Here is a 106,397-nt window from a genome sequence, read left to right as displayed (position 1 = left end):
CTCAATAAATAAAGTTATTTATGATGAAAAGGTTACTAATTTAATCTGGCAAAAAGAAGATGTACTTGGCAGGATTGGAAATGGTCAAGCTACAATTCATTCATCCTTTGCCTCCAATCCTATAAACCCAGAACAGGTATTTGCAGGCGGAAATTGGGGGCCAGGTGAGTTCAAGAATGGTACATGGGTTACGACATATCTAGGAGCTACCGGAGCAATCGTAGCTACAGATTTCAGCGGCATTCAACCAAAATTTACTAATCTCTTTCCCTCAAAAGAAGAGGATAAAAACAGCGATGGCACTGCACCGCATGCCGATTCCAGAGATATTGCTTTTATGCAAACGCTCTCTGGGGTAACACGCATTATCGAATCAGATGATGGTGGCATCTATATCAAAGATCTGGGTACAAGCAAAGACATCGACACAACAAAGCCCTGGAAAGGTTTAAATGATGGCCTACGTATCACCGAAAGCTTCAGCTCAGATTGGAGCAGTATTGGCAACCTTGCCATTACGGCGATGCAGGATAATGCCACAGCAGTTGGGCGCTTTGGAAATCAGCCTGGCTGGTTAAATGTCACAGGTGGAGATGGTGCAATAGCGAGATTTGATGATGGAATCGTAGGTAGCGATGGCATCAGCAGGGCTTACTTTGCCTCTCAACAATATGGTGCAAGAGGAATTGTAGAGCAGAATTCATATGACCATTCAGGCACGCTTCTCTCTAGTGATTTTCTAAACCTAAGCATCATTGATAAGTATCGCAATTTTCAAGACTGGTTTGATTATGAAAACACCTGGTACGGCGCTGCTGCTTACCCCTTCTATCATCCAGCAGAAACAAGTGAGTACCGCGCTGGAGACATTGTCTTTTCAGGAATGCGCAATATCTACGAGCAGGTTTTCCCGCACTGGCAGTCGGTAACATTAGGAGAGATGCTGCTTGTTTCATTAATAGCCGAAGATACAGATAAACCTAGATACTTCACTGAAGTTGCCATAGGGTCTAATCAAGCATTTCAGTTCAAGGATCAGAAGCCCTACAGCTGGGACGCATTATACGCAAGTTTCTTACAGTCTGAAGATGTAGGAGGTACCCCCACCCCCACGGCAAAACTATTTGGCCGCAAAGCATCAGCAAGCACACAGCAAGACTGGTTTAAGAATGTAGAGGCTTATCAGTTAAAGGATCTCTCCGCAAATCTGCCGAAGGTCGTCCAGGGAAATACAATAACTGGTATTGCATTCAATCCGAATAACCCAGACGAAATTTGGGCTACAGTTGCATCCACTAAAATCGCGTACATACAACAATTAAATAGGCCTACAGCTGATTATTTCTCAGCCTCTTATCTAATTTATAGCCCAGATGGTGGCCTAAACTGGAGTATAGCGGCAGAGTCTGGTAAGAATGGAATTCCAGCTACGGCAAGCCTACAGCAGGTTGTATACGCCCCTAAAACTGAAAGTGCTGAAGCTGAATTATTCCTAAGTGGCTATGGAGGTGCGTGGCGTGCATCAGTGGGGGCCACGAATTATCCCAGCACCTTCAAGCCAGTTGGATGGCAAGGTGCTGGAGATGACAATAATTTTAACATGTGGATTACGAATCTTGAGTATGATTTAAAAGATGATCTTGTTATTGCAAGTGTGATGGCTCAAGGCGCCTGGCTCCTTAGTCGCTCGAATAAAGAACTTGAGCAACTAGAAGAAACTAAAGCTGGCTTTAGAATTAATGAAGCCATCATCCCTCAGGATATATCCACACTAAGAAATCGAAAAAAAAGGTCTATTTTTGCATCGATTGAGATTTCCCTGCAGAGAAGCGAGAATAACTTAGACAAAGAAGCAACAGTTGAATTGGTTTTGCCAAGTGATGCTAGCAAGTACCTACAACCTTATGTCAACGAAGAAAATATCATCAATAGCAGTAGTAACAGGTATTTATTTAGATTTCCAAGTGGAGTTAATGAAATTAGCGTAGAATTTGGCTCTAATCTTAATTTCATAACTTTGCCGGACAAGTTAATTAATTTTAAGCTTGAAAATGCCACTAACGCAACAATAGCTGATGGTTCAGGCAGCATATTTCTCTATGCAACTACTGATATGATTACATTGAATCAAGAGGTAGAGGGAGTATTTTATTCAAACAAATCTGGATACGAAACGGATGAAAAATTGCCGTCGCAGGCCCAGCAGCTGGCGATTTTAATGCCTAGGGCAAATCTTAAGGCTGGTGAGCAGTTATTTTGGTACCCAGTAAATAGTGACGGCTCAATCCAGAACGGCCAGATTGCTATAAAGCCAAAAGATCCATCATATCTAAATCTGGCAAAAAGTATGTTTAGCTATCTCGCTACCTCTCGCGAATCTTATGATTCGCATGCGCTTAGCCCGGAAAAAGCATTGGAAGCTTTTTCGAATCCCAGCGCGATTCTAAGCAGTGAAGGGATTTCAATTGGAGATCTTGCAACAGCGGCTGGCACCACACTGCCCTCCGCTGATCGATTCGCACTTGCATTGCAAGATATAGAAGGGAACGTGAGGCTTTCTACCCTAGGTTTTAGTATTAATTCCAGCCCAGAATTGGATAATAGTGTTGTATTTGGAGCTCCTGGCATTGGATCACAGGTTGTATTGGCGCCTGGCGAGGGGCAGCTTTTTATGGTAGACGAGCTCACTTACTACGCTGCAAGCAATGCTGGCAGTTCGAATGTTGATTTCAATCTCGATGTGGCTAGATTCAGTAGCAACCTATCAGGATATGGATTATTTCGTGTAGATAACACTTACGGCCACTTCCTGTTTGGAGATAAGGGGAGACTAACTAATCCCTTGGAACCGGGTAGCGTTGAATACGCCAGAGAGGCTTTTAGGCGATCGCAGACGAATACGGTAGATGGGATTACAGGTTTGCCCATTCCTGGCTTTGCTCAAACGAGCAGATCTTCAATTCAACTTGCTAAGGGAAACTCATATTCTCTTTTTATCACTCCTAATCAGGTGCTAGCTTCGCCGGATCAGATCGATAGCCTGTCTGAGATCTTGTTTTCAGTTAAAGAGGCAAATCTTGGGAAGGATCTTCAGCATGTCTCCTTTGGCACTGGCTACTTTGCCTTTGAGGATATGGGCTTGCGGGGAGATCGCGACTTCAATGACATGCTCTTTGCAATTACACCAGTAGTTCAACCTATTGTGTAGCTGCTGAAGCCCCTGATCCTGCTGTTGGATACGAGTTCTTAGCGATGCCTGAGCACGCCTAGAACCACTAGCCCAACTACTGACGTAAAACTTCCAGGCCTCCACGGAAAGTCCAGATCACGGCGTTGCTCTAGACACCCAATGGCATCAAGCCTGGAGACCACAGAACAATTGGAGCAAGCCTCCCAGGCAGTAAGAACGGCTCTTCAATTAACTTTCCACCCTGCGAAATCAGCCCCATAGGTCGCGGGGCTAGAGGTAGGGGGCTAGGGACCGCTGCCCTCAGCCACCAATCAAGGTTTCCAGGGCTGCGGTCACATCGGCCTGGCGCATCAGGGCTTCACCCACCAGCACCGCATCGGCGCCGGCGCCCTGGACGCGATCGAGATCTTCGCGGCTGAATAGCCCCGACTCGCTCACCAACAGGCAACCCTTGGCGCGGATGCGTTCGCCATAGAGGGCGGTGAGCTGCTCAGTGGTGGCTAGATCCGTGTCAAAGGTGGCCAGGTTGCGGTTGTTGATGCCGATCAGCTGCACCCCATCGAGGTCCAGCACCCGCTCCAGCTCCTCGGCATCGTGCACCTCCACCAGCACCGCCAGCCCCAGGGCCTTGGCCACCTTCAGCAGATAGCCCAGGTCTTGATCGCTCAAAATTGCCGCGATCAATAGGGCCGCATCGGCCCCGGCGGCCCGGGCCTGATACAGCTGGTAGGGGCTGAGGATGAAGTCCTTGCAGAGCAGGGGCAGCTCCACCGCCTGGCGCACCTGCACCAGCACCTCAAAGCCCCCCTGGAAAAACTGCCGATCGGTGAGCACCGAAAGACAACTGGCGCCGCCCGCTGCATAGCCCTTAGCAATTGCCACGGGATCAAAATCTTCGCGGATTACGCCCTTGCTGGGGCTGGCCTTTTTCACCTCCGCAATCACCGCCGGTTTACGGCAGCTGGCCTTCAGGGCGGCGACAAAGTCGAGGGGGGCGGGCAAATCCGCCACCTGCTGTTTCAGTTTTTCCAGGGGCACCCGCTCGCGGGCGGAGGCCACCTCCCGGTCCTTTTCCCAAACAATCTTCTCGAGGATCGAGCGAGGTTCGCTCTCCTCATGGCGGATGGCGTACTCCAGGTGGAGCACCTTCACCTTGGGATTGGGGGGGCGGCGACGGAACTCCATCTCAGGCCACCATCGCTGCAGCTTGCTTGTAGGCCACCTCAACCACCTCACTGAGGGTGGGGTGGGTGTGCACCTCCCTTACCAGCTGCTGAACGCACTGGCGCCGGGCCACCGCATTGGCCACCTCCTGGATCAAATCAGCCGCATGCAGGCCATAGATGTGGGCGCCCAACACTTCGCCACTGCTTCTGTTGAAGAGCAGCTTCATCAGGCCATCGCTCTCCAGCTCGGCCAGGGCCTTGGAATTGGCCTTGAAGTAGCTGCGCACCGAACCCAGCTCAAAACCATCGCTGGCGGCGAGGGCCTTGGCATCAACTTCCGATAGACCCACCGAACTGATCTCCGGATGGGTGAAGGTGGCCGCCGGAATGGAGCGGTAATCAATCTCGCGGGGGTGGCCAAGGATGTTGTCCACCGCCACCGTTCCCTGGGCCGCTGCGGTGTGGGCCAGCATCATCTTTCCGGTTACATCGCCCACGGCCCAGAGGTGGGGCACCGGCTCACCATTCACCAGCACCCGCAATTTGTCGTCGACGGGAATAAAGCCCCGGTTGGTTTCCACCCCCACCGCCGCCAGGTTCAATTCAGCGCTGGTCGGCACCCGGCCCGTGGCCACCAGCACCGCATCCACCTCCAGGGTTTCCACGTATTCCCTGGTTTTCATGTCGGCCAATTCAATCTTGACCGGGCAGCCCGGCGTGATCTTGCGGGCTAGCACCCCTGCTCGGGCCTCAATTTCACGGCCTTCAATCAGGTGGCGGGCTGCGATCTTGGCAATGTCTGGATCAAAGGTGGGCATCACCTTGTCGAGGGCCTCAATCATCGTGACCTCGCAGCCAAGGGCCGTGTAGACATCGGCGAATTCCAGGCCGATGTAGCCGCTGCCAATGATCGCGATCCAGCGGGGCAGCCATTCCAGGCTTACGGCCTCATCGCTGGTGAACACCGTGCGGCCGTCGGTCTCGATACCAGGCGGCACGAAGGGATCGGAGCCGGTGGCAATGATCACGTCGCGGCAGCTATAGACCCGCTCCACCCCACTGGCCTCCCGCACCGCCACCCGCTGCTGGCCATCGAGCCGGCCCTTGCCCAAAAGAATCTTGGCGCCGGCCCGCTCCAGGGCCTTGGTCAGGTTGGTGCGAATCGTCGCCACCAGTTGGTTGGCGTGGTCGGCAATTTTTTGGCGCTCAAAACGCACCGGCGCCGCGTGGATGCCAAAACCAGCCAGATGCTCCGCATCCGCCAGCTCCCGCACCCGGCCGCTGGCCGCCAGCAGGGCCTTCGAGGGCACGCAGCCGCGGTTTACGCAGGTGCCGCCCATGTCGCGCGACTCCACAATGGCGACCCTCAGCCCATGCTCGGCGGCATGTTTTGCCGCATCAAAGCCGCCATAGCCAGCCCCGATCACGATCACGTCGAAATCGAAGCTGCCGTTGGTTTGGGCGTCGCTCACCGGGCTGCACTGCGGTTACTGACGGCATTCTCCCCCGTCAGGTTCCAGAGCGCTGCCGCAGGCGCTCCAGCAACAGCGGCGCAGCGGAAACCGCCACGTTTAGCGATTCCACCGCCTGGCAGTGGGGGATCGTGATCAGGTGGGTGGCGATGGCCTGCAGCTCCGCAGCCAGACCCGCCCCCTCATTGCCCAGCAACAGGGCCGTGGGCCGTAGCCAATCCAGCTGCCAATAGGCCAGCGGACCCTTGCCATCGGCCTGGCTTAACCCTGGCGGTACCGCCGCGGCCAGCTGCATCCCCCGGCCTGCAGCAGCCCGTAGGCGCTCCTCGAGCTGAGGGCGGCCGATCCTCTCGATCGGCAGGGCCAAGGCCGCTCCAGCTGAGGAGCGCAGCACCTTGGGCTGGAAGGGGTCGGCGCCCTCTGCCAACCAGAGGGCCTCCACCCCCGCCGCCAGGGCGGTGCGCATCAAGGTGCCCAGGTTGCCGGGATCCTGGAGGCCATCGAGCACCAACACAAAGCTGGGCTGGCTTGCCGGCGGGGTCTGCCTTGCCGGCGGGGGCTCGCTCGGCGCTGCCGGCGGGGCCAAGCTGAACACCACCCCATCGGCCTGGGCCGTGGTGGCCACTGCAGCTAAAACCAGCCCATCAACGCAATAGCGCCGCACCTGATCGGGCCAACCCTCCCAAAGCTCGGGGTGTTTGTCTGCCCAGGCCTGCGTGGCCAGCAGTTCAACCGGCAGCAAATCAAGCCGCCGCGCCTCCTGCAAAAGGTGAGTGCCCTCCGCCAGCAGCAAGCCCTGCTCCCTGCGGCCCTTGCCAACATGCAGCTCCCGCAGCCGTTTCACCAGGGGGTTGCGGCGGCTGGTGATCAGTTCGGGCACGCCCTAGAAGCTGTCGTGGCGCCGCACGTGCATGTGGTCGTGCACCACCAGTTCCTTACCTTCCAAATCCAAGCCCTTAACCGAGGCCACTTCGCCCTTTAGGCCCTCCGCCTGGAGGTTTTCGATCAACTTTTTGAGCAGGACGTCCTCGATGGTGGTTTGGTCGAAACCATCGGGGGTCAAGCTCTCAAGAAACTTGCCGAGCTTGGAGGAGATCACCTCCGAGGCATTTGAAATCTTGAGAACAATCATTGAAGGAAAAAAGTGCGGATGGGGAGACTTGAACTCCCACGACATTGCTGCCACTAGTACCTGAAACTAGCGCGTCTACCAATTCCGCCACATCCGCGTGGCTGCCGCTGAAGCGACCGGACGAACATACGCCATCACCTAGCCGTTTCTGACCAGTTCGGGCGGCGGACGTCTAGACGCTCCCACTATTTGTTGTCAAGATGGGACTTCAATAGGGGCAGAGCCATCCCATGACCCTGACTGTTGTGCGCTCCCCAGTAATTCTCAACCCCCTGCTCCAGATCTCCGGGGGTCGCAAGTTGACCGGCGAGCTCAGCGTCAGCGGCGCCAAGAACTCAGCCCTGGTGCTGATGGCCACCTGCCTGCTCACCCGCGACACGATCCGGCTGCGCAATGTGCCGCCCCTCACCGATATCGCCGCCATGGGCGAAATGCTTGGCAGCCTGGGGGGCCGAGTTCTGCGGATTGGTGATTGCCTCGAGCTAAACGGCGACCACATCAACAACTCCACCGCCCCCTACGAGCTGGTGAACAGCCTCAGGGCCAGCTTCTTCTGCATCGGTCCCCTGCTGGCGCGCATGGGCATGGCCAAGGTGCCCCTGCCCGGGGGCTGCCAAATAGGTACCCGTCCCGTGGTTGAGCACGTCAAGGGGCTAAAGGCCCTGGGTGCCCAGGTCACGATTGAGCACGGCGTGGTGACAGCCGTGGTGCCTGGCCGGAGCCATCGACTCACCGGCGGCCGGATCCACCTGGATTGCCCGAGCGTCGGCGCCACCGAGACCCTAATGATGGCTGCGGCCTTGGCCGACGGCGAAACCGTGATCGAAAACGCCGCCCTTGAGCCTGAAGTGGTCGACCTGGCGGGCCTGCTGCTGGCCATGGGGGCCCGGGTGCGGGGCGCCGGCACCCCCACCATCAGCATCTCCGGAGTCGAGCGCCTCCATGGCGCCGATTACTCCGTAATTCCCGACCGCATTGAGGCCGGCACCTTCCTGCTGGCCGCTGCGATCACCCGTTCCCACCTGCGCATTGCACCGGTGATTCCCGAGCACCTCGGTGCCGTGATCACCAAGCTGGAAGAGGCGGGCTGCCGCATCGAACACGACGGCATTGGCCTGACCCTTAAGGCCGATCAAATCAATGCCGTAGACCTGCGCACCCAACCATTCCCTGGTTTTCCCACCGACCTGCAAGCCCCGTTCATGAGCCTGCTGGCCACCGCCAAGGGCACCAGCGTGATCACCGAAAACATCTTTGAAAATCGCCTCCAGCACGTGGGTGAGCTGCAGCGCATGGGGGCCGCAATCCGGATGCAGGGCAACACCGCCTTTGTCGAAGGGGTACCCCGGCTGAGCGGGGCCCCGGTGCAGGGCACCGACCTGCGGGCCTCGGCCGCGATGGTGCTGGCCGGCTTGGCCGCAGAGGGCATCACCACGGTGAGGGGCCTGGAATATCTCGATCGCGGCTATGCCCACCTCGAAACCAAGCTCAACGCCGCCGGGGCCCTAATCGAACGGGCCAGTGGAGCCCAACCCCTGGCGAAGGCCGCGGCCTAAGCTCTTAAAGAAGGGAGCGTGCCGGAATTGGTAGACGGACTCGACTCAAAATCGAGCGCCTTCGGGTTTGTGGGTTCGAGTCCCACCGCTCCCATCTCTTCAGTGATGGACACCTACGCCCGCTTCCCGATCGCGCTCCAGCGCGGTCAGGGGGTTTGGGTCTGGGATACGGCTGGCAAGCGCTATCTCGACTGTGTGGCTGGCATCGCCGTCTGCACCCTCGGCCATAGCGACCGCCGCCTCAGGCGGACCCTCTCCCGCCAACTGGGGCAACTGCAACACGTCTCCAACCTCTACCAGATTCCGGAGCAGGAGCAACTCGCCGCGGCCATCACCGGGAGCAGCTGCGCCGATCGGGTGTTTTTCTGCAACTCCGGTGCCGAAGCCAACGAGGCCGCCATCAAATTGGCCCGCAAGCACGGCCACCAGGTGCGGGGCATCGGCACTGAGCCTGGGCAAGGGCCCGTAATCCTCACGGCCCAGGCCAGCTTCCATGGCCGCACCCTTGCCGCCGTAACGGCCACGGGCCAGCCGAAATACCACCAGGGCTTTGAGCCGATGGTGGAGGGCTTCAAATACTTCCCCTACAACGACACCGCCGCCTTCGAAAGTCTCCTGGAGCAATGCGAGGCCCATGGCCCCAGGGTGGCGGCGGTATTGCTGGAGCCCCTCCAGGGTGAGGGCGGCGTGCACCCCGGCAACCGGGCCTTCTTTGAACGGGTACGCCAGCTCTGTGATGCCAAGCAAATCCTGCTGATCTTTGACGAGGTCCAAATCGGCGTGGGCCGTAGCGGCCGGCTCTGGGGCTACGAGCAACTGGGGGTTGAGCCAGATGCCTTCACCCTCGCCAAGGGTTTAGGCGGCGGCATTCCGATTGGGGCGCTAGCGGTTAAGGCCAAGGCCGATCTGTTCGTGCCCGGGGAGCACGCCAGCACCTTTGGCGGCAATCCCTTTGCCTGTAGAGCCGGCCTGACCGTGCTGGCCGAGCTGGAAAGGCGCCAGCTGCTGCCCCACGTGCAGGCGATGGGCAGCCTGCTCCAGGAATTACTGGCCGGCTTGGTCAGCCGCCATCCCGGCAAACTTGAAGGGGTGCGGGGCTGGGGCCTGCTGCAGGGCCTGGTGCTGCGCTCGGAAGCGCCATCGGCCCCCGAGCTGGTCAAGGCAGCCATGGCCCAGGGCCTGTTGCTCGTGCCAGCCGGCCCCCAGGTGGTGCGCTTTGTGCCACCCCTGGTGATCAATCGTCGCCAGCTGCGCAGGGCAGTGGCCCTACTTGAGCGAGCCCTGCTCAGCCTTGGCTGATCCCTTTGACGACCTGATCGAACCCTTCAATCGCCGGGGCGTCGACCTGGGTCTTGATCGTCTGCAGGCAGCCCTCGCTGAATTGGGGCACCCAGAGGCCAGCTTTATGGCGGTGCAGGTGGCCGGCACCAATGGCAAGGGATCGATCTCCACCTTTGTCCATGCCGCCCTGCAGGCCTCCGGCATTCGAACTGGGCTCTACACCTCGCCCCATCTGCTGAGCTGGTGCGAACGCATTCGCATCGGCGCCGAGCTGATTGGGGAATCGGCCCTACGCCAAAGACTTTTCGACCTGCAGGACCTGGCTAAACGCCACCTGCTCACCCCCTTTGAGCTGGTCACGGCGGCGGCCTTTTGCGCCTTTGCGGAAGCCCAGTGCCCCCTGGTGGTGCTGGAGGTGGGCCTCGGCGGCCGGCTCGATGCCACCACCTGCCACCCCAACAGAAGCGTGGTGGGCTTTGGCCCCATAGGCCTGGATCACCGTGAATTTCTCGGCAGCACCTTGGCCGCCATTACCACCGAAAAGGCCGGCGTGCTGCGGCCGGGCACGGTCGCCATCAGCGCCGCCCAAAACCCTGAGGTGGCAGAGGTTTTAGAGCAGCAAGCAGGTGCAATTGGTGCCGAGCTGCGCTGGGTAACACCCCTAGACCTCGGGCAATGGGATCTGGGCATTCCCGGCGAATTGCAGGCCAGCAATGGGGCCGTGGCCCTGGGCATGCTCCAGGCCCTCAAGCAGGCCGGCTGGCCGATCAAGGAAGCCACCATTCGCCAGGGTTTTGCCTGTGCCCATTGGCCCGGGCGGCTGCAAACAATCCATTGGCGCGGCCACAGCCTGCTGGTTGATGGCGCCCACAATCCACCGGCCGCCAGGGCCCTGCGCCAGGAGCTGGACAACGCCAGTGGCCAAACAGCCAGGCGGTTTGTGTTGGGCATGCTGGCCCACAAGCAGGCGCCGGAGATGCTCCGCGAACTGCTGGGGCCAGATGATAGGGCCTGGATTGTGCCGGTGCCGGGCCACCCCAGCTGGAACGGGGATTCGCTGCGGCAGTCCTGCCCCGAGCTGGCGGAGCAACTGCACACAAGCCCCGATTGGCAGGAGGCCCTTGGCCAGGCTTGGGCCAGTGGCGCCCACCAAAGCTCCCCTGAACCGGTTGTGGTGGCAGGCTCCCTCTACCTAATCGGCCACCTAATCGCCGACACTGCGAGAGAGTGAATCCCTGAGAGAGTGGAGCTCAGATTGCCCCCCGCCTTCGAAACCATGGTTTGGCTTAAGCGGGCCTGGGCCCTACTGCTCCTCTTGGCAGTTTTCTGCGCCGGCTCCCCCGCCTGGGCGTTTGAGGGCATCGACTACACCCTCACCAACCAAAACGAAGCGGACTTCAGCAGCCGCGACCTGGCCGACACCTCCTTTGCCGGAGCCAGTGGTCGCCACGCCAATTTCAGCGGCTCCGATCTGCATGGGGCGATCTTTACCCAGGCCTCCTTCCCAGAAGCTGATTTCAGCGACGCCAATCTCACCAATGTGCTGATGGACAAGGTGGATTTCAGCGGTGCCGACTTCAGCAACGCCCTCCTGGCAGGGGCCATTGCCTCAGGCAGCAGCTTCATTGGCGCCACCGTCACCAACGCTGACTTCAGCGATGCCTTAATCGATCGACTGGACCAGCGATCCCTATGTAGGGAAGCCTCGGGCAGCAACCCCATCACAGGCGTGGATACCCGAAGCAGCCTGGGCTGCTAACGGGACAGCCACCCCCGCAGTTTGCCCGGATTCAGCAGGCCTGCAGGGTCATGGGCCGCCTTAGCCGCCACCTGGTCGGCATCGATCACCCCCAGGCCCCCATCCTCCACGGTCAGCACATGGGGGTTGAACACGAAGGCCCCCAGCTCGCGGCAGTGCTGGATCAGCTCTGCCAGCTGGGCTTGCCCCTGCCAACGCAGCAACGGCAGGGCCGCCAAGCGGGCTGCCCCCTCGTGCTTAACCGCCTCCAGATGCCAGAGCAGGTCTGCTCCCCAGCGCTGGCGCAGGGCCCCAAGGCAAGGGGCCTCTGGTTGGGGCAAGAGCATCTGTAGGTAGGTCCAGTCGGGGTGATTGCTGCGCCAATGGAGGGTGGTGTGGTTCCAGGTGAACTCCCGCAGCGGCAAACCAGGACCGGGCAGATTTGGCGCCAGCCAACGCACTTCCCCCCCCCGCGCCCCTAACCAGGCCACCAGGGCACCTTCTGCGGGGGCCCCTTCTCCAGGGGCCCCTTCTCCGGGAGACCGGAGCGCATCGGGCCCCACCCAAAGGAGCAGCCGGTGTTCAGGCCCAGCTGCCTGCTCCGATGGGCATTTCGGGCAGCCAGGGGGCCAGGGCATGGCGGCGGCCACCTCCGCCTCCAGCAGGGTCAAACCCTGCAGGAAAAAGGCGGTCTGGGGCAGTAGTTGGGCCGCGGCTAGGGCCTGCTGCCAATCCTGGAAACCCACCACCACTTGCTGCCAGGCCACCGCTTCCGTGCTGGGCAGCCGCAGGGCCGTGAGGATGCCATTGGTGCCGTAGGCATGGTTGAGGGGAGCACTGGCCTCGGCATCGAGCTGCAGCAGCCGGGGCTCCGCCTCCACGGTGACCACCTCCAGGCCCAAAAGATTGCCGGGATCCCGCAAAAATCCCCAGCGCAGGGAACCCAAACCACTGGATCCCCCGGCGAAATAGCCCCCCACCGTGGCGGTGCGCATCGTGCTTGGCACCATCCGCAGGGCCCTGCCGGCGGCCGCCAATTGCTGGTCGAGGGCCGCCAAGCTGCAGCCCGCTTCCACCTCCACCACGCCGGTTTCGGGATCGATTTGGCGGACGCGATTAAGGCCCCGCATCTCCAGCACCACCCCCCCCTCCAGCGGCACACACTGGCCGTAGTTGCCCGTGCCGGCACCGCGCACGGTGAGGGGCAACCCATGGCGGGCGCAGGCCCCGGCCACCAGTTGCACCTGCTCCACCTTCGAAGCAAAAACTGCCAATTGGGCCCGATGCTCCTGAAGCTGGGGGATCAGGACCGGCGAAAAGTCGTAGAAATCACGGGAGAGCTTTTCCAGCTCGCCAGGCTCCTGGGTCAAGACCAGCCCCGGATCCAGCAGGCGCAACTCATCCACCAAGGCCTTTACCGCCTGGGCTTGCAGGGCCTTATTTACTTGGGCCAAATCGGGCACCTGGTTGCTTTTCACTGCCCCAGTTTGGCCAGCAGCGGTGATGGCAGCTCAGTCTCGGCTGGCCCAAGCCATTGCCCCGCCCGCAACACCCGTCGCTGGGGAGTGCGGGCCAGGAGCTCGGTCCAGTTGGTGGCGGAGAGCACCACCAGATCGCCCGGCCCCCCCAAGCGCAGCACCCCATCCCAGTCCAGGCCCAGCAGCTCCGAGCTGGCCCGGGTGAAAGGGGCAATGCCCTGGCGCTGGCTGGGCACCAGATGGCAGGCCGGCACCGCAAAGCGCAACAGCTCAATCGGATCGCCGTCGCCCCCAGGAAACCAGGGGTCTTGCACGTTGTCGCCACCTACTGCGACCCGCACCCCTGCCCGCTGCAGGCTGCGGATCGGTGCCTGGGCCCGCTGCACCGGCGTTTGACCGGGCCGGCGACCCAGCAACCACTGATTTGTGAAAGGCAGGGCCACCACCGCCAGCTGGGCCCGGGCCATCTGCTCGGCCAGGCGCTCCAGCCGGGCCTGGGGCAACAGGGCCATGCTGCAGCAATGGCTGCAGGTGATCGCCACCGCCCTTCGCTGCTCCAACACCAGCCGCGTGAGCAGGGCCACACCCCGCCCGGGTTGGCTATCGGCCTCATCCACATGCAGATCCAGGCCGCAGCCCAGGCGCTCCGCCAGGGCCAGCAGGCCCGTTAGAGCCTCTTGGTCTTGGCCATTAGCCCAGCCGCGGCTGGCATAGGGCGGGCCCAGCACTCCCCCCAGCAGCCCGCCCCAGCCCGCCACCCGCCTGGCCAGGGCTTCCCCCTCGGGCCGCAGCCAATGCTCCAGGGGGGCCAGGGCCACCAGCTGCAAATCCAAGCGGCCGCGCCAGCGCTCCCGCAGCTCTAACAGGGCCTGCCAACTGGCCTCGGTGGCCGGCCCGCCACCACTATCAATGTGGGTGCGCATGGCCCGCACCCCGTAGCGCCAGCTGCGCTCCAGCAGGGCCTCTGCCCTTTGTCTCACAGCATTGGCACTGCGCTGGCCATGTTCCCGCTGGTTCTGGGCCAGGGCCCCGGCCATGCCCCCATCCCAGTTGGGAAAAGCCTGGGCCGTGCCGGTTTTATCCAGGTGGGCATGGGGCTCCACCAGGGGGGTCAGGGCCAGGGGCAAGCCAGCATTTGAAGGCTGCGGCGGCAGGGGCTCAATCGAGCGCACCAGCCCCGACTCCTGCAAAATCCGCACCGCCACCAGGCCATCGGCATCGGGGCTGGGCAGGTCATTAAGGCGAGGATCCAGCAGGCTGCGGGGCAGCCGCAACTCCAAGGCCAGGCTCATGGATTTGGCGTGGCTGCGGATTGCACCAACACAAAGTTTCCAGCAATGCCCAGCACGGTGGCCTGATACCGGGGCACCTGCCAATTCAACAGGTTTTGGCCGCCGATACTGGCCCGATAGAGGCTGAAGAGGCCGAAGTTCTGGCGTTGGGCCTGCTCACGCACCACCCGCCCCAACACCCCTTTTTGGGCAGCCACCAGGGCAGGGCAATTGCTGATCGTCAAGCGCATGGCCATCGGCAGCCCGCCGGGCTTGCAGAGCTCATCGCTGATTTCCTTGGGCAGGCTTTCGGCGGCAAAAGCCTCCAAATCCGCCGGCGTGGGGTTGGTCAGCACCAGGCCACCGGCCACCAGGGCCCCGACGGCCAAGCTAGCTGCCAGGGATTGGGAAATCGGGCTTAAAAATCGGCTCGAAATTGGCAAACCCTGTTCTGCCTCATTGATTGGTACATTGGCATCGATCACGGCGGGCGTCGCCAAGTGGTTAAGGCAGCGGCTTGTGGTGCCGCCATTCGGGGGTTCAAGTCCCCTCGCTCGCCCCTTTTTCCTGGACCCCCGGCAGCTGTAACAGCTGCCGGGGGTTTGGTTCTTTTAGGGCTCCAGCCAGTCATCCAGCCCGTCATCCAGCCGGTCATCTAGAAGGGCATCCAGCAGCCGATCGGCCCCCTCCCGCACGGGATCCGCACACACCAGGGAGGTGTTGGCACGGATCTGGGCCAGGGCCGCCGTAGCAGCCTCCGGCTCCAGGGTCGCCGTATTCACCGCAATCGCCCGCACCCGCGGCCGCAGGCCATCGGGCCGGCCCAGGGCAGCCAGGGCTTCATAGGCAGCTATCACCTCCAGCAGCGGGGGAATCGCCACCGCCGCCGCGCCGGGGCGGCTGCGCACATGGCTCTGGCCAGCCCGGTGTACCAACAGCAGACCCGTAGGCTGGCTGCCGCGAATCAAGGGCAGGGTGGCGGTGGAGCCCGGATGGCAAAGGGAGCCCTGGCCCTCCACCAGCACCAGCGCCTCCGGCCCAGCACCGGCCGCGGCCTGGAGCACCGCCTGCTCCACCGCACCGGAGGCGTAGTCGACCCGCACCGCATCGAGGGCCACCCCCTGGCCGCTGATCAGGATCCCCGCCTGACCGGTGCCCACGAAGCGGCCATCCATGTCACGGCGCCGGGCGGCGGCCAGCAGCTCCAGGCAGGCGCTCATCTTGCCCACGGCCATGTCCGTACCCACCGCCAGCAGCCGCCGGCAGGGCAACGCCGCACAACGGGCCGCGGCCACCTCGAGGCCGTCGGGCTCCCGGCGCAGATCCCAGATCCACTGGCCGGCTCGGCTGCAGGCGGCAGCCAGCTCTAGGTCATCCCCCAGGCGGCTATGCAGGCCGCTGGCCAGGTGTAATCCCGCCTCCAGGCCAGCCAGCAGGTCAGGGCGCATCTCCGGCGGCAAAAGCCCGCCCGAAGGAGCCAGGCCTACCACCGCCACCTCGGGGCCAAAGGCCAGGGCTTCCGCCATCGAGGCCACCACCGGCACCGCCCTGGCTATGCCGGTGATTTCCCCCAGGGAGCGGCCGGCGTGGGCCGGATCAATCACCGCCACGATCGGCCCATGGCGGTAGCGCAGCATCGCCAGTCCGGTCTTGCCGGAGAGGTTGTCGAGGCCGCCGTGCAACAGCAGCACCAGTGGGGCGTCGGCAGTGAGCATCAGCAGGGGTCAGGAAGGGGCATCGGGGGAAGGGCCAGCACCCCCAGGCCAGGGCGATCGCTGGGCCGCCATAGGTCGCCCACCAGCTCGGCGCCGCTGAACGGATCGTCCAGCAGGTTGAGATGGCTGTCTAGATCGGGCCAGCGCACCAGGGGCAACAGCTGGGCGGCGGCGCTATTTAGGAGGGTGCTGTCGGAATAGCAGCCCAGCATCACCCCCAGGCCCAGGCGCCGGGCGGTGCGGGCCATCACCAGGGCCTCGCTGAGGCCACCGCTCTTCACCAGCTTGATGTTGACGCCATCCACGTGGGGGGCCAGCCGCAGCAGATCGGCCAGGTCCCAGCAGCTCTCATCGGCCACCACAGGAATCGGGGCGACGCCCGCCAGGGCAGCGAAGCCAGCCGTATCGGCGGCAGGGTCATTGAGGGGAGCCAGGGGCTGCTCCACCAGCACCACGCCCTGCTGGGCCAGCCAGGGCAGCAGCTGCTGGGCCGTGGCCAGATCCCAGCCGCCGTTTGCATCCACCTGCAATTCATGGGCCCGACCAGTGCTTTGCTGCCGTTGCTCCAGGGCCTGGCGCACCACTAGCACCAGGGCGCGATCGTGCTCAACCCCATCCGGGCTGCCGAGCTTGAGCTTGATTCGGGTGGCGGGCAGCTGCTGCCACCAGCGCTCGAGCCGCGCCAACACAGCCGCGGACTGGCCTAAGCCGAGGGTCACGCTGGTGGCGACACAGGCACCTGGATCCAGCCCCCAGAGCCGCCACAGCGGTTGTCCCAGGCGCTGCCCCCACCAGTCGTGCAGGGCCAAATCCAGGCCGCAGCGGGCCGGCGGGCTAAGGGCTGCCAGCAGCGGCTCAAGCGCCTGCAGGGGCTCGGGCGCCAGGGCCTGCAAATGGGGCGCCAGGGCCTCGAGTTCGGCGGCAATCGCCGCGGTTTCGTAATGGCGGTGGCCGGTGTCGAAGCCGCCGGTTTCGCCCAGGCCCGTGATTCCCCCGTGCCCAATGCTTACCAGCAGGTGCTCCACCGCCGCTGTGCTGCCGCGGCTAATCGCCAGGGGCACTGCCTTGGTGAGTTGGAAGCGGCGCAGGCTCAGGTGCATGGGGCTGGGACGCTCTGCTCAAGCTGGCACAACGGAGGCCGATGGCCGAAACTGATCACATGATGGTCTCCACGAACAGCCCCCGCGGCAGCTATTGGATTACCACCTTTGGCTGTCAGATGAATAAGGCCGATTCCGAGCGCATGGCCGGGATCCTGGAGTCGATGGGCTACAGCCAGGGCCACGGCGAGCACAGCGCCGACCTGGTGCTTTACAACACCTGCACAATCCGCGACAACGCAGAACAAAAGGTCTACAGCTACCTGGGTCGCCAGGCCCAGCGCAAACGGGAAAACCCCCATCTCACCCTGGTGGTGGCCGGTTGCGTGGCCCAGCAGGAGGGCGAATCCCTGCTGAGGCGGGTGCCGGAGCTGGATTTGGTGATGGGGCCCCAACACGCCAACCGCCTCGACGTGCTGCTGGCCCAGGTGGAAGCGGGCCAGCAGGTGGTGGCCACAGAAGAGCACCACATTCTCGAAGACATCACCACGGCCCGGCGCGATAGCAGCGTCTGCGGCTGGGTGAATGTGATCTATGGCTGCAACGAGCGCTGCACCTACTGCGTGGTGCCCTCGGTGCGGGGCCAGGAGCAATCCCGCCTGCCCGAGGCAATCAAGCTCGAAATGGAGGGCCTCGCTGCCCAGGGTTTCAAGGAGATCACCCTGCTGGGCCAAAACATCGATGCCTATGGGCGCGATCTGCCCGGCATCACCCCCGAAGGCCGCCGCAGCCACACCCTCACCGACCTGCTGCACCAGGTGCACGACGTGGAGGGCATCGAGCGGATCCGCTTTGCCACCAGCCACCCCCGTTACTTCACCGATCGGTTGATCGACGCCTGCGCCGACCTGCCCAAGGTGTGCGAGCACTTCCACATCCCCTTCCAAAGTGGCGACGACGACCTGCTCAGGGCGATGGCCCGCGGCTACACGGTGGATCGTTACCGACGGATCATCGAGCGCATCCGCAGCCGCATGCCCGAGGCCTCGATCAGTGCCGATGCGATCGTCGCCTTCCCTGGCGAGAGTGATGCCCAATACCGCCGCACCCTGGCCTTGATCGAGGAAATCGGCTTCGACCTGGTCAACACCGCCGCCTATTCACCACGGCCCAACACCCCCGCCGCCACCTGGCCCAACCAACTCAGTGAGGCCGTCAAGGTGGAGCGCCTCCAGGAGATCAACGCCCTGGTGGAGCAAACGGCCAAGGCCCGCAGTGCCCGCTATGCGGGGCGCAGCGTGGAGGTGCTGGCGGAAGGGGTCAACCCGAAGGATTCCAGCCAACTGATGGGCCGCACCCGCACCAACCGGCTCACCTTTTTCCCGATCGCCAAGGCCGATGGCAGCTCGCACAAGGCGGGAGATCTCGTGACTGTCACCATCGATCAGGTGCGCCCCTTCTCCCTCAGCGGCAAACTGGCGTAAGTGTGTAGGGCCTTGGGCCAGCAGCAACCAGCAGATGAGCAGCACCCCCACCCGCGTTGGCCTGATCTTTGGGGGGGCCTCCGGTGAACACGCCGTTTCGATTCGATCCGCCGCCACGGTGGCAGGGGCCCTGCGCAGCGGCTCCAATGCCAACCGCTACAGCTTGCATTGCTTTTATATCGACCAGCAGGGTCGCTGGTGGGGGCCCCAGCAGGCCGATGCGGTCTTAGCCGCAGCATCGCCTGCGGCGCCTGAAAGCCTGCCCCCGGAACCCCAAAAACCTGGGTTCTCAGGATTTCCGCCCGGTGCCCAGGAAATTGAGATTTGGTTTCCGGTTTTGCATGGCCCCAATGGCGAAGACGGCACCATCCAGGGACTCTTCAGCCTGATGCAGGTGCCCTTCGTGGGCTCGGGGGTGTTGGGTTCGGCGGTGGGCATGGATAAACAGGCGATGAAGGCGGCCTTCGCTGCGGCCGGCCTACCCCAGGTGCCCTATGCCTGCGCCAGCAGCCGGGAGCTGGCCACCAACCCCAACCAACTGGTCGAAAAATTGGAAAGCCAGCTGGGCTACCCATGCTTTGTAAAACCGGCCAACTTGGGTTCATCGGTGGGGATCAGCAAGGCCACCAACCCGGAAACTCTGCGGGCTGGTCTGGCGGCGGCGGCTCGCCTCGATCCCCGCCTCGTGATCGAGAAAGGGGTGGTGGCAAGGGAACTGGAATGTGGGGTGCGCGGTGGCGGCCTCCAACCCCTGGAGGCCTCCGTGTTGGGGGAGATCTGTTTTGACGCCGACTGGTACGACTACGAGACCAAATACAGCGAAGGCAAAAGCCACACCGTGATTCCGGCCCAGGTGCCGGCTGCCATCGCCGAAAGGGCCCGCAGCATGGCGATCCAAGCCTGTGAAGCAGTCGGAGCGATGGGCCTATCTCGGGTGGATTTCTTCTACAGCGAAGCCACCGGTGAGCTCTGGCTCAATGAGATCAACACCCTGCCGGGCTTCACCAGCCAGAGCATGTACCCCATGCTTTGGGCAGCCAGCGGCATCCCCCTCGAAAACCTGGTGCACGAATTGCTAGAAGGGGCCCGAGAATGGCACCAAAGTGCGGTCCAAGGGGGGGTGGAGCAATGATCCATGGACTGCTGTGGCTACCACTGCTGCTGGTTTTCGTACTGCTCACGGCCCTGGGTTGGCTTGAGCGCAGACGTCAGCAGCTATTTCGTGATTGGGCTGAGGGTTCGGAATTGGCCAAGCTCGACAGCTGCGGCGCAGCCCGGCTGCTGGATGGGGTGCTGAGTTGGGCCCGTTTTGAGGCTGGCAAGCTTCACGACGACGACTCTTTTGTGATCAAAAACCTGGAAATGGTGGAGTTGCTCTCCTTGCATTCCGGCGAAGCGCCCCTCACCGAAGAAAGCCAGGGATCCTGCCGGCTGAGGCTGATGGGCAATGGCTTGCACAAGGATCTGCCCTTCTCCGATGCCGACCGGGCCCGCCGCTGGATCGACGAATTAATGGCCCGCTCCCGCTGCGAGCTCTGAAATCAGCCCGGTGAGTCAGACCCCCCTCAGACCGGAAGCCGAGCGCCGCAAACAAATGCGGATGCAAAGGCGCAGCGAGCGGCTGCGCAACCTCTGGCGCCTGCTGGTGTTCACCAGCATTGCTGGTGGCCTGGCCTATGGGCTGCTGCGGCAAGGCTGGATCCTCAATGGCCCGGCCCAAGTTGAGGTGGTGGGCAGCCAGCAGGTGGATGCCGCCCAGGTAATTCGGGCCGCAGATCTGCATTTTCCCCAGCCCCTGTTGGGCTTACAACCCAAACAGATCGCCTCTGCCATCGCCGCGGCCCTGCCGGTGGAGCAGGTGCAGGTAACCCGCCTGATGGCTCCACCAAGGTTGAGGGTGACGGTGGTCGATCGGGAGGCCGTGGCCCGGGCCGAGCGCCAAAGCGCCAGGGGGCTTGAGCAGGGTTATGTGGATCGGCTTGGCAATTGGATGAGCACACGCCAGGGCCAAGGCAGCAAGGGCCCTTCCCCCGAGCAGCTCCAGGTGCGGGGCTGGCAGGCCAGGCTGCGGCCTGCCCTGGCGATGATGTTGGAGCGGCGCCAGTCCCTGGGGGCCGATCTCCAGGAGATCCGCTTTGAACCCGGCGGGAGCCTTTGGTTAAAAAGTGCCAGCCTCGGCGAGGTGCGCCTGGGCCCGATTGATGGTCAGCTGAATAGGCGGCTTGAGGTGCTGCAGCAGCTGGGCCAGCAACTACCCGCCAAGGTGAAGGGCCGCAAGGTGATCTCCATCGACCTGAGCGATCCAGAACAGCCAGAACTGGGCCTACCCGCAGCCGCTGGCACTGGCACTGCCAGCGGGCCAAACAAACCGGTGGCTAGCCGGGATTAGCAAGCGCCATTAAGGGCAAGGGGGTAGGCAGAAATGGTCTGTTTTCCCATCAGAATGTTGCGCCCCGCCGGCAAACACGCAAAGGTATGGCATCGCGTCGGCTAAAAGCCCACCAACCACCGACATAATGCAGCTTGATCCAGACCAGCCGCAGAGCGCCGGCATTCCCGCAGACATGGTCCTAAGCACGCCCGCCAACATCGGCATCACCCCAAGCCAAAGCGCCCGCATTGAGGTGATCGGCGTTGGGGGTGGCGGCAGCAATGCTGTTAACCGGATGATTGCCTCCGACCTGCAGGGGGTCGGTTATCGAGTGCTGAACACCGATGCCCAGGCCCTAATCCAGTCGGCGGCGCAAAAGCGGATCCAACTGGGCCAAAAATTGACCCGGGGCCTGGGGGCCGGTGGTAACCCCGTAATTGGCCAAAAGGCAGCGGAGGAATCCCGCGCCGAACTGATCGAATCCCTGCAGGGCGCCGACCTGGTATTCATCGCCGCCGGCATGGGCGGCGGCACCGGCACCGGAGCTGCTCCGATCCTGGCGGAGGTGGCCAAGGAGGTGGGTGCCCTCACCGTGGGCATCGTCACCAAACCCTTTGGCTTCGAGGGCCGCAAACGCCTGCGGCAGGCCGAGGAGGGCATTGCCCGCCTGGCTGAACATGTCGACACCCTGATCGTGATTCCCAACGATCGGCTGCGGGATGCCATTGCTGGAGCTCCGCTGAATGAGGCCTTCCGCGCCGCCGACGACGTGCTGAGGATGGGCGTGAAGGGCATTAGCGACATCATCACCAAACCCGGCCTGGTGAACGTCGACTTTGCAGACGTGCGCTCGGTGATGGCCGACGCCGGCACCGCCCTGCTGGGAATTGGGGTGGGATCCGGGCGCTCCAGGGCCAGCGAGGCCGCCCAGGCCGCCATGAGTAGCCCCCTTCTCGAATCCGCCCGCATTGATGGGGCCAAGGGCTGTGTGATCAACATCAGCGGCGGCAAGGACATGACCCTGGAGGACATGACCACCGCCTCTGAGGTGATCTACGAGGTGGTCGACCCCGACGCAAACATCATTGTCGGCGCCGTAGTCGACGAAAAACTGGAAGGGGAGATCCACGTCACCGTGATCGCCACGGGTTTCGAAAGCGGCACTCCCTACCGGACCGAGCGCAGCTCCAGCAGCTTTGCCAACAATTTCAGGCAGGTCAGCGAGGAACGGGGAGCCAAAATCCCCCCCTTCCTGCTCAGCCGCCAAACCAGGCCTGAATCCTGACTATTCGGGCCTAGCCAATGGGGTGACCCGGAGTCCACGCCTGCCTTGAGCATCCCGTGTGGCTGCTACCTTCCGGTCCTGACCAGATTTAGGCGTCAGGGCCGCATGGGTCCGAGTCGAGTAGATGCTAGCAATGGCATCCCCCGCCCCTTCAAACCGTGCCCCTGCGCCCCGCTGATTTAGCGCGCCGCAAACAGGCGGGGTTGCAGATCAGCGTGCTCACGGCCTGGGATGCCCTCTCCGCCGCCCTAGTGACCGAGGCCGGGGCAGATGCGGTGCTGGTGGGAGATTCCCTGGCGATGGTGGCCCTGGGCCATAGCACCACCTTGCCCGTAACCCTCAATGAAATGCTCCACCACTGCCGGGCAGCGGGCCGGGGTATGGCGGCCGTAACCCAGGGCCAACTGCCGCTTTTGATTTGCGATTTGCCCTTCCTCAGCTATCAGTGCAGTGCCGATGAGGCCGTGGCCGCCGCCGGGCGGGTCCTGAAAGAAACCCCTGCCGCAGCGGTCAAGTTGGAGGGCGCCGAACCCGAAACCCTGGTGATCATCGATCGCCTGGTGCGCAGCGGCATTCCGGTGATGGGCCACCTGGGCCTGACTCCCCAATCGGTGCACAAACTGGGTTATGGCCGCCAAGCCACAACTCCGGCGGGCCAGGAAGCCCTTAAAAGGCAAGCCCTGGCCCTGGCGGCGGCGGGCTGTTTTTCCCTGGTGCTGGAGCACATCCCCGCCAGCCTGGCCGGCGAAATGCGCAGCCTGCTGGCCATCCCCGTAATTGGCATTGGCGCCGGCGAAAACTGCGATGGCCAGGTGCGGGTCAGCGCCGATCTGCTCGGCCTGACCGCCCGCCAGCCCCCCTTCAGCCCTCCTTTGGTGGAATGCCGGGCCCTGGGCGTGGAAGCCCTGCGCCGCTGGATTGCGGGCCTCCCGCAGCCTGAAGCTCCTCCCACCATTCCAGCAGCTCCACCAACACCCCATTGCTGAGGGCCAGCCCCTCCGGATCCCGCAGCCGCCAGCGCTGGCCCTCCAGCAGCAGTAGCCCGGCCGCTATCGGCCCAGCCAGGCGGCTTTGCAGGACCCCTAGCTGCCGCTCCAGGGCGGCCCCCCGCCAGCCCTGCTGGGCCAACAGGGCGGCCATGGCGACCCCTTCGCGGCGGCGCAAGCCGACCATCAGCCGTTCATCCAGCGGCATCCCCCCATTTGCAGGCCCGGCCGGAACCCCTGGTTGATCCAGCCAGGCGGCATAGGCCTGGCGGGTGCGGGGCCTGGCCAGGCGCTCGCCCCAGGGGGCGCCAGTTGCCCCCATGCCAAAGCCCCACCAACCGGCCCCACTCCAATAGACCCGGTTGTGGCGGGCCGCATGGCCAGGCAGGGCGTAATTGGAAATCTCGTAGTGGCCGTAGCCGGCCCCAGCCAGCAGCTGGCCGGTGAGCTCCATTAGGTCGGCGCCCAGGTCGGCATCGGGTAAATCCAGCTCCCCCCGGCTCTGGCGCCGCTCAAACACCGTGCCGGGCTCGATGCTGAGGTCGTAGACGGAAAGATGGGGTGGCTTGAGGGCAAGGGCCTGCTCCAGCTGGCCCCGCCAATGGTCGAGGGCCGTTTTCTCTAATGGGGGTAAGCCCTTCTGTAGGGGTAAACCCTGGATCAAATCCAGGCTCCAGCTGAGCAAGCGGCCCCGGGCCTGTGCATCCGCCAACCAGCCAGCCGCCAACTCCAGATCCAGGCCCCGGTGGCGGCGGCCCAGGCCCGCCAGCACCCCATCATCAAAACTCTGGCCGCCCAGGCTGACCCGATTTACCCCAACCGCCAAATAACCCGCCAGCCGGTGTTGATCAAAACTGGCCGGGTCCAATTCCAGGCTGATTTCCGCAGCTGGCGCCAGGCCAAAGCGCCGGCGCAGGGCCCCAATTAGGGCACCGATTTGATCGGGTGTGAGCAGGGAAGGGGTACCACCGCCGAAATAGACGGTGGAAAGGGGTGGTCCCACCGGGCTAAGGCCAATTTCCCTTGTCAGCAGCTCGAGATAGGCCGCAATCGAATTAGCCCCCGGAGCCCCCGGCTCGCCACTGGCCCGCTCCCCCAGGGGCACCACGGGGAAATCGCAGTAGAAGCAACGCCGCTGGCAAAAGGGCAGATGGAGGTAGGCGCTGCGGGGCGGAAACACGGGCTCAACACATCAAGGGCAGTGAGCCCTACGGGCTAAATGGTCCGGAATCAGGCATGCTTCCAGATTGAACCCTGGGGGCACGACCACAACAGGAATGCTGGACTCCCTCATCCTGGTCCTGTTTGTCATCTCCGGGGCCGCCGCGGGCTGGCTGGGGGTGGACCTACTGCCCGAGCAGCAGTTGATCCGCATCCCCAACCTCGAGCAGCTGACATGGGTGCTCGGGGGCGTGGGCTCGGCGGTGGGCCTGGTGGCCGGCCTGGTGTTTCGCAAACTGCGCCAGAGCCTGATGCAACAGGTGCGGACCATGCCCACCGAGCTGTTGATCAGCCGGGCGGTGGGCCTGATCCTGGGCCTGCTGGTGGCCAACCTGCTGCTCGCCCCAATCCTGCTGGTGCCCCTGCCCTGGGAGGTGGAGTTTGTCAAACCGCTCGCCGCCGTGGTGAGCAATGTGTTCTTTGGCGTTTCGGGCTACAACCTCGCGGAGGTCCACGGCCGCACCCTGCTGCGCCTGTTTAACCCCACCAACAGCGAAGCCCTACTGGTGGCCGATGGGGTGCTCCAGCCCGCCAGCGCCAAGATCCTCGACACCAGCGTGATCATTGATGGACGCATCCGCGCCCTGCTCAAAACGGGCCTCCTGGAGGGCCAGGTGATCGTGGCCCAGAGCGTCATCGACGAGCTCCAGGCCCTAGCCGACTCCGCCAATGCCGAAAAGCGGGGCCGGGGCCGGCGGGGCCTGAAATTGCTCAGCGAGATGCGCGGCCAGTACGGCCGCCGCCTGGTGGTGAACAGCACCCGCTACGGCGGCCAGGGGGTGGACGACAAACTGCTCGAGCTCACGGCAGATACCGGCGGCACCCTGCTGACGGCCGACTACAACCTGGCCAAGGTGGCCGAGGTCAAGGAACTGAAGGTGCTCAACCTCAGTGAGCTGGTAATAGCCCTGCGACCCGAAGTACAGCCGGGCGACGAGCTCCAGCTGAAGATCGCCCGCGACGGCAAGGAGGCCGAACAGGGCGTGGGCTACCTCGACGACGGCACGATGGTGGTAGTGGAGGGGGCCAAGGGCCGCATTGGCGAAAGGTTGCCGGTGGTCGTCACCGGTGCCATGCAAAACCCCACCGGCCGCATTGTCTTTGCCCGCACCCATGCCAACGGCACTGGCAAGCCAAAGGGAACCTCACGCAAGCCGCAGGCCATCGACCCCAGCTAGGCTCCGCGCACAGATCAGCAGTGTTGCCCGGATGACGGCGTCAGCTCCCTATTACGGCGATTCGGCCGTGATGCGCACCCCGCCACCTGACCTGCCGAGCCTTTTGCTCAAGGAGCGGATCGTCTACCTGGGCTTGCCCCTGTTCAGCGACGACGACGCCAAGCGTCAAATGGGCATTGACGTGACCGAGCTGATCATTGCCCAGCTGCTTTATCTGGAATTCGACAACCCGGAAAAGCCGATTTTCTTCTACATCAATTCCACCGGCACCAGCTGGTACTCGGGCGATGCGATCGGTTTTGAAACCGAAGCCTTTGCCATCTGCGACACGATCCGCTACGTGAAGCCGCCGGTGCACACGATTTGCATTGGCCAGGCCATGGGCACGGCGGCGATGATCCTTTCGGCCGGCACCAAGGGCCAAAGGGCCTCCCTGCCCCACGCCTCGATCGTGCTGCACCAGCCCAGAAGCGGTGCCCGCGGCCAGGCCACCGACATCCAGATCCGGGCCCAGGAGGTGCTGCACAACAAGCGCACCATGCTTGAGATGTTGTCGAGCAACACCGGCAGGTCGGTGGAGCAGCTCTCCAAGGATTCCGACCGGATGACCTACCTCACCGCTGAGGAAGCCAAGGAATACGGCCTGATCGACCGGGTGCTCTCCAGCCAAAAGGACCTGCCCACCAATTTGCCGGTCGGTGCATCCACCAGCCCTGGCAATCCAGGCATCAGCTAAGCCGCCCCCCTCCTTTAACCCAACGCAACCAAACCATGCCCATCGGCACCCCCAGTGTTCCCTACCGCCTTCCCGGCAGCCAGTACGAGCGCTGGGTAGATATCTACACCCGTCTTGGGGTGGAGCGGATCCTGTTCATGGGTTCCGAAGTGACCGATGCCGTGGCCAATGCCCTGGTGGCCCAGATGTTGTATCTGGATTCGGATGACAACTCCAAGCCCATTTACCTCTATATCAACTCACCGGGAGGATCGGTGACGGCGGGGCTGGCGATTTACGACACGATCCAGTACGTCAAATCCGACGTAGTAACCATCTGCGTGGGCCTGGCCGCCTCGATGGGGGCCTTCCTGCTGGGTGCTGGCACCAAGGGCAAACGGCTAGCCCTGCCCCATAGCCGCATCATGATTCACCAGCCCCTGGGGGGCACTGCCCAGCGCCAGGCCAGCGACATCGAGATCGAGGCCAGGGAAATCTTGCGAATGAAGGACATGCTCAACCACAGCATGGCCGACATGACCGGCCAGCCCTTCGCAAAAATCGAGAAGGATACTGACCGCGATTACTTCCTCAGCGCTGCTGAGGCAAAGGATTACGGCCTAATTGACCGGGTCATTTCCCATCCCAACGAAGCCTGATCGGGCCCTTGCGTAAGCTCGATCCCTGACCAGAACAGAAACTTCGCCCTGATGGCCCAGCTCTTTTACGACACCGACGCCGACCTCAGCCTGCTGGCCGGAAAAACGGTGGCCATCATTGGCTACGGCTCCCAGGGCCACGCCCACGCCCTGAACCTCAAGGACAGCGGCGTGAATGTGCTGGTGGGCCTCTACGAGGGCAGCCGCTCCGCCGAAAAGGCCAAGGCCGATGGTCTTGAGGTGCTGAGCGTGGCCGATGCCTGCGCCAAGGCCGAGTGGATCATGGTGTTGCTACCCGATGAATTCCAGAAGGCCGTCTACGACGCCGAGATCGCACCACACCTAAACGCCGGCAAGGTGCTCAGTTTTGCCCACGGCTTCAACATCCGCTTCGAGCTGATCAAGCCGCCCGCCGACGTGGATGTGGTGATGATCGCCCCGAAGGGCCCTGGCCACACCGTGCGCTGGGAGTACCAAAACGGCATGGGTGTGCCCGCCCTGTTTGCCATCCACCAGGACGCCAGCGGCCAGGCCCGCGAGCTGGCCATGGCCTATGCGAAGGGCATTGGCGGCACCAGAGCCGGCATCCTCGAAACCAACTTCAAGGAAGAGACCGAAACCGACCTCTTTGGTGAGCAGGCCGTGCTCTGCGGTGGCCTCAGCGAATTGGTCAAGGCTGGCTTCGAAACCCTGGTGGAGGCTGGCTATCAGCCCGAGCTGGCCTACTTCGAGTGCCTGCACGAGGTGAAGCTGATCGTGGATTTGATGGTGAAGGGCGGCCTTACCGCCATGCGCGACTCCATTTCAAACACCGCCGAATACGGCGATTACGTGAGCGGCCCGCGCCTGATCACCGCCGACACCAAGGCGGAGATGAAGCGGATCCTGGCAGACATCCAGGACGGCACCTTCGCCCGCAACTTCGTGGCCGAATGTGACGCCGGCAAGCCTGAGATGAAGAAGATCCGCGAGCGCGATGCAGCCCATCCGATCGAACAGGTGGGCACGGGTCTGCGCTCCATGTTCAGCTGGCTGAAGACAGCCTGATCCCCTGGCTACTGGTGGTGGGGGCCTGCGGCCTCGACCGACTGGTGGGCGACCCCCGCTGGTGCCTCCACCCCGTGGTGGTGATGGGTTGGTGGATAGGCACACTTAGGGGCTTGGTGGAGGCAATTGCCGGCTCCAGCCCCTGGGGCCTACGGCTTGGTGGCTGTTTAATCACCGCCCTGCTGGTCGCAACGGCTGGCCTGGCCGGCCTTTGGATCGAGAGATTCGCCCTTGGGCAACCAGCCCTGGGGGGGCCTGTGCTTTTGGTGGGGCTGGCCAGCGCCCTGGCCGGCCGCAGCCTTGATCAGGCGGTCCATGGGGTTTTAACTGCCCTGCCAAAATTGGGATTGGCCCGGGAGCGGCTGGCCGGAATCGTGGGCCGCGATACCGCCGATCTAGGCGAAACCGAAATTCTGCGGGCCCTGGCCGAAACCGCCAGCGAAAACGCCGTAGACGGGCTGTTTGCACCACTGTTTTGGATGCTGCTGGGGGCTGGGGTGTGGAGCTTCAACCCCTCCTGGCCCGGCCCCCTGGCCCTGGCCTGGGGCTTCAAGGCGGCGAGCACCCTCGATTCGATGCTGGGCTACCGCCACGGCACCTTGCGCTGGCTCGGCACAGCCGGAGCCCGCCTGGACGACCTAATGGTGTGGCTGCCCTGCAGGTTGGTGGCCTTCAGCCTGCCCCTGGCCCTGGGCAGGGGTTTTGGCAACTGCTTCGCATCACTGAATTTGGCCCTCGCAGACGGCGCCAGCGACCCCTCGCCCAATGCGGGCGTCTCCCAGGCGGCCTATGCCCATGGCCTGGGGGTCCAACTCGGGGGAGTCAACAGCTATCGAGGCGCCACCGTGCTCAAACCGCTGCTGGCGCCAGCCAATGCCCCAGCAAACAGAGCAACGATCGCGAAAATACTGCGAATAAATGGCCGCCTGCAGCTGATTTGGCTGGCCCTGGCGGGGTTAGGGGCCTTCATGACAAAAATTCTCAGATAACTGCCAGCCGTTACGCGCCTCACGATGCTGCGCTCAAGAACAGCAGCCCATGCCCCTCCGCGAACTCCTCGAAGAAGCCCTGCTGGAGCCAGACATCGGCACCACCTCCTGCTTCCGCTGGCATGCCACACCGGTGGGCATTGCGGCTGTTTGGAATGGTGGCAAGCCACCACTCGCGCCGCCCTTCGAAGATGCCCTCAAGGAGGGACTGCAGGTGGGCCTGGATCTCAGCCGTGAGGAACGGGAGTTTCACCAGCTCAACGCGGGCCTGGTGATCCTGTTTCACTCCTGAAAAGCTGACTGGCGAAGACCAAGTTCCACTGGTGCAGGCTCCAGCGCACACAGCCTTGCTCAATTAACGGATCAGTGCGCACCAGGGCATCGGCCTGGGCCCAATCCTGGGCTGAGAACAGCAGCATGCCTCCGGCCCCATCACCGTTGAGACCCTTGCGTTCAGCCCAGTAGCCACTGCTGGGGCTGTGCCCCGTGGCCTCGAGCTCCGCAAGCCAGCGCAGGTGGGCTGGGATCACCGCATCGAATTGCTCCTTGGCAACGATGCCCTCCTCAAGCTTCACAAACCAGACCATGGTCAAAAAATGGGGGTCAAAAAAGGGAAAGACAAACGGGAAAACGACCGGAGCCCAGCCGTAGGCCATAGCCTTGGTCCACAGCAGCAGGCCTAGCAGGGCACATCCATGGATCACCCATTTTGGATTCTTGTGCCCTGGGCCGTCTTTGCCGTTGGCATCGCCTTAAAGGTATGGAGGATCTACTGGGCCCTGCGCAGCAGGCCCAGTGCCACGGCGATAGACGTTGAAAAGTTCAGGCAGAACCTGGAGATGGCATGGGCAAGGGGCCAAAAAACCGCATAAAACGATACCCCCAGCAACATGCTAGATTTATGAAGATTTAATACAGGCGCATGTTTCTAAGCTTTTTCGGCTTCCTATTTGCCGCCATTTCTTTTGTTCAAGTCCCCCAATGGGACAACGACTGGACCAAATGCTCGGTGTCAGTTCCCGATACGGCCTGCCATTGGTATGTGGTCAACCCAGACAACACCTTTGGCAAAGGGTTTAGCTGGATTACCGCGCCTAAATTTGATTTCGAAGCCCTCAAAGATATTGCAGTCCAGCACGAAGTAACCGTGGCCCAGGGATATGCAACAACAGTAGAGCTGATGAATGCAACCACCGATATCAAATACGGCGATAACTATTAATCAATATTCAACTCCGGGGCCGCCGGCCATAGGTAGCTAGAAAACCACCAAGACCACTTCAACCACCAGGAACCCCGCCAGTCCTGCTATTGCCAGAAGGGAAGGAAGGCCAGAAACACCCATTCGCCGACTCCAGAGACTGACCATTTCTAAAGAAAATCAGAAGAAAATGCTGTAGCGATACATACAGCAGAAGAAAACGGCACATTCCTCAATGATTGCCGGCCTCCAGCCGCGGCAAATACGGGCCCGATGTATCCCACGATTCATTGCCAAGTCGCTGGCGAGAACGGCCTGCCACACTCGACCAACTCACCCAATCGGCATGGCCTCTGAGCATCCTGACGCCCCAAAGCAGTTGGGCTTACGCCTGCCTGGGGAAACGATGGAACTGATCTCGGCCATTCAGGAGCACCGCAAGCAATCAAGCCAAGCCACCACCATTGCTGCCATCGTCGAAGACGCCATTGGTGCGTACTACGACCAGCTGGTGGACGAGGGGCAAATAAGTGACAAGTAATTGAGGGTGCTTGCGCCGGGGCTTCCCTGGAGCAGCTGCCCTATGCCCACCTGAGCCACACCCAAAGTTTGCTCATACAAATACCCATACCGCCCGATGGCCCAAGCCCTCTCTGAACGCGTAACCGTGACCATGCCGGCGGAGCTGGTGGCAGGGATTGATCGGATCGAGCGCAACAGAAGTCGCTTCATCGCAGAAGCGGTGCGCCATGAGCTCAAGCGCAGGCAACAGCAGGAGTTGCTGCGCTCACTGGAGGAGCCCCATCCAGACAGCCTCCCCACTTCCGAACTGGGTCTGGAGAGCTGGAGCCAGGAGTTACCGGAGGGTGATCACAACCTTCTCGACCCAAATGACGGCGTGTTGCTCCACTGGGAGAGTGGGAAGGGCTGGCAGGAGCCGGGCCGAAGAGTCTGGCCAGGGTCATGAACAACAGGGCACCAGGCCCTGTGTTGTGGTGAGCGATCAGGGTGTGAATAGCAATCAGCGTTTCCCCCTGATTGCTGTGGTGCCAGCGGGCTCACCAAAGCGTCTACAGCGCTGGTGGATCAGGTGCACTCGATTGACAAGCAGCGAATCCGCCGCCGTTACGGCCAGGTATCCGCAGTAGAGCTTGAAGCAATCGACAACGGCCTCTGCCTTTATCTGGGGCTGGAAGCAGCTATGTGAATCAGTCTTAAGTAATCAAAAACGGAGAGGGTGGGATTCGAACCCACGGAAGCTTTCACTTCAAACGATTTCGAGTCGTTCGCTTTCGACCACTCAGCCACCTCTCCAAGTCCTGCGCAGCACGCGGACGGCCCTTGGGCTTTTGCAAGCTTAAAGACCCACTAGGCCAGGGCCGCCTGCAGGGATCCACTGGCGCCAGTGGCAGCCCATCTCTGCTTTGGTTGCAGGGGCAGCCGGCCGCTTAGCCACACCCGCTTCACCCCCTGCAGCTCAAGCCAGCGCTGCTCCTTCAGCTGCGGCCTAAATCCCAGCCAGACCCCATCAATTGCGGGCGAAGCAGAAGTGGCGGGCTGGCCAGCAATCCCGACCTGGTCGCGCCAACTCCACAGAGCCTGACGATCCGGCAGCAACAACCACTGGCTGCCGCCCACCTTCAGTCGCACCGCCCGGCTGAAACTGGCCAACGGCTCTGCCACCAAACCAGGGCTCCGTAACTGCTCCCCCGGCAACAACGGTGGGCTGCCCTCTCCAGAAGCAACCACCAGGTTGGATTCCTGCCGCCAGCAGCCAGTATTTGCAGCGGGCAATGGATCCAGCAGTAGGGACCAATCCCAGCGCTGAACCCCCAAGCCCTTGGCTAGGGACTGGGCCTGCAGGCAACTGAAGCCATCGCCCTGCAGGCTCACCAGGGCAGCCCGGCCCTGGTGGCGAGCCACCAACAAATCCAATCGGCCCTGGTGCACCAAGAGCAACTGGTCAGATGCCAGCCAACCCAACTGCACCACCATCACACCACTGATCAAGGCCGCTCCAAGCCAGCGCCAACGCTTCGCCAAACCGGGTATGGCCACGGCCAGCACCGCCAAAACCAACAACAGCACCAGCAGATGGGTCGGCCTACCGAGTTGCCATTGGGCCATCGGCAACCCTGCAAACCACCTCACCACCACCAACAGCAGCCCGCACAGCCAGGCCACCGGAATCAGCAGCAACGGCAATAGGGGCGGCAGCAAAATCGCCACCAGGGCGAGGGCCATCGCCCCCAGCGTGAGCGGCGTAAGCAAAGGGGCCACCACCACGTTGGCCGGCACCGCATAGATCGGCACCACACCGAAATGGAGTAGCTGCAGCGGCAGGGTCCAAAAAGATGCCGCCAGGGGCACCGCCAGGGCGGCGGCAGCCACCGGGGGCAACCAGCGCTTTAGGCCCTCCTCCATTGGTCGGGCCGACACCATCAAAGCTGCGGTGGCGACGGCACTCAGTTGGAAGCCCACATCCAGCAACCACTGGGGGAAAACCACCAGCAGGGCCAACAAACTGGCAAACAGAATCCCCAAGGGCCTGGCCCGCCAACCGCACTCCAGCACCACCAGGGCGATGGCGCCCATCAACACCGCCCGCAACACCGAGGGCTGGGGGCCCGCCAGCAACACAAAAAGCGCCATGGCGCCAAGGGCCAAACCAAGCCGCAGGGGCCTTACCAACCTGCGGCCCAGGGGCATCACCGCCCCCAGCAACACACTCAGGTGAAAACCGCTAGCCGCAAGCGCATGGGAGAGGCCAGCAGCGCGAAAGGCGTCGCGCACCTCCCCAGGCAAGGGCACCACCGCACTGCCCAACACCAGGGCCGCCAGCACCCCACCATTGGCCGCACCCGCCCGCTCCAAAAGGGCCTGGGCCATCCGGCGTCGCAAATCGGCGACCGGTGAGGCTGGTTTGTGAAGCACCTCCAGGTTTTGCACCTTCATTTGGCTGAAGGTCTGCTGACGGGCCAGCCGCTCCGCCGGGGCAGCCAGCAGGGGATGGGGTGAAGCCATCGGTCGCCTCAGCAGGCCATGGACCCGCAGCCGCCAGCCCTCCTGGAGCTGCGGGCAGGGCTCCATCCGCAGTTCCGTGCGCCCCGCCGGCAACTGCAACAGGGCGCGGCAGGCCTGACCATCACCAATCGCACTGGGATCGGCCAGCAGGCGACCCTCCAGGGTCAGCTCCAGTGATGGATTGGCCCCATGGACCGGATCTCCAGGCCCAGGCCGGGCTGGCGTAAAGGCAATCAGGCCAATGCGTAAAAGCAAAAGGGCCACCAGGGCCAGCCAGAGCCAATGGCGCCGCCCGCCTCGAGCCATGTCTGCCCCCAAATACTGGGGGCAGGTTTCCCACTAGTTGGTGGGATCTGGAGCGTGTTCGGCAAACCAGGCCTGGCGCTTTTCCTCACTGAGCAGGGGGAAGCCAAGGGCTTGGCGCTCCGCCAACCAGGCTTCCGCCACCTGGCGTGCCAGGTGGCGAATCCGGCCAATCGTGGCCGTACGCTCCGTAACCGAAATAACGCCGCGGGCCTCCAGCAGGTTGAAGGTGTGGCTGCACTTGAGCACGTAATCCAGGGCAGGGGCCGGCAGGCGCCGTTCCACCAGGTCGGCGGCCTCAGCCTCATAGATGCCAAACAGCTGGGTCAGCCGCTCGGGGTTAGAGGCTTCGAAGTTGTAGGTGCAATGGCCCTTTTCAAACGGCAGCCAGATGTCGCCGTAGGTGCGATTGCCATCCCAACTGAGGTCCCAAATGCTCTCCACATCCTGGAGATACATGGCCAAGCGTTCGAGCCCGTAGGTGATCTCAATCGACACCGGCCGGCAATCGATCCCACCGCATTGCTGGAAATAGGTGAACTGGGTCACCTCCATGCCATCGAGCCAAACCTCCCAGCCCACGCCCCAGGCACCCAGGGTCGGCGATTCCCAGTTGTCCTCCACGAAGCGAATGTCGTGGTCCTTGACCTGGATCCCCAGGGCCTCAAGCGAAGCCAGGTAGGTCTCCTGGATGCCGTTGGGCGAAGGTTTAATCAACACCTGGTACTGGAAGTAGTGCTGGGCCCGGTTGGGGTTATCGCCATAGCGGCCATCGGTGGGCCGGCGGCAGGGCTCTGGGTAGGCCACCGCCCAGGGCTCCGGGCCAATCGCCCGCAGCACCGTATGGGGGCTCATCGTGCCCGCCCCCTTTTCGGTGTCATAGGGCTGCAGGATCAAACAGCCCTGGTCAGCCCAAAAGCGGTTGAGGGTCTGGATGATGTCCTGGAAATGCACGGCGCGATGCTGGCCTTCTATGCCAGCCATTGTGAGGGCTGGCCGGGGAAAGCCCTAGGCGCAAAGCCCATCCTGCGAAGAGCAAAGCTCAAGCCATCAGTTGCAGCAGGCCCATTTGTCCGGCCGCCAGGGGCCGGTGCTTGGCGAAACGGAAACCGGCAGCCCGGGCCAAGGCTTCCTGGCCGGTGGCCGTAGGGAAGCGGGCAATGCTGGCCTCCAGGTAGGCGTAGTGCTCCCCGATGCCGAAGCGCTCTGCCGCCGGCACCACCAGGCGGCGCAGGTACAAGCGCTGAAATGCCGCTGGCCAGGTCTGTTCCGCCCGGTTGAAGTCCAGTACGGCGGCCCTGGCCCCGGGCCGCAGCAACCGGCGCAACTCCTGCAGGCCCGCCGCCGGATCCGCCAGGTTGCGCAGGCCGTAGGTCATCACCGCCCCATCAAAACTGGCATCGGCCAGGCCCGTGGCCAGGGCATCCCCCTGGAGCCAGCCCAGGTCAAGCCAGGGTTGGGCCGCCGAGCGCTGGGCTGCCACCTGCAAGGGCGCCGCGGCCGCATCCAGGCCCAACACAGATCCCCCTGGCCGCAATTTGGCCGCCAACACCAAGGCCAGATCGCCGGTGCCGCAACAAAGATCGAGCAGCCTTTGACCGGGCCTTGGCTGGAGCCAGGCCACCGCCTGCCGTTTCCATAGCCGGTGCAGTCCCAGGCTTAAAAGGTCGTTGAGTTGGTCGTAGCGGGGGGCAATCTGATCAAACAGCTGCTCGACCGCCGCCGGATCACCAGGCCTAAAACTGCCCATCCCAGGGCAAAACGATGGAGTCGAGGCTGATACCGGCCTCCTGCTCAGGGGCGGGCAGGAGGCCACGGGCTTCCAGCCGATCTGGGCTGGTCAGGGTAAGCACCATCACGGTGGCCAGGCCAACGGCAGCAGAACAGACCATGCAGCCAGCCAGCATCAGGGAAAATTCCTTGCGATCATTGGCGGCCTGCATCAACTGGAGCGCCCAGGCCACCAAAGCCACCACGGCAAGCACCATCACCAAACCCAAGCCGGTCAGGACGGCGGGCGATAGGGCAATAGATGGCAGGGGAAGGGCGGAAATCTCTAAAAATCCAGTCGTGGCCCCAATGTAACCAAAGTTCACTTGCCTGCGCGGGGGGGGCGAATCGATAGGGGGCGAATAGGCATTGGGCGTATCGGGAGGCCGAGCTCCAGCAGCTCCGCCTTGATCTGCTCCACCGTGAGCACACCATCGTGCAGCAAGGAAGCCAGCAGGGCCGCAGAGGCCTGGCCATCGCCATCGCCCGCACCGAGGGCCCTGGCGATGTGGTCGATGCAGCCGGCCCCGCCGGAGGCAATCACCGGCACCTCAACGGCCTGGGCAACGGCCCTGGTGAGATTCAGTTCATAGCCCGCCTGGGTGCCATCTCCATCCATCGATGTCAGCAGGATCTCGCCGGCCCCCAGGGCCACCACCTGGCGGGCCCAGGCCACGGCATCGAGGCCAGTGTTTTCACGGCCACCCTTTACAAACACATCCCAGCCGGGCCCCCTCTCGCCCAGCTCTGCCCCATCCCGGCGGCGGGCATCAATCGCCACCACGATGCACTGGCAACCAAAGCGATCAGCCCCCTGGCGCACCAGCTGGGGATCGCGTACGGCCGAGGAATTGAGGCTGACCTTGTCGGCCCCAGCCCGCAACAGCTCCGTGATGCCCTCCACGCTGCTAATTCCCCCACCCACGGTGAAGGGGATCGTCACCGCTTCAGCGGTGCGACGCACCAAATCCACCAAGGTGGCGCGCCCCTGGTGGCTGGCGGCAATGTCCAAAAACACCAGCTCATCGGCCCCAGCAGCGCTGTAGCGGCAAGCCAACTCCACCGGATCCCCCGCATCGCGCAGGCCCACAAAATTGATTCCCTTCACGACCCGACCATCGGCCACGTCGAGGCAGGGAATGATCCGTTTGGCAACCATGAGCTCACTGTTAGTGTTGCGCCACTTTCCAGTTGCGCCAGCCATGTCCCAGGCTGCCACCACGGGCTCCGTGAATATTGGCTCCAAGGTGCGGATCACCCGGGTTCGGGACCGCATTTCCACCGAGATGGTGGGAGCTCTCCAAGCCGATGCCTCCGGCACCGTGACCGGCTTCCGCACCGTTGATGGCAAGGGCATCGGCGTGGTGGTGATGCTGGCCAACGGACAGCAGGCTTGGTTTTTCGAAGACGAAATCGCCCTCGCCTGAGCCCCAACATTGACCAACAGCCCCAACCCTGAGGCATCGAGCGGCGGCGGTGCCCGCCAACTGCTGGGCATGAAGGGTGCCAGCGGCACCACCAATATCTGGAAGATTCGGCTCCAGCTGATGAAGCCGGTCACCTGGATCCCCCTGATCTGGGGCGTGCTGTGTGGGGCTGCAGCATCCGGCAACTTCCACTGGACCGCCAGTGAAGTGGGCGCCTCAATCGCCTGCATGCTGATGAGTGGCCCCCTGCTGGCGGGCTACACCCAGACCATCAACGACTACTACGACCGCGAGATCGACGCGATCAACGAGCCCTACCGCCCCATTCCCTCGGGGGCGATTCCGCTTTGGCAGGTGAAGCTGCAGATCTGGGTGCTGCTGCTGGCTGGCCTGGGAGTGGCCTTTGGCTTGGATGTCTGGGCCGGCCACAGCAATCCGGTGCTGTTTTGGCTCGCCCTTGGGGGCTCGTTTGTCAGCTTCATCTATTCGGCGCCGCCCCTGAAGCTCAAGCAAAACGGCTGGCTGGGCAACTACGCCCTGGGCGCCAGTTACATCGCCCTGCCCTGGTGGGCCGGCCAGGCCCTATTTGGCCAGCTCACCTGGACCACCGCCCTGCTGACCCTGGCCTATTCCCTGGCCGGGCTAGGCATTGCCGTGGTCAACGATTTCAAGAGCGTGGAAGGCGACCGGGCCCTGGGCCTGCAATCCCTGCCGGTGGCCTTTGGCATCGAGACCGCCAGCTGGATCAGTGCCGGCATGATCGATCTGTTTCAGCTGGCCATGGTGACCGTACTGATTGCGATCGGCCAGCACTTTGCCGCCGTGCTGTTGGTGCTGCTGATCATTCCCCAAATCACCTTCCAGGACATCTGGCTGCTGCGGGATCCGGTGGCCTTCGACGTGAAATATCAAGCCAGCGCCCAGCCCTTCCTGGTGCTGGGCATGCTGGTGACCGCTTTGGCCATCGGGCACAGCACCCTGGTGGCTTGAGGTGAACCAGCGCCGGCGCCAGCTTGTGCGCATTGGTCTGCTGGCTGCTGCCATCGGCAGCGGCGTAGCCCTCGGCCAAGCGGCCCTGGTTTCGGGCTTTGATCTGCTGCTTCCCGATGCCCGGGGCATCAGCGCCTTCAACCGCCCCGGCACCCTGACCATCCTCTCGGCCGATGGCCAGGTGGTGCAGAAAATTGGGCCCGCCACCCGCGAAAAGCTCACCGTTGAAGCCACGCCGGCCCTGGTGGAGCAGGCCTTCATTGCGGCGGAAGATCGCCGCTTTTATCGGCACGATGGCATCGATCTGGTGGGGATTGGCCGGGCCATGGTTCGCAACATCACCAGGCACTCCGTGGAGGAGGGCGCCAGCACGATCACCCAGCAGCTGGCCCGCACGGTCTACCTAAGCCAGGACCGCACGATCCTGCGCAAATTTGCGGAAATCGCCCTCGCCGGCAAACTTGAGCGCCAACTGAGCAAAAAGCAGATCCTCACCGAGTACCTCAACGTGGTGTACCTCGGCTCCAGCGCCTATGGAGTGGCGGATGCGGCCTGGATCTACTTCTCCAAAACCCCCAACCAACTCACCCTGCCGGAGGCCGCCCTGATCGCGGGCCTGCCGCCGGCCCCCTCGGTCTATTCACCCCTGGTCACTCCCCATCTGGCCCTGGAACGGCGGGCGATCGTGCTTCGCCGCATGCAGGAAGCCGGCTTTATCAGTGCCGATCAACAGGCAGAGGCCAATGCCACCCCCCTGCAACTGAAACCGGCCGAACCCAAGTATTTCCAGAGCCGCGCTCCCTACTTCACCAGCTGGGTGCAGCAACAACTTTCCACGGTGCTCACTAAAGAACAGCTGGAGGTAGGCGGCCTCACCGTCAAAAGCAGCCTCAACCTGGCCTGGCAGGAGCAGGCCCAAAAGGCGATCGACACCTATGCCCCGGGCGAGATGGAAGGGGCCCTGGTGGCGATGGAACCAGGTACGGGCCTGGTGCGGGCGATGGTGGGTGGCAAGGACTTTGCCAAGAGCCAGTTCAACCGGGCGGCCGACGCCCTGCGTTCCCCTGGCTCCACCTTCAAGTTGTTTGTGTACCTGACCGCCCTCAAAGAAGGGATGAGGCCAGAGCGGATCGTGGTGGATACTCCCCGCTGCTTTGCCGGCTACTGCCCCCGCAACTTTGGCGATCGCTACATGGGATCGATTCCAATGGTGGTGGCTATTCAGAACTCGCTCAACATTGTGGCGGTGGGGCTGCTGCAACAACTGGGCTTCGACAAGGTGATCGAAACCGCCAAGAGTCTTGGCATTGGCACCGTGCGCGAACTTGGGCACTACTACCCCTTGGCGATTGGGGCCTACGAACAAACCCTGCTGGAGATGACCACCGCCTATGCGGCGATCAACAACAGCGGCATCTTCGTAAAAGCAACCCCCTTCGAGGAGGTCTTGGGGCCCAATGGCGAGCTGCTCTGGAGTCGTCGGGTGGATGGCGAACGGGGTCGCCGGGCCGTCGATGGCGACATCGCCAACACCATGCTCTGGATGCTCCAGCAGGTGGTCAAGGGGGGCACGGGGGCCGGTGCCGCCCTACCCAATCGGCCGGTGGCGGGCAAAACAGGCACCTCAGAGGGGGGCCGAGACCTCTGGTTTATCGGCTCCATTCCCCAGCTCACAACGGGCGTTTGGCTGGGATACGACAGCAATCAAACCACCGGCAACACCAGCGTGGTGGCGACCTACGCCTGGCGAGCATTCATGGAGCCGATCACCAAAAACCTGCCCGTTCGCCAGTTCCCACAGCGGCCAGTGCTCCAAACCAGTTACGCCGGCGACAGGAAGAACGTCCGCAAACCCCCAGGAGCTGGAGCAGGAAATGGCTATTGGGCTCCGACCTTGCCAGCGCCAGACCCCACTGCCACCAGTCCAGACAGACTGGCCCCGATTCCGGAGGGCACCCCAACAAATGGCCCACCCCCTGGAGTTTCCAGCCCAGCAGCTCCAGCGGCTGCCACCCCAAACATGCCGCCACCGCCCGTGGCAGCACCACCTACTCCCTAGCCTCCAGTATCCCTGGCGCCTGGAGCAGGGCGGCATAAAAGCCATCGCCACTGGCCTGCTCCCCTAGAGCGGCCTGGCTGCCAGGCCACAGCTGCCAGCTCTCGGCCATTTGCCACTGGGGATGGTCGAGCAAGAAGGCGCCAATCAGCTCGCCATTTTCAGCCGGATGCACCGTGCAGGTGGCATAGACCAACTGGCCGCCTGGCTTGAGCAGGGGCAGGAGCGATTCCAGCAACTTCCGCTGCAATAGACCCAGCTCCTGCACCGTCTCGGGGCTGATCCGCCAGCGGGCATCGGCATGGCGGACCAGGGTGCCCAGGCCCGAGCAGGGCGCATCCAGCAAGAGCCGATCAAAGCTGGCCAACCATTCGCCCCTGTTAATGGCCAGCTCACTGGCATCGGCGGCCAGGGTGTGAATCGATTTCAGACCTAGCCGGGCGGCATTGATCTCCACCCGCCGCAGGCGGGCAGCGGAGCGATCAATGGCCCACACCTCCCCCTGGTCCCCCATCAATTCGGCCAGGTGGGTGCTTTTGCCGCCGGGGGCGGCGCAGGCATCCAAGATCCGCTCCCCCGGCCTAGGGGCAAGTAGCAAGGCCACCCGCTGGGCGGCCCGATCCTGCACACACCAGTGGCCATCGCCATAGCCCGGCAGGCTGCGCAGATCGCCACTGCGGCCGCTGAGGGCAATCCCCCATGGCAAATCCTCGAGGGGCTGGGCCTCCACCCCCGCCGCCTGCAACGCCTCCAGCAACTCCGCCCGGCTAGTGCGCAGGGGATTCACCCGCAAATCAAGGCTGGGGGGTTGGTTGCAGGCCAGCCCAAAGGCTTCCGCCTGCTCGAGCGGCAACCACTGAAACAGCAGCCTGGCCAGCCAGTCGGGCAGGGAATGGCGCAGGCCAAAGGCGGCTGGGGGATCGCTCGGCAGTGCCAGGCCAGCCCAGGGCTCGGGCCCCAGCCCTTCTCGGCGACGCAGGGCTGCCCGCAGCAGTCCATTAGCCACGGGTGCCAGCCGGCCCAGGCCGCCCCGCTTGGCCAATTCCACGGTGGTGCTCACCGCAGCAGAGGCAGGCACCCGGCCACTAAAGAGCAACTGGTAAAGGCCCAAGTGCAACAACCAGCGCAGTTTTGGTGGTTGCTTAGCGGCGGGCACCTTGCCCAGTAGGTCGAGCCAGGCATCGAGCAGGCGCCGCTGGCGAATCGAGCCATAGGCCAGTTCGGTGGCCAGGGAGCGGTCCACCCCCTCGATCGCCGTGCGCTGCAACTCCCGCTCCAGGGCGACATCGGCATAGGCCCCAGCCCCAACGGCCATCAACACCTGCCAGGCCACCTGGCGCGGCAGCAGACCAATCGGGGCAGGGTTGCTCAACCAAAGGTGCGGCAATGGCCTCCACAGTTAGCGCCCCGCCAATCGAAAGCAAGACAAGGGCGGGGGATCCCATACCCTCATTGCCAAGCACTGCCTTCGGCCCATGCCCCTGCTGCCCCGACGCTTCGAGCGGCTAAAGGCCGTTCTGGATCGGCGCATGGGTGATCTGACCGTGCTGCTGGAGCAGGTCGACAAGCCCCACAACCTCTCGGCAATCCTGCGCAGCTGCGATGCAGTAGGGGTGCTGGAGGCCCATGTGGTGAGCATGGCGGGGCGCACCCCCACCTTCAATTGCACCTCGAAGGGCAGTGAAAAGTGGGTGCCCCTACACCGCCACCCCAGCACGGCTGAAGCCCTCAGACAGCTCAAGGCCCAGGGCCTACGGCTCTATGGCACCCACCTTTCCGTAGATGCCATCGACTACCGCGACTGCAACTTCACAGGCCCCACCGCCTTCCTGCTGGGGGCAGAGAAATGGGGCCTCAGCGAAGAAGCGATAGAGCTAGTCGACCAACCAATCGTGATTCCGATGTTGGGCATGGTGCAGTCGCTGAACGTGAGTGTGGCGACCGCCACCCTGCTGTTTGAAGCCCTGCGCCAGCGGCAGGCGGCCGGCAGCCTGCCCAGCCAGGGAGAGGGGGTGGATCCACAGCGCTACGGACGCATGCTGTTCGAGTGGGCCTATCCGGAGGTCGCAGCCTGGTGCAACCGGCAAGGGAGGCCCTACCCGGCCCTAGATGGGGAGGGGGCCATCAGCGAGACGCTGCCCAGGAACGTGCGGCTGCGCCACTGATCGGACCCTGATTTTGGATTCTTATTTTGGACCCTTATTACTGAGCAATTTGCGGCTGGTGGCACTGGGCAGCCAAAGGGCCAGGCCTAGGGCCAACAGCTCCAGAGGAATCTGGTGGCCCCCCAGCAGCACTACCAACAGGCCCACACCCGCCAAGATTTTCTGAAAAAACCCCCAGACATCGTCGCGATCGGCGCTGCCTGAAAACCACAGCAGCACTGCGGAAACAAGCAAAACGCCATCGAGCCAAAGGGGCATGGGGCCAGGAGCAAGCCTTAATTGCGTAATTCTGCCGTGCTCAGCCAGCGTTCCAACCCCTCACCCAAAAACGAAAGTCCGAGCACCAGCACAAACATCGCCAAGCCGGGGTAGAGCGCGGTCCACCAGATGCCCGTGGGCAAGGCGGTAAGGGCCTGCTGCAGATCACCGCCCCACTCGGGGATGGTTTCGGGCAAACCCAGGCCCAAAAAGCCCAGACCCCCCAGCACCAGCACCGCATCGGCCGCGTTGAGGGTGAGCAAGACGGGCACCGAGGTGATCACGTTGCGAAATAGGTAGCGGCGCAGGATCCAGATGGGGCCAGCACCTAAGGATTCGGCCGCCTCCACGTAGAGCTCAGCCTTGACCTGGGCGCTCTGGTTACGCACCACCCGGAAGTATTGGGGGATGTAGACAACGCACAGGGCGGCGGCGGCATTGGGCAGGCCCCGCCCCAGCAGGAAGGCCAACACCACCGAAAGCAGCAGCACCGGCAGGGTGTAGAGGGTGTCCATCAACAACACCAGCAGCCGATCCACCCAGCCGCCTAGGTAGCCGCTGGCCATGCCCAGGGGCACGCCCACCACCAGGGCCACCACCAGGGCCAACAGCACCACCTGCAAAGCCACCCCACTGCCGGCCAGGGTGCGCACACATACGTCGCGGCCGAGACGGTCGGTGCCACACCAGTGCTGCCAAGAGGGCGCCGCATAGATCGGGTTCTGCAGACCCGCATTCGGATCCGGCAGCCAACCGATGTGGATCAAAACGGGGGTCAACACCGCCACCAGGCCATAGACCACCACTATCAGCACCCCCCAGCGGGCCATGCGGACCGACAGAGCCCGGGGGCGCCCAAGGACTGCAGCCTTCATTCAAGCCAAATAAGCGTGCAAACCAATTAAGCACAAATCACCCATATGGGTGAGGGGGAAGATAAATAGCCTGATCAGCCTGGGAAAGTCCCCCTGGACATAATCACAGCATCAAACTAACCATGAAGAAACGGATCACCAAATACGGCCTGCCGGTCTATCGCGAACAATCCCGCGGACGCAGACGCAATCAAAAGGGCTTCACCCTGGTGGAGCTGATGGTCGTGATTGTGATAGTGGGCATCTTAAGCGCGGTGGCCTTTCCCCAGTTCATGAAGCAAACCAAAAAGGCCATTGCCACGGAGGGGATCATGCAGGCCTCTGCCATCACCAAGCAGGCGGCCAGCTACAACCTGGAAACCCCGATAGCAAGCGCAGATAGCGACTGCTCCGACTACGCCGGAGCCCAACAAAGCGGAGCCAAATTTAGCTATAGCTGCACTGGTTCAGCCACTAATTTTAGCGTCAAAGCCATCGGCACCTCCGGCAGCAATGCGGCCGGTATTGAAATCAGCCAAACTAGCGACCTAGACACTGGCGTAACAGGCAAACCCGTAACCACAGGAACCTAGGTTCACAAAGGAAACAAAACCCCTCAATGAAGTGCCTGGCCGATCAAGCCGGGCACTTTTTATAGTTTTTTAAGCTGGCAAAGTTTAGCAGGGGAAGCCTAACCGGGCGAAGCTGTCGTCACTGAGCTGATATTTTGGAACCGGCCATTGCCCAGGCCAAAGGATTTAAATAGCCTCATGGCCACCTGCTGGCCCCCAGGATTAAGGCAGGCGGCAAAACCAGAAGCAAAGGAAGACTGAATTTCCACACCTGCCGGCAGCAGCTCAGCACAACCCGTCCAGCTTTTCTGGGGCCTGGCCAAACCATCAATAACCACCCGATTCTGGGAATTGGAGCTGGCACTCAATTGACCATATAGGTCGAAGGCTGGGCCGCAGCGCATCAAAACCTGCTGGCGCCAGATTGCACTAGGGGCCACGCCCACCGAATAGCTAATCGAGCGTCCATCGGCCAGGAGCAAATGCAAAACAGGCTGCCTGCCAGCCCAGCCGCAGGCGGAAATTTCTGCCGCCGGGGTAGCACTCACCACCAGGGCACGCTCCACATCAGATCGCACCAGCTCCAGCACCCGCCGTTGGTTAGCCCGCTCCGCATGCAACCTGACAAAGCGCTGGCTGTTTTGACCATCGCCTAGCAAGGCCTGCAGCATCGCCCCGCTGAGCAACAGGCCAATCGAGCCGGCCAACATCAACTCCAGCAGGGAGAAACCCTGGCTCCTCTTAAAGCTTTTACTGGATCGAATTGGCATCAGGTTCGATCCGGAAGACAGGCCTCAGGTTTTAGATTTTTGGTGGGATCTGCCCCGTAGCGGCCCAGCCGTACAATTCCCAGGGGTAGGGCCATCACCAAACAGCGTCTGAGCTGGGTTCCGGAGGTCGTGAGCACCACCGTTCCGGCATCGAGCACCAAGCCATTCGGGGTGAAACGCAACACCGCCGGCAAGTTGTGGCTAACAGTCACACCGGCATCATTTCGGCCTGCATCATTTCGACCGGCGTCAGCCACCCCTTCCCCCAAGCCCAACCGGGCGCCCAGGCAGGTGGCCGAACCATCCAGCGGCACTTGCCAACCAGTGGGCCCCAGGCTCAAGCCACAGGGCTCGCCCTTGCGTTGGGCCGCTAAGCGACCCCGTTCGATGCCAATGGCAAGTCGCCGGGTTGAACTCTCAAGCCGCTGGCGGGCCAGCACCTCACCGCCCTGCTGAAAAGAGATGGCCGCAAGTATGGCCACAATGGCGATTACCACAACCAATTCCACGGAGCTAAAACCAGCTCTCGAATTATTCTTCATGGCTGATCAGCTGAAACCAGCTGGCGACAAAGGCCAAAGGCCTGGGCAGACCACTGCCGCTGGCGGATCAAAGGGGAGCCTGGAGAAGGGGAATTCACCCCGTAGCTCAGCACCAGCATTTGCCCTGGGAGCACACTAGAAACAGGCAATATCTCCAGGCGTCGGGTTATCTCTGGGGCGAGGGCAACTTCAGGTGATGCCACTGCTTGAGCCATGGCCCTAATTGCATTTTCACAACCGGCAGGGGAAATCAAATCGGCATCCAGGCGCCTAAGCCGGCCCTCACTGCGCTGTAAATCCGCATCAATTTGCACCAGCCAATCCTGTTGCCGCTGGGAACTCTGACTCCATGCCGCAGAGCCATTCCAAACCTGCAGGCTGCTGACGGCTGAAATAGAGAAGATCGTCGCCGCGACCATGGCCTCTGGGAGGTTCAAGAACCCAGCCCCCGCACCTGAATAACCCGGCCCATAGCCGGATCAAAACCAACTAAAAAAGTCCGAACAATCGCTGAATCCCTCAACCGCAGGCGCAACTGCCCCTGACCCTGACCCTGACCCTGACCAGCCAAAGACAACTGCTGCCAGCTCACCACCTCCGCCCCACTCCTGGACGGCAGCAGTTTGGTTGGGTCCTGGGCCATCGGGCATGGCTGGAGCGCCCGCTTGAGCAGGCATAGGCCGGGGCCCTCCAATTGGATGGCGGCCTGTTGGGCAGCAGTAGCGAGCGAATCGAGGTCCTGGCGCTGGCGCCACTGGGCCTGACCAAAGGCCCTGCTCTGCAAAACGACGGTTTGAATTGAAAGGCTGCTGAGCAGAAGCAGCAACGAAACGGCCGAGGCCATCGGCAAGACAAAACCAGCCTCCTGAGCAACCGGTCGCATGGGTAATGGAGGGAAACCTGGCCCTAAGTGTTCCCACGCAGAAAGCCGCTGATTCGGAGATCTAGCTACTGGTTGAGCTTGAGCACGGCCATGAAGGCCTCCTGTGGTACTTCCACCTTGCCCATGGCCTTCATCCGCTTTTTACCCTTGGCCTGCTTTTGCAACAGCTTTTTCTTACGGGAAATGTCGCCGCCGTAGCACTTAGCAAGCACATCCTTACGCATGGCGCTAATGCTTTCGGAGGCAATCACCCGGCTGCCGATGGAGGCCTGAATCGGAATCTTGAACTGCTGGCGAGGAATCAGTTCCTTGAGCTTCTCGACCAGGCCCTTGCCCACATTGTAGGCCTTATCGCGGTGCACAATGGTGGTGAGGGGATCGGCCTTTTCCGCATTGATCAACACGTCAAGGCGCACTAGTTCATTTTTGCGATAACCAATCAGGCTGTATTCCATGGATGCATAGCCCTTGGTGCGGCTCTTCATCTGGTCAAAGAAATCGGTTACCACTTCTGCCAGGGGCATCTCATAGTGGAGGGTCACCCGGTCGGTGGTGATGTATTTCATGTCGATAAACTCACCACGCCGCTCCTGGCACAATTCCATCAGGGCGCCGTTGTAGGTATTGGGGGTATAAATCTCGAGCTTTACGTAGGGCTCCTCTATCGATTCACGCTTTTGGGGATCGGGGAGGGTGGCAGGGTTGTCCACCATTAGGGTGGAACCATCGAGCATGTTGACCTGATAAATCACAGACGGAGCCGTGACGATTAGGTCGAGGTTGTATTCACGTTCAAGCCGCTCCTGCACAATCTCCATGTGCAATAGGCCCAGGAAACCGCAGCGGAAGCCGAATCCCATGGCGCTGCTGGTTTCAGGCTCATACTTGAGTGCCGCATCGGAGAGCTGCAACTTGTCGAGCGCTTCGCGCAGATCGGGGTATTGGTCTGCATCGGTGGGGAACAGGCCGCAGAACACCATCGGCTTTGCCTCGGTATAACCAGGCAAAGGCTCGCTGGCGGGATTGGCGGCGAGGGTGATCGTGTCGCCGACCCGGGCATCGGCCACGGCCTTGATCGAGGCGGCCATATAGCCCACCTCCCCAGCATGGAGGGAATCCACCTGGCGCTGATCGGGCGCCATCACCCCCACCTCATCGGGCTCGTAGCACTTCTTGCTCGCCATCAACAAGACTTTGTCGCGCTTGCTGATGGAGCCAGAAATCACCCGGAAATAGACAATTACGCCCCGGTAGGGGTCGTAATAGGAGTCGAAAATCAAGGCCCTGAGGGGCTCTGAAAGCTTGTCGGGGGGAGGGGGTACCCGATCCACCACTGCCTGGAGGATATCTGCCACGCCTAGGCCGGTTTTGGCTGAGCAATGGATCGCATTGCTGCAATCGAGGCCAATGATTGCCTCAATTTCTTCGGCGATCCTTTCGGCATCAGCCCCGGGTAGGTCGATCTTGTTGAGCACCGGAATGATCTCTAGATCGTTTTCCAGCGCCAGGTACACATTGGCCAAGGTTTGGGCCTCAACTCCCTGGCTGGCATCCACCACCAGCAGGGCGCCTTCGCAAGCCTGCAGGGAGCGACTCACCTCGTAGGAAAAGTCGACGTGACCGGGGGTGTCGATCAGGTTGAGGATGTACTGCTGACCATCGGCGGCGGTGTATTCCATCCGCGCCGCCTGGAGCTTGATCGTGATGCCGCGTTCCCGTTCCAGCTCCATGTTGTCGAGGAACTGCTCCTGCATGTCCCTGGCTGCGACAGTGCCCGTTTCCTGCAACAGCCGATCGGCCAGGGTCGATTTCCCATGGTCGATGTGGGCAATGATGCAGAAATTGCGTATCCGTGAAACGGGGACATCGGTCATGGCCTGATCCTAAGGAGCCAGGCCAGCTCCCTAAGCTGGATTCAGTAATTAGGCGCAGCCATGACCACCGAAACCGCCAACGCCGATCCTGTGGCCGATCCCCGGGCCCTCACCCTTGAAAACGTGGAGCGAGCCCTCGATGAACTGCGCCCCTACTTGATGGCCGATGGCGGCAACGTGGAGGTGGTGGAAATTGATGGCCCGATCGTCAAGGTGCGGCTCCAGGGCGCCTGCGGCTCCTGCCCCAGCAGCACCATGACCCTAAAGATGGGCATCGAGCGCAAACTGCGCGAGGCCATTCCCGAAGTAGACGAAGTGGTGCAGGTGCTCTGAGGCCGGACCACCGGCTTTAGCTCTGCTCGTAGGCTCGGGCCAATTGCCCAAAGACCGTGCTGGATCAGCGCCTGCTGCGCGAAAACCCTGAGCTGATTCGCCAGCAGCTCAGTCGCCGGGGCATGGAGCTGGACCTAACCAAACTCCAGCTAATCGCCCAGCAGGAACGGGACCTGGAGGAACAGCGCAGCAATCTCCAAGCCGAGGGCAACCGCGTCGGCAAGGAGGTGGGCGGCCTGATCAAATCCGGAGAAGCCCCCAACAGCCCCGGGGTGCAGGCCCTGCGCGATCGGGGCAACCACATCAAGCAGCAGGTGGCGGTGCTGGAGGAGGAGGAGAAGGCGCTGCAGACCAAGTTGCGTGAGCAGCTGGCGGCGCTGCCAAACCTGCCTTCCGCCGATGCCCCCGATGGCAAGAGCGAAGCCGACAACATCGAAATCAAGTGCTGGGGCAGCCCGCGCCAGGCCGCTGAGGGCGAAACCCTTGAGGAGCACTGGCAGATTGCCGAGCGGCTCGAACTGTTTGAAACCGAGCGGTCGGTGCGGATCGCCCAGAGCCGCTTTGTGACCCTGCTGGGCCAAGGGGCAAAGCTGGAGCGCAGCCTGATCAGCTTCATGCTCGATCTCCATGGCGGCAAGGGTTACCGCGAGGTGCTGCCCCCGATCCTGGTGAATTCAGCCAGCCTTACCGGCTCGGGCCAGCTGCCGAAATTTGCCGAGGAGAGCTTTCGCTGCGCCGACGACGACCTCTGGCTGACCCCCACCGCCGAGGTGCCCGTGACCTCACTGCACCGCGATGAGGTGATCCCGGCCGACCAGTTGCCGATCAAGTACGTGGCCTATACCCCCTGCTTCCGCCGCGAAGCAGGCAGCTACGGCCGCGATACCCGGGGTTTGATCAGGCTGCACCAGTTCAACAAGGTGGAGCTCTATTGGTTCTGCCACCCAGACCACTCCGCCGCGGCCCACCAACAGATCACCGCCGATGCGGAAGCGGTGCTTGAGGCCCTCGAGTTGCCATACCGCAAGATCGAGCTCTGCACCGGCGACATGGGCTTTTCCGCCGCCCGCACCTACGACTTGGAGGTTTGGCTGCCGGGCGCCGGCGCCTATCGGGAGATCTCCAGCTGCAGTATCTGCGGCGATTTCCAGGCGCGCCGCTCTGCCATTCGCCTCAAGGAGGCCAAGGGCACCCAACTGGTGCACACCCTCAATGGCAGTGGGCTGGCTGTGGGGCGCACCATGGCGGCCCTGCTGGAAAACGGTCAGCAAGGCGATGGCAGCGTGCTGCTGCCCAAGGCCCTGGTGCCCTACTTCGGCAGCGATCGGATCAGCGCGGGTTAGTAGTGATGTCGCAGCTGGGCGATCAGCAGGCTTGCCTGCTCCAGCCGGTAAACAATCCGGTGTTCGTCATCGATGCGCCTTGACCAATAGCCCGCCAGGGCGTGGCGCAAGGGCTCAGGCTTGCCAATGCCCCGGAAAGGATCACGCTGGATCTCACCAATCAGCCGGTTGATGCGCTGAAGCATCTTGCGGTCATGCTGTTGCCAGTGGAGATAGTCCTGCCAGGCCTCTTCCGAGAAGATCAGTCGCACGGCAGCAGCGCATGGTCTTCCCCACCGCCACTGTTCAGGCTGGCGATCGAGCTCAGCAGGCGCTGGGCATTGGCGGGACTACGCAACAGGTAGGTGGTTTCTTCCATGGCCCTGTAGTCCTCAAGCGACAACATCACCACAGCTGGCTCTCCCCGGCGCGTGATCACCACCGGTTCGTGGTCTTCGCAGACCTTGTTCATGGTGCCCGCTAGCTGGGCCCTGGCCATGGAGTAAGAGATCGCGTTCATCGGCCGCCATCGGTACGTCTAATTGTACGTACTGATGGAGGGTCAAACCGAGCACAATGACCTAATTCTGAGCAGGGCCTGGATGGGCGTTCTCACGGCACTGGCGATCCTGGCGGGGCTGATCGTGGTGCACGAGGCGGGCCACTTTTTTGCCGCCACCTGGCAGGGAATCCGCGTCAGCAGCTTTTCGATTGGCTTTGGTCCAGTGTTGCTGGAGCGCCAGCGGCGCGGGGTGCAATTCGCCCTGCGGGCAATTCCGTTGGGGGGGTTTGTGGCCTTCCCCGACGACGACGAAGAAAGCGATATCCCCAAAGACGACCCCAACCTGCTCAGCAATCGCCCCCTGCATCAGCGGGCCCTGGTGATTGCCGCCGGCGTAATGGCCAACTTTTTGTTGGCCTGGCTGGTGCTGGTGGCCCAGGGCTATGTGGTGGGCATTCCGGCGGGCTTCAGTGCGGCACCCGGGGTGCTGGTGGCGGCGGTGCAACCCAACCAAGCCGCGGCCCTAGCTGGACTAAAGCCGGGCGATCGGATCATTTCCCTGGCCGGCCAGCCGATTGGCGGCGGCCAGGAGGCCGTGGCCGAGCTGGTGAAAACAATCCAAGGGGCACCCAGTCGCACCCTGCCCCTGGTGGCAGAGCGGCAGGGCCAAGAGGTGAAGCTCAAACTCAAGCCCAGCGACCTGGGCGGCCTGGGCCGGATCGGCGCCCAACTCCAGCCCAATGGCACCGAAGCCTTCCGCAGGCCAAAGGGTCCCCTGGAACCCATTCGCCAGGCCGACCACGACTTCGCCCTCCTGACCAAGCGCACGATCGCCGGCTTTGGCACCCTGGCCACCCATTTCGGTGAAACCGCCGGCCAGGTTTCCGGGCCAGTGAAGATCGTGGAGATGGGAGCAACCCTGGCCAAACAGGGGGGCGGCAGCCTGTTTTTGTTTGCCGCCTTGATTTCGATCAACCTGGCCGTTCTCAACTCCCTGCCCCTACCCCTGCTTGATGGCGGTCAATTTGTGCTGCTGCTGCTTGAGGGGGTGCGCGGCAGGCCCATCCCCGCCAAATTCCAGATGGCCTTCATGCAATCGGGTTTTGTGCTGCTGGTGGGGCTGAGCGTGGTGCTGATCGTCAAAGACACCTCCCAACTGCCACTGGTGCAGCAACTGCTGGGCCATTGACTGAGCAGCCCGCCAAAGCCCAGCGGCCGGCCCGCTTCGCCTCGGCCAAGGTGCGGGCCCCCCAGTTACTGGAGCGGCTGGGGGAGCTCTATCCCGAGGCCACCTGCTCCCTCGATTGGCGCACCCCCTACGAATTGCTGGTGGCCACCATGCTTTCTGCCCAGTGCACCGATGAGCGGGTCAACAAGGTGACCCCCGGCCTGTTTGAACGCTTTCCCGATGCGGCGGCGGCGGCAGCGGTCGAGCCGGCCGAAGTGGAGCCCTACGTGCAATCGACGGGCTTCTTTCGCAACAAGGCCAAGGCCATCGTGGGCAGCTCCAGGTTGCTGATGGAGCTCCATGGCGGCGAAGTTCCCCAAACCATGGAGGAGTTGCTGGTGCTGCCTGGGGTGGCCCGCAAAACCGCCTCCGTGGTGCTGGCCTGGTGCTTTGGCATCAATGCCGGCGTCACCGTCGACACCCACGTCAGCCGCCTGAGCCAGAGGCTGGGCCTCAGCAAAAAAAGGGAGCCGCGACAGATCGAGCCTGACCTAATGAAGCTGGTGCCCCAGGAGGAATGGCAGAACCTCTCGATCCGGCTGATCTTCCATGGCCGGGCAATTTGCACGGCCCGCAGGGCCCAATGCGGAATCTGCCCCGTGCAAGACCTCTGCCTAATGGGGCGCCGCATCGCAAGCTAAGATTGGCCATCGTGTTCCGATAGTTACGCAGCTCGCATGGCGAAGAAGTCGATGATTGCGCGCGATGTAAAGCGCAAAAAAATGGTTGTTCGCTTCGCCGCCAAGCGCGCTGCCCTAATGGCAGCTTTTGATGCCGCATCCGATCCGATGGAGCGCCTGGAGATCCACCGCAAGATTCAGAATCTGCCCCGCAACAGCGCCCCCAGCCGCGTGCGCAACCGCTGCTGGGCCACCGGCAAGCCCCGGGGTGTGTACCGCGATTTCGGCCTTTGCCGCAACCAACTGCGGGAGCGGGCCCACAAGGGCGAGCTGCCCGGCGTGGTCAAGTCCAGCTGGTAACTCAAATCCAGCTATTTCAGGCTTATCGCTAAGCCAGCAAATACCAGGGGCGCCACGGGGCGCCTTTTTTGTGCGCACCCTTATTTGGTCGCCTTTATTGCGACCCACTAACAGCCCGCGTGAAGTGCGAGAATGGTTTCTGACAACAAAAGGACATACGCCCAAGTGCAAGGACATACTCAGTCGATCTCCTTCGATGGTCGGGAGATCCGGCTGACCACCGGTCGGTTCGCCCCCCAAGCAGGGGGTTCGGTGATGGTTGAGTGCGGAGATACCTCTGTTCTGGTCACCGCCACCCGTTCCGGTGGTCGCGAAGGAATCGATTTCCTGCCCCTGATGTGCGACTACGAGGAGCGGCTGTACGCCGCCGGTCGCATTCCCGGCAGCTTTTTCCGCAGGGAAGCTCGTCCCCCCGAGCGGGCGATCCTCACCTGCCGCCTGATCGATCGGCCGATGCGGCCGCTGTTCCCCAGCTGGATGCGCGACGACATCCAAATCGTGGCCACCTGCCTTTCCCTCGACGAGCGAGTTCCGCCCGACGTATTGGCAGTAACCGGTGCCTCGATGGCAACCCTGCTGGCCAAGATCCCCTTCTACGGCCCCATGGCAGCCGTGCGGGTGGGGCTTCTGGGCGACGACTTCGTGCTCAATCCCAGTTTCCGGGAAGTGGAGCGCAGCGAGCTCGACCTGGTGGTGGCTGGCACCCCGGCCGGAGTGATCATGGTGGAGGCCGGCGCCAACCAGCTTCCCGAACAGGATGTGATCGAAGCGATCGACTTCGGCTACGAGGCCGTAGGCGAACTGATCAAGGCCCAGCAAAACCTGCTGAAGGAGCTGGGTATTGAGCAGGTGATTCCGGAGGCCAAAAAGGAAGACACCACCCTGCCCAGCTACCTGGATAAGGAATGCGGCAAGGCAATCGGTGAAGTGCTCAAGCAGTTCAGCCAAACCAAGATCGAGCGCGACGAAAAGCTCGATGCAATTAAGGCCCAGGTGGGCGAAAAGATTGCCGCCCTCAAGGAAGGCGACGCCATCAAGGTGGCCGTAAGCAGCAACAACAAGGCGCTCGGCAACAACTACAAGAGCCTCACCAAGAAGCTCATGCGCGAGCAGATCATCAAGGACGGCAAGCGCGTGGATGGCCGCAACCTCGATGAGGTGCGTCCGATCAGTGCGGCAGCTGGCGTTCTGCCCAAGCGGGTTCACGGTTCGGCCCTGTTCCAGCGCGGCCTTACCCAGGTGCTTTCCTGCGCCACCCTCGGCACCCCCAGTGATGCCCAGGAAATGGACGACCTAAACCCGATCACCGAGAAGAACTACCTCCACCACTACAACTTCCCCCCCTATTCCACGGGCGAAACCAAGCCGATGCGCTCCCCCGGTCGGCGGGAGATTGGCCACGGCGCCCTGGCTGAGCGGGCAATTGTGCCAGTGCTGCCGAATAAGGAGTCTTTCCCCTACGTGCTGCGGGTGGTTTCGGAGTGCCTGAGCTCCAATGGCTCCACCTCGATGGGCTCGGTGTGCGGCAGCACCCTGGCCCTGATGGATGCGGGCGTACCCCTGAAGGCGCCGGTTAGCGGCGCCGCCATGGGCCTGATCAAGGAGGGCGAGGAGGTGCGGATCCTCACCGACATCCAGGGGATCGAAGATTTCCTTGGCGACATGGACTTCAAGGTGGCCGGCACCGAAAAGGGCATCACCGCCCTGCAGATGGACATGAAGATCACCGGTCTGGAGATGAAGACCATTGCCGAGGCGATCAACCAGGCCCGTCCGGCCCGGCTGCACATCCTCGAGAAGATGCTCGAGGCGATCGATAAGCCCCGCGACACCATGTCGCCCCATGCCCCCCGCCTGCTCAGCTTCCGGATCGATCCAGAACTGATCGGCACGGTGATCGGCCCCGGCGGCCGCACCATCAAGGGCATCACCGAGCGCACTAACACCAAGATCGACATCGAAGATGGCGGCATCGTCACGATCGCCAGCCACGATGGCGCCGCCGCCGAAGAGGCCCAGCGGATCATCGAGGGCCTGACCCGTCGCATCAGCGAAGGGGAAGTGTTCCAGGGTGCCGTTACCCGGGTAATTCCGATTGGTGCCTTCGTGGAAATCCTGCCCGGGAAGGAGGGGATGATCCACATCTCCCAGCTCTCGGAAGCTCGGGTGGAGAAGGTGGAAGACGTGGTCAACGTCGGCGACCAGGTGACGGTGCGGGTGCGCGAAATCGACAACCGCGGCCGCATCAACCTGACCCTGCGGGGCGTGCCCCAGGCCGACGCCCCAGCGCCTGCCTAGACCGGGAAGCTCGGGTCGATTTGGGCTATGGCTTCTGCTGCGCGACCACAAAGGTCGCCGTGGCTGAAGCCGTGGCTGGCGATCAGGCAACCTGCCTGGCGCACATCGCCAGTGTTGTAGGCCAGCGGCCGACCATCGGCATGGCTGAAGCAACCACCGGCGGCCCGCAGCACCGCCTCTGGAGCGGCCATGTCCCAATCCTTGGGTGCGCTCTTGCCAGACAGGGAGATGTAGAGGTCGGTCTCGCCCCGCAGGATCGTGGCCACCTTGCCGCCCACACTGCCGATTGCCTTGGTGTCGCCAAGGGCCAGGGCCTCTAGCAGCTGCTCGAGGCGCCCGTCGCGGTGGTTGCGGCTGGCCACCAGCACCAGCTCCGCCAGGGGCCGCCGGCTACTGAAACGCACCGGAGTGCGCTTGGCTGCGCGGTTTTCACACCAGGCCTCACCGGCCGAACCAGCCAGTCCGGGCAGCACCCCCAGCCAGAGTTCTTCGAGTTCAGGAAGCAGCACCACCCCCAGCACCGGCTGATTGCGGTGCACCAGGGCCAAATGCACGGCGTATTCACCGGTGCCCTGGAGGAAGTCCTTGGTGCCATCGAGGGGATCGAGGATCCATAGCCATTCAGCATCTAGGGGCTCACCTTCCGTGAGCTGTTCCTTGGCGGTTTCCTCGCTCAGCACGGTCCAGTGGGCAGCGGGGAAGGCCGCCTGCAGACCATCGAGCAGCCACTGGTTCACCGCCAGATCGGCGGCAGAGACTGGCCCCTCGCCACCCTCATCCACGCTTAGGGCCCGGGGGAAGCCATGGGGTGGCTGCTCGCCGCGGCCATAGGCCAGCAGGATGTCGGCAGCGCCCCAGCTGAGCTGGCGCAGCTCCTGCAGCAGGTTTTCAAGGCTGATGCCCGATGGCAGGGCGAGGGGAGCCGGCATCATGGGGTGGCAGGGATCAGCATTGTGCAGGAGCCCGCCCCCAGCAGAGCCCGCCAGTAGCAGTGCAAGCCCCAGAACCAGCTCCCGGTGTTCTTTATCTGGTGGGCACGCCGATTGGCAACCTGGCCGACCTATCCCCCCGGGCCCGGGTGGTGCTGAGCGGTGTGCAGCGAATTGCCTGCGAAGACACCCGTCACAGCGGTCTGCTGTTGCACCAGCTGGGGTTGCGGCAAAAGGACCAGGGTCCGCGGCTGGTCAGTTTCCACGCCCACAACCAAAACGCCCGCATACCGGAATTGCTTGGAGCCCTGGAGGCAGGCGAAGCCATTGCCCTGATCAGTGATGCGGGTTTACCGGGAATCTCCGATCCGGGCGAGGTGCTGGTGGCAGCCGCCCGCGCCGCCGGCCATGGGGTGATTTGCGTTCCTGGCCCCAGCGCGGTGACCACGGCGTTGGTGAGCAGCGGCCTGCCCTGCGGGCGCTTTTGTTTTGAGGGTTTCCTGCCGCCCAAAACAAACCAACGGCGCCAACGGCTGCAGGAACTGGCCCAGGAGGAGCGCACCATGGTGCTGTTTGAGGCACCCCACCGGCTAGTCGATCTCCTGGAAGATCTCCTGGCAGTGCTGGGTGATCGGCCGCTGCAGGTGGCCCGGGAACTCACCAAGAAGCACGAAGAACAGGTGGGGCCCAGCGTGGCCGTTGCCCTGGCCCACTTCCGCGCCAAGGCGCCGCTGGGGGAATGCACCCTGGTGCTGGGGGGAGCGCCGCCAGCGGCAGCTCCCAGCTGGGATGGGGTGGCGCTGTTGGCGGAAATGGAAGAGCTGGTGCGGGGCGGCCTGGGCAGCAAGGAAGCCGCCAGGGTGGTGGCCGAACGCACGGGCTTTAGTAAACGGGATCTCTACGGGCTGCTGCACCAGGAGCCCTAACCCGCCAAACTCGAACCAATCGCCCCAGCCCCGAAGCCATGCTTGTGCGCCTGCGCCTGTTGGTTGCCAGCCTGCTGGGGGGCAGCCTGCTGTTGGCGATCCTGTGCCTGGGCGCCCAAAATCTGGAGCAGCGGCCCAGCTTGAACCTGGGGGTGGGACGCACGGCCCAACTCCCGGCTGGCTTCCTGGTGGGCCTGGCCCTGGTGGTGGGGGTAATCAGCGGCGGCTGCAGCGTGGCCCTGCTGGCCCCGCGGGGCGATCAGCTACCGGGCAGGGAATAGAGGCTGCCTTCGCAGACGACCCGGCTGATGCCCTGGGCAATCAGATAAGGGGCCGTGCGCTCAAGGATGCGGGTGTCGGGCACCTTGATTACCCGCTGGCTGCGGCCGCACTGCCGCTTGGCCTGGCGGGGATTACTGAAAACCATCAAGGCCTGACGCTCCTCCTCATCTGCAGGGAGCAGGCCCAGTTCGGTGAATTCCTTGAGGGGCTTGGCCTGGAGCTCGACGGTTTTATCCACCAGCATGTAGACGCTGGCGGGTAGAACCGCATCAGCCAGGGGCTGGCATTCCACCGGCCCGTCATGGTGGGGCACCAGGGCGATCGGAATCGCCATGAAGTAGTCGGTGTCGTCTTCTAGCTCGGGGTCTTCCAGCTCGGGGTCTGAATCGGCCGAGCCGTCTTCTAGTTCGTCGCCAAAGTCATCGGCGTCGTCGATGGCCAAATGGACTGCAACGTCATTGACCACCACCTGGTCAAGGGCCTCTGCAGGATCTGCCACTGCTTCATGTTGCGTCACCGCCGCAGGCTTGGGCACAGCTGCAGGCTTGGCTCCCTTGGCGCGTTGGGCCTTGAGCAGCTCATATTCAGCCGCCGGCAATGCCGCCTTCACCACCCTGCTGACCGTATTGACGCTGCAGCCATAGAGCTCAGCAAGGGCCTGGCTGGCCTCACCAGCGCGGTAGCGCTCCACCAGCTCACTTTTCTGGCTGTCGCTAAGCCTGGGGGCAGCCATGGAAAATCACTACGCAGCCCCCAACTCTAGGCGGAGTGAAGGACAGCGGAGTAAAGGGCACTGGCACAATGCCAATGGCTTGGTCATCGGCCAGCCTGCTCCCTTAGCTCAGCTGGATAGAGCAGCTGCCTTCTAAGCAGCCGGTCGTGTGTTCGAATCACACAGGGGGCGTTTCAATGGCGCGGCGCGGTTACGAAAGCGGCAGCGCCATCAATCGAGGTATCAGCCGCCGGCCCAGTTCAGCCAATACCACCCATGTATTAGGCAATCTGCCAATACATGCGGATGCCTGGTGGCCGGGCAAGCATCGCGCCAGAAGAGTGATCTCTACGCCTCAACCATTTGCTGTTTCTTTTTGCCATCGCGCGATTTAGCCGGCTTGCCTACCAGAGAGGAAAAGGTGCTGATCTCAATGGCGCGGCCAGGGAAAACAGCCCTCACTTCCAGCTCGCCTCCCATGGCCTGGACGAAGTTGCGCAAGGGTCATCTCGTGCCGCAGCTGATCCTTGCGCTGCTCAATGCGCTCGCGCCGTTCGGAGCTGTGGGATTACCCCGATTCAGCAGGACAGCGCTGCGAGTTGGCTCGAAGGCATAGAACACACGCAGCTGGGGGCCCATCTCCTGAAGCAGCTCCACGATGGCCGTCACATCGCCCTACGCCTGCTCTCTGAGCTCGCCCCACAAGTCTTCGAAGACAGCGGTCTGACAGACATGCCACATCCAGCATTCCCTCCGTGGAATATTTCCGGAGCTTGGCCGCTGCCGTCAAGACCCTCTACCCAGGGACCAGAAACCGCTCAAGGAAGCTGTATAGTCCGTGTATAGCCGCTTACTGGGCATGCAAACAAAGGTTCAAAAATGGGGGAACAGCCTTGGCGTAAGGATTCCACGGGGCATAGCTGAAGAGCTGGGCCTGGGAGCTGGTGCGGAGGTCAGCCTCACCGCGAAGGATGGTGAGATGGTCTTGAGGCGCTCCGCGCCAAGTCGGCTGAGGCTTGCGGATCTTCTTGCAGGCGTCACCGGAGACAACATCCACTCGTCCATTGACTCAGGTGATGCCGTAGGGGCTGAAGCATTCTGATGTCTTCCTACGTGCCAGATCGTGGTGATTTGGTGTGGCTGGAGTTCACACCACAGGCAGGAAGTGAACAACGTGGAAGAAGGCCAGCACTTGTTATATCTCCTAAGAACTACAATGCAAAGGTCGGGCTGGCCTTATTTTGCCCTGTAACTTCAAAGATCAAGGGATACCCTTTTGAAGTACGGCTCCCCGATGGATATGTAGTGGGTGGAGTCGTTCTTTCGGATCAGATTAAAAGCCTTGACTGGCGATCTAGAAAAGCATCGTTCATAGAGCGAGCTTCCTCAGATGTAATGGCGATGGTGTTTGCAAGGGTGTTACCTCTTCTTGAAGTCGACACGCCTGCCAACCCCTAACATCGCTATCTGCTCAGAGCTTGAGCAGGGCCAGGAACATTTCGTAGCCGCCGTCCATGGCAAGGTTAAGACCATAGGCCGACATCCCCGTAAGGAGAGCTTCGGTAAGGGGGCCGCCAAAGTGGCCTGGGTGGATACAACGATCCACGCTTGAAACAACCAACGAAGTAACGACAAATGCGCGCCAACGCCCCTTCAGAAGGGGTGAAAGCTGGGGCACCTGCTGGATTATCTGCAAAATTGCAGCAGCCGCCAAACCGGTTTGAGATGCAGCTATCCAGTGGGCCGCCGTTGTCAGCCCCAGATTGCCCTGGGTCATCCAGAACATGCAGGCAAAGAAAGAACCCGTGAACTGCTGCAAAAAGGTGCCCGCACCATCAAGGCTGCGAACAATAATTAGATCCCTTGGGCTATTCCCATGGTGGCCAGCAACAGCCCTTTCAGCAAATTGCTGCTCCAGGAGCCTCAGGCCAAAGATCACAGTAATGCCCATCACGAAGGCCCCAGCTAGGTGCTGACCAAACAGGATCAGCACCAAACCAGCGGCAATAGGAAGCACGACTTTGTTCATGCTGCTAGAACAGCTCTTCCAATTATAGACCTGGCCGCCACTGCCGAAATGGAAGCACAGTGGAATAAAATTGTTAGACATCAAATCAGTGAAAGCGGCTACGCGATCCATTCACGCAAGCCAGGACACAACCAATCAACAGCGCTAATATTGAAAAAATGCTGCGGGGAAGGCGATGGGTGAAATGCTTACCCGGGGCGTTGAGGGGGCCATGGACCGGCCCCCTATCAGCGAAGCCCAACTCCAACAGATGGCTGCCGAGATCATTGAAGAGATCCCAGGAGCCGAAGTGCGCTTGTTCGGCTCCCACGCCCGTGGCGACGCAAGGCCGGATTCCGATGTAGACCTGATGATCACAGTGAGCGACGCGTGGTACGCCAATAATGATTGGTTTGGAGTTCTTGGAGAGCTTTGGAACAAGCTTGCCCATCATCGCGTTTCAGTTGATCTGCTTTTGTATCCGCGCAGCAAGGTCGAGGAGCGTCGCAAATGGCTGAGCCACGCGATTGCCCAGGCCTATCAAGATGGGAGATCACTTAATGGCGAGCTTTGAAGCCCAAGCCATGCTTCGAGTGGCCTGGCGCGATCTCCGGACTGCGCGACTACTTTCTGTTGACGAGGCCGATGAATCTAGTTGGGGCTTTCATATACAGCAGGCCATAGAGAAAGCTTTCAAAGCCTGGATACTCAGCCTTGATCTCAGGCCTCCATTCACCCATGACATAGCCGAGCTTCTACAGATTTTGCGCCAGCAAGGAGTCGACATTTCACCCTATCTACAGTTATCCCGTTTCACTCTCTTTGCTGTTCAATTTCGCTACGACGATGAGATAGAGCCATTGGACCTAAACCGCCAAATCTGGCTAGAGACTGCGCAATCTCTGCTTGACGAGGTGAGTTCATTTATGGGCAGACAGGCTTAAAACTTGAAAGCCACAGCGCCTCAGGCCTGGCCCAGGGCATAGCGGGTGTTTAGTTCGGTGCTGGCCCCTGGAGCCAATTCGATCTTTCGATCACCACTCAACAACGACTGACGGGGGCCACTCCAGGGTTCGATGCAAACCATTGGCCGGGGTGGCTCGGTCCAAAGCACCACCAAATCGAAGGGGTGACTGGGCTGCAGCTCGAGGGTGGTGCCAGCGGCCCCATCCACCAGGCGCACAGGGCCCGTGGGCCGCACCAGCAGATCAATGCCCGTGGCAAGGCGTTGCATCTGCTCTGCCGTGGACGCAGGGGCCATGGTCAGGTGATTGAGACACCCATCGGGCAGCCCCTCAAAGCTCACGCCCTCCAGGCTTAAGAGGTTGAAATAGGGGTGCAGACCGAAGCTGAAGGGCATCGGTGCTTCGCTGCGGTTGGTGACCGTGGTGTTGATTTCGAGGGCGCCGGCGGCAAGCCGCACCTCCATGCTGAGCAGGAAAGCAAAGGGGTAGGCCGCCAGGGTTTCTGGGGTGTCGCTTAACTGCAGTTGCACGCCCCGACCATCGGCGAGGGGTTCCATCTGCCAGGGCAACTGGCGCGCAAAACCGTGCTGACCAATCGTGAAGGTGCCCTGGGGCAGGGGCAATTCGTTGTTTGGCAGGCCACCGGTAATTGGAAACAACACCGGGAAGCCGCCCCGCACCGATTGGGCGGGATCGAGGAAGCGCTCCAGATCGAGGTAGACCACCTCCCGATCACCGCAACGCCAGCCGCTGATCAAGCCGCCTCGCTCCGGCACCACCCGCAATAGGTCGCCGCTGCTGGGATCACTGAACTCCCAATGGGGATAGGGGGTGTCGCGCTGAATCAGGGGCATGGCGATCAGGGCTGGGGGGATTGCTGCCCACTTTGCTGCAGGCGCCCATCGCCGATGGCCTGAAGCAGCATCTGGTAATCAGCTTCTGCCTGATCGGCATGGCACAAAGCCTGCCCAACCAAAGCCTTGGCAAATAATTTGGGTTCTCCGATATGGGCACTGATTGCCCGGCGATTGCCTGAGCGGGCATGGGCCTTGGCCAGGGTCCAGCCGCAGAGACGGCCGTAATCACTCAGCCCATCGGCATCCAGGCAGGTCACATCAACAGACCCTTTCCAGTCGCGGAAATGGCGCCAGTAGATATGAAGCCCCTCTGGCGTAGTTGTCCAGCCCAGGAAGGCATCGCTCGCGGTTTGCATCAAGCGTTGACCCTCCACCACCCGTTGGCCCTGGTGCTCAGGACCGCCCTTGGGCAGATAGGGGGCCAGGACCGATGGCTCGACTTGTTTGCCCTGCAACACCAAAACATCGTCGGGACGGCTGCCCACAAGCACCCCAACGGCACAGCGGGTGCCAACCGATCCGACGCCCACCGCCTTGAGCGCTGCATCTACAAAGCGAAACTGCGACATCACCAGCCGCATCTCCGGACGGATATTCAACAAATACTGCTCGTACATCACATCAAAGCGCTGCTGAAAGATTGCCCCTCCGCCCCACTGCTCAGACAGCTCTTCGTAACGCCAGATCAGGGGTGGATCATGGCGAAAGCGCAGCTCCCCATCACTGCCGCTAACGCAGAGCTTGCGCACGGCCTGGCGACTGTCGCGCCTTTTGGCGGCCGCCACCACATCGACCAAATGCTGCTGGAGGGAGCTGCTGTGTTCAGCAATCAATCTCTCCACATCGAGCCGCATCACATACATCTCGATGAACGGCATGGCAGCAAAATTGGCCATCGCCTCGCCATAGGCCCGAATGCTGCGGCGACAGATCTTTTGCTGTTTCTGATCGCCCAAGCCCAAACTGCGGGCCGCGAGTATCAAGCTGGCCGCCAGCCGCTGCAGATCCCACTCAAACGGGCCGGGATAGGTTTCATCAAAGTCGTTGATGTCAAACAGCAGTTGCCGTTCGGGCGATGCAAAGAACCCGAAATTCATCAGGTGGGCATCACCACAGAGCTGCACCATCAGGCCGGAGTGGGGCTGACGGCCTAAGTCAGAAGCCATAACCGCCGCCGTCCCCCGGTAAAAGGCAAAGGGGCTTTGGGCCATGCGGCTATGGCGCTCCGGCAAGAGCCAGGGCAAGCGCTGAACTTCCTGGTTGATCAGCAGTTCAATCGGATCGGGGCGCTGGTTCTGCCGTTCGTTAGACACCTTTGCCGGAGCCGGGGTTGCCATCCCATGGTGGAACACTGGTCGGGGCGTAGGGCCCAAACTGCACCGCACATTCGGCGCCGCAGCGGGCCCCGAGGGCGAGGGCTTGGGCCGCGGGCCAGCCCGCCGCCAAACCGGCCGTCACCCCGGCAGCAAAGCTGTCGCCGCAGCCGTAGCTATCCACCGGCTCCGCCGTTAGGGCTACCGCCGCAAAACGGCCGCCGGGCTGACACCAGCCGCCGGCGGCTCCTTCGGTGGCGATCCGCAGTCGCGGTGGCCGGGTCAGGGAACCTTCCGGCACCTGCTCGCCGGGGTCGAGGGCACTGCCGATCAGGGCATCGCATTGCACACCACTGGCCTCTAGCAGTGGCAGCCCCAGCCTGGGGGTTGCCGCAAGCAACTTGGCGCGGCGGGCATGCTGCAGTGCTACCGCATCGGCGGCGGTCAAGAAGACACCATCACACCCTGCCAAATCGCCCCAGGGCAGGGGGTCGGCGGCCACTGGCGTCAGGCGCTCGCCGATCACGGTGATCGTGCGCTCACCCAGCCGGTCCACAAAACTGATGCCCCGGCGGGTTGGTCGATCACGCCAGGCCACGTGCATCTCCAGGCCCAGTTCGCTGAGGCGGGCAACGGCCTGTTCGCCCACCGCATCCCGGCCGAGGGCCGTAAAAAAGGGCACCCGCCGGCCCGTAAGGCGGGCCAGTTGCACCGCCACCACGGCACCGCCTCCAGCCGGTTCTTCCAAATGGGCGGAGGCATGGCCGATGCTGCCCGCAATCGGCAGCTGCTCCACCGCCACAAAACTCACCCACTCGACGTGCCCCACCACCGCCAACTTCAGGCAGCCCAGGGCCGGATCAGCAGACATGGCAACCGTGCAACCGCTCCAGCATGGAGCCGGCGTAACCTTTCGGCCTCCTTGCCTTGCCACCCGCCATGCGTGCCCTGCCGCTCCACCTCGAAGCCGGCAGCGATGTGCGCCGCAGCCTTGAGCAGCTGGCGCTCGAGCACCAGGCCAGTGGCTTCGTGCTCAGTGTGGTGGGCAACCTCTCCCGGGCGGCCTTCGCCTGCCCTGGCAAAACCGCGCCCACCCTGCTCCAGGGCGAGCTGGAGATCATCACCTTGCAGGGCACCCTCTCGCCTGGGGGTGTGCACCTGCACCTGAGCTTCTCCGATGCCGAATGCCAGGTGTGGGGCGGCCACCTCGAGCACGGCACCCTGGTGCTTCGCGGCGCCGACCTGCTGGTGGGCCTGCTCGACGAAAGCCCCAGCCCTGCTGCGGGTGCCACCCAGATGCGGCCCCGGGTAGAGATCGCCACCCTGCCCGGTTGCCCCTTCTCGCGCCGGGCCCTGCGCATGCTGCGCACCCTGGGCATCCCCTTCCAGGAGATCGAGGCGACTGGCGGAGGGTCCGTACCCCAATTGTTCATCGATGGCGTGGCCATCGGCGGCTACGACGCCCTGGCCGAGCTGCACAGCCGCGGCGAGCTGGAGCCCCTGCGCGGGCTGTGAGCAGCGGAGAGGTGGCGGCCCTTGCCATGCTGAACTGCACCCTTACGGCGCCATGAACGACTCCCTGCCCCAGCGGCTGGATCGCTGGATCGCCAGGGCTGGCATCAACCTTCTGATCCCGCCGCTGATCCTGGTGATTCCCTGGCTACAGGAGCTGGTGGATCAGCTGCTGTTCGGCGGCAAGTGGAACCTGCCGATGGTCCCTGGGGGATCGTTTCTCGGGGTGCTCACCGCGCCCTTCAGCCACGGCGGTTTCGGCCACCTGCTGGCCAATTCTCTGACCTTTCTGCCCCTGTCTTGGCTGGTGCTGCTGCGCGGCCGGCGCGCCTACCTGGCCGTGTGGCTAGGGGTGTACGCCACTGCCATTCCCGTGTGGCTGTTCTGGCCAAACGGCAGCCATGGCCTTTCCGGGGTGGTCTACGGCCTGCTGGGCTACCTGCTCCTAATTGGCTGGCTGGAGAAGCGCCCCCTATCACTTGTCCTGTCGGTGCTGGCCCTAATCGCCTATGCAGGAGTGTTGCCCAGCCTGCTGCCAATTTTTTCACCGCCCGGCGTCAGCTGGATTGGCCACCTCAGCGGCTTCGCCGGCGGCCTGCTAGCAGCCCTGGCCCTTGCCGATGACGGCAAGCCGTAGCGCCAGCCCCTGGAGACGGGAGTCTCTAAACGCCCGAGTGATCAGGGTCCACCGGCAGACCTTTCAAATGCAGGGCGGTTCGCCGGGCCCAGAGCAATAGGGGATAGAGGTTCTGGGCTCGCTTGGGGGCGCTAAATAGTTGGCTGAGCAGCTGCAGCAAAGGGTCACTGGGGGCCATGCAGCGGCACAGTTCAGCAATCGCCGCTGCCCCATGCCAGGCCTGATCCCCATCGAGGAGCACCGCGCCAAGGGCCAGATCCAGGCCACGCTGCTTGAGCCGGCTGCGTAGGACGTGATCAGCGCGGCCGTCTCGAATTTCGAGCCCAGGCATCCCGCCCACCAGCTCACTGCGCAGGGCAAAATGACGGCAAAAGGGGCAGCCGCCGTCGTACACGAGCACCATAGTCATTGCTCCATCCTGACCATCGCCACCCCAACGCCGTGACCCAGTTATTGGCCTTTCTCCTGGCGCTGCTACTGCCGCTAGTAGTGCCGCTGGTCAGCCTGATAGCCGCACCAACGGCGCTTGCCGCTGCTCCAACGCAATACCTATGCGAAGGGGAAGCGCTGACGGCCGAGGAGCACATGGGCGCGGTGGATGCGACGGGAATTCCAAATAGCAATGCAGGCACCGTGCCTGGGGCCTTCATCGTTCTGCAGTGGCGAGAGCTGAGCCTGCAGCTGCCCCGCACCAACAACGCTGGCATTCCCAGCTACAGCGATGGCCGCTGGTGGTGGCAGGCCATCGATCCCAACCACCCCGATTTCTCCCAGCGGCGCGGCGAGTGGGAGAACTTCAGCTGTGAAGCCAATCCGTAATCGAATCAACAACTAATCCCATCATGGACCGCCTTCCCCCCATAACCCCTGGTGAACTACTCAACGAAGAGTTCCTCCAGCCCCTAGGTGTCAGTCAGTACCGGCTGGCAAAGGCCATCGGCGTACCGGCTTCCCGCATCAGCGAAATCGTTGCTGGCCAGCGCGCAATAACAGCCGACACCGATCTGCGCCTGTGCCGCTATCTCGGCCTCAGCCCCGGCTACTGGTTACGGGCCCAGGCAGCCCACGACACTGAGGTGGCCGTGGTCGAATTGTCAGCAGAGCTAGAACAGATTCAACCCTTGGTTGCCTGCTAACCAGGCACCAATCTTTGGGCATCAGCCACCGGACCCTGGCATCAGCCGCCACAGGGCCAATCCGCCACCGCGGCCCCGTGCTGCCAGCAAGCCCTGTGTATCTCGGCTGATTAAGGCAAAGAAGGGCATCCGCTTCGCAGCGGGCGCGGGCAATTCGCGCTGAAGCAAAACCCTCCCCCCCAGGCCCAGCTCCAGCCGATCAAAGCTGAAAAGCAGCAGCGGTCGGCGGCCCTGCAAGCGGCCTCGGCCGCGAAAGCGGAGCTCCAAAGCGCCAAGGTTCACGGCGTTGCAGAGCAACAGGCCCTCGCCGTCTAGATCGATCTCAAGCCTGGCCGCCAAACCGCGCAACAGCCAGCCGCTGAAGGCTGAAGGCCGTTGGCTGCCCTTCGGCCAAACCACCTCCAGCTGCCAACAGCCCTGCAATTGCGCTGCCTGCAGACCCGTACCCAGGCGCCGAGCCTGATCCTCGAGGGCCAACAGCTGGCCTGCACTTGGCAATAAAAGGGGCGAAATATCCATTAAGACTTAGTAGCAATAACGGAGAAAAAGGGATCACCATTTCCACCCACTAAACCCTTTAATCCCTGCGCCCGGGTTTGTTCAGCCAGAAACTCAGGCTTCGACCAGCCCTGGGCCAACAGAACTTCACCCACATATGAGAGATGGTCCTTATCGCTGCCATCGGCCCACACCTGGGGCGCCTTGGTAAAAAACATGCGATTTGAGAAAGAAACGATCACCATTCCGCCCGGGCGGGTGATCCGCAGCAGCTCCGCCGCCACCGCCTCCGGATACTGAAGATATTGCCAACCCGCCACAATCAGCGTCACATCAACACTCTCACTCTTAAGGGGAATCTCCTGGTTGAGGTTGAGATTTTGCAGCCAATGGCTATCCAAACGCTTATTGGCAACCAACTCCTGCTCATTGAGACCATGGCCAATTACCCGTTCATAAACGCCAGCTTCGGGTAAATGGGATACCCAGCTAGACATCAGATCAAGCACCACAGCTCGAGCTGGTATGCGGTCTTGATAGAGCTGGGTTAGCCGCTGGCGAAAGGAGCCATCAAGGTGCTGCACAAAGCGCGGCTGGGCGTAGAAAAGCTGGTCTTCGCTGGAGTCCCACTTACGGCGCTGGGATTCACTGAGAACTTGAACCGCCATCAGCGTCGGTCGATTACAGGGAAAAGGGCCTAGTTGTATTCGCCAGGCAGGTCGTTTTTACGCACCGTAACCCGATCGAATCGCTTACCGGAAGCGCGGAGGAGTTCATCGCCTGAAAATTCAAACCCCAGCCGCTTGGCAATCTGGGCCACATCATCGGCCGTGGCCCCAGCCAGCACCTCCTGCTTGAGGGCCCCATCGGCTTGCATGCGGGCCATGAATGCCTTGAGCTGGTCAAGAGACATGGCACTCGCGGGCAGCAAGGGTCAAAACTACAGCAGGTAGATGATCCCAAACAGCACCACCCAGATGCCATCCACGAAGTGCCAGTAGAGCTCTGCGGCCTCCAGGCCAAAATGGCTATGGCTGGTGATTGAACCACCGGGGCGGGCCTGCCACAAAACAATCAGCATCAGCATCACCCCCAAGGTGACGTGCAAGCCGTGGAAGCCCGTGAGCACATAGAAGGTGCTGGCGAACAGGTTGCTGGTGAGGCCAAAGGGAAGGGTGAAGTACTCACGCATCTGGCTCGCCAGAAAGGCAACCCCCAGGGCAATCGTGACCGCCAACCAAAGGCGACAACCGGCCGAGTCATCGGCCCGCAGCTGGCGGCCAGCGCGATGGAAAGTGAAACTACTCAGCACCAGCAGCACCGTATTGATGGTGGGCAGGAGCAACTCCAATTCATAAATCCCGCCGGGGGGCAGGGGGTTTACGGCACGGAAGGTGAGGTATGCGGCAAACAGACCCGCAAAGGTCATGCCATCGGCCACCAGGAACAGAACCAGGCCATAGAGCCGGAAATCACCGTGCTCCTCGTGCTCTCCGTGCTCCCCGTGGCCAGCACCCCCTAGGGATGCATCCAACCCAGAGCTGGGGGTTTCACTGGTGCTGCCAATGGTTGTCATGGTGAAACCTCCTTGCCATAGCCGTAGGGGTGGAGCACATGGGGGGCGGGCCCATGCCAGTTTTCAACCGGGGGCGGTGAACTGGTGAGCCATTCAGGGGTAAGGGCACGCCAGGGATTGTCTCCAGCCTCCTGGCCCCGGTAGTAGCTCATCACCACGTTGATCAAGAAGGGCAGGGTGCTGAGGGCCATCAGCAGGGCGCCGACGCTGCTGATTTGGTTCAACAGGGTGAATTGGGGATCATACTCAGCTACCCGGCGAGGCATGCCATTCATACCGAGCCAATGCTGGGGGCCAAAGCAAAGATTGAAGCCGATGAAAGTGAGCACAAAGTGCAGTAAACCCAGCTTTTCATCCAACATCTTGCCGGTGAACTTCGGATACCAGTGGTAAACCGAAGCAAAGATCACGAAGACCGTGCCTCCGTAAACGATGTAGTGGAAGTGGGCCACCACAAAATAGGTGTCGTGGACATGGACATCAAAAGGCACCTGGGCCAAGGCAACGCCGGTGATGCCGCCCAAAACAAAATTGACAATGAAGGCACAGGAAAAAAGCATTGCGCTATTGAGGGCAATCTTTCCTCCCCATAGGGTCGCAAGCCAATTAAAGAATTTGATGCCCGTGGGCACGGCGATAAAGGCGGTGGCAATCGTGAAGAACAACCTCATCCAGGGAGGGGTGCCACTGGTAAACATGTGGTGGGCCCAAACAATTAGGCCCAGAAAAACAATTGCCATAATCGAATACACCATGGTGGTGTAGCCAAAAAGGGGCTTGCGGGCATGCACGGGCAATATTTCACTGACCAAGCCAAATGCCGGCAGCACCATGATGTAAACGGCAGGGTGCGAGTAGAACCAGAAAAGATGCTGGTACACAACCACGTTGCCGCCCAGGCCTGGATTAAAGAAGCCCGTGTGGGCAACTATGTCGAAAGCAAGCAAGATCAATGTGCCCGCAAGTACTGGCGTGGAAAGAACCACCAAAATGCTGGTTCCCAGCATGGCCCAGCAATACATCGGCAGCTGCATCAGCTTTAGGCCCGGTCTACGCAGCTTCAAGATTGTGGCGATGAAATTAATGCCGCCCAGAATCGAACTGCCCCCAAGAAGTATCACGCTGAATATCCAGATCAGCTGGCCTGCAGCGGGAGTGGTCAGGCTCAGGGGTGGGTAGGCGGTCCAGCCCGACTGGGCCGCACCCGTGATGAAGTAGCTAGAAATCAACATCAGCCCCGCCGGGGGAATCAGCCAAAATGCGACCGCATTTAGGCGCGGGAAGACCATGTCGCGGGCACCCACATAAAAGGGGATTAGGTAATTACCAAAGGCACCGTTGACCACCGGCACAATCCACAGAAAAATCATCACCGTGCCGTGGAGGGTGAGCACCTCGTTGTACGACTCACGATCAAGAAAATCGGAAATCGGCGTGGCCAGCTCGGTGCGGATCATCCCCGCCAGCACCCCACCAACAAAGTAGAAAAAGAAACTGGTAACCAGATATTGGATACCAATCACCTTGTGATCGAGGCTGAAGCCGAAATAACGACGCCAACCACCCTCGGCTTCATGGGCCAAAGGAGCTGGTTGGGAGCTGGTGAAGGCCATGGCTGGGGGAAGGGCTTAGGTGGCTACTGGATTAGGGCTGTTCTGCTGCACCCACTGTTCAAAGGCATCGGGTTCCTGCACCACCACCGATGTGCGCATGCCGCCGTGGTACGGCCCGCATAATTCAGCGCAAATAACCGGATAGGTGCCGGCCTTGGTGGGCGTAAACGACAGCACCGTTGGCTGGCCTGGGATGACGTCTTGCTTGAGTCGGAATTGGGGCACCCAGAAGGCGTGAATCACGTCGTTGGCCTTGAGATGCAGCTCCACCGGCTGCCCCATCGGCACATGCAGCTCACCGCTGGTGATGCTGCTATCGGGGTAGCTGAAGATGAAGGCGAATTGCATCGCTGTGACATCAACCTGCATGGTGGCCGCCTCGCCAGAAGCCATGCCAATGCCAGCCCAAACCCGCTCTTCTTTGCCAGCACTGGCCTGCATGGAGCCGTGGTCGCCGAGGGAGCTCATGCCGCCCATCCGCTCGTAAGTGTTGTAGCTGTACAGGCCCACAAACAAGACGACTACCGCTGGAATTGCCGTCCAGACAATCTCCAGGGGCAGGTTGTCTTCGACGGCGGAACCGTCACCCATATCACCACTGCGGCGCCTAAAGCGCACCAGGCTGTAGATCAACAGACCGCACACCCCCACAAACAGCATTGTGCCGATGCTGAACAGCACCCGAAACAGCTCGTCGTAGAAGGGGGCATTGCTGCTGGCCTGCACCGGCAGCATCGAAACGTTGTTACCAACCCAAAGGCCGAGCAAAACAATCGCTATGCCCAGCAAGGCTGTAGTTGCCGACGTCCGCAGGGAAGACAAGGCCGAAAAGCTTGAAGCTGGACCAGGCTAGGCAGGCCCTGCCGTTAGAGCAGAGCCGGTTTTAAGAATGTGTTGAAGGACCCACTCAAAATTGGGGCTTCAGCCGCCGGCGGCAAAGGTGGCAAGCACTGCCACCGAGAGAAACATCCCCGGCAGGAGCAGCAGCACCAACTGGCCCAGGTCGTGGGTGGTCATGGTTTGTTGGGGGCAATTTTTGGTTGGCGCCCATTTCTGGAAGGCATGGCCAGGCTAGGCAAGATCGGGGCGGCGGCAAGCAATCAGAAAATCAATCAGGCCACCAGTGGGGCCATCAATCCGGCAGTCAGCTGGCCAATCAATAGTGAAAACAGTTGTTGAGGGATTGGTTCAAGGGCCTTGGTCCTTCCTTAGCTGTGGTAGCCCCAGCCCCCCAGCCCATGGACCGCCATCAGGCCTACCAGCTCCGCTGCACCCTGAGCTTTGGGGACATCTACGGCCAAATCCTGATCTGGATGATCGTGATCTTTGCCTGCCTGGCGACCGCCCTAGCGCTGATGGGGGCAAACAATCCGATCTTCGCCCTACTGGCGGTGGGCGTCATCCTGGTGCTTTCGCTTCCATTTTTACTTTTTGCCTTCACTACAACCCTGCTCAACCACATCGCCCTTGATCCAGCAGGGCAACCAGAGCAAGCCTCCTAAAGCTGGCATCAGGAGGGTTCAAACCTGCCATCTGGTGGCAAATCGATGGCCACCAGCTTCCAACCAACCAAACCCTGGCGGGCCAGGGTGAGCGCCAGGGGTCGTTGCTGTCGATCCTTGAGCCTGACCACAAACCTATTGGGAGAGCTGTAACCCATGCTCGTGCTGGCCAACAGCTGGGCCAACCCCCATGGGGAATCGGCAGATCCGGCAGCCCTGGGATTTTGATCCGCCTGCTGACTCACCCTGGCCCTAATCCCATCCGGGGTTGCCAAGCCTTCCACCGCCGCATCAACTACCGGGCCCATCACCAGGTTCGCCAAGCCCAGCAAGGGATTTGCCCCTGGCTGTTGCTGGCCGCTAAGCCGATACAGGGCCACCTGCCTGGCTTCGCCCTTTAGGGATGAGCGCAGGGCAGGGAAATCGATATAGCTGCTGACCTTGGACCCATTGCCCTGGGCCAGGGCCAGCCCGCAATCGGCCAGTGCAAAGATCGGGCTGCCCCCATAAATGGTGGCGGCAGTGCCTAGCGCCAGGGCAACAAGACGGTGATTAGTACCTTGCAAAAGTTACGTTGCGAAAAAACTTGACGGCTCATCTGCCGTTTAGGAGGCGAAAAATCCGCACCCCCTGGGTGCCGCCCTTTTTGTCGTTGGAATTAAGGCTTGGCTTGAGCCTGGTGCTGGGAAGCTCCCGCTGGGGCCTCACCCCATGCACCCGCAGGGCATGGACATGCAGCAACACCGCCGCCCCCAATAGGGCCACAAGTGCCAGGGCGATGCGCAGGTTGCCATTGGGCTTATGCATGGAATCAACTCAATAGCCGCTGTAGCCCATCATTGAGTTGTAGCCCTCCTCTGGGTCAAACTCATTCCAGCCAGGGCTTGCCTGGTCAAACAGGCCATAGCGAGCTGCCTCGTCATCATCGCGGGTATTGCCGGTTGGGCGGGTATCACAGCTCACCGCACCCCCAGGCAGGGATTGGCAGTTGTCAAACACCACTCCGGCCCTTGCCGGCAACAGCCCAGCCAAGGGAAACAGCCCAGCAAGAAGCAGCAGAGGAATCAGCAGGACAGGCATGAATGATGATGGCGCCGACTTCGATCCTGCAGCGATGTACACCGACTGGACCGCCGTCATCCTGCTCCTTTTGACGGCAGCCCCCCTGGCCGCGGTTGTGGCGACGGCAACTTTCTTTATCTGGCGACAGAAGAAGGCGAAGCGTTGACCCTCGGCAGCCGCCCCTGCAGCACCGCTGCTGTGGTCATCGCCGGGTGGGAACCAGGCACCTGGCCCTGGCCTAGGCACTCAAGGCAGGTGCGGTAGCTCTGCTCACCGAGCCGGAGATTGCCGCTGCCGCCGCAATGGCTGCATGAGTTCATGGAATTGCGCCCCATTCTGACTGTGTTTTGCGTTCCACACAGTGTGGCGGCAATTTGCCCCTCCGATCCCGAAACCTTCCTTAAGTCTTGGCGCCTGAAGCGGCGCCGTCACTAAAAGCTCTCAGGCACGCATCGAGGCAGCTGGGGGTCAGCTCCTGGAGCAGTTCGGCCGCACTGAGGCGGGCCCCTTGCGGCACCAGCCCCGCGCTGGCGGCCAGCAGCCCCACCACGGCCGGGGCATCCAAGCCCTGGGCCCGCAAACCGGCCAAGCCTTCAGAACCCTCTCGCTTGCTGAGGCGCTGGCCCTGGCCATCGCGCCAGAGGGGCAGATGGCCGTAGCGAGGAGGAGATGCCCCCAGCCGGGCCATCACCGCCACCTGGGCTGCCGTTGCCCCCCAGAGATCGGAGCCCCGCAGCACATCGCTGATGCCCAGGACCAATTCATCCACCGCCGTGGCCAGGTGATAGGCCAAAAACCCATCGGCTCGCCGCAACACCACATCCCCCACGGCCTGGGGGCCATCCAGTTCGCCGGGTGGGCCGTAGCGCTCCTGCCAGCACAAAGCTCCGGCGGGCAGCCGCAGTCGCCAGCTGGGGCAGCGCCCCTGCTCCATGCCCCACCCCAGGGCCAGCTCCCGGCAGCTGCCTGGATAAACGCCGCCCAGGCCATGGGGAGCGGAGATATCAGCCAACATCCTGCGGCTACAACGGCAGCCATAAAGCCAGCCCTGGCGCCGCAGGCCCGAGAGCACGGAGCCATAGATCCCCCGCCGCTCGCTTTGCCAGAGCACGGATCCATCCCAGGCCAGGCCCAGCCAGAGCAAATCCGCCTGGATTGCCTCGCTGGCTCCAGGCCGATTGCGAGGGGTGTCGAGGTCGTCGATGCGGAGCAGCCAGGCTCCCCCCTGGAGCCGGGCCTCCAGCCAGCCGAGCAGGGCGGTGCGCAGATTGCCGCAGTGCATGGCACCGGTGGGGGAAGGGGCAAAGCGGCCCCGGTAGCCCTGCTCACGCTGCCGCAAACCAGCCGAGACCTGTTCCGCGAGGTGCTGGGGCAACAGCGGCAAGAAAGAAGCCATAAAAAAGCGGCCCCTCAGGGCCGCTTGAAGTTAGGTCTGGCTGGGAGCTAAAGCTTCCAGAGGGTTAAATCAGCCTTGAACGCGGTCCTTGAACATCTTGCCGGCGGTGAAGGCGGGCACGCGCTTGGCGGGGATCTTGATCTTTTCGCCGGTCTTAGGGTTCAGGCCCTGACGGGCAGAACGCTCGCGGGGCTCAAAGGAACCGAAACCAAGGATCGACACCTTTTTGCCTTCGACCACGGAATCAATGATGGTTTCGATTGCTGCATCTACCACTTGGGAAACATCGGTCTTGGTCAACTCGGTGCGGGCGGCCACGAGATTGACGAGGTCAGCTTTGTTCATGGGACGGGGAAAACCTGTTGGGGGGCCAGTGAGCCGTTTGTCAACGCGCCAATGGTATGGGCCTTCACCTAAGACGGCAACTCAAATGCGGGTCACAGCAGTGCTTTTGGTCACAATTTCCGCAAAAAGGCAACTGAAACCATTCGGCCCTGGATCTAATTAACTGCTCCCCCCTAAGCCGACAAATCCAGTTGGGCCAAGGCTTCTGCCCCATTGAGCACCAGCTTCTCGCCCCGCAGCGCCCCCAGGGCGCCGCCGCAGGCAATCCATTGCGGACTGTTGCTGGGTAGCCAGCTGGTTAGTCTCCACAAGCTGGCAAGTTGCCGCGGCCAGTGGAAGGTGCGGGCCGTTCGCAGGGGCTGGAGCTGGCCCGGAGCGACGGGCAAAAGCAGGCGCCCGCAGAAGAGTCCATCGACTTCCCCGACCTGGCAGTGCAACACAGATGCACCCGGCGTGGGCCCCGGGGTCCAGAGCAGCTCTAGCCCTGGGCCCAGGCTGTATTTTTCAGCAAAGGTGAGGCAAGACTCAATGCCCGGCAGCAGGTAGGCCTCCTGCTCCTGCACCACCACCTGCCAGCCCAGGGCCTCCTGCAGCCGGCGGCAGCGGCCGTGGCCCTCCCGGCTTGTCAGCACCAGCCTTCCTGGCCCCCGTTCTGAGCTGCGCTGGCGCAAAAAGGCCAAATTGGCCTCGGTGTAGCCGGGGCAATCCACCAGCAAATCGCCGCTGCAGCCGATCTGCCCGGCTTCCAGCAACCAGCTGCTACCCCCCTGGCTATCGCGGCTGGGGGCAAACAACCAGAGGCCAGGGCGCACCTGTTGGGGCGGACGGCCGGGATCTAAGGCAAGGGTTTGCACAACAACAGGGTCGCACCGGCTGGAGCTTGCCTAAATTGGGATCCCCAGGCCAGGCCTGTTGTCTGCTCCCCACCCCCCCATCCACGTAGGACAGCCCTGGCCGCTTGGGGCGAGCACAACTCCGCGGGGAGTCAATTTTTCTGTGGTGGCGCCCCTGGCCACCCACATCGAACTGCTGCTCTTTGCCCACGCTGATGCCAGCGAGCCAGAGCGGGTGGTGGAGCTCGACCAAAGCCATCGGTCCGGCGACCACTGGCACGTGGAGGTTGAGCAGGTCGGCATTGGCAGCTGCTACGGCTATCGAGTTTTTGGCCCTTTGCAGCCCGGTGGCCACGGCTTCAACCCCTCCAAGGTGCTGCTCGATCCCTGTGCCCGCGCAATTGCCGGCTGGCGGGGCTACGAGCGGGGGGCGGCCGTAGGGGCAACCCCGAACACCGCCAGCTGCCTGAAGGGGGTGGTCACAGAGCGGGATCGCTTCGACTTCACCAACGCGCCACGCCCGCGCCACAGCTGGCAAAAAAGCGTGATCTATGAGCTGCACGTGGGCGGCTTCACCCAAGGCGAGGGCTGCCCCGTGCCGGCGGAACGCCAGGGCAGCCTGCTGGGTCTAATCGACACCATTCCCTACCTCAAAAAACTCGGCATCACCACGCTGGAGCTGTTGCCGGTGATGGCCTTCTGCCCCCATGACGCTCCGGCAGGTCGGCAGAACTACTGGGGCTACAGCCCCTTGAGCTGGATGGCCCCCCACCCCGGCTACCTGCTGGGTGACAACCCCTGCGAAGGCCGCCAGCAGATGCGCCAACTGGTGAGCGCCTGCCACCAGGCCGGCCTGGAGGTAATTGTGGATGTGGTCTACAACCACACCACCGAGGGCAACCAGGCGGGTCCCACCCTCAGCTGGCGGGGGTTTGGCGACCGCCTCTACTACCAGCAAAACGCCAAGGGCGACTACCAGGACGTGAGCGGCTGCGGCAACACCATTGCCGCCAATCGGCCCCTGGCCAGGCGCCTAATTATGGAATCGCTGCGCTGCTGGGCCACCGAATTGGGGGTGGATGGCTTCCGATTTGACCTCGGCATTGCCCTTAGCCGTGGCGAAGACCTGACCCCCCTCGAAAACCCACCTTTGTTTGAGGCGATGGAGGCCGACCCAGACCTCAGTGATCTCAAATTGATCAGCGAACCCTGGGATTGCGGTGGCCTCTACAAATTGGCCGACTTCCCCGCCAAGCGGGTCTCCACCTGGAACGGCCGCTTCCGCGACGACACCAGGCGTTTCTGGAATGGCGATGAAAAATCCTGCTGGGCCATGGGCCAACGTCTTCTCGGCAGCCCAGATCTATTCACCAAGGGGCCCGTGCGCCCCGGCCAGGGCATCACGTTCCTCACCGCCCACGACGGCTTCACCCTCGCTGACCTGGTCAGCTACAGCCGCAAACACAACCTGGCCAACGGCGAAGACAACAGAGACGGCGACAACCACAACAACAGCGGCAACTGGGGGGCCGAGGGACCGAGTTGTGACCCTGCCATCGTGGCCCTGCGGGAGCGGTTGCTGCGCAACCTGCTCAGCTCCCTGCTGCTTGCCCCAGGCGTGCCGATGCTCCTGATGGGCGATGAGGTGCGGCGCAGCCAAGGCGGCAACAACAACACCTGGTGCCAAAACAACCCCATGGGCTGGATGCACTGGCAACCAGACGCCAGCGACCAGGCCCTACACACCTTCCTGCAACGGCTCTTGGGGTTGCGGGCCCACCTGGCGGGCCTGATCAATCCCGAAATACCCCACCCCGAACGGGGCGCCCGCCAACCGGCCAAGGCCGGTGAGATCTGGCACCAGTGGCATGGGGTGGAAATCAATCAACCCGACTGGGCTGGCTGGTCCCACACCCTGGCCTGGAGCCTGAACCAAAGTCCTGCTGGGCCACTGTTGTGGTGCGGGATGAATGCCTATGGCAAAGCCGTCCATTTCGACCTGCCGGTGTGCCCATCCGGATGGGTGCGGGTGATCGACACAGCCCTGCCCGCCGGCAAAGATTTACCCCAAGAGCCGATTCCCTGGCGCGCCCCAAGTGCCCCGCTTCAGAGCCGCAGCATGCTGCTCCTGGTGGCAGCCCCACTGATGCAGGGGGTAAGGCTCTAAAAGCGGGCGGCTCAGGCAGGGCTTTGTCTTGCCAAAGCAGCACTTAATCCCTGGCTGGCTGGCTGCCTGCTCCCAGGAGTTCAGCCTCCAGGCCCAGCTGTTGGGCCGCGGCCACAAACGGAGCATCCAGGCTGCAGAGGGACGCGCCACGGCCGCTGGCGATGGCAAGGTGCAGGGCATCGGCCGCTCGCAGGGTCGTGCTCCAGCCGCGCAGGCAGGCGTTGGCATTGCGGAAGTCCTGGGGCTCCAGTTCCAGCAGCAGCAGGCCCGGCGCCAGGCTGCGCTCAAAACCTTGAAGTACCGCCTCGGCCTGTGCCTGGCTCAGGGCCTTGGTGCGCACCTTCAGGCCGAGGGCGGAATGCAGCTCGGTGACACTCCAGTAGCTGATCGCCAGCGGTGCACTGGCCTCAGCCAGAAACGCCGCAGCCGTGGCGGAGTGCGCTTCCGGCGTCACCACCGCCAGCAGCACACAGGTGTCTATGTAGAGCATCAGGCGCCTGGCTCATCCCGCAACGCCCGGATGGTCTCCACGCCGTTGGTCGGTTGCTGGGGCAACGAATTGCGGAGGCTTGCGAGCTGGGGAAGTAAATCATGCACGCTGCAGCGCGGCACCAGCTCGGCGATGGCCTTGCCCCGCCGGGTGATCACCACCGCTTGCCCGGCCTCCACCGCATCCAGAAGGCTGGAGAGCTGGGTCTTGGCTTCCGCCACCGTCACCTGCACCATGGCCGTTGACCATCTGGATGACCAACTCTAGGCGGGCTTGTGGCCCGGTAACAGGAGACATCGGCTTTGAGCCGAAAACCCTCATTGAAGGAAAGAGCGGGCGGCGGGAATCGAACCCGCATCATCAGCTTGGAAGGCTGAGGTTTTACCACTAAACTACGCCCGCAGCAGTACAATTGCACTAGCTTTGCTAGCGCTTGGTCGTGGCTAGAGCCGGCCCAAGCACCACCATTATGGCCTTCGGCCAACCAACAAAGCCTGCCCTGATGAGCCCCCAAGCCAGCAGCGATGCCATAAATCTGCAGGGGAGGCAACGGCAGCGACTGCTATGGGCCTACGGCCTGGGGGATGCCGGCACGGGCATGTCGGCCTCCTTGATTGGCTTTTACCTATTTATTTTTTACACTTCAGCAGCCGGCTTACCCGCCTGGATGGCGGGCCTGGTGCTGATGGTTGGCCGACTCTGGGACGGCGTCAACGATCCCATCGTGGGCTGGTTGAGCGACAAAACCAAAACCAAACTGGGCCCCAGGCTGCCCTGGATCCTCGGTAGTGCCCTGCCCCTAGGGGCCGCCATGGCGGCGATGTGGTGGCTGCCCCCCGGGCCCATCGGGGTGAAATTTGCCGTGTTTGTGGTGATTGGCATCGTGGCCAACAGCCTTTACACCTGCGTAAACCTTCCCTATTCAGCCCTGGCCGCCGAACTGACCACAGATGTTTCGCTGCGAACCCGGCTGAACACAACCCGATTCACCGGCTCAATCCTGGCCAGCCTGGTGGGGATTGTGATTGGCGCCCTGCTGCTGCAGGACCACCAAAACCCAGCCAGCTACTGGAAGATGGGGATCCTCACTGGCGCGGTGGTGTCCACATCGACCCTGCTCTGCGGCTGGGGCCTGCTGCCTACCGCCCGCGCCTGCCAACAGCCCAACAGCCAGAGCGGTGCCACCCGCAAGCTGCTTAGGCGGGTCGGTAGCAACGGCCGCTTCCTGCGGGTTTTGGGGCTTTATCTACTGCTGTGGTGCGCTCTGCAGATCATGCAAACCGCAGCCCTGATCTACTTGCCGGTGGTGATGCACCTGCCCGAGAGCTGGAGCAACTGGATCCTGTTGCCGTTCCTATTGAGCACCCTGGGCGGGTTGTGGGTCTGGAACGGAGTTGCCTATCGCCAGGGCCGGATCCTCGCCCTGCGCTGGGGCACGGGCATTTGGATAGGTGCCTGCATCCTGGCGATGCTGATTCCACCGCTCGATGGCAGCATCTCCCCCATCGGCTCCCACTCCAACAGCCTGCACCTGGCCCTGTTGGTGCTGACGATCGTGCTCGCCGGGATTGGCGCCTCCACCGCCTACCTGATCCCCTGGGCCCTGCTGCCTGACGCCATCGATGCGGACCCGGAAAAACCGGCGGGCCAATACACCGCCTGGATGGTGTTAACCCAAAAGATCTGCATCAGCCTGGCCCTGTTTTTCTTCGGCAACCTGATGAGCTTCAGCGGCTATGTGGCCGCCCAGGAAAGCCTGCAACCGGCGAGTGCCCTGCTGGCAATTCGCTTGTGCATGGGCCTGATCCCGGCCATCCTGGTGGTACTGGGCTTGGTGGTGATGCGTCGCTGGCCTACAAGGGACAAAGCCCTGCTCCCCCAATCGACCTGAGCGACCTCCCGCGATGACCATTGCCCCTCGGCAAAAATCACTGAAGTTGAGAGCGCCCCGCTGGCTGAAGCGCCTGGGGGCCAGCTGCTTGATCGGCGGCCAGGCGGTAAGTGCCATCGCCAGGGGCCAGATCGGCTTCAACGACCTGATGCAGGAATTACTCGAGGCAGGGCCTGGCAGCTTTTTGATCGTGCTGATTACGGCCCTGGCCGCTGGCACGGTGTTCAACATCCAGGTGGCCGCTGAGCTCACCAAACAGGGGGCCGGAGCAACGGTGGGTGGTCTTTTAGCCCTGGGCCTTTCCCGAGAAATCGCGCCCCTGCTGATGGCCACCCTGCTCACGGGCAAGGTGGCCACGGCCTATGCGGCCCAACTGGGCACCATGAAGGTGACCGAGCAAATCGACGCGATCACCATGCTGCGCACCGATCCCGTGCAGTACCTGGTGGTGCCCCGGGTGCTGGCCATGGTGGTGATGGCACCGGTGCAATGTCTGCTGTTTTTCTGGGTGGGGATTTGGTCGGGCCAGGTCAGCAGCACCCTCATCTACAACATCCCTCCCACGGTGTTTTGGAATTCGGTGCGTAGCTGGATGGAACCATCTGACCTCCCGGCGATGCTGACAAAGGCCCTGGTGTTTGGCCTGATAATCGCTGTGATCTCCTGCGGCTGGGGGCTAACCACCAAAGGCGGGCCCAAGGAAGTAGGCACCACCACCACCGGCGCCGTTGTGATGATCCTGGTGATAGTGGCAATCGTGGATGCCCTACTCACCAAAGTGATGTTCGGCTAATGGAAGAAATTTCACCCAGCAATCGCCCCGAGGGTGGCCTCTTTCCCGGCTCCAGCGGCAGCCTGCTCCAACCCAGCTACGCAGTGGCCATTGGGGTCATGGTTCTAGGCCTGGCTTCTCTAGGCCTGCTTCCCCTTTGGGGTGGGGCTCTGTGGCTGGCCCTCGGTGTGGCGGTATTTGGCCTATTTCTGCTGCTGCAGACCAGCCTGCTGCGGCTGGAATTTGGTGGCGATGCCCTGTTGGTGTGGCGGCAACAGAGCCTGCTGCGCCGCTTCCCCTACGGGGAGTGGCTGGGCTGGAAACTGTTCTGGCCGGGCCTGCCGGTGCTGTTCTATTTCCGTGAACAGGGCAGCATCCATTTCTTGCCGGTGCTGTTTGATGCCACCAGCCTGCGCGAACAACTGGTCCAGCACCTGGACGAACGCCTTGGCCAACTGACAAAACCGGAGCCCACCCCTAACCCCAGCGATGTCTGACGATCCCAGTCCAGAAACCAGCTGGAGCGACCTAGCCCTCACCGAACTGCGCCAACGACGTGAAGAGCTCCAGGCGGAAATTGTCCAGCTCGAGGGGCGCCTCAGCCAGATCCAGGCCGAAATTGAGAGCAGCTTTGCCGGCCAGTCGGATGCGGTGGCAAGGCGCATCAAGGGCTTCCAGGACTACCTAGTTGGGGCACTGCAGGAATTGGCCGTAGCTGCCGAGCAGGTGGAGCTGATCCCCCAGCAGGTGCTGGTAAAACCCTCGCCCCTCGACGCAATCGCCGCCAAGCCGGAGGATTCTTCAACCCAGCCGCCCCTTACCGCCGCCGGCCAGTTCCAACCAGATGGGGCCCTGATTCGCGAGCGCCTGGCCTCCTTTGGCAACCAACCCGACTTCTACGCCGACCCCTGGAAACTGCGACGCAGCCTGGAGAGCAGCGGCGCCGGCTACCTAGAGGACTGGTTTTTAGGCCAGGGCGGCAGGGGCGCCCAACCGAGCAGTGGCAGCCGCAGCCGCAATGCCCTGGTGGCAGCTGCGGCAATTGCGATCCTTGGGGAGCTCTATGGCGATCGCTTCCAAACCCTGGTGTTAGCGAGCCAGCCCGAGCGCTTGGGGGAATGGCGGCGGGGGCTTCAAGATTGCCTGGGCCTGGCCCGAGAAGACTTCGGCCCCAGCAGCGGCATCGTGCTGTTTGAGCGCCCCGATGCCCTGATTGAGCGGGCCGATCGCCTGGAAGAACGGGGTGAATTGCCCTTCATTGTGGTGGATGCAACCGAGCAGGTAATCGACATTCCGATCCTGCAATTTCCGCTCTGGCTGGCCTTTGCGGCCGGTCCAGAAGAGCTCAGAACGGAAGAAGAGTTCTACTAACCCCCCCTGCTGGCCCCCATGTTTTCCGCCACTCCCCTGTTACTGCTACTTGCTGGCTACATGCTGGGCTCCCTGCCGAGTGGCTACCTGGCCGGCCGCTGGCTGGCCGGAATTGATATTCGCCGGGAAGGCTCCGGTTCCACCGGAGCCACCAATGTGTTGCGGGTGGTGGGCAAGGGCCCGGCCCTAGTGGTGTTTCTGGTGGATGTGCTCAAGGGCACCGGCGCGGTGCTGCTGGCCAAAGCCGTGCTGGAGCCCCAGGCCCTGGCCCTGGGAGCCGCCCCCTCCTGGCAAATCGACAGCTGGGTGGTGCTGGCCGGCCTGGCGGCCCTGGCAGGCCACATCTGGCCGGTGTGGCTGGGATTTCGGGGTGGCAAGGCGGTAGCCACCGGCCTGGGCATGTTGTTGGGGGTCTCCTGGCCCGTGGGCCTGGCCTGTTTTGGCATCTTTTTGAGCGTGCTGAGCTTCAGCCGAATTGTTTCTCTCTCAAGCGTGGTGGCCGCCCTCAGCCTGCCCCTCCTAATGCTGGGATCCTTTGGGGCAGGCGGCATCCGGCCCGCCTACCTGTGTTTAGCCCTGCTCACCACGGTGCTGGTGGTTTGGCGGCACCGCAGCAACATCGAGCGCCTGCTGGCTGGCACCGAACCAAAGCTGGGCAAGGGAAAGGCTTAGGCCAATTCCCGGCTGCGTTGGGCGGCGGCCAGCACGGCCTCAATCAGGGCAGAGCGCAGTCCCGCCTTCTCCAGGGCCCTCAGCCCGGCGATGGTGGTGCCCCCAGGGCTGCTGACCATGTCCTTGAGCTGGCCGGGGTGCAAATCCTGCTGGGCCAATAGGGCGGCCGTGCCGGCCAAGGTGCGGTGGGCCAAGCGGTGGGCCAGGACCCGGGGCAGGCCTGCGGCCACGGCCCCATCCGCCATGGCCTCGGCAACTAGGGCCACAAAGGCTGGCCCCGATGAGGTGAGCGCCAAAAAGGCATCCAATTGGGCCTCGGGCAGGTGGTGAACCTCACCCACCAGGGCAAACAACTCGCCAACCCAGGCCCGCTGTTCGCTGGTTACAGAATCGGCAAAGGCCAAGCCCGTCAGACCGCTGCGCACCATCGCCGGCGTATTGGGCACGGCCCGCACACACTGCCAAGTGGGGAAAAGCGCCTGGAGCCGCCCAAGCTTTACGCCGGCCAACACCGAAATAAGCAGGCCGCCAGCTGTTTCGGCCTCCCCAGCAGCCTCTGCCGTGCTGGCAGCAAGGGCCGCAGCCTCTGCCGCCTGCTCAAGCTGCTGGGGTTTAACCGCCAGGATCACCACTGGGGCACGCCAGGCCTGGGCAGGATCGGTGCCCACCTCCAGGCCAAGCTCCAGGCAGTGCTCGAGGCTGAGGCGTTTTGCGGAGGCATCGCTTGCCACCACAGCCCTCACCCCCGCACGCTCAACAATTCCCGCCTCAAGCAGCGGCAACAGCAAGGCCCGGGCCATCCGGCCCAGGCCCACCACACCTAAGGAAGGAGCAGACAATCCCTAGATGGCGGTGTCTTGACGACCCCAGGCCGGGCTAGGGGCAGCCTCGGCGGGCTCGTTGATCTCCCGACTCACGATCGTGGGAGAGGAGGCCTCATCGCTGGATGCGGTGGTGACGGTGACGCAGCTTGGTGCGAACAGGAAAATACTTTCGCCAACCCGCTCCTGGTGGCCATCGATCGCAAAGGTGCCGCCGGCCACGAAGTCCACGGCCCGCTGGGCCTGGTCCGGCTCCATCATCGTCAGGTTGAGAATCACCGTTTTGCGATCGCGCAGGGCCTGGATGGCCTTCGGCATTTCATCAAAACTGCGGGGCTCCATCAGGGACACCTCAGCGGTGGCATTTGATAGGCCCGGCATGCCAATCACATTGGTGCCCAGGAAAGGATCGGTGGCGCCGAAATCAGAGGTCAAAGCCAGGGAATTAGAGCGGGGCGTGGGGGCGGGTTCATCGAACTCTCCGCCGTCGTAATCGAGCTCATCATCGTAGTCGCCATCGAGGTAGTCATCCCCAGAGACAACGGCACGCAGACGAGAAAACAACGACACAGAGCCAACCTCAAGGATGCTTTCCACCTGAATAGCGCCTTGAACCAATGACGGCAAGGGTTCCAGCTGGAAATTTCTTGCTTTTAAGCAGAAATATTGTTGCGGGAACCAAATAGGCCACTGCCAATTCGCAGCCAGGTGCTGCCAGCCGCCGCGGCCTCAGGCCAATCTCCACTCATGCCCATCGAGAGTTCTGGCAACCCAAACCTTGTGCCAAAAGCGGCACATCGATCGAAGAGCACTTTTCGTTCGGCCAGGGTTAGCCCGAAGGGAAGGATCGTCATTAAGCCCACCGCCTGCAGGGGTGCGAGCAGTTGCAACTGGGGCCAATCCCGCAAAAAATGATCGGGCTCCCAGCCAGTTTTATCGGGATCGGCCTGGAATTTGAGCTGAAAAAATACCCTGGGGCTAAGGCCCTCCTCCGCTGCAATGCGGGCCAGCCGCTGGGCCAATTCCAGGCTGTCAACCGAGTGAATTGTGCCGAAATGGCGCAGCACCTGGCGGGCTTTGTTGGCCTGCAGGCGACCAATGAAATGCCAATCCAAGGGCGGCAGATCCGCCAGTTCCGCCTGCTTGGCGATGGCTTCCTGGACCCGGCTCTCGCCAAAGCTGCGCTGGCCCAGGGAGGCCAGCTGCCTGACCAGCTCGGCGGGATGGCCCTTACTCACCGCCAGCAAATGGCTGCCGGCCGGCAGGGCCTGGCCAAGGGCAGCAAAGCGCTCCGCCAGGGTGCCCGTCATTTAGATAAAGGTCTGGTCAAACAATTTGCGCCAAAAGGCCATTACCTCCGTGCTTTCCCTCCGGACACGCCCCAAATTTTGTTCGGCTAATTGGCGAGCATCCATCAATGGCACCACCTCGAAACTGGCCCCCTTGGGCTGGAGGGTGACCACAAAGAAGATGCGCTGGGCATAGAGGGTGGCGTAGAGCTCTCTGCCCTCCAGCAGCGGCGCCACCTGGTAGAGCATCCCAAAGGTGGGATGGTTGAGGTATCTCTCTTTACTCACTCTTTCGGCAGGCTTGGTTTTACGGGCTCACAGGGCCGGGGTCGCACCATTAAAAACCACCGACTTTGCAGCGCAGCAGCAGCAAACCGGCCAGGCCCGCCCCGGCCCAGCGATTCAGCCAAGGGTGGGCAGGGGCCATTTGATGCAACTGGTCAGGGGGCGCCCAGCGTCCACCCCTGGCGAGCAGGGCCTCTGCCCCCTGTTCAGCCCGCAGCAGCAGGTTGGCCAGCAAACGTTCGCCCAGGGCCAAGAGCAAACCCAAGCCTGCACGCCAGCCCAAACGCTTGAAATTGACCGCCCGGGTAGCCAGGGATCGCAACAGGTTTTGCAGTTCTTCCTGCACCAGCGGCAAAAAGCGCAGGGCCAATAGCAAGGTGAAACCGAGGCGCTCCACCGGCCAACCCCAGCGCCCCAGGGGCGCCAGCAGCCAGCTGATCGACCACACCAACTCCTCGGCTGGGGTGCTGATTAGCAGCAGGTTGGCGCTGTGCACCAGCGTGAACAGCAGGGTGGCGCCATTGAGACCGAGCTTGGCCGAGCGGCGGTTGATTGAAACGGGGCCGAGGCGGAGGATTTCCCAGCGCTCGCCAGCCCGCTCGGGGGCAGGGCTAAGGGGTGATCCCGGCGCCAAGCGCAGCTCCTGGGGCGGACGCTGCAGGGGGGCAGCGGCGATGGCACCCTCCGGCAGCACCGCCGCCAGCAAACCCACCAGCACCGCCAGAGCCACCAGGGCGGGCAAACTGCGGCGCCACAGCCGCCAGGGCAAACCGCTGACGGCGGTGATCAACAGCAGCACCCCAACAAGGGAAATGCGCCAGATCGGCCCCGCCAGAATTGGGGTAATCAGGAAGGCCAGGGTCCAACCGAGCTTGAGCCGGGGATCCAAGCTCCGCAGCCAACTACTGCGCCGACCTGGCTGCTCCTCGGCCACAAATTGGCCGATCGGCAGCTGCCGCAACCAATCCATCAGCGCCGGGCTTGTTGCCGGGCCAGTTCCTTCTCGGCATCGCGCTGCTGCTTGCCGCGCCAGAACAGTTTGATTGGCGTGCCTTCAAAACCCAAACCCTCGCGTATCTGACGCTCCACATAGCGGCGATAGGTGTCGCCAAACAACTTCGGATCATTGACAAACAGGGTGAAGCTGGGGGGCCGCACCGCCACCTGGGTGCCGTAATACAAACGGCCCTGGCGACCGCCGCGGCTGGTGGGGGGAGAACGCCAACTGAGGGCCTCGGTGAGCACCTCATTCACCACCGAAGTGGTGACCCGGCGACGGTGCTGCTCGACCGCCAACAGGGCGAGGGGGAAAATCGCCTGCACCCGCTGGCCAATGAGGGCCGAGGTAAACAACATCGGCGCCCAATCCAGGAAATAGAGCTTGGCGCGCAGCTCCTTTTCCATCGCCGGCATGGTGTGGCTGTCCTTTTCGATGGCATCCCACTTATTGACCACCACCACGCAGGCGCGGCCGTCCTCTTCAATGCGGCCCGCGAGGCGTTGGTCCTGCTCGGTAACGCCATCGATGGCATCGATCACGAGCACGCAGACATCACTGCGCTCAATCGCCTTAAAGCTGCGGTTGATGCCGAAAAATTCCGGGCCGTAGTTGACCGAACGGCGCCTACGAATACCGGCTGTGTCGAGCAGTTTCCAGGTCTTGCCCTCCCGTTCGATCGTGGTATCGATCGTGTCGCGGGTGGTGCCGCGGATCGGGCTCACGATCGCCCGGTTTTCACCGGACACCGCATTCAGCAGGCTGGATTTACCCACATTTGGGCGGCCAATGATCGCCAGCTGAATCGGCGCCTCTGTCTCCACCTCCTCGGTGGGAGGCAGATAGCTGATCACCTTGTCGAGTAGGTCGCCGGTGCCGGCACCGTGGATCGCCGAGATCGGAAAGGGTTCCCCCAGCCCCAGGCCCCAAAACTCCGCCGCCATCGCCAGGCCGGTCTCCGGCGATTCGCATTTATTGACACCCAACAGGGTGGGCACCCCCTGGCCCCGCAGCCATTCGGCAATCGCCTCATCGGCGGCGGTCAGGCCCTGCTGGCCATCCACAACCACCAGGGCCACGGAGGCTTCCGCCAGGGCCAGGTTGGTCTGTTCGCGGATCTCGGGCAGGAATTCACTGTCGTCGTCGAAGACCAAGCCGCCCGTGTCGACCACCATGAAGGTGCGATCGCCCCAGTAACCCTCCTGGTAGGTGCGATCACGGGTCACGCCCGGCTGGTCGTGCACGATCGCCTCCCGGCTCCGGCACAGCCGGTTGACCAAGGTCGATTTGCCCACGTTGGGGCGGCCAATGATGGCGACAACAGGAAGCGCCAAAACGCCTTATCCCTTACAACTATTTCCTTACTTGACCCTACAGAGTGGTTGCCCCCTAGGCCACGGGCCAATCCCCCGGGTGCCCGGCCACGGGATTGGCCGGCGGCTCCAGCAGCTCCGGCAGGAGCCCGGTTGCGGGCAGGGGCTCATTGCGCTCAGCCAGATAGGCCAACAACCAATTGACCGCCGTGGCCCGGCGGGTGCGGCGTGGGTAGAGCCCACCGATTTTGTAGCCGGCAAAGCCCAGCTGCTGCTTGAGCAGCTGCTTGTGCTGCTTCGGGATCGAGCGGGTGAGTGCCACCGAGGCGGGCCGCTGGGCGATGAACTGGGGTTCAATCGGGAAGGACTCCCGCCATAGGGCTTCCGTAGCCGGGCCGGCGCCCCAGGTGCCGGAGCCATCGGGCGCGTATCCCAGGCGCGGCCAGATCAGCTCACACACGAAGCGATCACTGGTGCGATCGGCCAATACGGCCTCCAGCAGCGCACGGCTCAGGGGGTAGGCAGCAGGCACAGGGCGTCACAATCGGATCACCATGATCCCTTCCCTTCCACTGCCTTCCGGTGCGCTGCTTTCCGGTGCGCTGCTTTCCGGTGCGCTGCAGCTGCCTGGCAACGGCACACCCCGGAGCCTGCGCTGTCGGGTGCTGCAGTCGCCGCTGGCGGGGGTGAGTGATCGGATTTTTCGGGGCCTGGTGCGGCGCTGGGCCCCCGATGCCCTGCTGTTCACCGAGATGGTGAATGCCACCAGCCTGGAGCTGGGCCACGGCCGCCAAAAGGTGGAGGAGCTCGCAAGTGAAGCCGGCCCGATCGGGGTGCAGTTGTTTGATTACCGCCCCCAGGCGATGGCCGAAGCTGCCCGCCGGGCCGAGGCCGCCGGCGCCTTCCTGATCGACATCAACATGGGTTGCCCGGTGAAGAAGATCGCCAAAAAAGGGGGCGGCAGTGGCCTGATTCGGGATCCCGATTTGGCCACCCGCATCGTCGCCGTGGTGGGCGCGGCCGTGGGGATTCCGGTGACCGTCAAAACACGCCTGGGCTGGTGCGGCAGCGACCTCGACCCCGTCAGCTGGTGCCGCCAGCTCGAAGACGCCGGCGCCCAACTACTCACCCTGCACGGCCGCACCCGGGAGCAGGCCTTCAAGGGGCAGGCCGATTGGGAAGCGATTGCCCGGGTCAAGGCAGCCCTGGCCATTCCCGTAATCGCCAATGGCGACATCAACTGCCCCGCCGCTGCCAGCCGCTGCCTGGAGATCACCGGCGCCGATGGGGTGATGGTGGGCCGGGGCACCATGGGCGCCCCCTGGCTGGTGGGCCAGATCGATGCGGCCCTGGGCGGCAGGCCCGTGCCGCCCGCCCCCAGCCCGGCCGAGCGTCTGGCCTTGGCGGCCGAACAACTGGGGGCCCTGGTGGCAGCCAAGGGCGACCACGGCCTACTGATCGCCCGCAAACACATGGCCTGGACCTGCCAGGGCTTTAGCGGCGCCCCCCAACTGCGCCAGGAGCTGATGCGGGCAGCCACCCCGGCAGCGGCCCTAGCGTTGCTGGATCAAGCCAGGGCCCAGCTGGGATTCATGTGACCCCCTTTGCCACGCCCTGGCTTCCCTGGCTGGCCCTGCTGTGGCCCCTGTGGCTGAGCCGACGGCCGGAGGCAAGTTGCCCCCTATGGATGCGCCGCAGCCTGCTGCTGCTGCTCGTCCTGCTGACCCTGCGCTACCTGCACTGGCGCGTAAGCGCGAGCCTCAACCTCAGCACCCCCCTGGCGGCAGGCCTAAGCGTGCTGCTGCTGCTGGCGGAAGGATGGTTGCTGCTCAGCGGCCTGCTGCCGTTGGTGCTGGCCTGGCGCCGCTTCAGCGATGGTCGCCCCGAGGCAAATGCGGCCCAAGCCCGCTGGCTGGCCGGCGGCTGGCGCCCCGCCGTAGACGTTTTGATACCCACCTGCGGTGAACCGCTACCGGTGCTGGAGCGCTGCCTGCAGGCCTGTAGCCAGTTGAGCTATCCCCATCGGCGCCTTTGGCTGCTCGACGACGCCGGCCGCCCCGAGTTGATCGCCCTGGCATCGCGCTACGGCTGCCACTATCACCACCGCCCCCAGCGGCTCCATGCCAAAGCCGGCAACCTCAACGCCGGCCTTGCCCTGTGCGACGCCGAACTGGTGGCGGTATTTGACGCGGATTTCGTGCCGCAGCGGCAGTTTCTTGAGCGCACGATCGGCCTGCTGCTCGATCCCCAGGTGGCCCTGGTGCAGACACCCCAGCACTTCCTCAATGCCGACCCAATAATGCGCAACCTGGCCATGGAGGCCTGGCTGCTGCCGGATGAGGAGAGCTTCTACCGCTGGATCGAACCGGTGCGCAGCGCCTGGGATGCGGTGGTGTGTGCCGGCACCAGCTTCCTAGTGCGCCGCTCAGCCCTTGATCAAATCGGCGGCTTTGTGGAGCAGGCCATCTCCGAAGACCTGGTGACCGGCATGGTGTTGGCCTCGAAGGGCTGGCGGCTGCGCTATCTGGGCGAAAAGCTCAGCGCCGGCTTGGCCGCTGAAACCATGCTTGATTTCGTCAGGCAGCGGCAGCGCTGGGCTTCCGGCACCCTGCAGGCGTTGCGGCTGCCCCAGGGCCCCCTGCGGCTGCGGGGTCTGCGGCTCAGCCAGCGACTGGCCTACATCGAAGGGGCCCTGCACTGGTTCAACACGGTGCCGCGCCTGTTGCTGCTGCTGATGCCCCTCTGCATCGGCCTGCTGGATGTGTCGCCCGTGCGTTACACGGGCACGGCGCTGGTGGAACTGCTGCTGCCGCTCTGGATCGCCCTGCTCCTCAGCGTGGGCTGGCTCAACCGGGGCAGCCGCCATGCCCTGCTGGCCGATCTGCCCGGCTGGGCCCTGGCGGTGCCCCTGGCCGCCACGGTGCTGGCCAGCCTCTGGGGGAAAGTGCAACCCTTCCGGATAACCCCCAAGCACCGGGTCGAGGGCCGCGGCGGCATCGCTCCGGTTTTGGCAGTGCCCCTTTTGGTGCTGCTTGCCCTCAACACCCTCAACCTGGCCTCGATCCTGCGCCACCTGGTTTCTGGATTAGGCAGTTCCGGTGACTGGCTGGGATTGGTGTGGGGCGGCCTGACCCTGGTGGGCCTGCTGGTGGCCCTAAGGGCCTGTTGGGATCCCGCCGCCAGTGATCCAACGCCCTGGCTGGCGATCCAGATGCCGGCGCTCCTGCAAGGCGAGCTGGCCGATGGCAGCCCCTGGTCTGTGACCGGGGTGGTGCGGGCCCTCAGCGAAGCGGGCGCCGAATGGCAGGGCAGTGAACCGCTGCCAGCGGGGGCCCATTCCCTAAAGCTGGAGCTCCAACTGCAGCTCCAGCAGCAGGCCAGCCTGCCGCCCCTAACTCTGGAGGGTCTGGAACTAATCACAGGCCAAAGCAACCTTTGGCAGGCCCGCTGGGACAGGGCCGATCAGCAGGCCATGGTTGCCCTGGTCAGCTGGCTCTACGGCCGGCCCGATGCCTGGCCAGAACGCCAGGCCCCACCTGAATGGCGCAGCCTGGCGGCCCTGCTTGCACGGCTGTTCAAACCAGCCCAGCCCCTCGGCCCCGGCCGCCGCAGCCTGGTGATCCAAAAGCCCTAGATAAGATATTGAGCAGGATTACACCAAACTGTTCAGAGGTGCACAGAGACCTGCCGCTGCAACGGTTCTTGGCCTTTGGGTGATGGCACAAGCTGTGCAGAGATGTGCAGGGCTGTTCCGCTTTCACCAACTATTCACCAACCGACGCCAGATGCCTAGATCGCTGCGCCTGGAGGTATTGAGCAAGCTGGAGTACATCCAATACGACGCCCTTTTTCAGTTCTGAATTTTCAGGTTCCGTATCGTTTGTCATCAACCACATACGCCCCGATGAATCGCTTCTCGTTAGCCAGACGCATCGCCCTGATCCCCTTAGCTCTGGCAGCAATGCCGCTGGCCAGCCACGCCCACCCGAAGGGCCTTCATGACACCCAGCAGGAGGCCGAGCAACGGGCCAAGGAGCTTGGCTGCACGGGCACTCACCAGAACAGCGGCATGTGGATGCCCTGCAGCAACGAGGCAACCCTGCACCAGCATTTGCGTCACCACTAAAGCGCCATGCCTTTGCTACCGAAAAGTCGCTGGCGCCAACTGCATCGTTGGGTCGTGCCGATAGCGGCGGCACCGCTGTTGCTCACCGCGGCCACTGGCTCGTTCTACAGCCTATTGCTGGAGCAGGGCATCGATGCTTTCTGGCTGCTCAAGATTCATTCCGGCCGCTTTGGCCCGCTGAACCTGCAGCCCTACTACTCAGGGTTGCTGGGGCTGTTCACCTTGGTGGTCATTGGTTCCGGCTTGGCTCTTCTACTTTCAGGCCGCAGGGCCAAGGCCTGAGATCGGATTAGCCACCGGTGAGCATCACCAATCCCATGGCGGTCATGATCAGGTTCTCCGCAAAGCTCACTACGCCAAGGGGCGTTTTGGAGTTGCCGCCCACGCAGGCGCAGTTGAGCGCCAGCTGATCGATGAACACTGCCTTGCCCACCGAAACCATGCCCATGGCACCGAGCGGAACGGCCACAATTCCCACCAGCTGGGCAACGGCGGCGGGCTCGGGTTGAAGCAACACGCCGAGGCCCACCAGCAGCTCAATCCCAGGGTAGAGGCGGCCCCAGGGCCGCCAACGCTGGCTGATCAGGTCGTACTTACGGAAGCTGGCGGCGAATGCCTCCACATCCATCAGCTTGAGCATGGCTAGCAGGCAGATGGCGAACCCCATGAAGCCGCCCAGCCCGGCTGCCAGCACCAGGGCCATCAAGCCGGCGGTAAGGAACACGGCTACAACTGGCGCGTAAGAGATCTCAGCGGCTTCCGGCCGGACGCCGAGTCGTGTGGCGAGATCGCTGTAGCCACCGACCCGTTCACTCCCCGAGAAGATTTGCGGCGTAGTGGTCACGCCATGGGAGAGCTTGAAGGCTTCCACCTCCTCGGCGCTGGTGAGGCGATGGTCTTCGAAGGGAATATGCCGTTCCCGTAGCAGCCGCACTGCCCGTAAACCCCAAGGGCAGGAGTGGTCTGGGAGGTCCATCCGGTAAAGGCGGATGGCTTGAAGAGTGGTGGAGGTCATGACAGCTGACAACAAGACGAGATCTCTCCAGTGTCGTGTCTCCAGTTACTAGAGAGTCAAGGCACTCGCGGATGCTTTGTTTGCGAAGAGCTCACCGGCGACTGGGCGATCACATCCCGGTGTCTGCAGACGACATCAACAGTGGGGGAATCGGTGAATTGGTCAAACAGCGGCAGCGCGGCATCAGCCAGCAGTAACACCAGCGCTAAGGCACGGCTTGGCTCAGCACTCCAGGAGTCAAGTTCGCCGGCGATCGCCTTACGGGTCAGCCTGAGAAAGCGCTGCCGCAATAGGTCTTCAAAGGCTCGGTCCCTGGCGAACCACTGGCCGCCTTGTCTTCCAGGGTCTGCTCCTTGTTCGTGCGGGTAGTTACTTTCAAGTTGGTGTAGACGCGGGGGCAGCCCATGGCCTGCACCGCCTGGTGGCAGGCCTCAATCGCGGCGAACACCGGCTCCCACTCACCTTCGATCGCCGTGCCGTTGGGATGCAGCTGGATCTTGATGCCGGCTTCAGTGAGCACCCTCTCACAGGCGGCGACACAGATCCAGTATCACTCTCATCAGGAGCAGGCCTAGGTGGGCCAAAACTACTAATGAGAAGCATGACTACAGCAAAGCCCGGAGCGTTGGCCCCGGGCTCCTGCCTGGTTAGCCGCTGTGCCCTTCTTGAGGGGGTTGGGCGAGGCTTTTAGAGAAAACTCAGAAACAGAAGGGCAGGAACTGGGTGCGGCAGGAGGCATAGCCATCCACTAAGGCGCCGAGGCCGATCTGGTGGGCGATGCCGTAGCCAGTTAGGCCCTCCACCACGATGCCGATCACGATGCCAAGCATGGCTGCACGGCCGTTAAACAGTTCGACTTTCCTGAGCTGCTCCACGAGGGTCAGCTGTTCAGAGCTGTTATTGAGCAGTTGGTCGTTGGCGGGAGTGTTGGTCATGGAGATCTCCTGGGTGGTAATAAAAGATGCGGAAGCGCGCTGCTACTAATCGGCGATGTTGGGCTGCAGCACTAAGGCACTAATCAGCCAGGCGCCAAAGAGAAGCACTGTGAAAGTGGCGATCATCGAGTCCTCGGGGCAAGGTCGCTGGGGCGGCTGAACAGGTAGGTGGTTAAACCAGTCAGTACCAACACGAGTGCGACGACGGCAGTGATGGCGGCTGTGTAGTCGGTGCCCATGGCGATCAACCGAGACCGAGTTGGCCAAGGATGCTCTGGCCGGTGAGCAGCTCGGTACCCAGGCCAATCACGAAGCCAAGCATGGCCAGGCGGCCATTCCAGGTTTCAGCAAAGGCGACGAAACCGAAGCTGGGCGTGGACTCAGTCATGTGTGTTGAATTTTGTTACGTGAACTGTAACGCAATGTGACTGGCTTGGGCGCTGTCGCGGGTGTGGGCTGGGGATCCATGGGCTGCAGCCCTTCTCTTGCCGCTCAATCGGCCTGGCGGAGTGCCTTTACTGCGATAACCGCCGGAGTGAGGGCGTCATAGCCACCGGGTTAAACCGATTCAGGGGCAGCACCGCCTTGATCCAGTCCGGAGACAAGCTCGATCCCTGTGCCTGCATCAAAGGAAAAGCGACCCGGCGTGCTGAAGGGCAGGGCAAGGCGTCCTGCCAGGTGGTGTTCCACCTGTTCCAGCATGTAGATGTTCAGGCCGGCAGCTATCGGGGTGAGGCGAAGCAGCGACATGGGAAGGATTCTTTTCCCCACGCTAAGGCCAATCACAGTTGGGTTTTCTATGCAGGGGACGCGACCCTGACCTGGCCTAGGCCCCCTCGAAGCTTGACCAGAGTGAACCCCACGCAGCACGCGCATAGAGGGGCGCTCGCTGATTGAGCTAGTAAGTCAAGAAGACCTGGATGGCGTTGACAAGGACATGGACCTCGAGGGAGTCACAAGCTGGAGCTCAACGCAGAACCTGAATCTCCAGCTCCAGTGGCATCTCTGCCCAGGCCCGATCACAGGTCACCACCTTCAGGCCCAGCCGCAGCCCAAGGCTGAGGCAGGCGCGATCACCCAGCGACAGGCCCCGCTGCCGGGTGAGGGGCCACAACTGGCCTGCTCGCTCACCATCCGTAGCCAGAAAGGGCTCCACTTGCATCCCCAGGGCCTGCAGCTCCTCTCGCATTCCCTGCACGTCCACTCCGGCGGAGAGCGCCTTCTGCACCACCTCAGCCCAGTTCACGCTGGTCATTCGCGCATCGCTCAACAGCCCATCAACAACCTCGGCGCCCGGTTCCTGCAGCAGATACGCCAACAGGGCCGAGGCATCCAGCACCACCGTCACCCCTCACCCTCCCGCCGGCTCTCCTCGCGTCGTTCGGAGATGAGTTCATCCAAAAGCCTGCGGTCCGCCGGCACCTGGGCAAAGCGCGCCTTCAAACGTTGCTTGATCTGCTCAGGCTTCTCGATCACCAGGCGATTGGCGTCCTGGCGGGCTACCAACCGATCTCCTTCCTCCAGGCCCAGCGAGCGTCGCAAAGCCGCCGGAATAACCAGCCGACCCTGCCTGCCCAGGCTCACGTCCACGGATGAGGCGTTGTCGCCCATGACAAAGGGTGTGGCACGCAGATTGGCATGTGGCACAGTTGACATGATATGCCACGAGGGCCTTGGTCGTCACGCGTTGCAGCTCATGACCCCCACCGACTGGCTTTGCCGTTCATCGCAGCAGACCCGGTTCCGCCCAACTGCGCTCCCAGCTCTTCACTTTGGTTCTGCATGGCGGATGGCGGGCTTATGGGTCGCTCGTCGAGATGGATCCAGCCTCCCTGGAACAATCGCCTGCGGGGTGCCTCTCCTGCGAACGACGAGCCAGCGTCAAGCCCTAGGGCAACACCTGGGGCCAGCCCTGACGCACCAACAACAGGGAGAAATAGGGCTGCTCCTCCGCCGGCACCTCGGCCGCAGGGGCAAGTAATTGATCGGGCCAACCAACCCGCTGGGCAAACAGGGCCTGCCCCAGTAACCCCCGCTGCTCCAGAAGGGGCCGCACCCAACTCCAGCGCTGGCCGAGCTTGAGCAAGGCCAACACCCAGCCCCCGCTGGCCGCCTGCTCGAGCAGCTCGCCGAGGCCCTGGGGGGTTTCTGGCGTGGGGCGAATTAGCAACCCTTCCTGCTGCAGGGCCAGGGGCCAGGCGATTCCCTGCGCCGCCGCCGCGGCCGCCGCCGCACTGATCGCCATGATTCCTGGAATCTGCCTGACCGGGCACTGGGGATGCTTGGCCCGTAGGGCCAAAAGCACGTAGGAGCTGCTGGCAAACAGCGACACATCCCCCTCACAGAGCAGCACCACCTGGGCGCCCGTTGCCACCTCAGCCGCCAAGGCGGCGGCGGCCCCATGCCAGGCGGCAATCCGCGGCTCGGCCTCGGCCACCATCGGAAAGACCAGGGGCAGGCGTCTCTGGCTGGAGCCAATCCAAGGCGCGGCGATGCTGGCTGCCATGCCCTCGCCCCCCTCCCTCGCCACCGGGTAGGCCACCACATCGGCGGCCCCAATCGCTCGGATCGCTGCCATGGTCAGCAGGTCGGGATCCCCTGGCCCCACCCCCACAAGGGTGAGCAGGCCCCTAACTAGGCCTTCGTCGCCATTGGCTGATGTCAAGGCGGAACTCGGCCCTTCGGGCCCAAATCCCCCCTTTTCTAGGCTGTAGGGCCTTCCGAATACTGGCCATGACCCTGCTGGCGATCCATGGCAAGGCCGCCAGCGCCGACCCAAACACCAGGGATACAGCCCTAATCACCAGGGATGCAGACCTAATCACAGAGGAGCTGGGCAAGCGGGGCATCGCCTTTGAGCGCTGGCCCGCCAGGGTCCAGCTGGCAGCAGGCGCTGGCCAGGAAGAGATCCTGGCCGCCTACGCCAGTGAAGTGGCCCGGGTGCAGGCAGGCGGCAGCTACCCCACGGTGGATGCGATCCGGATGGCGCCGGACCATCCCGATCGAGCTGCCCTACGTCAGAAATTTTTGGCCGAGCACACCCACAGCGAAGACGAGGTGCGCTTCTTCGTGGAAGGCCGCGGCCTGTTTTGTCTGCACATCGGTGAGGAGGTACTGCAGGTGCTCTGCGAAGCGGAAGACTGGATTTCGGTGCCGGCCGGCACCAAGCACTGGTTCGACATGGGAGCAGAGCCCCACTTCTGCGCCCTGCGGTTTTTCAACAACACCGAAGGCTGGGTGGCCCAGTTCAGCGGGGATCCAATTGCCGCTTCTTACCCCCTACTGAACGAGCTGGTTCAGCTGTGAAAGCGGGGTTCTGGCCAGAGCATGGTCAGCAGCTCAGCCTCCGCATCCGCCAATTCCGCCAGCCTGGCCATGGTGGCCTCACGACCAAAACGGCCTTCCGCCAGCAGCCAGTAAAGGCCGAAATGGCGGGCCTCACTGGCTAAAAGCTCGCCATAGAGGGCCTGGAGCTCCAGGTCCGGGCTATGGGCGGCCAGCAGCGCCATCCGCTCATGGCTACGGGCCTCAATCAAGCCCGCCACCAAAAAACTATCCAGCATCCGCAGGGGTTCATCCCGGCGCGCCTGCTTGGCCAGGGCCGCTCCGTAGGGGGGCGCCGCCAGGGGCCGCAGGGGAATGGCACGGGCCTGCAGCAACTGCAGCACCAGCTCAAAGTGCTCCAGCTCCTCCCGGGCCAGGGGGCTCAACACCGCCGCCAGCCCCTCCTCACTGGGATAGCGAAACATCAGTTGCAGGGCGACCCCGGCCGCCTTGCGTTCGCAGTGGGCATGGTCGATCAGCACCAACTCCGGATTGGCAATCGCCTGGGCGAGCCAGGCGGCGCTGCTGGGGGCCGCCAGCCACTTCACCCGGGCGGTGGGGTTTTCCAACAGGGCACTCATGCCAGGGAGCCTGCCCGCAGCCGCTGCACCAGGCCCTGGAGGGCCAGGTTGTAGCTGAACGGCCCAAAACCACAGATCACGCCAAGGGCCCGATCGGCCAAATAGGAGTGGTGCCGGAATTCCTCGCGGGCATGGGTGTTGCTGAGGTGAACTTCCACAAAGGGGATTTCCACCGCCAACAGGGCATCGCGCAGGGCAATCGAGCTGTGGGTGAAAGCGCCGGCGTTGATCAAGATTCCATCCACCTGGCCCCTGGCCTGGTGGATCCGGTCGACCAGGGCCCCTTCATGGTTGCTTTGGAAGCAACTCAAGCTGGCGCCCAGGTCCGTGGCTTGGCGCTCCAGGTCGGCATTGATTTGCTCGAGGCTGGTGCTGCCATAGAGCCCCGGTTCGCGAGTGCCCAACAGGTTGAGGTTGGGTCCGTGGAGGGCGAGCAGCTGCATGGGTACGGGTGGGGCCGGCTGGTAAGTTCTTGCGGTGTGGTTCGGGTCGGTGCCCGAGTGGTTAATGGGGGCGGACTGTAAATCCGCTGGCTCTGCCTACGTTGGTTCAAATCCAACCCGGCCCACCTTCCACATGCCCTTGTAGCTCAGTGGTAGAGCACTCCCTTGGTAAGGGAGAGGTCACGAGTTCAAATCTCGTCAAGGGCTTAATCAAAAATGGAGTTGGCACCGCTCCCCAATCAAGATGGTCCGGGAGTTGGTGTCCAGTGGCCCTGCAGGAGTTGGTGGCCAACATCGGGGGCCTGCCATTTGCCAGGGTGGGCGCCATTGATGGCCGCCATGACCACCCAATTGCTCCTAGCCACCCCGATCGCCGAGATGCGGGCAGCTGTCAGCGCCGGCCTCAGCCGCAGCCTGGAGTGGCGGCTTACCCAGCTCGATCGGCTAACCCAACTCCTCAGCCGGCATGAAGGGGAGGTGCTCGAGGCCCTGGCCGCCGACCTCGGCAAGCCAGCCCTAGAGGCCACCTTCGAGCTGGTGGCGGTGCGCCAGGAGCTGGCCCTCACCCGTAGGAAGCTGAAGCGCTGGATGGCCCCCCGGCCGGTGGGCCTCGACCTGGCCATGCGCCCCGGCCAGGCCTTCATCCAGCCAGAACCCCTGGGCTGTGTGCTGATCATCGGCCCCTGGAACTATCCACTCCACCTCTGCCTGCACCCCCTGGTCAGTGCCCTGGCCGCGGGCAACACCGCCGTAATCAAACCCTCTGAACACGCGCCCCGCACGGCGGAGCTGCTGGAGCGCACGATCCCGGAGGTTTTCCCTGCCGATGTGGTGCAAGTGGTCACCGGCGATGGGGCCACCGCCGCCGAACTGCTGAAGGAGCAATTCGACCACATCTTCTTCACCGGTGGGGGTCGGGTCGGGCGGCTCGTGATGGCCGCAGCAGCCCTCCATCTCACCCCCGTGACCCTCGAACTTGGCGGCAAAAGCCCGGCGATCGTGCTCAACGATGCGGAGCTGGTCACCACCGCCCGAAGGCTGGCCTGGGGCAAGGGCCTCAATGCCGGCCAAACCTGCATAGCCCCCGACCACCTGCTGGTGCAGAGCCAGCGGCGCCATGAACTGGTGGCCGCGATCGCCTCTGAATGGACCAGTTTCTACGGCGCCGATCCCCTCGAGAGCGAAGACCTGGGTTCGATAGTGAACGCCAACCAATTCGAGCGGCTGGAGGGCCTGCTGGCAGGTGCGCGCAGCCGGGGCCAGGTGCTGGTGGGGGGCCGCAGCGATGCGGGCCGGCGACGGATCGAGCCCACCCTGGTGGCGGTCGAGTCTGGCGATGATCCGCTGATGCAGGAGGAGCTGTTTGGCCCAATCCTGCCGGTGCTCGAGGTGGCCGACCTGGAGGCCGCCCTGGCCGAGGTGCGCCGGCGTCCCAAGCCGTTGGCCCTCTACCTATTCAGCAACGACCGAAAGGCCCAGCAGCGGACCCTATCCACCACCAGCTCCGGCGGTGTCTGTTTCAACGACGTGGTGATGCAGGCGGGTGTGACGGAAATGCCCTTTGGGGGTGTGGGGGAAAGTGGCATGGGCCGCTATCACGGCCAGGCCGGCTTCGACACCTTCTCCCATCTGCGCAGTGTGCTGAAGCGACCCTTCTGGCTTGATCTGCCCTTTCGCTATCCCCCCTATGCCGGCAAACTCGGTCTGGTTAAACGGCTCCTCGGCTGATGGCCTGACTCGGCTCGGCCCGGCTCGGCCCGGCTCGGCCCGGCCCGGCTCGGCTGATCAGAACCTTTGATCAACCCAGGACTGGATCCAATCGGAGGCGCCCTTTAAGGTTCGGCGATACCGTTTGGTGATCTATCCGTAGTGCCCATGCGCCGATCCCTAGCTGCCTTGGCCCTAGCAGTGGTGTTGCCACTGCCCTTGCTCTCTCCTGCAGCAGCCTTCGCCAACGTGGTGGTCAAGAACGGCGAGACCCTCTCGGAAATCGCCGATCGCAATGGCGTCAGCCTGAAAAGGCTGATGCAGGCCAATGGCATTAGCGACCCCAATAAATTGGCCGTGGGCCAAAGCCTGGTGATTCCCGGCAGCCGCTCCTCAAGCCCCAGCCTCAGCTACGGCAGTGGCGGCGGTGCTGGTGGCGGTGGCGGCAGCATCACCGTTAAGGCGGGCGACACCCTCTCAGAGATTGCCGATAGGGCTGGGATCAGCCTCAATCGCCTGATGCAGCTCAATGGCATCACCAACCCCAACAAGGTGACTGCTGGCGACCGGTTGGTGGTTTCCTCGGGGGGCTCGAGCAGTCGTTCGGCCCCTGCGGCACGGGCCCTGCCCACGGCGCCTTACACGGTGAAGAAGGGGGAAACCGTGTCGGAGTTGGCCGAACGTTTTGGCACCACCACCGACCGCCTGCTGGCGCTCAACAACATCCGCGACCCCAAGCTGTTGGTGGCGGGCACCCGCATTGCCATCCCCGGCCGACCCAGCAGCACCGCTGCGGCCCCAAGCACGGCCAACGACAGCCGTCGCCCCAGCAATTACGTGGTCAAGCAGGGAGAAAGCCTGTCCCACATCGCCGATCGTTACAACACCTCGGTCGAGAAGTTGGTGGCCCTCAACAAAATCGACGATCCAAACTTCGTAGTGGAGGGAACCCAACTCAAGCTGCAGGCTCCGCCAGCTCCCAAGCCCACACCCAAGCCCGCCCCCAGGGTGGTGGCCAAGCCGGTAGTTAAACCAGTGGCCAAGCCAGTCGCAAAACCCGTGGCCACCGCCACAGTGAAGCCCGAGGTGAAGCCAGAGGCCAAGCCCGAAGTGAAGCCGGTAATCAAGGCTGAGGTCCAACCTGAAGTGAAGCCCGCACTCAAACCAGAACCGAAAGTTGCCCTGAAGGTTGAAGCCAAGCCAGAACCAAAACCAGAACCAAAGCCCGAGGTCAGGCCGGAAGCGAAACCTGTGGTCAAAACCGAGGTGAAGCCTGAGGTGAAGCCTGAAGTCAAGCCAGAGGTCAAACCCACAGCGACAGCCACAGTTGCCACAGCTGCCACAGCTGCCACAGCGACAGTCACCGCCAGTCGGCCCAAATCCACCACCACCAGCAGCACCGTCAAAACGGGCAAGCCCGACTGGCGCAACTACGGCCCCCTCCAGGTCGATTGGGCCAACTGGCAATCCATGGGTGGCAGCTTCGTGGCCCCCACCCTCAACCGCCAGGGCCAACCCCTTTACCTCGCGGTGAACTGCGGTGCCCGCAAGCTCAACAGCACCAACCAAACCGGCCAGTGGAAAACCTGGGATGCCCCCCAGGCCGACTACGAGCAGCAGCTGGTAACCGACATCTGTAAGGCCAAGGGCAGCTAAAGGGGGGCACTGAGCTTCCTAGGCAGCCCAGTGCAGGGGCCAGGGCTGGCGCAGATAGCGCCGGCCTGGGGAGCGCAAGTAGAGGCGCTGGGCGCCGTCGTCGCTTTCACCAATCAATTCCTCTTGCACCAGGCGGCGGGCCAACCAGCCCCAGCGCTGACCGTCGCGGCCATCGCGGCCGTCGCCCGCCAGTTCCACGGCGAGGGTTCGCAGGTCGCGGCCATTGCGCTCGGCCACGGCCTCCAGCAGCCGGCCAACCTGCTCCGACCAATCGAGCTGCTCGGCAGATGTCTGGCAGTTGTCGCAGCGGCCGCAGGGGGGCGTCAGCTCACCAACGGCCAGCAATAGGGCCTGCTCCCGGCAGCCCTCCCCTTCTGCCACCGCCTCCATCCGCCTTAATTGGCGCTGGGCCAATTCCATCCGCTGCTGTTCCTGGGGCACGGCGGCACCACGGATTGCCCAACCCAGGCTGGTGCGATCGCCCGCATCAAACAACACCAAGCAGCGCGCCGGCTCCCCATCGCGGCCGGCCCGGCCCGATTCCTGCAGATAGCCCTCGGCACTGGCGGGCAAATCCAGGTGCAGCACCAGCCCCACATCGGGTCGGTCCACCCCCATGCCAAAGGCCATGGTGGCCACCAACACAGGCCTGGGCTGGGTCTGGAAATGTTCCAGGGCCAGCTGACGGCTCTCCGGATCCATGCCCGCGTGGTACGAAATCGCCTCCAGCCCGGTACCGCTGAGGCGCTCCGCCCACTGCTCCACCGAGCGGCGGGTGCGGGCATAGATCAACACCGCCCCGCGGGTCGCCTGCACGGCCTCCAGCACCAGGGGCAGGGGCTCCTGGGGCCGCCGTTGCATCGAGTAGTGGAGGTTGGCGCGCCTGGCGGAGCGCACCTGGATCAGGGGCCGCCGCAATTGCAGCAGGCGAATGATGTCGGCCCGTACCTGGGGGGCGGCCGTGGCACTTAGGGCCACCAGGGGCACCCCCGGGCACATGCTGCGCAGCTGGCCCAGGCGGCGGTAATCCGGCCGGAAATCATGGCCCCAGGCACTGATGCAATGGGCCTCATCTACCGCCAGGGCCACCAGCTGCCCGGAAGAAAGCACGTCGTCGAGCATCTCCCTGGTGGCCTCAACCTGGAGGCGCTCCGGGGCCATATAGAGCAGGCGCAAGCGCCGATCCCGGAGGCGCTGCAGCAACTGACGGCGCTCGGGGGTGCTGAGGCCCCGGTGCAAAAAGGCCGCCGCAATGCCCCGGCGCTGCAGATGGCTGACCTGGTCCTGCATCAGGGCCACCAGCGGCGAAATCACCAGCACCAAGCCGCCCCTCACCAGGGCTGGCAGTTGATAGCAAAGCGATTTACCGCCTCCGGTGGGCAACACCGCCAGGCAGTCCTGGCCGGCGAGCAGGGCCTCCACCACCTCCCTTTGGCCCGGGCGGAACTGCTGCCAGCCGAAGTGTTCGGCCAGGGCCGACTGGAGGCGATCCGTTTCGGAAAGAGCGGTAATGGCTGGTGCTTCCGGCGTCAAAAACCCTACCGGTAGCGTTTGCCAATTCTAGTTGACGCCAGGGCTAGGGGAGGGGAGGGGAGGGGCATCCAGTTGCTCGGGCGATTCCTCCACCAGCTGCAGCCGCAGCCGCTTACCCCCCGCCAACTCCCCCAGGGAGACACGCATCGTGCTGCCACTCAGCGACTGCAGGGCCGTCAACAGATCGCGCAGGTGGGGCGTGCTGCTGCCGCTTTCCACCCAGAGGCGTTCCTGCAGGCCTCCCAGGCGCCGCCAGCTGGTGTGCAGCTTGAGCACGGCACTCTCCAGGGCCTGGGCCTGGCCCACCGCATCGGCCAAAAGACCGAGGGCATCGAGGCGCTGGGCCTCCTGGAGGGCCTTCTCAAAATCCAGTTGATCGTGCTGAAAGGCCCGCACCGCCAAGCCCGCCTCGGCCGCCTTGCTCAACCAGCGGGCCGTGCTGGTTACGTCCTTAACCCGATCCAGCTCGGGCTCCTCGCGCAACACCCGCCGCAGGTCCTCCTGTTGCTCCTCGGGCAACTTGGCCAGCTCCCGCACCAGGGGGGCCACCAACCGGGGGGGCAGGAGATTTTCGGCGGTGCGCTGGCGAATCTCCTCGGGCAGCAGGGGGCTGGTGGCCGCGGTGAACTCGTCGCTTAGGCGCCGCACCTGCTTGCGGGTGATCTGCTGGCCATCGTTGGCAGCCTCCGAGATCATCTGCTGCACCTCGGGATCGGCCTGGGCAGTTTCCAAAAAGGCCCGCTTGGAAAAGTTGTTGACACTGGCCTGCTCGAGCAAGCCCTCCCCCACGAGGCTGTCGGCCGACTCGGCCAACTGAATCAGGATGTAGGCGCGGGTTTTGCTGATTTCCCGCTCCCTTAGCCACTGCAAGAAACCGGTGCCGCGCCCCTCGCCGCCGCGCTTCTCCCGATCCCGCACGGACCGCAAAATCCGCCCACGCCAGATCTCGGTTTGGAGGTCAAAGCGATCGCAGACGGCCCAGGCCTCCTCAAGCCTGGCCAGAAATTCCATCGTGCTGATGGTGTCGCTATCGGGATCGGGCAGCTCCAGGGAAAGGGTTGGGGCCTCGAGGGATTCCATAGGAGCTGGTCGGGAGAGCGATCGTGCCACGCCAACGACGACGAATCGTGACGCGCCTGGCCTGGCCTCGAGGCAGTACGGGTAAGTTCGACAAGTCAGGCATTCGATTTACGAAGACGCGATGGCCATCTCCCGCGGCGACAAGGTGCGCATCAAGCGTCCTGAGTCCTACTGGTTCAACGAAGTCGGCACCGTCGCGACGGTCGACACATCAGGCATCCGCTACCCGGTGGTGGTGCGCTTTGACAAGGTGAATTACAACGGCTACAGCGGCTCTGAAGGTGGCATCAACACCAACAACTTCGCCGAAGCCGAGCTCGAAAAGGCCTGATCAAGCAAAGGCCTTATTAAGCCAAGAACTTAGTCTGCAGCCCGCTTCCCTGCCCTGGGGGAGCGGGCTTTTTGCTGAATCATCCGAACTCGACCAAGCCGCATAGATAGATGCCGGAACTTCCCGAAGTCGAAACCGTAAGGCGCGGGTTAGAGCAAAAAACCGCCGGCTTTGAGATAGCCAAGGTGGCGGTTCATCGGGCCAGGGCCATTGCCCATCCAGCCAGTCCCGAGGCATTCGCCACCGGCCTCGAGGGCTGCCAGGTGGGCATCTGGAGCCGGCGGGGCAAGTACCTCAGCGCCAGTCTGTGGCGCGATGGCAAGGATGGGGGCCACTGGGGCGTGCACCTGCGCATGACCGGCCAATTCCTCTGGCTAGGCAGCCCAGGGGCTGGGGCGCAGGCGCCCCTTGGGAAGCACACCCGCGTCCAGCTCTGGGATAACCAGGGCCAAGAACTGCGCTTTGTGGACATGCGCAGCTTTGGCCAGATGTGGTGGGTGCCGCCGGCGGTGCCGATCGAATCGGTGATCACGGGGCTGCAACGGCTGGGGCCCGAACCCTTCAGCGCAGATTTCAGTGCCACCTACCTGAGAGACAAGCTCAAGGGCTCGAGCCGGCCGATTAAGACAGCCCTGCTGGATCAGGCCCTGGTGGCGGGAGTGGGCAATATCTATGCCGACGAATCACTGTTTAGTGCCGGCATTCGCCCCCATACGCCGAGCGGCAGGTTGGGGGTAGGGAAATTGGAAAGCCTGCGCCAGGCCCTGGTGGAAGTGCTGGAGCGCAGCATTGGAGCCGGTGGCACCACCTTCAGTGATTTCCGCGACCTCACTGGCACCAATGGCAACTACGGGGGCCAGGCCCTCGTTTACAGGCGCAGCGGCCAACCCTGCCGGGTGTGCGGCGGACCCATCCAGCGCGAAAAGCTGGGGGGGCGCAGCAGCCACTGGTGCCCCAATTGCCAGGGATAGATTGCAGCTGATGAGTGAAGAAGCAAGCCACCTAGAAGTAGCCCTGTGCGGGGTAATGGCGGCCATCCATGGCCGGGGTTGGTGCGATGGCACGGGGGGAAACTTCAGCTGCGTTGCCCAACGCGAACCGCTGCAGCTGTTGATGGCACCGAGCGGTGTCGATAAGGGATCAGTCAGCCCGGGGCAGTTGATCTGGGTGGATGGCACGGGGCAGGTGCTGCGGGGCAGCGGCAAGGCCTCAGCAGAAACCCTGCTGCACTTGGCGATTGTCAAAAACTCCAACGCCGGGGCAGTGCTCCATACCCACTCCCAGGCAGCCACCCTGCTCTCGGCCCTAGCGCTCGAAAACCAGAAACAAGGTGGTGGGGGAGCCGCCGCAGCTGGGATTAGCGGGGTCGCTGGGATTAGCGGGGTCACTGGGATTGCAGGAGTTGAGATTGGCGGCCTGGAAATGCTCAAGGGCCTCGAGGGCATCACCAGCCATAACGCCAAGGTGCTGATACCGGTGCTTGCCAACGACCAGGACATCAAACGGCTAAGCGCCCACGCCAAACCCCTAATCCCCCAGGCGCCCCATGGCCTATTAATCGCAGGCCACGGGCTCTATGCCTGGGGCCAAAACCTGACCATGGCTAAAAGACATCTGGAAATACTGGAGTTCCTGCTGGAGCAACAGTGGCGCAGGACCCTGCTCCAATCCTTGGCCGCCACTAACCGCTAGCCCTAACTGCTAGCCCTAACCGCTAGGACCATGACAATCAGCCATCTACTCCTTGATATCGAAGGCACCACCTGCCCGGTGAGCTTTGTGGCCGAAACCCTCTTTCCCTATGCGGCAAAATCGCTACGGCCCTATGTCGAGAAACATCGGGGCGAGCCAGAGCTGGAACACCTAATCGAAGGGGCAGAAAAGGCCTTGACAGAAGATACGGGCCCAGAAGCCCAACAACTGCTCTCAAGACGGGTGGTGGATGCAACCACTGGAAAAGGGCCAAAAGCCGATGTTGTCGACTACCTGCAACTGCTCATCCAGCAGGATCGCAAGCTGAGCGAATTGAAGGAACTGCAGGGGCTGATCTGGCAGGCTGGCTACGCCAGCAAAGAACTGATTGCACCCCTATTTGCAGACGTGCCAGATGTGCTGCAGAAATGGCACAAGCAAGGCAAAATATTGGCTGTCTATTCCTCAGGATCGGTTACGGCCCAAAAGCTGCTCTATGGCCATAGTGAATCCGGTGATTTAGGGCACCTTTTTAGCCATTGGTTTGACACCCGCATTGGCCAAAAGCAAGTTACGGAAAGCTATTTAAAAATCGCAGCCGAAATGAAAGTAGATGCAATGTGCATACTTTTTCTAAGTGATTCCCTAGCCGAATGCGAAGCCGCCCATAGGGCTGGCATGGAGGTTTACTTCAGTGATCGAGATGGCAACCCGGCCCGCGACCCAGGGCCATTTAGGAAGATAGGCTCCTTGGGTGAACTGGAACTCGAGCCTTGAACCAAAGCGTGCGCGACCAAGAAATAATCGCCATCAACCAGGCCATGCTCAACAGCGTAGTGAAGGGCGACTGGAGCAGCTATGCGAGCTATTGCAGCGAAGACTTGAGTTGCTTTGAAGCAGAAACCAACGGCATCATTGTGGAAGGACTGCCCTTCCACCGCTTTTACTTTCCCGAGAATTCTGCGCAAACTGCCGCCAGCGTCAACGTGACCATGGCCGGATGCCACCTGCGCTGGTTGGGCGATGACGCCGTGGTTTTGAGCTACACCCGGCTCACCCAAAGAATGGTGGAAGCTTCTGCGATTACTGCCAGCTGCTGCGAAACACGGATCTGGCAAAAACAGTCAGGCAACTGGAAGCAGGTGCACGTACACCGCTCATAAAAAAAGGCACAAAAAAGGCCACCCAGCGGGCGGCCTTTTTATGTCCTTACGGATGAAGTTTTACCTGGCATCGAGCTATTTTCTCAGGGGGCTACCCCCCAAATATCGTTGCCGCTGCAGCGTTTCACAACCGAGTTCGAGATGGATCGGCGTGGTTCCACTGCGCCATGGACACCAGGATAGATATCATCTCCTTAAAGATAATACCTAGTCTTCATCCTCAGGTTTGAACCCTGAGAACTGCATAGACTAGAAAAGCTCTTACACTCTTCATCTGGAAACAAGCTATGTCATCTCTGACACCTTAGAGCCTGA

The 106,397-nt window shown here is 62.6% G+C and carries 130 protein-coding genes, 8 tRNA genes, 1 rRNA gene, 1 other RNA gene and 2 pseudogenes (1 of these 142 running past the window's edge); 68 read left to right on the top strand and 74 right to left on the bottom strand.

Annotated elements, in window-relative coordinates; translation table 11 throughout:
• On the top strand, positions 1–3,208 hold the 3' portion of the coding sequence (locus tag KBY49_RS00695; RefSeq protein ID WP_254932868.1) for a DUF4114 domain-containing protein. It extends 863 nt beyond the left edge of the window; 3,208 of the gene's 4,071 nt are visible here — the last part of the coding sequence; its start codon lies off the left edge, out of view; the stop codon is at positions 3,206–3,208.
• A gap of 282 nt (positions 3,209–3,490) precedes the next feature.
• On the opposite strand, the gene trpC is transcribed toward KBY49_RS00695, so the two are convergent.
• The 5 genes from trpC to KBY49_RS00670 form a co-directional block, all read right to left on the bottom strand.
• Positions 3,491–4,375: an indole-3-glycerol phosphate synthase TrpC gene (gene trpC / locus KBY49_RS00690; protein ID WP_254932867.1), complete on the bottom strand. Its 885-nt coding sequence runs from the start codon at positions 4,373–4,375 to the stop codon at positions 3,491–3,493.
• A gap of 1 nt (position 4,376) precedes the next feature.
• Entirely contained in the window at positions 4,377–5,828 is a 1,452-nt protein-coding gene (locus KBY49_RS00685; protein WP_254932866.1) for a dihydrolipoyl dehydrogenase, read from the bottom strand.
• 37 nt (positions 5,829–5,865) lie between these two features.
• Complete coding sequence (locus KBY49_RS00680) at positions 5,866–6,708, bottom strand: RNA methyltransferase (protein WP_315856980.1); 843 nt, start codon at positions 6,706–6,708, stop codon at positions 5,866–5,868.
• A 3-nt stretch (positions 6,709–6,711) separates the two neighbouring features.
• Positions 6,712–6,960 carry a hypothetical protein gene (locus KBY49_RS00675; RefSeq protein ID WP_254932865.1) on the bottom strand — a complete coding sequence of 83 codons (249 nt, stop codon included), beginning with the start codon at positions 6,958–6,960 and terminating at the stop codon, positions 6,712–6,714.
• Positions 6,961–6,973: 13 nt separating this feature from the next.
• Positions 6,974–7,057 (bottom strand) — tRNA-Leu (locus tag KBY49_RS00670).
• A gap of 133 nt (positions 7,058–7,190) precedes the next feature.
• Between KBY49_RS00670 and murA the strand changes: the two genes are divergently transcribed.
• The 5 genes from murA to KBY49_RS00645 all read left to right on the top strand — a co-directional run bounded on the left by murA (position 7,191) and on the right by KBY49_RS00645 (position 11,556).
• The gene (murA, locus tag KBY49_RS00665; protein ID WP_254932864.1) at positions 7,191–8,516 is read left to right on the top strand and encodes a UDP-N-acetylglucosamine 1-carboxyvinyltransferase; all 1,326 of its coding nucleotides are present in this window, start codon (positions 7,191–7,193) and stop codon (positions 8,514–8,516) included.
• A gap of 12 nt (positions 8,517–8,528) precedes the next feature.
• A tRNA-Leu gene (locus KBY49_RS00660) sits at positions 8,529–8,610 on the top strand.
• Positions 8,611–8,621: 11 nt separating this feature from the next.
• Positions 8,622–9,815, top strand: a complete 1,194-nt coding sequence (locus tag KBY49_RS00655) for an aspartate aminotransferase family protein (RefSeq protein ID WP_254932863.1) — start codon at positions 8,622–8,624, stop codon at positions 9,813–9,815.
• On the top strand, positions 9,808–11,028 hold the full coding sequence (locus KBY49_RS00650) for a folylpolyglutamate synthase/dihydrofolate synthase family protein (protein WP_254932862.1): 1,221 nt from the start codon (positions 9,808–9,810) through the stop codon (positions 11,026–11,028). Before KBY49_RS00655 ends, KBY49_RS00650 begins: the two co-directional genes overlap by 8 nt.
• Positions 11,029–11,073: 45 nt before the next feature.
• The gene (locus tag KBY49_RS00645) at positions 11,074–11,556 is read left to right on the top strand and encodes a pentapeptide repeat-containing protein (protein ID WP_396099517.1); all 483 of its coding nucleotides are present in this window, start codon (positions 11,074–11,076) and stop codon (positions 11,554–11,556) included.
• Here the strand turns inward: KBY49_RS00645 and KBY49_RS00640 are convergent.
• From KBY49_RS00640 to KBY49_RS00630, 3 genes are read right to left on the bottom strand one after another with little or no spacing between them, the layout of a single operon-like run.
• Complete coding sequence (locus KBY49_RS00640; RefSeq protein ID WP_254932860.1) at positions 11,553–13,013, bottom strand: FAD-binding oxidoreductase; 1,461 nt, start codon at positions 13,011–13,013, stop codon at positions 11,553–11,555. The two genes, KBY49_RS00645 and KBY49_RS00640, sit on opposite strands and share 4 nt — an antisense overlap.
• Positions 13,010–14,305, bottom strand: coding sequence for an amidohydrolase family protein (locus KBY49_RS00635; RefSeq protein ID WP_254932859.1), 1,296 nt, complete (start codon positions 14,303–14,305; stop codon positions 13,010–13,012). The genes KBY49_RS00640 and KBY49_RS00635 overlap by 4 nt, the downstream gene beginning before the upstream one ends.
• Positions 14,302–14,784 (bottom strand): DUF4359 domain-containing protein, encoded by a 483-nt coding sequence (locus tag KBY49_RS00630; RefSeq protein ID WP_254932858.1) that lies wholly within the window; start codon positions 14,782–14,784, stop codon positions 14,302–14,304. The genes KBY49_RS00635 and KBY49_RS00630 overlap by 4 nt, the downstream gene beginning before the upstream one ends.
• Here KBY49_RS00630 and KBY49_RS00625 point away from each other — a divergent pair.
• Positions 14,771–14,843, top strand: a tRNA-His gene (locus KBY49_RS00625). The genes KBY49_RS00630 and KBY49_RS00625 overlap by 14 nt on opposite strands.
• Before the next feature lie 52 nt (positions 14,844–14,895).
• On the opposite strand, the gene KBY49_RS00620 is transcribed toward KBY49_RS00625, so the two are convergent.
• Both KBY49_RS00620 and KBY49_RS00615 read right to left on the bottom strand, forming a co-directional pair.
• Positions 14,896–15,999 carry a DUF1611 domain-containing protein gene (locus KBY49_RS00620; RefSeq protein ID WP_254932857.1) on the bottom strand — a complete coding sequence of 368 codons (1,104 nt, stop codon included), beginning with the start codon at positions 15,997–15,999 and terminating at the stop codon, positions 14,896–14,898.
• Entirely contained in the window at positions 15,999–17,099 is a 1,101-nt protein-coding gene (locus KBY49_RS00615) for a dipeptide epimerase (protein WP_254932856.1), read from the bottom strand. Before KBY49_RS00615 ends, KBY49_RS00620 begins: the two co-directional genes overlap by 1 nt.
• Before the next feature lie 41 nt (positions 17,100–17,140).
• Between KBY49_RS00615 and miaB the strand changes: the two genes are divergently transcribed.
• The 5 genes from miaB (at position 17,141) to ftsZ (ending at position 22,179) form a co-directional block, all read left to right on the top strand.
• The gene (miaB, locus tag KBY49_RS00610) at positions 17,141–18,523 is read left to right on the top strand and encodes a tRNA (N6-isopentenyl adenosine(37)-C2)-methylthiotransferase MiaB (RefSeq protein ID WP_254932855.1); all 1,383 of its coding nucleotides are present in this window, start codon (positions 17,141–17,143) and stop codon (positions 18,521–18,523) included.
• A gap of 34 nt (positions 18,524–18,557) precedes the next feature.
• Entirely contained in the window at positions 18,558–19,655 is a 1,098-nt protein-coding gene (locus KBY49_RS00605) for a D-alanine--D-alanine ligase family protein (RefSeq protein ID WP_254932854.1), read from the top strand.
• Positions 19,652–20,062, top strand: a complete 411-nt coding sequence (locus tag KBY49_RS00600; protein ID WP_254932853.1) for a hypothetical protein — start codon at positions 19,652–19,654, stop codon at positions 20,060–20,062. Before KBY49_RS00605 ends, KBY49_RS00600 begins: the two co-directional genes overlap by 4 nt.
• A gap of 10 nt (positions 20,063–20,072) precedes the next feature.
• Positions 20,073–20,912 (top strand): FtsQ-type POTRA domain-containing protein, encoded by an 840-nt coding sequence (locus tag KBY49_RS00595; RefSeq protein WP_254932852.1) that lies wholly within the window; start codon positions 20,073–20,075, stop codon positions 20,910–20,912.
• Positions 20,913–21,087: 175 nt separating this feature from the next.
• Entirely contained in the window at positions 21,088–22,179 is a 1,092-nt protein-coding gene (ftsZ, locus tag KBY49_RS00590; protein ID WP_254933953.1) for a cell division protein FtsZ, read from the top strand.
• A gap of 21 nt (positions 22,180–22,200) precedes the next feature.
• On the opposite strand, the gene ffs is transcribed toward ftsZ, so the two are convergent.
• An RNA gene (gene ffs, locus KBY49_RS00585) (signal recognition particle sRNA small type) lies at positions 22,201–22,297 on the bottom strand.
• Between the two features lie 46 nt (positions 22,298–22,343).
• Here ffs and panB point away from each other — a divergent pair.
• Positions 22,344–23,165, top strand: a complete 822-nt coding sequence (gene panB, locus KBY49_RS00580; protein WP_315857002.1) for a 3-methyl-2-oxobutanoate hydroxymethyltransferase — start codon at positions 22,344–22,346, stop codon at positions 23,163–23,165.
• On the opposite strand, the pseudogene KBY49_RS00575 reads toward panB, so the two are convergent.
• Positions 23,065–24,345: pseudogene (locus tag KBY49_RS00575) on the bottom strand (coproporphyrinogen-III oxidase family protein); the annotation flags it as partial. The gene panB and the pseudogene KBY49_RS00575 overlap by 101 nt on opposite strands.
• A gap of 97 nt (positions 24,346–24,442) precedes the next feature.
• Here KBY49_RS00575 and KBY49_RS00570 point away from each other — a divergent pair.
• The 6 genes from KBY49_RS00570 to KBY49_RS00545 are packed head-to-tail and all read left to right on the top strand — an operon-like array spanning position 24,443 to position 29,266.
• Positions 24,443–25,564, top strand: a complete 1,122-nt coding sequence (locus KBY49_RS00570; protein WP_254932850.1) for a PIN/TRAM domain-containing protein — start codon at positions 24,443–24,445, stop codon at positions 25,562–25,564.
• Positions 25,565–25,595: 31 nt separating this feature from the next.
• On the top strand, positions 25,596–26,300 hold the full coding sequence (locus KBY49_RS00565) for an ATP-dependent Clp protease proteolytic subunit (protein WP_254932849.1): 705 nt from the start codon (positions 25,596–25,598) through the stop codon (positions 26,298–26,300).
• 35 nt (positions 26,301–26,335) lie between these two features.
• Complete coding sequence (locus tag KBY49_RS00560; protein ID WP_254932848.1) at positions 26,336–26,938, top strand: ATP-dependent Clp protease proteolytic subunit; 603 nt, start codon at positions 26,336–26,338, stop codon at positions 26,936–26,938.
• A gap of 51 nt (positions 26,939–26,989) precedes the next feature.
• The gene (ilvC, locus tag KBY49_RS00555) at positions 26,990–27,985 is read left to right on the top strand and encodes a ketol-acid reductoisomerase (RefSeq protein ID WP_254932847.1); all 996 of its coding nucleotides are present in this window, start codon (positions 26,990–26,992) and stop codon (positions 27,983–27,985) included.
• Between the two features lie 14 nt (positions 27,986–27,999).
• On the top strand, positions 28,000–28,974 hold the full coding sequence (locus tag KBY49_RS00550) for a CobD/CbiB family cobalamin biosynthesis protein (protein ID WP_254932846.1): 975 nt from the start codon (positions 28,000–28,002) through the stop codon (positions 28,972–28,974).
• Positions 28,975–29,023: 49 nt separating this feature from the next.
• Positions 29,024–29,266, top strand: coding sequence for a hypothetical protein (locus KBY49_RS00545; protein ID WP_254932845.1), 243 nt, complete (start codon positions 29,024–29,026; stop codon positions 29,264–29,266).
• Here the strand turns inward: KBY49_RS00545 and KBY49_RS00540 are convergent.
• Positions 29,232–29,630: a YciI family protein gene (locus tag KBY49_RS00540; protein WP_254932844.1), complete on the bottom strand. Its 399-nt coding sequence runs from the start codon at positions 29,628–29,630 to the stop codon at positions 29,232–29,234. The genes KBY49_RS00545 and KBY49_RS00540 overlap by 35 nt on opposite strands.
• 39 nt (positions 29,631–29,669) lie before the next feature.
• On the opposite strand from KBY49_RS00540, the gene KBY49_RS00535 reads away from it, so the two are divergent.
• The 5 genes and pseudogenes from KBY49_RS00535 to KBY49_RS11740 all read left to right on the top strand — a co-directional run bounded on the left by KBY49_RS00535 (position 29,670) and on the right by KBY49_RS11740 (position 31,382).
• Complete coding sequence (locus tag KBY49_RS00535) at positions 29,670–29,846, top strand: hypothetical protein (protein ID WP_254932843.1); 177 nt, start codon at positions 29,670–29,672, stop codon at positions 29,844–29,846.
• A 50-nt stretch (positions 29,847–29,896) separates the two neighbouring features.
• On the top strand, positions 29,897–30,196 hold the full coding sequence (locus KBY49_RS00530; RefSeq protein WP_254932842.1) for a hypothetical protein: 300 nt from the start codon (positions 29,897–29,899) through the stop codon (positions 30,194–30,196).
• Positions 30,197–30,521: 325 nt separating this feature from the next.
• Entirely contained in the window at positions 30,522–30,716 is a 195-nt protein-coding gene (locus KBY49_RS00525; protein ID WP_254932841.1) for a hypothetical protein, read from the top strand.
• 96 nt (positions 30,717–30,812) lie between these two features.
• Positions 30,813–31,142 carry a CopG family ribbon-helix-helix protein gene (locus KBY49_RS00520; RefSeq protein ID WP_254932840.1) on the top strand — a complete coding sequence of 110 codons (330 nt, stop codon included), beginning with the start codon at positions 30,813–30,815 and terminating at the stop codon, positions 31,140–31,142.
• Positions 31,066–31,382 (top strand): annotated as a pseudogene (locus KBY49_RS11740) (type II toxin-antitoxin system PemK/MazF family toxin). The gene KBY49_RS00520 and the pseudogene KBY49_RS11740 overlap by 77 nt, the downstream one beginning before the upstream one ends.
• Before the next feature lie 22 nt (positions 31,383–31,404).
• Here KBY49_RS11740 and KBY49_RS00515 read toward each other — a convergent pair.
• From KBY49_RS00515 to hisF, 6 genes are all read right to left on the bottom strand, one after another.
• A tRNA-Ser gene (locus KBY49_RS00515) sits at positions 31,405–31,489 on the bottom strand.
• Positions 31,490–31,543: 54 nt separating this feature from the next.
• On the bottom strand, positions 31,544–33,505 hold the full coding sequence (locus KBY49_RS00510; RefSeq protein ID WP_254932839.1) for a ComEC/Rec2 family competence protein: 1,962 nt from the start codon (positions 33,503–33,505) through the stop codon (positions 31,544–31,546).
• Between the two features lie 33 nt (positions 33,506–33,538).
• Positions 33,539–34,456, bottom strand: coding sequence for a glycine--tRNA ligase subunit alpha (glyQ, locus tag KBY49_RS00505; RefSeq protein ID WP_254933952.1), 918 nt, complete (start codon positions 34,454–34,456; stop codon positions 33,539–33,541).
• 88 nt (positions 34,457–34,544) lie between these two features.
• The gene (gene ubiE, locus KBY49_RS00500; RefSeq protein ID WP_254932838.1) at positions 34,545–35,252 is read right to left on the bottom strand and encodes a bifunctional demethylmenaquinone methyltransferase/2-methoxy-6-polyprenyl-1,4-benzoquinol methylase UbiE; all 708 of its coding nucleotides are present in this window, start codon (positions 35,250–35,252) and stop codon (positions 34,545–34,547) included.
• On the bottom strand, positions 35,239–35,598 hold the full coding sequence (locus KBY49_RS00495; protein ID WP_254932837.1) for a hypothetical protein: 360 nt from the start codon (positions 35,596–35,598) through the stop codon (positions 35,239–35,241). The genes ubiE and KBY49_RS00495 overlap by 14 nt, the downstream gene beginning before the upstream one ends.
• Positions 35,595–36,431, bottom strand: a complete 837-nt coding sequence (gene hisF / locus KBY49_RS00490; protein WP_254932836.1) for an imidazole glycerol phosphate synthase subunit HisF — start codon at positions 36,429–36,431, stop codon at positions 35,595–35,597. The genes KBY49_RS00495 and hisF overlap by 4 nt, the downstream gene beginning before the upstream one ends.
• 43 nt (positions 36,432–36,474) lie before the next feature.
• Between hisF and KBY49_RS00485 the strand changes: the two genes are divergently transcribed.
• From KBY49_RS00485 to KBY49_RS00475, 3 genes are all read left to right on the top strand, one after another.
• Entirely contained in the window at positions 36,475–36,699 is a 225-nt protein-coding gene (locus KBY49_RS00485) for a DUF2862 domain-containing protein (RefSeq protein WP_254932835.1), read from the top strand.
• 69 nt (positions 36,700–36,768) lie between these two features.
• A complete protein-coding gene (gene chlG, locus KBY49_RS00480) occupies positions 36,769–37,689 on the top strand; it encodes a chlorophyll synthase ChlG (protein WP_396099514.1) in 921 nt (306 codons plus the stop codon).
• Position 37,690: 1 nt separating this feature from the next.
• Positions 37,691–39,748 (top strand): transglycosylase domain-containing protein, encoded by a 2,058-nt coding sequence (locus KBY49_RS00475; RefSeq protein ID WP_254932833.1) that lies wholly within the window; start codon positions 37,691–37,693, stop codon positions 39,746–39,748.
• Here KBY49_RS00475 and KBY49_RS00470 read toward each other — a convergent pair.
• Positions 39,738–41,117: a 16S rRNA (cytosine(967)-C(5))-methyltransferase gene (locus KBY49_RS00470; RefSeq protein WP_254932832.1), complete on the bottom strand. Its 1,380-nt coding sequence runs from the start codon at positions 41,115–41,117 to the stop codon at positions 39,738–39,740. The genes KBY49_RS00475 and KBY49_RS00470 overlap by 11 nt on opposite strands.
• 103 nt (positions 41,118–41,220) lie before the next feature.
• Here KBY49_RS00470 and trmH point away from each other — a divergent pair, with 103 nt between their 5' ends.
• On the top strand, positions 41,221–41,910 hold the full coding sequence (trmH, locus tag KBY49_RS00465) for a tRNA (guanosine(18)-2'-O)-methyltransferase TrmH (protein ID WP_254932831.1): 690 nt from the start codon (positions 41,221–41,223) through the stop codon (positions 41,908–41,910).
• 21 nt (positions 41,911–41,931) lie between these two features.
• On the opposite strand, the gene KBY49_RS00460 is transcribed toward trmH, so the two are convergent.
• The gene (locus tag KBY49_RS00460) at positions 41,932–42,168 is read right to left on the bottom strand and encodes a hypothetical protein (protein ID WP_254932830.1); all 237 of its coding nucleotides are present in this window, start codon (positions 42,166–42,168) and stop codon (positions 41,932–41,934) included.
• Positions 42,169–42,185: 17 nt separating this feature from the next.
• Complete coding sequence (locus KBY49_RS00455; protein ID WP_254932829.1) at positions 42,186–43,043, bottom strand: ABC transporter permease; 858 nt, start codon at positions 43,041–43,043, stop codon at positions 42,186–42,188.
• A 122-nt stretch (positions 43,044–43,165) separates the two neighbouring features.
• Here KBY49_RS00455 and KBY49_RS00450 point away from each other — a divergent pair, with 122 nt between their 5' ends.
• Entirely contained in the window at positions 43,166–43,615 is a 450-nt protein-coding gene (locus KBY49_RS00450) for a type IV pilin protein (protein WP_254932828.1), read from the top strand.
• A gap of 98 nt (positions 43,616–43,713) precedes the next feature.
• Here KBY49_RS00450 and KBY49_RS00445 read toward each other — a convergent pair whose 3' ends face one another.
• The 5 genes from KBY49_RS00445 to lepA form a co-directional block, all read right to left on the bottom strand.
• Positions 43,714–44,364, bottom strand: coding sequence for a prepilin-type N-terminal cleavage/methylation domain-containing protein (locus KBY49_RS00445; RefSeq protein WP_254932827.1), 651 nt, complete (start codon positions 44,362–44,364; stop codon positions 43,714–43,716).
• Positions 44,364–44,906: a GspH/FimT family protein gene (locus KBY49_RS00440; RefSeq protein ID WP_254932826.1), complete on the bottom strand. Its 543-nt coding sequence runs from the start codon at positions 44,904–44,906 to the stop codon at positions 44,364–44,366. Before KBY49_RS00440 ends, KBY49_RS00445 begins: the two co-directional genes overlap by 1 nt.
• Positions 44,903–45,325 carry a hypothetical protein gene (locus KBY49_RS00435; RefSeq protein ID WP_254932825.1) on the bottom strand — a complete coding sequence of 141 codons (423 nt, stop codon included), beginning with the start codon at positions 45,323–45,325 and terminating at the stop codon, positions 44,903–44,905. Before KBY49_RS00435 ends, KBY49_RS00440 begins: the two co-directional genes overlap by 4 nt.
• 14 nt (positions 45,326–45,339) lie before the next feature.
• Complete coding sequence (locus KBY49_RS00430; RefSeq protein ID WP_254932824.1) at positions 45,340–45,789, bottom strand: hypothetical protein; 450 nt, start codon at positions 45,787–45,789, stop codon at positions 45,340–45,342.
• Between the two features lie 65 nt (positions 45,790–45,854).
• Positions 45,855–47,663: a translation elongation factor 4 gene (gene lepA / locus KBY49_RS00425; protein WP_254932823.1), complete on the bottom strand. Its 1,809-nt coding sequence runs from the start codon at positions 47,661–47,663 to the stop codon at positions 45,855–45,857.
• Between the two features lie 60 nt (positions 47,664–47,723).
• Here lepA and KBY49_RS00420 point away from each other — a divergent pair, with 60 nt between their 5' ends.
• Together KBY49_RS00420 and serS are read left to right on the top strand one after the other, a co-directional pair.
• Complete coding sequence (locus KBY49_RS00420; RefSeq protein WP_254932822.1) at positions 47,724–47,996, top strand: NifU family protein; 273 nt, start codon at positions 47,724–47,726, stop codon at positions 47,994–47,996.
• A 56-nt stretch (positions 47,997–48,052) separates the two neighbouring features.
• Positions 48,053–49,339: a serine--tRNA ligase gene (serS, locus tag KBY49_RS00415; RefSeq protein ID WP_254932821.1), complete on the top strand. Its 1,287-nt coding sequence runs from the start codon at positions 48,053–48,055 to the stop codon at positions 49,337–49,339.
• Here the strand turns inward: serS and KBY49_RS00410 are convergent.
• Positions 49,336–49,590 carry a Txe/YoeB family addiction module toxin gene (locus KBY49_RS00410; protein ID WP_254932820.1) on the bottom strand — a complete coding sequence of 85 codons (255 nt, stop codon included), beginning with the start codon at positions 49,588–49,590 and terminating at the stop codon, positions 49,336–49,338. The two genes, serS and KBY49_RS00410, sit on opposite strands and share 4 nt — an antisense overlap.
• On the bottom strand, positions 49,581–49,838 hold the full coding sequence (locus KBY49_RS00405; protein WP_254932819.1) for a type II toxin-antitoxin system Phd/YefM family antitoxin: 258 nt from the start codon (positions 49,836–49,838) through the stop codon (positions 49,581–49,583). The genes KBY49_RS00410 and KBY49_RS00405 overlap by 10 nt, the downstream gene beginning before the upstream one ends.
• An 82-nt stretch (positions 49,839–49,920) precedes the next feature.
• Between KBY49_RS00405 and rseP the strand changes: the two genes are divergently transcribed.
• The 4 genes from rseP (at position 49,921) to KBY49_RS00385 (ending at position 54,326) form a co-directional block, all read left to right on the top strand.
• A complete protein-coding gene (gene rseP / locus KBY49_RS00400) occupies positions 49,921–51,009 on the top strand; it encodes an RIP metalloprotease RseP (protein WP_254932818.1) in 1,089 nt (362 codons plus the stop codon).
• Positions 51,006–51,689: an endonuclease III gene (gene nth / locus KBY49_RS00395; RefSeq protein ID WP_254932817.1), complete on the top strand. Its 684-nt coding sequence runs from the start codon at positions 51,006–51,008 to the stop codon at positions 51,687–51,689. Before rseP ends, nth begins: the two co-directional genes overlap by 4 nt.
• A 36-nt stretch (positions 51,690–51,725) precedes the next feature.
• Positions 51,726–52,028, top strand: coding sequence for a 30S ribosomal protein S14 (gene rpsN / locus KBY49_RS00390; protein WP_254932816.1), 303 nt, complete (start codon positions 51,726–51,728; stop codon positions 52,026–52,028).
• 165 nt (positions 52,029–52,193) lie between these two features.
• Positions 52,194–54,326, top strand: coding sequence for a polyribonucleotide nucleotidyltransferase (locus tag KBY49_RS00385; protein WP_254932815.1), 2,133 nt, complete (start codon positions 52,194–52,196; stop codon positions 54,324–54,326).
• Here KBY49_RS00385 and KBY49_RS00380 read toward each other — a convergent pair.
• On the bottom strand, positions 54,323–55,258 hold the full coding sequence (locus tag KBY49_RS00380; RefSeq protein ID WP_254932814.1) for a 3'(2'),5'-bisphosphate nucleotidase CysQ: 936 nt from the start codon (positions 55,256–55,258) through the stop codon (positions 54,323–54,325). The genes KBY49_RS00385 and KBY49_RS00380 overlap by 4 nt on opposite strands.
• A 59-nt stretch (positions 55,259–55,317) precedes the next feature.
• Between KBY49_RS00380 and rsmI the strand changes: the two genes are divergently transcribed.
• Positions 55,318–56,181: a 16S rRNA (cytidine(1402)-2'-O)-methyltransferase gene (rsmI, locus tag KBY49_RS00375; RefSeq protein ID WP_254932813.1), complete on the top strand. Its 864-nt coding sequence runs from the start codon at positions 55,318–55,320 to the stop codon at positions 56,179–56,181.
• A gap of 38 nt (positions 56,182–56,219) precedes the next feature.
• Positions 56,220–56,462 (top strand): hypothetical protein, encoded by a 243-nt coding sequence (locus KBY49_RS00370; protein WP_254932812.1) that lies wholly within the window; start codon positions 56,220–56,222, stop codon positions 56,460–56,462.
• On the opposite strand, the gene KBY49_RS00365 is transcribed toward KBY49_RS00370, so the two are convergent.
• A complete protein-coding gene (locus KBY49_RS00365) occupies positions 56,441–57,196 on the bottom strand; it encodes a hypothetical protein (protein WP_254932811.1) in 756 nt (251 codons plus the stop codon). The two genes, KBY49_RS00370 and KBY49_RS00365, sit on opposite strands and share 22 nt — an antisense overlap.
• A 97-nt stretch (positions 57,197–57,293) precedes the next feature.
• Here KBY49_RS00365 and KBY49_RS00360 point away from each other — a divergent pair.
• A tRNA-Arg gene (locus KBY49_RS00360) sits at positions 57,294–57,367 on the top strand.
• Between the two features lie 156 nt (positions 57,368–57,523).
• Here KBY49_RS00360 and KBY49_RS00355 read toward each other — a convergent pair.
• A complete protein-coding gene (locus tag KBY49_RS00355; protein ID WP_254932810.1) occupies positions 57,524–57,676 on the bottom strand; it encodes a hypothetical protein in 153 nt (50 codons plus the stop codon).
• 358 nt (positions 57,677–58,034) lie between these two features.
• Between KBY49_RS00355 and KBY49_RS11735 the strand changes: the two genes are divergently transcribed.
• Both KBY49_RS11735 and mazF read left to right on the top strand, forming a co-directional pair.
• Entirely contained in the window at positions 58,035–58,277 is a 243-nt protein-coding gene (locus tag KBY49_RS11735) for an AbrB/MazE/SpoVT family DNA-binding domain-containing protein (RefSeq protein WP_255004120.1), read from the top strand.
• Positions 58,277–58,633: an endoribonuclease MazF gene (gene mazF, locus KBY49_RS00350; RefSeq protein WP_254932809.1), complete on the top strand. Its 357-nt coding sequence runs from the start codon at positions 58,277–58,279 to the stop codon at positions 58,631–58,633. The genes KBY49_RS11735 and mazF overlap by 1 nt, the downstream gene beginning before the upstream one ends.
• A 13-nt stretch (positions 58,634–58,646) precedes the next feature.
• Here the strand turns inward: mazF and KBY49_RS00345 are convergent, their stop codons facing one another.
• Positions 58,647–59,204 carry a hypothetical protein gene (locus KBY49_RS00345; protein WP_254932808.1) on the bottom strand — a complete coding sequence of 186 codons (558 nt, stop codon included), beginning with the start codon at positions 59,202–59,204 and terminating at the stop codon, positions 58,647–58,649.
• Positions 59,205–59,454: 250 nt separating this feature from the next.
• Here KBY49_RS00345 and KBY49_RS00340 point away from each other — a divergent pair, with 250 nt between their 5' ends.
• A complete protein-coding gene (locus tag KBY49_RS00340; protein ID WP_254932807.1) occupies positions 59,455–59,757 on the top strand; it encodes a nucleotidyltransferase family protein in 303 nt (100 codons plus the stop codon).
• Positions 59,744–60,127, top strand: a complete 384-nt coding sequence (locus KBY49_RS00335) for a HEPN domain-containing protein (RefSeq protein ID WP_254932806.1) — start codon at positions 59,744–59,746, stop codon at positions 60,125–60,127. The genes KBY49_RS00340 and KBY49_RS00335 overlap by 14 nt, the downstream gene beginning before the upstream one ends.
• A 20-nt stretch (positions 60,128–60,147) precedes the next feature.
• Here the strand turns inward: KBY49_RS00335 and KBY49_RS00330 are convergent, their stop codons facing one another.
• From KBY49_RS00330 to KBY49_RS00320, 3 genes are read right to left on the bottom strand one after another with little or no spacing between them, the layout of a single operon-like run.
• Complete coding sequence (locus tag KBY49_RS00330) at positions 60,148–61,002, bottom strand: galactose mutarotase (RefSeq protein WP_254932805.1); 855 nt, start codon at positions 61,000–61,002, stop codon at positions 60,148–60,150.
• A gap of 5 nt (positions 61,003–61,007) precedes the next feature.
• Positions 61,008–62,342: a DUF2252 domain-containing protein gene (locus KBY49_RS00325; protein ID WP_254932804.1), complete on the bottom strand. Its 1,335-nt coding sequence runs from the start codon at positions 62,340–62,342 to the stop codon at positions 61,008–61,010.
• Positions 62,311–63,189 carry a PfkB family carbohydrate kinase gene (locus KBY49_RS00320; RefSeq protein WP_254932803.1) on the bottom strand — a complete coding sequence of 293 codons (879 nt, stop codon included), beginning with the start codon at positions 63,187–63,189 and terminating at the stop codon, positions 62,311–62,313. The genes KBY49_RS00325 and KBY49_RS00320 overlap by 32 nt, the downstream gene beginning before the upstream one ends.
• 68 nt (positions 63,190–63,257) lie before the next feature.
• On the opposite strand from KBY49_RS00320, the gene KBY49_RS00315 reads away from it, so the two are divergent.
• Entirely contained in the window at positions 63,258–63,833 is a 576-nt protein-coding gene (locus KBY49_RS00315) for a PCC domain-containing protein (protein WP_254932802.1), read from the top strand.
• A gap of 52 nt (positions 63,834–63,885) precedes the next feature.
• Positions 63,886–64,467: a rhomboid family intramembrane serine protease gene (locus KBY49_RS00310; protein ID WP_254932801.1), complete on the top strand. Its 582-nt coding sequence runs from the start codon at positions 63,886–63,888 to the stop codon at positions 64,465–64,467.
• 25 nt (positions 64,468–64,492) lie between these two features.
• On the opposite strand, the gene KBY49_RS00305 is transcribed toward KBY49_RS00310, so the two are convergent.
• Positions 64,493–64,876, bottom strand: coding sequence for a DUF393 domain-containing protein (locus tag KBY49_RS00305; protein WP_254932800.1), 384 nt, complete (start codon positions 64,874–64,876; stop codon positions 64,493–64,495).
• A gap of 32 nt (positions 64,877–64,908) precedes the next feature.
• On the opposite strand from KBY49_RS00305, the gene KBY49_RS00300 reads away from it, so the two are divergent.
• Together KBY49_RS00300 and KBY49_RS00295 are read left to right on the top strand one after the other, a co-directional pair.
• Positions 64,909–65,286 carry a hypothetical protein gene (locus KBY49_RS00300; protein ID WP_254932799.1) on the top strand — a complete coding sequence of 126 codons (378 nt, stop codon included), beginning with the start codon at positions 64,909–64,911 and terminating at the stop codon, positions 65,284–65,286.
• A gap of 23 nt (positions 65,287–65,309) precedes the next feature.
• Positions 65,310–65,603, top strand: coding sequence for a HigA family addiction module antitoxin (locus KBY49_RS00295; RefSeq protein ID WP_254932798.1), 294 nt, complete (start codon positions 65,310–65,312; stop codon positions 65,601–65,603).
• 21 nt (positions 65,604–65,624) lie between these two features.
• Here the strand turns inward: KBY49_RS00295 and KBY49_RS00290 are convergent, their stop codons facing one another.
• Genes KBY49_RS00290 through coxB form a run of 6 tightly spaced genes read right to left on the bottom strand, consistent with a single transcriptional unit; the run spans position 65,625 to position 70,112 of the window.
• Positions 65,625–66,122, bottom strand: coding sequence for a hypothetical protein (locus KBY49_RS00290; RefSeq protein ID WP_254932797.1), 498 nt, complete (start codon positions 66,120–66,122; stop codon positions 65,625–65,627).
• Entirely contained in the window at positions 66,122–66,769 is a 648-nt protein-coding gene (locus KBY49_RS00285) for a class I SAM-dependent methyltransferase (protein ID WP_254932796.1), read from the bottom strand. Before KBY49_RS00285 ends, KBY49_RS00290 begins: the two co-directional genes overlap by 1 nt.
• A gap of 29 nt (positions 66,770–66,798) precedes the next feature.
• Entirely contained in the window at positions 66,799–67,014 is a 216-nt protein-coding gene (locus KBY49_RS00280) for a Nif11-like leader peptide family natural product precursor (protein ID WP_254932795.1), read from the bottom strand.
• A gap of 27 nt (positions 67,015–67,041) precedes the next feature.
• The gene (locus KBY49_RS00275) at positions 67,042–67,677 is read right to left on the bottom strand and encodes a heme-copper oxidase subunit III (RefSeq protein ID WP_254932794.1); all 636 of its coding nucleotides are present in this window, start codon (positions 67,675–67,677) and stop codon (positions 67,042–67,044) included.
• Entirely contained in the window at positions 67,674–69,290 is a 1,617-nt protein-coding gene (gene ctaD, locus KBY49_RS00270; RefSeq protein ID WP_254932793.1) for a cytochrome c oxidase subunit I, read from the bottom strand. The genes KBY49_RS00275 and ctaD overlap by 4 nt, the downstream gene beginning before the upstream one ends.
• Positions 69,291–69,305: 15 nt before the next feature.
• Positions 69,306–70,112: a cytochrome c oxidase subunit II gene (gene coxB / locus KBY49_RS00265; protein ID WP_254932792.1), complete on the bottom strand. Its 807-nt coding sequence runs from the start codon at positions 70,110–70,112 to the stop codon at positions 69,306–69,308.
• A gap of 416 nt (positions 70,113–70,528) precedes the next feature.
• On the opposite strand from coxB, the gene KBY49_RS00260 reads away from it, so the two are divergent.
• Complete coding sequence (locus KBY49_RS00260; protein WP_254932791.1) at positions 70,529–70,792, top strand: hypothetical protein; 264 nt, start codon at positions 70,529–70,531, stop codon at positions 70,790–70,792.
• Positions 70,793–70,800: 8 nt separating this feature from the next.
• On the opposite strand, the gene KBY49_RS00255 is transcribed toward KBY49_RS00260, so the two are convergent.
• The 7 genes from KBY49_RS00255 to KBY49_RS00225 all read right to left on the bottom strand — a co-directional run bounded on the left by KBY49_RS00255 (position 70,801) and on the right by KBY49_RS00225 (position 74,449).
• Positions 70,801–71,358: a DUF2939 domain-containing protein gene (locus tag KBY49_RS00255; protein ID WP_254932790.1), complete on the bottom strand. Its 558-nt coding sequence runs from the start codon at positions 71,356–71,358 to the stop codon at positions 70,801–70,803.
• 28 nt (positions 71,359–71,386) lie between these two features.
• Complete coding sequence (locus tag KBY49_RS00250; protein WP_254932789.1) at positions 71,387–71,599, bottom strand: hypothetical protein; 213 nt, start codon at positions 71,597–71,599, stop codon at positions 71,387–71,389.
• A 9-nt stretch (positions 71,600–71,608) separates the two neighbouring features.
• On the bottom strand, positions 71,609–71,872 hold the full coding sequence (locus KBY49_RS00245) for a hypothetical protein (protein WP_254932788.1): 264 nt from the start codon (positions 71,870–71,872) through the stop codon (positions 71,609–71,611).
• 116 nt (positions 71,873–71,988) lie between these two features.
• The gene (locus KBY49_RS00240; protein ID WP_254932787.1) at positions 71,989–72,174 is read right to left on the bottom strand and encodes a hypothetical protein; all 186 of its coding nucleotides are present in this window, start codon (positions 72,172–72,174) and stop codon (positions 71,989–71,991) included.
• An 80-nt stretch (positions 72,175–72,254) separates the two neighbouring features.
• Positions 72,255–73,250 (bottom strand): tRNA glutamyl-Q(34) synthetase GluQRS, encoded by a 996-nt coding sequence (gluQRS, locus tag KBY49_RS00235; RefSeq protein ID WP_254932786.1) that lies wholly within the window; start codon positions 73,248–73,250, stop codon positions 72,255–72,257.
• A 69-nt stretch (positions 73,251–73,319) separates the two neighbouring features.
• A complete protein-coding gene (locus KBY49_RS00230) occupies positions 73,320–73,595 on the bottom strand; it encodes an HU family DNA-binding protein (RefSeq protein ID WP_006911342.1) in 276 nt (91 codons plus the stop codon).
• 173 nt (positions 73,596–73,768) lie between these two features.
• On the bottom strand, positions 73,769–74,449 hold the full coding sequence (locus KBY49_RS00225; RefSeq protein WP_254932785.1) for an MBL fold metallo-hydrolase: 681 nt from the start codon (positions 74,447–74,449) through the stop codon (positions 73,769–73,771).
• 79 nt (positions 74,450–74,528) lie between these two features.
• On the opposite strand from KBY49_RS00225, the gene KBY49_RS00220 reads away from it, so the two are divergent.
• A complete protein-coding gene (locus KBY49_RS00220; RefSeq protein ID WP_254933951.1) occupies positions 74,529–76,595 on the top strand; it encodes a glycogen-debranching protein in 2,067 nt (688 codons plus the stop codon).
• 43 nt (positions 76,596–76,638) lie between these two features.
• Here the strand turns inward: KBY49_RS00220 and KBY49_RS00215 are convergent, their stop codons facing one another.
• The 3 genes from KBY49_RS00215 to KBY49_RS00205 form a co-directional block, all read right to left on the bottom strand.
• Complete coding sequence (locus tag KBY49_RS00215) at positions 76,639–77,085, bottom strand: type II toxin-antitoxin system VapC family toxin (RefSeq protein ID WP_254932784.1); 447 nt, start codon at positions 77,083–77,085, stop codon at positions 76,639–76,641.
• Positions 77,085–77,321, bottom strand: coding sequence for a type II toxin-antitoxin system Phd/YefM family antitoxin (locus tag KBY49_RS00210; protein ID WP_254932783.1), 237 nt, complete (start codon positions 77,319–77,321; stop codon positions 77,085–77,087). Before KBY49_RS00210 ends, KBY49_RS00215 begins: the two co-directional genes overlap by 1 nt.
• A gap of 95 nt (positions 77,322–77,416) precedes the next feature.
• Positions 77,417–77,487 (bottom strand) — tRNA-Gly (locus tag KBY49_RS00205).
• Between the two features lie 100 nt (positions 77,488–77,587).
• On the opposite strand from KBY49_RS00205, the gene KBY49_RS00200 reads away from it, so the two are divergent.
• From KBY49_RS00200 to plsY, 5 genes are read left to right on the top strand one after another with little or no spacing between them, the layout of a single operon-like run.
• Positions 77,588–78,976, top strand: a complete 1,389-nt coding sequence (locus KBY49_RS00200) for an MFS transporter (protein ID WP_254932782.1) — start codon at positions 77,588–77,590, stop codon at positions 78,974–78,976.
• Between the two features lie 46 nt (positions 78,977–79,022).
• Positions 79,023–79,769: an ABC transporter permease gene (locus KBY49_RS00195; RefSeq protein WP_254933950.1), complete on the top strand. Its 747-nt coding sequence runs from the start codon at positions 79,023–79,025 to the stop codon at positions 79,767–79,769.
• The gene (locus tag KBY49_RS00190) at positions 79,769–80,245 is read left to right on the top strand and encodes a DUF3119 family protein (RefSeq protein ID WP_254932781.1); all 477 of its coding nucleotides are present in this window, start codon (positions 79,769–79,771) and stop codon (positions 80,243–80,245) included. Before KBY49_RS00195 ends, KBY49_RS00190 begins: the two co-directional genes overlap by 1 nt.
• Positions 80,238–81,119 carry a DUF3086 domain-containing protein gene (locus KBY49_RS00185; protein ID WP_254932780.1) on the top strand — a complete coding sequence of 294 codons (882 nt, stop codon included), beginning with the start codon at positions 80,238–80,240 and terminating at the stop codon, positions 81,117–81,119. The genes KBY49_RS00190 and KBY49_RS00185 overlap by 8 nt, the downstream gene beginning before the upstream one ends.
• An 18-nt stretch (positions 81,120–81,137) precedes the next feature.
• Positions 81,138–81,791 (top strand): glycerol-3-phosphate 1-O-acyltransferase PlsY, encoded by a 654-nt coding sequence (gene plsY, locus KBY49_RS00180; protein WP_254932779.1) that lies wholly within the window; start codon positions 81,138–81,140, stop codon positions 81,789–81,791.
• Here the strand turns inward: plsY and proC are convergent.
• The 7 genes from proC to KBY49_RS00145 all read right to left on the bottom strand — a co-directional run bounded on the left by proC (position 81,788) and on the right by KBY49_RS00145 (position 87,028).
• The gene (proC, locus tag KBY49_RS00175; RefSeq protein ID WP_254932778.1) at positions 81,788–82,630 is read right to left on the bottom strand and encodes a pyrroline-5-carboxylate reductase; all 843 of its coding nucleotides are present in this window, start codon (positions 82,628–82,630) and stop codon (positions 81,788–81,790) included. The two genes, plsY and proC, sit on opposite strands and share 4 nt — an antisense overlap.
• A 3-nt stretch (positions 82,631–82,633) precedes the next feature.
• Positions 82,634–83,182, bottom strand: coding sequence for a cell division protein SepF (locus KBY49_RS00170; protein ID WP_254932777.1), 549 nt, complete (start codon positions 83,180–83,182; stop codon positions 82,634–82,636).
• Between the two features lie 83 nt (positions 83,183–83,265).
• Positions 83,266–83,922 carry a YggS family pyridoxal phosphate-dependent enzyme gene (locus KBY49_RS00165; protein ID WP_254932776.1) on the bottom strand — a complete coding sequence of 219 codons (657 nt, stop codon included), beginning with the start codon at positions 83,920–83,922 and terminating at the stop codon, positions 83,266–83,268.
• Entirely contained in the window at positions 83,923–84,189 is a 267-nt protein-coding gene (locus KBY49_RS00160; RefSeq protein WP_254932775.1) for a PipX family protein, read from the bottom strand.
• A 49-nt stretch (positions 84,190–84,238) separates the two neighbouring features.
• The gene (locus KBY49_RS00155; RefSeq protein ID WP_254932774.1) at positions 84,239–85,156 is read right to left on the bottom strand and encodes a CbiQ family ECF transporter T component; all 918 of its coding nucleotides are present in this window, start codon (positions 85,154–85,156) and stop codon (positions 84,239–84,241) included.
• Complete coding sequence (der, locus tag KBY49_RS00150; RefSeq protein WP_254932773.1) at positions 85,156–86,517, bottom strand: ribosome biogenesis GTPase Der; 1,362 nt, start codon at positions 86,515–86,517, stop codon at positions 85,156–85,158. Before der ends, KBY49_RS00155 begins: the two co-directional genes overlap by 1 nt.
• Positions 86,518–86,572: 55 nt before the next feature.
• Positions 86,573–87,028, bottom strand: coding sequence for a DUF1823 family protein (locus KBY49_RS00145; RefSeq protein WP_254932772.1), 456 nt, complete (start codon positions 87,026–87,028; stop codon positions 86,573–86,575).
• Positions 87,029–87,050: 22 nt separating this feature from the next.
• Between KBY49_RS00145 and dusB the strand changes: the two genes are divergently transcribed.
• The 5 genes from dusB to KBY49_RS00120 all read left to right on the top strand — a co-directional run bounded on the left by dusB (position 87,051) and on the right by KBY49_RS00120 (position 90,904).
• A complete protein-coding gene (gene dusB, locus KBY49_RS00140) occupies positions 87,051–88,094 on the top strand; it encodes a tRNA dihydrouridine synthase DusB (RefSeq protein ID WP_254932771.1) in 1,044 nt (347 codons plus the stop codon).
• Complete coding sequence (locus tag KBY49_RS00135) at positions 88,091–90,130, top strand: glycosyltransferase (RefSeq protein ID WP_254932770.1); 2,040 nt, start codon at positions 88,091–88,093, stop codon at positions 90,128–90,130. The genes dusB and KBY49_RS00135 overlap by 4 nt, the downstream gene beginning before the upstream one ends.
• An 82-nt stretch (positions 90,131–90,212) precedes the next feature.
• A complete protein-coding gene (locus KBY49_RS00130) occupies positions 90,213–90,356 on the top strand; it encodes a hypothetical protein (RefSeq protein WP_254932769.1) in 144 nt (47 codons plus the stop codon).
• Positions 90,357–90,400: 44 nt separating this feature from the next.
• Positions 90,401–90,622, top strand: coding sequence for a DUF3721 domain-containing protein (locus tag KBY49_RS00125; RefSeq protein ID WP_254932768.1), 222 nt, complete (start codon positions 90,401–90,403; stop codon positions 90,620–90,622).
• Between the two features lie 6 nt (positions 90,623–90,628).
• Positions 90,629–90,904: a hypothetical protein gene (locus tag KBY49_RS00120; protein ID WP_254932767.1), complete on the top strand. Its 276-nt coding sequence runs from the start codon at positions 90,629–90,631 to the stop codon at positions 90,902–90,904.
• A gap of 7 nt (positions 90,905–90,911) precedes the next feature.
• Here the strand turns inward: KBY49_RS00120 and KBY49_RS00115 are convergent, their stop codons facing one another.
• The 9 genes from KBY49_RS00115 to KBY49_RS00080 all read right to left on the bottom strand — a co-directional run bounded on the left by KBY49_RS00115 (position 90,912) and on the right by KBY49_RS00080 (position 95,237).
• A complete protein-coding gene (locus KBY49_RS00115; protein WP_254932766.1) occupies positions 90,912–91,637 on the bottom strand; it encodes a MauE/DoxX family redox-associated membrane protein in 726 nt (241 codons plus the stop codon).
• Positions 91,638–91,693: 56 nt separating this feature from the next.
• Positions 91,694–91,927: a hypothetical protein gene (locus KBY49_RS11730; RefSeq protein WP_396099087.1), complete on the bottom strand. Its 234-nt coding sequence runs from the start codon at positions 91,925–91,927 to the stop codon at positions 91,694–91,696.
• A complete protein-coding gene (locus KBY49_RS00110; protein WP_254933949.1) occupies positions 91,903–92,181 on the bottom strand; it encodes an MTH1187 family thiamine-binding protein in 279 nt (92 codons plus the stop codon). Before KBY49_RS00110 ends, KBY49_RS11730 begins: the two co-directional genes overlap by 25 nt.
• Before the next feature lie 154 nt (positions 92,182–92,335).
• Positions 92,336–92,572 carry a chlorophyll a/b-binding protein gene (locus KBY49_RS00105; protein WP_254932765.1) on the bottom strand — a complete coding sequence of 79 codons (237 nt, stop codon included), beginning with the start codon at positions 92,570–92,572 and terminating at the stop codon, positions 92,336–92,338.
• A 244-nt stretch (positions 92,573–92,816) separates the two neighbouring features.
• On the bottom strand, positions 92,817–92,960 hold the full coding sequence (locus tag KBY49_RS00100) for a high light inducible protein (protein ID WP_254932764.1): 144 nt from the start codon (positions 92,958–92,960) through the stop codon (positions 92,817–92,819).
• A gap of 170 nt (positions 92,961–93,130) precedes the next feature.
• Entirely contained in the window at positions 93,131–93,322 is a 192-nt protein-coding gene (locus KBY49_RS00095; RefSeq protein ID WP_254932763.1) for a hypothetical protein, read from the bottom strand.
• Between the two features lie 217 nt (positions 93,323–93,539).
• Positions 93,540–93,920: a type II toxin-antitoxin system VapC family toxin gene (locus KBY49_RS00090; protein WP_254932762.1), complete on the bottom strand. Its 381-nt coding sequence runs from the start codon at positions 93,918–93,920 to the stop codon at positions 93,540–93,542.
• A complete protein-coding gene (locus KBY49_RS00085; protein ID WP_254932761.1) occupies positions 93,917–94,228 on the bottom strand; it encodes an AbrB/MazE/SpoVT family DNA-binding domain-containing protein in 312 nt (103 codons plus the stop codon). The genes KBY49_RS00090 and KBY49_RS00085 overlap by 4 nt, the downstream gene beginning before the upstream one ends.
• A gap of 232 nt (positions 94,229–94,460) precedes the next feature.
• The gene (locus KBY49_RS00080) at positions 94,461–95,237 is read right to left on the bottom strand and encodes a precorrin-2 C(20)-methyltransferase (protein ID WP_254932760.1); all 777 of its coding nucleotides are present in this window, start codon (positions 95,235–95,237) and stop codon (positions 94,461–94,463) included.
• 68 nt (positions 95,238–95,305) lie between these two features.
• Here KBY49_RS00080 and KBY49_RS00075 point away from each other — a divergent pair, with 68 nt between their 5' ends.
• Positions 95,306–95,878, top strand: coding sequence for an acireductone dioxygenase (locus KBY49_RS00075; RefSeq protein ID WP_254932759.1), 573 nt, complete (start codon positions 95,306–95,308; stop codon positions 95,876–95,878).
• Here KBY49_RS00075 and KBY49_RS00070 read toward each other — a convergent pair.
• Entirely contained in the window at positions 95,869–96,477 is a 609-nt protein-coding gene (locus tag KBY49_RS00070) for a tRNA-(ms[2]io[6]A)-hydroxylase (protein ID WP_254932758.1), read from the bottom strand. The genes KBY49_RS00075 and KBY49_RS00070 overlap by 10 nt on opposite strands.
• The gene (gene aroQ / locus KBY49_RS00065; RefSeq protein WP_254932757.1) at positions 96,474–96,920 is read right to left on the bottom strand and encodes a type II 3-dehydroquinate dehydratase; all 447 of its coding nucleotides are present in this window, start codon (positions 96,918–96,920) and stop codon (positions 96,474–96,476) included. The genes KBY49_RS00070 and aroQ overlap by 4 nt, the downstream gene beginning before the upstream one ends.
• 43 nt (positions 96,921–96,963) lie before the next feature.
• Between aroQ and KBY49_RS00060 the strand changes: the two genes are divergently transcribed.
• From KBY49_RS00060 to KBY49_RS00045, 4 genes are all read left to right on the top strand, one after another.
• Positions 96,964–97,045, top strand: a tRNA-Tyr gene (locus tag KBY49_RS00060).
• Between the two features lie 10 nt (positions 97,046–97,055).
• Positions 97,056–97,127: transfer RNA gene (locus KBY49_RS00055), tRNA-Thr, on the top strand.
• A gap of 132 nt (positions 97,128–97,259) precedes the next feature.
• A complete protein-coding gene (locus KBY49_RS00050) occupies positions 97,260–98,648 on the top strand; it encodes an aldehyde dehydrogenase family protein (protein WP_254932756.1) in 1,389 nt (462 codons plus the stop codon).
• Positions 98,649–98,795: 147 nt separating this feature from the next.
• Positions 98,796–100,283, top strand: a complete 1,488-nt coding sequence (locus KBY49_RS00045; protein ID WP_254932755.1) for a LysM peptidoglycan-binding domain-containing protein — start codon at positions 98,796–98,798, stop codon at positions 100,281–100,283.
• Between the two features lie 18 nt (positions 100,284–100,301).
• Here KBY49_RS00045 and KBY49_RS00040 read toward each other — a convergent pair whose 3' ends face one another.
• Together KBY49_RS00040 and KBY49_RS00035 are read right to left on the bottom strand one after the other, a co-directional pair.
• Positions 100,302–101,816: a RecQ family ATP-dependent DNA helicase gene (locus tag KBY49_RS00040; RefSeq protein WP_396099082.1), complete on the bottom strand. Its 1,515-nt coding sequence runs from the start codon at positions 101,814–101,816 to the stop codon at positions 100,302–100,304.
• A gap of 27 nt (positions 101,817–101,843) precedes the next feature.
• The gene (locus KBY49_RS00035; RefSeq protein WP_254932754.1) at positions 101,844–102,896 is read right to left on the bottom strand and encodes a hypothetical protein; all 1,053 of its coding nucleotides are present in this window, start codon (positions 102,894–102,896) and stop codon (positions 101,844–101,846) included.
• Between the two features lie 121 nt (positions 102,897–103,017).
• On the opposite strand from KBY49_RS00035, the gene KBY49_RS00030 reads away from it, so the two are divergent.
• The 5 genes from KBY49_RS00030 to KBY49_RS00010 all read left to right on the top strand — a co-directional run bounded on the left by KBY49_RS00030 (position 103,018) and on the right by KBY49_RS00010 (position 106,082).
• Entirely contained in the window at positions 103,018–103,227 is a 210-nt protein-coding gene (locus KBY49_RS00030) for a photosystem I reaction center subunit IV (protein WP_254932753.1), read from the top strand.
• Between the two features lie 110 nt (positions 103,228–103,337).
• Positions 103,338–104,198, top strand: a complete 861-nt coding sequence (locus tag KBY49_RS00025; RefSeq protein WP_254932752.1) for a DNA-formamidopyrimidine glycosylase — start codon at positions 103,338–103,340, stop codon at positions 104,196–104,198.
• Positions 104,199–104,208: 10 nt separating this feature from the next.
• Positions 104,209–104,919 (top strand): class II aldolase/adducin family protein, encoded by a 711-nt coding sequence (locus tag KBY49_RS00020; RefSeq protein ID WP_254932751.1) that lies wholly within the window; start codon positions 104,209–104,211, stop codon positions 104,917–104,919.
• Between the two features lie 30 nt (positions 104,920–104,949).
• Positions 104,950–105,696, top strand: a complete 747-nt coding sequence (gene mtnC / locus KBY49_RS00015) for an acireductone synthase (protein ID WP_254932750.1) — start codon at positions 104,950–104,952, stop codon at positions 105,694–105,696.
• On the top strand, positions 105,693–106,082 hold the full coding sequence (locus tag KBY49_RS00010) for a DUF4440 domain-containing protein (protein ID WP_254932749.1): 390 nt from the start codon (positions 105,693–105,695) through the stop codon (positions 106,080–106,082). The genes mtnC and KBY49_RS00010 overlap by 4 nt, the downstream gene beginning before the upstream one ends.
• Positions 106,083–106,144: 62 nt before the next feature.
• Here the strand turns inward: KBY49_RS00010 and rrf are convergent.
• Positions 106,145–106,261, bottom strand: a 5S ribosomal RNA gene (rrf, locus tag KBY49_RS00005).
• Positions 106,262–106,397 lie beyond the last annotated feature (136 nt).

The organism is Cyanobium sp. WAJ14-Wanaka (assembly GCF_024345375.1).
In the GTDB taxonomy this organism is placed as follows: Bacteria; Cyanobacteriota; Cyanobacteriia; order PCC-6307; family Cyanobiaceae; genus Cyanobium_A.
Note: the sequence above shows the minus strand (reverse complement) of the source record. Positions and strands in the feature narration are given on the sequence as shown.

Bases quoted from the DNA above. Each gene is read 5' to 3' on its own strand.
- trpC (WP_254932867.1), bottom strand. From the start codon at position 4,375: ATGGAGTTCCGTCGCCGCCCCCCCAATCCCAAGGTGAAGGTGCTCCAC.
- KBY49_RS00675 (WP_254932865.1), bottom strand. From the start codon at position 6,960: ATGATTGTTCTCAAGATTTCAAATGCCTCGGAGGTGATCTCCTCCAAG.
- murA (WP_254932864.1), top strand. From the start codon at position 7,191: ATGACCCTGACTGTTGTGCGCTCCCCAGTAATTCTCAACCCCCTGCTC.
- KBY49_RS00655 (WP_254932863.1), top strand. From the start codon at position 8,622: ATGGACACCTACGCCCGCTTCCCGATCGCGCTCCAGCGCGGTCAGGGG.
- KBY49_RS00645 (WP_396099517.1), top strand. From the start codon at position 11,074: ATGGTTTGGCTTAAGCGGGCCTGGGCCCTACTGCTCCTCTTGGCAGTT.
- KBY49_RS00635 (WP_254932859.1), bottom strand. From the start codon at position 14,305: ATGAGCCTGGCCTTGGAGTTGCGGCTGCCCCGCAGCCTGCTGGATCCT.
- KBY49_RS00620 (WP_254932857.1), bottom strand. From the start codon at position 15,999: ATGCTCACTGCCGACGCCCCACTGGTGCTGCTGTTGCACGGCGGCCTC.
- KBY49_RS00615 (WP_254932856.1), bottom strand. From the start codon at position 17,099: ATGCACCTGAGCCTGCGCCGCTTCCAACTCACCAAGGCAGTGCCCCTG.
- miaB (WP_254932855.1), top strand. From the start codon at position 17,141: ATGGCCGAAACTGATCACATGATGGTCTCCACGAACAGCCCCCGCGGC.
- KBY49_RS00605 (WP_254932854.1), top strand. From the start codon at position 18,558: ATGAGCAGCACCCCCACCCGCGTTGGCCTGATCTTTGGGGGGGCCTCC.
- KBY49_RS00600 (WP_254932853.1), top strand. From the start codon at position 19,652: ATGATCCATGGACTGCTGTGGCTACCACTGCTGCTGGTTTTCGTACTG.
- ftsZ (WP_254933953.1), top strand. From the start codon at position 21,088: ATGGTCCTAAGCACGCCCGCCAACATCGGCATCACCCCAAGCCAAAGC.
- KBY49_RS00570 (WP_254932850.1), top strand. From the start codon at position 24,443: ATGCTGGACTCCCTCATCCTGGTCCTGTTTGTCATCTCCGGGGCCGCC.
- KBY49_RS00565 (WP_254932849.1), top strand. From the start codon at position 25,596: ATGACGGCGTCAGCTCCCTATTACGGCGATTCGGCCGTGATGCGCACC.
- KBY49_RS00560 (WP_254932848.1), top strand. From the start codon at position 26,336: ATGCCCATCGGCACCCCCAGTGTTCCCTACCGCCTTCCCGGCAGCCAG.
- ilvC (WP_254932847.1), top strand. From the start codon at position 26,990: ATGGCCCAGCTCTTTTACGACACCGACGCCGACCTCAGCCTGCTGGCC.
- KBY49_RS00545 (WP_254932845.1), top strand. From the start codon at position 29,024: ATGCCCCTCCGCGAACTCCTCGAAGAAGCCCTGCTGGAGCCAGACATC.
- KBY49_RS00540 (WP_254932844.1), bottom strand. From the start codon at position 29,630: ATGGCCTACGGCTGGGCTCCGGTCGTTTTCCCGTTTGTCTTTCCCTTT.
- KBY49_RS00535 (WP_254932843.1), top strand. From the start codon at position 29,670: ATGGATCACCCATTTTGGATTCTTGTGCCCTGGGCCGTCTTTGCCGTT.
- KBY49_RS00530 (WP_254932842.1), top strand. From the start codon at position 29,897: ATGTTTCTAAGCTTTTTCGGCTTCCTATTTGCCGCCATTTCTTTTGTT.
- KBY49_RS00525 (WP_254932841.1), top strand. From the start codon at position 30,522: ATGGCCTCTGAGCATCCTGACGCCCCAAAGCAGTTGGGCTTACGCCTG.
- KBY49_RS00520 (WP_254932840.1), top strand. From the start codon at position 30,813: ATGGCCCAAGCCCTCTCTGAACGCGTAACCGTGACCATGCCGGCGGAG.
- KBY49_RS00510 (WP_254932839.1), bottom strand. From the start codon at position 33,505: ATGGCTCGAGGCGGGCGGCGCCATTGGCTCTGGCTGGCCCTGGTGGCC.
- ubiE (WP_254932838.1), bottom strand. From the start codon at position 35,252: ATGGGCAGTTTTAGGCCTGGTGATCCGGCGGCGGTCGAGCAGCTGTTT.
- hisF (WP_254932836.1), bottom strand. From the start codon at position 36,431: ATGGTTGCCAAACGGATCATTCCCTGCCTCGACGTGGCCGATGGTCGG.
- KBY49_RS00485 (WP_254932835.1), top strand. From the start codon at position 36,475: ATGTCCCAGGCTGCCACCACGGGCTCCGTGAATATTGGCTCCAAGGTG.
- chlG (WP_396099514.1), top strand. From the start codon at position 36,769: ATGAAGGGTGCCAGCGGCACCACCAATATCTGGAAGATTCGGCTCCAG.
- trmH (WP_254932831.1), top strand. From the start codon at position 41,221: ATGCCCCTGCTGCCCCGACGCTTCGAGCGGCTAAAGGCCGTTCTGGAT.
- KBY49_RS00460 (WP_254932830.1), bottom strand. From the start codon at position 42,168: ATGCCCCTTTGGCTCGATGGCGTTTTGCTTGTTTCCGCAGTGCTGCTG.
- KBY49_RS00455 (WP_254932829.1), bottom strand. From the start codon at position 43,043: ATGAAGGCTGCAGTCCTTGGGCGCCCCCGGGCTCTGTCGGTCCGCATG.
- KBY49_RS00450 (WP_254932828.1), top strand. From the start codon at position 43,166: ATGAAGAAACGGATCACCAAATACGGCCTGCCGGTCTATCGCGAACAA.
- KBY49_RS00445 (WP_254932827.1), bottom strand. From the start codon at position 44,364: ATGCCAATTCGATCCAGTAAAAGCTTTAAGAGGAGCCAGGGTTTCTCC.
- KBY49_RS00440 (WP_254932826.1), bottom strand. From the start codon at position 44,906: ATGAAGAATAATTCGAGAGCTGGTTTTAGCTCCGTGGAATTGGTTGTG.
- KBY49_RS00435 (WP_254932825.1), bottom strand. From the start codon at position 45,325: ATGGTCGCGGCGACGATCTTCTCTATTTCAGCCGTCAGCAGCCTGCAG.
- KBY49_RS00430 (WP_254932824.1), bottom strand. From the start codon at position 45,789: ATGCGACCGGTTGCTCAGGAGGCTGGTTTTGTCTTGCCGATGGCCTCG.
- lepA (WP_254932823.1), bottom strand. From the start codon at position 47,663: ATGACCGATGTCCCCGTTTCACGGATACGCAATTTCTGCATCATTGCC.
- KBY49_RS00420 (WP_254932822.1), top strand. From the start codon at position 47,724: ATGACCACCGAAACCGCCAACGCCGATCCTGTGGCCGATCCCCGGGCC.
- KBY49_RS00405 (WP_254932819.1), bottom strand. From the start codon at position 49,838: ATGAACGCGATCTCTTACTCCATGGCCAGGGCCCAGCTAGCGGGCACC.
- rseP (WP_254932818.1), top strand. From the start codon at position 49,921: ATGGGCGTTCTCACGGCACTGGCGATCCTGGCGGGGCTGATCGTGGTG.
- rpsN (WP_254932816.1), top strand. From the start codon at position 51,726: ATGGCGAAGAAGTCGATGATTGCGCGCGATGTAAAGCGCAAAAAAATG.
- KBY49_RS00380 (WP_254932814.1), bottom strand. From the start codon at position 55,258: ATGATGCCGGCTCCCCTCGCCCTGCCATCGGGCATCAGCCTTGAAAAC.
- KBY49_RS00370 (WP_254932812.1), top strand. From the start codon at position 56,220: ATGCTTGTGCGCCTGCGCCTGTTGGTTGCCAGCCTGCTGGGGGGCAGC.
- KBY49_RS00365 (WP_254932811.1), bottom strand. From the start codon at position 57,196: ATGGCTGCCCCCAGGCTTAGCGACAGCCAGAAAAGTGAGCTGGTGGAG.
- KBY49_RS11735 (WP_255004120.1), top strand. From the start codon at position 58,035: ATGCAAACAAAGGTTCAAAAATGGGGGAACAGCCTTGGCGTAAGGATT.
- mazF (WP_254932809.1), top strand. From the start codon at position 58,277: ATGTCTTCCTACGTGCCAGATCGTGGTGATTTGGTGTGGCTGGAGTTC.
- KBY49_RS00345 (WP_254932808.1), bottom strand. From the start codon at position 59,204: ATGAACAAAGTCGTGCTTCCTATTGCCGCTGGTTTGGTGCTGATCCTG.
- KBY49_RS00340 (WP_254932807.1), top strand. From the start codon at position 59,455: ATGGCTGCCGAGATCATTGAAGAGATCCCAGGAGCCGAAGTGCGCTTG.
- KBY49_RS00335 (WP_254932806.1), top strand. From the start codon at position 59,744: ATGGCGAGCTTTGAAGCCCAAGCCATGCTTCGAGTGGCCTGGCGCGAT.
- KBY49_RS00330 (WP_254932805.1), bottom strand. From the start codon at position 61,002: ATGCCCCTGATTCAGCGCGACACCCCCTATCCCCATTGGGAGTTCAGT.
- KBY49_RS00325 (WP_254932804.1), bottom strand. From the start codon at position 62,342: ATGGCAACCCCGGCTCCGGCAAAGGTGTCTAACGAACGGCAGAACCAG.
- KBY49_RS00320 (WP_254932803.1), bottom strand. From the start codon at position 63,189: ATGTCTGCTGATCCGGCCCTGGGCTGCCTGAAGTTGGCGGTGGTGGGG.
- KBY49_RS00315 (WP_254932802.1), top strand. From the start codon at position 63,258: ATGCGTGCCCTGCCGCTCCACCTCGAAGCCGGCAGCGATGTGCGCCGC.
- KBY49_RS00310 (WP_254932801.1), top strand. From the start codon at position 63,886: ATGAACGACTCCCTGCCCCAGCGGCTGGATCGCTGGATCGCCAGGGCT.
- KBY49_RS00305 (WP_254932800.1), bottom strand. From the start codon at position 64,876: ATGACTATGGTGCTCGTGTACGACGGCGGCTGCCCCTTTTGCCGTCAT.
- KBY49_RS00295 (WP_254932798.1), top strand. From the start codon at position 65,310: ATGGACCGCCTTCCCCCCATAACCCCTGGTGAACTACTCAACGAAGAG.
- KBY49_RS00290 (WP_254932797.1), bottom strand. From the start codon at position 66,122: ATGGATATTTCGCCCCTTTTATTGCCAAGTGCAGGCCAGCTGTTGGCC.
- KBY49_RS00285 (WP_254932796.1), bottom strand. From the start codon at position 66,769: ATGGCGGTTCAAGTTCTCAGTGAATCCCAGCGCCGTAAGTGGGACTCC.
- KBY49_RS00280 (WP_254932795.1), bottom strand. From the start codon at position 67,014: ATGTCTCTTGACCAGCTCAAGGCATTCATGGCCCGCATGCAAGCCGAT.
- KBY49_RS00275 (WP_254932794.1), bottom strand. From the start codon at position 67,677: ATGACAACCATTGGCAGCACCAGTGAAACCCCCAGCTCTGGGTTGGAT.
- ctaD (WP_254932793.1), bottom strand. From the start codon at position 69,290: ATGGCCTTCACCAGCTCCCAACCAGCTCCTTTGGCCCATGAAGCCGAG.
- KBY49_RS00260 (WP_254932791.1), top strand. From the start codon at position 70,529: ATGGACCGCCATCAGGCCTACCAGCTCCGCTGCACCCTGAGCTTTGGG.
- KBY49_RS00250 (WP_254932789.1), bottom strand. From the start codon at position 71,599: ATGCATAAGCCCAATGGCAACCTGCGCATCGCCCTGGCACTTGTGGCC.
- KBY49_RS00245 (WP_254932788.1), bottom strand. From the start codon at position 71,872: ATGCCTGTCCTGCTGATTCCTCTGCTGCTTCTTGCTGGGCTGTTTCCC.
- KBY49_RS00240 (WP_254932787.1), bottom strand. From the start codon at position 72,174: ATGAACTCATGCAGCCATTGCGGCGGCAGCGGCAATCTCCGGCTCGGT.
- gluQRS (WP_254932786.1), bottom strand. From the start codon at position 73,250: ATGGCTTCTTTCTTGCCGCTGTTGCCCCAGCACCTCGCGGAACAGGTC.
- KBY49_RS00230 (WP_006911342.1), bottom strand. From the start codon at position 73,595: ATGAACAAAGCTGACCTCGTCAATCTCGTGGCCGCCCGCACCGAGTTG.
- KBY49_RS00215 (WP_254932784.1), bottom strand. From the start codon at position 77,085: ATGCTCTACATAGACACCTGTGTGCTGCTGGCGGTGGTGACGCCGGAA.
- KBY49_RS00210 (WP_254932783.1), bottom strand. From the start codon at position 77,321: ATGGTGCAGGTGACGGTGGCGGAAGCCAAGACCCAGCTCTCCAGCCTT.
- KBY49_RS00200 (WP_254932782.1), top strand. From the start codon at position 77,588: ATGAGCCCCCAAGCCAGCAGCGATGCCATAAATCTGCAGGGGAGGCAA.
- KBY49_RS00190 (WP_254932781.1), top strand. From the start codon at position 79,769: ATGGAAGAAATTTCACCCAGCAATCGCCCCGAGGGTGGCCTCTTTCCC.
- KBY49_RS00185 (WP_254932780.1), top strand. From the start codon at position 80,238: ATGTCTGACGATCCCAGTCCAGAAACCAGCTGGAGCGACCTAGCCCTC.
- plsY (WP_254932779.1), top strand. From the start codon at position 81,138: ATGTTTTCCGCCACTCCCCTGTTACTGCTACTTGCTGGCTACATGCTG.
- KBY49_RS00165 (WP_254932776.1), bottom strand. From the start codon at position 83,922: ATGACGGGCACCCTGGCGGAGCGCTTTGCTGCCCTTGGCCAGGCCCTG.
- KBY49_RS00155 (WP_254932774.1), bottom strand. From the start codon at position 85,156: ATGGATTGGTTGCGGCAGCTGCCGATCGGCCAATTTGTGGCCGAGGAG.
- dusB (WP_254932771.1), top strand. From the start codon at position 87,051: ATGATCCCTTCCCTTCCACTGCCTTCCGGTGCGCTGCTTTCCGGTGCG.
- KBY49_RS00130 (WP_254932769.1), top strand. From the start codon at position 90,213: ATGGCACAAGCTGTGCAGAGATGTGCAGGGCTGTTCCGCTTTCACCAA.
- KBY49_RS00125 (WP_254932768.1), top strand. From the start codon at position 90,401: ATGAATCGCTTCTCGTTAGCCAGACGCATCGCCCTGATCCCCTTAGCT.
- KBY49_RS00120 (WP_254932767.1), top strand. From the start codon at position 90,629: ATGCCTTTGCTACCGAAAAGTCGCTGGCGCCAACTGCATCGTTGGGTC.
- KBY49_RS00115 (WP_254932766.1), bottom strand. From the start codon at position 91,637: ATGACCTCCACCACTCTTCAAGCCATCCGCCTTTACCGGATGGACCTC.
- KBY49_RS00105 (WP_254932765.1), bottom strand. From the start codon at position 92,572: ATGACCAACACTCCCGCCAACGACCAACTGCTCAATAACAGCTCTGAA.
- KBY49_RS00100 (WP_254932764.1), bottom strand. From the start codon at position 92,960: ATGACTGAGTCCACGCCCAGCTTCGGTTTCGTCGCCTTTGCTGAAACC.
- KBY49_RS00095 (WP_254932763.1), bottom strand. From the start codon at position 93,322: ATGTCGCTGCTTCGCCTCACCCCGATAGCTGCCGGCCTGAACATCTAC.
- KBY49_RS00085 (WP_254932761.1), bottom strand. From the start codon at position 94,228: ATGTCAACTGTGCCACATGCCAATCTGCGTGCCACACCCTTTGTCATG.
- KBY49_RS00075 (WP_254932759.1), top strand. From the start codon at position 95,306: ATGACCCTGCTGGCGATCCATGGCAAGGCCGCCAGCGCCGACCCAAAC.
- KBY49_RS00070 (WP_254932758.1), bottom strand. From the start codon at position 96,477: ATGAGTGCCCTGTTGGAAAACCCCACCGCCCGGGTGAAGTGGCTGGCG.
- aroQ (WP_254932757.1), bottom strand. From the start codon at position 96,920: ATGCAGCTGCTCGCCCTCCACGGACCCAACCTCAACCTGTTGGGCACT.
- KBY49_RS00050 (WP_254932756.1), top strand. From the start codon at position 97,260: ATGACCACCCAATTGCTCCTAGCCACCCCGATCGCCGAGATGCGGGCA.
- KBY49_RS00045 (WP_254932755.1), top strand. From the start codon at position 98,796: ATGCGCCGATCCCTAGCTGCCTTGGCCCTAGCAGTGGTGTTGCCACTG.
- KBY49_RS00035 (WP_254932754.1), bottom strand. From the start codon at position 102,896: ATGGAATCCCTCGAGGCCCCAACCCTTTCCCTGGAGCTGCCCGATCCC.
- KBY49_RS00030 (WP_254932753.1), top strand. From the start codon at position 103,018: ATGGCCATCTCCCGCGGCGACAAGGTGCGCATCAAGCGTCCTGAGTCC.
- KBY49_RS00025 (WP_254932752.1), top strand. From the start codon at position 103,338: ATGCCGGAACTTCCCGAAGTCGAAACCGTAAGGCGCGGGTTAGAGCAA.
- KBY49_RS00020 (WP_254932751.1), top strand. From the start codon at position 104,209: ATGAGTGAAGAAGCAAGCCACCTAGAAGTAGCCCTGTGCGGGGTAATG.
- mtnC (WP_254932750.1), top strand. From the start codon at position 104,950: ATGACAATCAGCCATCTACTCCTTGATATCGAAGGCACCACCTGCCCG.